At 29.5% G+C, this 115343-nt stretch carries 126 protein-coding genes, 1 other RNA gene, 1 riboswitch and 1 other annotated feature (2 of these 129 running past the window's edge); of the genes, 23 read left to right on the forward strand and 104 right to left on the reverse strand.

Features of this window, described 5'->3' with window-relative positions; translation table 11 throughout:
• Nucleotides 1-314, reverse strand: partial view of a bifunctional 4-hydroxy-2-oxoglutarate aldolase/2-dehydro-3-deoxy-phosphogluconate aldolase gene (locus tag CRN98_RS02610; RefSeq protein WP_097025869.1) — the start only. 316 nt of this gene lie to the left of the window's left edge; only the first 314 of its 630 coding nucleotides appear in the window; its start codon is at nucleotides 312-314; the stop codon falls past the left edge of the window.
• A 250-nt stretch (nucleotides 315-564) separates the two neighbouring features.
• Here CRN98_RS02610 and CRN98_RS02615 point away from each other — a divergent pair, with 250 nt between their 5' ends.
• Nucleotides 565-1644, forward strand: a complete 1080-nt coding sequence (locus CRN98_RS02615) for a hypothetical protein (RefSeq protein ID WP_097025870.1) — start codon at nucleotides 565-567, stop codon at nucleotides 1642-1644.
• 128 nt (nucleotides 1645-1772) lie between these two features.
• On the opposite strand, the gene trhA is transcribed toward CRN98_RS02615, so the two are convergent.
• Nucleotides 1773-2423, reverse strand: coding sequence for a PAQR family membrane homeostasis protein TrhA (gene trhA / locus CRN98_RS02620; RefSeq protein ID WP_097025871.1), 651 nt, complete (start codon nucleotides 2421-2423; stop codon nucleotides 1773-1775).
• Nucleotides 2424-2688: 265 nt separating this feature from the next.
• Here trhA and CRN98_RS02625 point away from each other — a divergent pair, with 265 nt between their 5' ends.
• The 3 genes from CRN98_RS02625 to CRN98_RS02635 all read left to right on the forward strand — a co-directional run bounded on the left by CRN98_RS02625 (nucleotide 2689) and on the right by CRN98_RS02635 (nucleotide 4879).
• Nucleotides 2689-3291, forward strand: a complete 603-nt coding sequence (locus CRN98_RS02625) for a DUF1836 domain-containing protein (protein WP_097025872.1) — start codon at nucleotides 2689-2691, stop codon at nucleotides 3289-3291.
• A gap of 107 nt (nucleotides 3292-3398) precedes the next feature.
• A complete protein-coding gene (locus CRN98_RS02630; protein WP_097025873.1) occupies nucleotides 3399-4196 on the forward strand; it encodes a TIGR00266 family protein in 798 nt (265 codons plus the stop codon).
• Nucleotides 4197-4366: 170 nt separating this feature from the next.
• Nucleotides 4367-4879 carry a YhcN/YlaJ family sporulation lipoprotein gene (locus CRN98_RS02635; protein WP_423237078.1) on the forward strand — a complete coding sequence of 171 codons (513 nt, stop codon included), beginning with the start codon at nucleotides 4367-4369 and terminating at the stop codon, nucleotides 4877-4879.
• Between the two features lie 108 nt (nucleotides 4880-4987).
• On the opposite strand, the gene CRN98_RS02640 is transcribed toward CRN98_RS02635, so the two are convergent.
• The 49 genes from CRN98_RS02640 to CRN98_RS02875 form a co-directional block, all read right to left on the reverse strand.
• Nucleotides 4988-5167, reverse strand: a complete 180-nt coding sequence (locus tag CRN98_RS02640; RefSeq protein WP_097025874.1) for a YjfB family protein — start codon at nucleotides 5165-5167, stop codon at nucleotides 4988-4990.
• Nucleotides 5168-5187: 20 nt separating this feature from the next.
• Nucleotides 5188-6009 carry a flagellin gene (locus tag CRN98_RS02645; protein WP_097025875.1) on the reverse strand — a complete coding sequence of 274 codons (822 nt, stop codon included), beginning with the start codon at nucleotides 6007-6009 and terminating at the stop codon, nucleotides 5188-5190.
• Nucleotides 6010-6241: 232 nt separating this feature from the next.
• Entirely contained in the window at nucleotides 6242-6739 is a 498-nt protein-coding gene (locus CRN98_RS02650; protein ID WP_097025876.1) for a DUF8042 domain-containing protein, read from the reverse strand.
• Between the two features lie 24 nt (nucleotides 6740-6763).
• Entirely contained in the window at nucleotides 6764-7987 is a 1224-nt protein-coding gene (locus CRN98_RS02655; RefSeq protein ID WP_097025877.1) for a motility associated factor glycosyltransferase family protein, read from the reverse strand.
• 183 nt (nucleotides 7988-8170) lie between these two features.
• Entirely contained in the window at nucleotides 8171-9670 is a 1500-nt protein-coding gene (locus CRN98_RS02660; protein ID WP_097025878.1) for a methyltransferase domain-containing protein, read from the reverse strand.
• Nucleotides 9671-9691: 21 nt separating this feature from the next.
• Nucleotides 9692-10216 (reverse strand): adenylyl-sulfate kinase, encoded by a 525-nt coding sequence (gene cysC / locus CRN98_RS02665; RefSeq protein ID WP_097025879.1) that lies wholly within the window; start codon nucleotides 10214-10216, stop codon nucleotides 9692-9694.
• Nucleotides 10217-10254: 38 nt separating this feature from the next.
• Complete coding sequence (locus tag CRN98_RS02670; protein ID WP_097025880.1) at nucleotides 10255-12402, reverse strand: sulfatase-like hydrolase/transferase; 2148 nt, start codon at nucleotides 12400-12402, stop codon at nucleotides 10255-10257.
• A gap of 351 nt (nucleotides 12403-12753) precedes the next feature.
• A complete protein-coding gene (locus CRN98_RS02675) occupies nucleotides 12754-13509 on the reverse strand; it encodes an acylneuraminate cytidylyltransferase family protein (protein ID WP_242960802.1) in 756 nt (251 codons plus the stop codon).
• Nucleotides 13510-13517: 8 nt separating this feature from the next.
• On the reverse strand, nucleotides 13518-14465 hold the full coding sequence (locus CRN98_RS02680) for a Gfo/Idh/MocA family oxidoreductase (RefSeq protein WP_097025882.1): 948 nt from the start codon (nucleotides 14463-14465) through the stop codon (nucleotides 13518-13520).
• A gap of 1 nt (nucleotide 14466) precedes the next feature.
• A complete protein-coding gene (locus CRN98_RS02685; protein WP_097025883.1) occupies nucleotides 14467-15444 on the reverse strand; it encodes a Gfo/Idh/MocA family protein in 978 nt (325 codons plus the stop codon).
• The gene (gene neuC / locus CRN98_RS02690) at nucleotides 15445-16611 is read right to left on the reverse strand and encodes a UDP-N-acetylglucosamine 2-epimerase (protein WP_097025884.1); all 1167 of its coding nucleotides are present in this window, start codon (nucleotides 16609-16611) and stop codon (nucleotides 15445-15447) included.
• Entirely contained in the window at nucleotides 16608-17603 is a 996-nt protein-coding gene (neuB, locus tag CRN98_RS02695) for an N-acetylneuraminate synthase (RefSeq protein ID WP_097025885.1), read from the reverse strand. Before neuB ends, neuC begins: the two co-directional genes overlap by 4 nt.
• Complete coding sequence (locus tag CRN98_RS02700; protein WP_341455748.1) at nucleotides 17600-18250, reverse strand: acetyltransferase; 651 nt, start codon at nucleotides 18248-18250, stop codon at nucleotides 17600-17602. Before CRN98_RS02700 ends, neuB begins: the two co-directional genes overlap by 4 nt.
• A gap of 142 nt (nucleotides 18251-18392) precedes the next feature.
• Nucleotides 18393-19511: an N-acetyl sugar amidotransferase gene (locus CRN98_RS02705; RefSeq protein ID WP_097025886.1), complete on the reverse strand. Its 1119-nt coding sequence runs from the start codon at nucleotides 19509-19511 to the stop codon at nucleotides 18393-18395.
• Between the two features lie 17 nt (nucleotides 19512-19528).
• A complete protein-coding gene (locus CRN98_RS02710; protein ID WP_097025887.1) occupies nucleotides 19529-20509 on the reverse strand; it encodes an NAD-dependent 4,6-dehydratase LegB in 981 nt (326 codons plus the stop codon).
• A gap of 38 nt (nucleotides 20510-20547) precedes the next feature.
• Nucleotides 20548-21645 (reverse strand): LegC family aminotransferase, encoded by a 1098-nt coding sequence (locus CRN98_RS02715; protein WP_097025888.1) that lies wholly within the window; start codon nucleotides 21643-21645, stop codon nucleotides 20548-20550.
• A 148-nt stretch (nucleotides 21646-21793) separates the two neighbouring features.
• Nucleotides 21794-22876 (reverse strand): nucleotidyltransferase family protein, encoded by a 1083-nt coding sequence (locus CRN98_RS02720; RefSeq protein WP_097025889.1) that lies wholly within the window; start codon nucleotides 22874-22876, stop codon nucleotides 21794-21796.
• An 82-nt stretch (nucleotides 22877-22958) separates the two neighbouring features.
• The gene (locus tag CRN98_RS02725; RefSeq protein WP_097025890.1) at nucleotides 22959-23327 is read right to left on the reverse strand and encodes a DUF8042 domain-containing protein; all 369 of its coding nucleotides are present in this window, start codon (nucleotides 23325-23327) and stop codon (nucleotides 22959-22961) included.
• Nucleotides 23320-25110 (reverse strand): motility associated factor glycosyltransferase family protein, encoded by a 1791-nt coding sequence (locus CRN98_RS02730; RefSeq protein WP_097025891.1) that lies wholly within the window; start codon nucleotides 25108-25110, stop codon nucleotides 23320-23322. The genes CRN98_RS02725 and CRN98_RS02730 overlap by 8 nt, the downstream gene beginning before the upstream one ends.
• Nucleotides 25111-25249: 139 nt before the next feature.
• Nucleotides 25250-26068 carry a flagellin N-terminal helical domain-containing protein gene (locus CRN98_RS02735; protein WP_097025892.1) on the reverse strand — a complete coding sequence of 273 codons (819 nt, stop codon included), beginning with the start codon at nucleotides 26066-26068 and terminating at the stop codon, nucleotides 25250-25252.
• 208 nt (nucleotides 26069-26276) lie between these two features.
• Nucleotides 26277-26612: a flagellar protein FliT gene (gene fliT, locus CRN98_RS02740; RefSeq protein ID WP_097025893.1), complete on the reverse strand. Its 336-nt coding sequence runs from the start codon at nucleotides 26610-26612 to the stop codon at nucleotides 26277-26279.
• A gap of 32 nt (nucleotides 26613-26644) precedes the next feature.
• Nucleotides 26645-28303: a flagellar filament capping protein FliD gene (gene fliD, locus CRN98_RS02745; protein ID WP_097025894.1), complete on the reverse strand. Its 1659-nt coding sequence runs from the start codon at nucleotides 28301-28303 to the stop codon at nucleotides 26645-26647.
• Between the two features lie 16 nt (nucleotides 28304-28319).
• Nucleotides 28320-28706 carry a flagellar export chaperone FliS gene (fliS, locus tag CRN98_RS02750; protein ID WP_097025895.1) on the reverse strand — a complete coding sequence of 129 codons (387 nt, stop codon included), beginning with the start codon at nucleotides 28704-28706 and terminating at the stop codon, nucleotides 28320-28322.
• A gap of 30 nt (nucleotides 28707-28736) precedes the next feature.
• A complete protein-coding gene (locus CRN98_RS02755) occupies nucleotides 28737-29063 on the reverse strand; it encodes a hypothetical protein (RefSeq protein WP_097025896.1) in 327 nt (108 codons plus the stop codon).
• Nucleotides 29064-29417, reverse strand: coding sequence for a flagellar protein FlaG (locus CRN98_RS02760; RefSeq protein WP_097025897.1), 354 nt, complete (start codon nucleotides 29415-29417; stop codon nucleotides 29064-29066).
• A 25-nt stretch (nucleotides 29418-29442) separates the two neighbouring features.
• Nucleotides 29443-29661, reverse strand: coding sequence for a carbon storage regulator CsrA (gene csrA, locus CRN98_RS02765; protein WP_097025898.1), 219 nt, complete (start codon nucleotides 29659-29661; stop codon nucleotides 29443-29445).
• Nucleotides 29655-30092 (reverse strand): flagellar assembly protein FliW, encoded by a 438-nt coding sequence (fliW, locus tag CRN98_RS02770; protein WP_097025899.1) that lies wholly within the window; start codon nucleotides 30090-30092, stop codon nucleotides 29655-29657. Before fliW ends, csrA begins: the two co-directional genes overlap by 7 nt.
• A 14-nt stretch (nucleotides 30093-30106) precedes the next feature.
• Nucleotides 30107-31105, reverse strand: a complete 999-nt coding sequence (flgL, locus tag CRN98_RS02775; protein ID WP_097025900.1) for a flagellar hook-associated protein FlgL — start codon at nucleotides 31103-31105, stop codon at nucleotides 30107-30109.
• Between the two features lie 44 nt (nucleotides 31106-31149).
• Nucleotides 31150-32943 carry a flagellar hook-associated protein FlgK gene (flgK, locus tag CRN98_RS02780; protein ID WP_097025901.1) on the reverse strand — a complete coding sequence of 598 codons (1794 nt, stop codon included), beginning with the start codon at nucleotides 32941-32943 and terminating at the stop codon, nucleotides 31150-31152.
• Between the two features lie 40 nt (nucleotides 32944-32983).
• On the reverse strand, nucleotides 32984-33388 hold the full coding sequence (locus CRN98_RS02785) for a flagellar protein FlgN (RefSeq protein WP_097025902.1): 405 nt from the start codon (nucleotides 33386-33388) through the stop codon (nucleotides 32984-32986).
• 82 nt (nucleotides 33389-33470) lie between these two features.
• Nucleotides 33471-33758: a flagellar biosynthesis anti-sigma factor FlgM gene (locus CRN98_RS02790; protein WP_097025903.1), complete on the reverse strand. Its 288-nt coding sequence runs from the start codon at nucleotides 33756-33758 to the stop codon at nucleotides 33471-33473.
• 229 nt (nucleotides 33759-33987) lie between these two features.
• Nucleotides 33988-35190 (reverse strand): flagellar motor switch phosphatase FliY, encoded by a 1203-nt coding sequence (fliY, locus tag CRN98_RS02795; protein WP_097025904.1) that lies wholly within the window; start codon nucleotides 35188-35190, stop codon nucleotides 33988-33990.
• A complete protein-coding gene (gene fliM / locus CRN98_RS02800; protein WP_097025905.1) occupies nucleotides 35183-36178 on the reverse strand; it encodes a flagellar motor switch protein FliM in 996 nt (331 codons plus the stop codon). Before fliM ends, fliY begins: the two co-directional genes overlap by 8 nt.
• Before the next feature lie 19 nt (nucleotides 36179-36197).
• A complete protein-coding gene (locus CRN98_RS02805; RefSeq protein ID WP_097025906.1) occupies nucleotides 36198-36599 on the reverse strand; it encodes a chemotaxis protein CheW in 402 nt (133 codons plus the stop codon).
• Between the two features lie 121 nt (nucleotides 36600-36720).
• Nucleotides 36721-37080, reverse strand: coding sequence for a response regulator (locus tag CRN98_RS02810; protein ID WP_097025907.1), 360 nt, complete (start codon nucleotides 37078-37080; stop codon nucleotides 36721-36723).
• Nucleotides 37081-37098: 18 nt separating this feature from the next.
• On the reverse strand, nucleotides 37099-37698 hold the full coding sequence (locus tag CRN98_RS02815) for a chemotaxis protein CheC (protein WP_097025908.1): 600 nt from the start codon (nucleotides 37696-37698) through the stop codon (nucleotides 37099-37101).
• Between the two features lie 12 nt (nucleotides 37699-37710).
• On the reverse strand, nucleotides 37711-39768 hold the full coding sequence (locus CRN98_RS02820) for a chemotaxis protein CheA (protein ID WP_097025909.1): 2058 nt from the start codon (nucleotides 39766-39768) through the stop codon (nucleotides 37711-37713).
• A gap of 12 nt (nucleotides 39769-39780) precedes the next feature.
• The gene (locus tag CRN98_RS02825; RefSeq protein ID WP_097025910.1) at nucleotides 39781-40548 is read right to left on the reverse strand and encodes a CheR family methyltransferase; all 768 of its coding nucleotides are present in this window, start codon (nucleotides 40546-40548) and stop codon (nucleotides 39781-39783) included.
• A 3-nt stretch (nucleotides 40549-40551) separates the two neighbouring features.
• A complete protein-coding gene (locus CRN98_RS02830) occupies nucleotides 40552-41631 on the reverse strand; it encodes a protein-glutamate methylesterase/protein-glutamine glutaminase (RefSeq protein WP_097025911.1) in 1080 nt (359 codons plus the stop codon).
• Between the two features lie 15 nt (nucleotides 41632-41646).
• Nucleotides 41647-42135, reverse strand: coding sequence for a chemotaxis protein CheD (locus CRN98_RS02835; RefSeq protein WP_097025912.1), 489 nt, complete (start codon nucleotides 42133-42135; stop codon nucleotides 41647-41649).
• 259 nt (nucleotides 42136-42394) lie between these two features.
• The gene (locus CRN98_RS02840) at nucleotides 42395-42850 is read right to left on the reverse strand and encodes a chemotaxis protein CheW (protein ID WP_097025913.1); all 456 of its coding nucleotides are present in this window, start codon (nucleotides 42848-42850) and stop codon (nucleotides 42395-42397) included.
• Between the two features lie 10 nt (nucleotides 42851-42860).
• Nucleotides 42861-44663: a DUF342 domain-containing protein gene (locus tag CRN98_RS02845; protein WP_097025914.1), complete on the reverse strand. Its 1803-nt coding sequence runs from the start codon at nucleotides 44661-44663 to the stop codon at nucleotides 42861-42863.
• 111 nt (nucleotides 44664-44774) lie between these two features.
• Nucleotides 44775-45590, reverse strand: a complete 816-nt coding sequence (locus tag CRN98_RS02850; protein ID WP_097025915.1) for an aminotransferase class IV — start codon at nucleotides 45588-45590, stop codon at nucleotides 44775-44777.
• A gap of 6 nt (nucleotides 45591-45596) precedes the next feature.
• A complete protein-coding gene (locus CRN98_RS02855) occupies nucleotides 45597-46289 on the reverse strand; it encodes an HAD-IB family hydrolase (RefSeq protein WP_242960792.1) in 693 nt (230 codons plus the stop codon).
• An 84-nt stretch (nucleotides 46290-46373) separates the two neighbouring features.
• Entirely contained in the window at nucleotides 46374-46715 is a 342-nt protein-coding gene (locus tag CRN98_RS02860) for a DUF1292 domain-containing protein (RefSeq protein WP_097025916.1), read from the reverse strand.
• 228 nt (nucleotides 46716-46943) lie between these two features.
• Nucleotides 46944-47072 (reverse strand): hypothetical protein, encoded by a 129-nt coding sequence (locus tag CRN98_RS18015; protein ID WP_278335396.1) that lies wholly within the window; start codon nucleotides 47070-47072, stop codon nucleotides 46944-46946.
• 302 nt (nucleotides 47073-47374) lie between these two features.
• Nucleotides 47375-50902 carry a pyruvate:ferredoxin (flavodoxin) oxidoreductase gene (nifJ, locus tag CRN98_RS02865; protein ID WP_097025917.1) on the reverse strand — a complete coding sequence of 1176 codons (3528 nt, stop codon included), beginning with the start codon at nucleotides 50900-50902 and terminating at the stop codon, nucleotides 47375-47377.
• Nucleotides 50903-51439: 537 nt separating this feature from the next.
• A complete protein-coding gene (locus CRN98_RS02870) occupies nucleotides 51440-51865 on the reverse strand; it encodes a flavodoxin (protein WP_097025918.1) in 426 nt (141 codons plus the stop codon).
• A gap of 671 nt (nucleotides 51866-52536) precedes the next feature.
• Nucleotides 52537-53616, reverse strand: coding sequence for an undecaprenyldiphospho-muramoylpentapeptide beta-N-acetylglucosaminyltransferase (locus CRN98_RS02875; protein ID WP_097025919.1), 1080 nt, complete (start codon nucleotides 53614-53616; stop codon nucleotides 52537-52539).
• 192 nt (nucleotides 53617-53808) lie between these two features.
• Here CRN98_RS02875 and CRN98_RS02880 point away from each other — a divergent pair, with 192 nt between their 5' ends.
• From CRN98_RS02880 to CRN98_RS02895, 4 genes are all read left to right on the forward strand, one after another.
• Nucleotides 53809-54003, forward strand: coding sequence for an alpha/beta-type small acid-soluble spore protein (locus CRN98_RS02880; RefSeq protein WP_097025920.1), 195 nt, complete (start codon nucleotides 53809-53811; stop codon nucleotides 54001-54003).
• A 104-nt stretch (nucleotides 54004-54107) separates the two neighbouring features.
• Nucleotides 54108-54302, forward strand: coding sequence for an alpha/beta-type small acid-soluble spore protein (locus CRN98_RS02885; RefSeq protein ID WP_097025921.1), 195 nt, complete (start codon nucleotides 54108-54110; stop codon nucleotides 54300-54302).
• 102 nt (nucleotides 54303-54404) lie between these two features.
• Nucleotides 54405-54599 carry an alpha/beta-type small acid-soluble spore protein gene (locus CRN98_RS02890; RefSeq protein ID WP_035310723.1) on the forward strand — a complete coding sequence of 65 codons (195 nt, stop codon included), beginning with the start codon at nucleotides 54405-54407 and terminating at the stop codon, nucleotides 54597-54599.
• Between the two features lie 127 nt (nucleotides 54600-54726).
• Entirely contained in the window at nucleotides 54727-54918 is a 192-nt protein-coding gene (locus CRN98_RS02895) for an alpha/beta-type small acid-soluble spore protein (protein WP_097025922.1), read from the forward strand.
• Nucleotides 54919-54965: 47 nt separating this feature from the next.
• Here CRN98_RS02895 and CRN98_RS02900 read toward each other — a convergent pair whose 3' ends face one another.
• The 5 genes from CRN98_RS02900 to CRN98_RS02920 form a co-directional block, all read right to left on the reverse strand.
• Complete coding sequence (locus CRN98_RS02900) at nucleotides 54966-57344, reverse strand: PAS domain-containing sensor histidine kinase (RefSeq protein ID WP_179631881.1); 2379 nt, start codon at nucleotides 57342-57344, stop codon at nucleotides 54966-54968.
• A gap of 141 nt (nucleotides 57345-57485) precedes the next feature.
• Complete coding sequence (gene recJ, locus CRN98_RS02905; RefSeq protein ID WP_097025923.1) at nucleotides 57486-59258, reverse strand: single-stranded-DNA-specific exonuclease RecJ; 1773 nt, start codon at nucleotides 59256-59258, stop codon at nucleotides 57486-57488.
• Nucleotides 59259-59378: 120 nt separating this feature from the next.
• On the reverse strand, nucleotides 59379-59924 hold the full coding sequence (locus tag CRN98_RS02910; RefSeq protein ID WP_097025924.1) for a hypothetical protein: 546 nt from the start codon (nucleotides 59922-59924) through the stop codon (nucleotides 59379-59381).
• 216 nt (nucleotides 59925-60140) lie between these two features.
• Nucleotides 60141-60374: a hypothetical protein gene (locus tag CRN98_RS02915; RefSeq protein WP_097025925.1), complete on the reverse strand. Its 234-nt coding sequence runs from the start codon at nucleotides 60372-60374 to the stop codon at nucleotides 60141-60143.
• Nucleotides 60364-61224 (reverse strand): hypothetical protein, encoded by an 861-nt coding sequence (locus CRN98_RS02920; protein ID WP_097025926.1) that lies wholly within the window; start codon nucleotides 61222-61224, stop codon nucleotides 60364-60366. The genes CRN98_RS02915 and CRN98_RS02920 overlap by 11 nt, the downstream gene beginning before the upstream one ends.
• A 217-nt stretch (nucleotides 61225-61441) precedes the next feature.
• On the opposite strand from CRN98_RS02920, the gene CRN98_RS02925 reads away from it, so the two are divergent.
• On the forward strand, nucleotides 61442-62674 hold the full coding sequence (locus CRN98_RS02925) for an aminopeptidase (RefSeq protein WP_097025927.1): 1233 nt from the start codon (nucleotides 61442-61444) through the stop codon (nucleotides 62672-62674).
• 13 nt (nucleotides 62675-62687) lie between these two features.
• On the forward strand, nucleotides 62688-63320 hold the full coding sequence (locus CRN98_RS02930; RefSeq protein ID WP_097025928.1) for a hypothetical protein: 633 nt from the start codon (nucleotides 62688-62690) through the stop codon (nucleotides 63318-63320).
• A gap of 28 nt (nucleotides 63321-63348) precedes the next feature.
• On the opposite strand, the gene lgt is transcribed toward CRN98_RS02930, so the two are convergent.
• The 3 genes from lgt to CRN98_RS02945 all read right to left on the reverse strand — a co-directional run bounded on the left by lgt (nucleotide 63349) and on the right by CRN98_RS02945 (nucleotide 65307).
• A complete protein-coding gene (gene lgt / locus CRN98_RS02935; RefSeq protein ID WP_097025929.1) occupies nucleotides 63349-64104 on the reverse strand; it encodes a prolipoprotein diacylglyceryl transferase in 756 nt (251 codons plus the stop codon).
• Nucleotides 64105-64161: 57 nt separating this feature from the next.
• The gene (locus tag CRN98_RS02940) at nucleotides 64162-64800 is read right to left on the reverse strand and encodes a DUF3793 family protein (RefSeq protein WP_179631882.1); all 639 of its coding nucleotides are present in this window, start codon (nucleotides 64798-64800) and stop codon (nucleotides 64162-64164) included.
• A 300-nt stretch (nucleotides 64801-65100) separates the two neighbouring features.
• Nucleotides 65101-65307, reverse strand: a complete 207-nt coding sequence (locus CRN98_RS02945) for a cold-shock protein (protein ID WP_097025931.1) — start codon at nucleotides 65305-65307, stop codon at nucleotides 65101-65103.
• 300 nt (nucleotides 65308-65607) lie between these two features.
• Between CRN98_RS02945 and CRN98_RS17610 the strand changes: the two genes are divergently transcribed.
• Complete coding sequence (locus CRN98_RS17610; protein ID WP_179631883.1) at nucleotides 65608-65754, forward strand: hypothetical protein; 147 nt, start codon at nucleotides 65608-65610, stop codon at nucleotides 65752-65754.
• Nucleotides 65755-66028: 274 nt separating this feature from the next.
• Here CRN98_RS17610 and CRN98_RS02950 read toward each other — a convergent pair whose 3' ends face one another.
• From CRN98_RS02950 to msrB, 3 genes are all read right to left on the reverse strand, one after another.
• Complete coding sequence (locus CRN98_RS02950) at nucleotides 66029-66346, reverse strand: thioredoxin family protein (RefSeq protein ID WP_179631884.1); 318 nt, start codon at nucleotides 66344-66346, stop codon at nucleotides 66029-66031.
• Nucleotides 66347-66609: 263 nt separating this feature from the next.
• Nucleotides 66610-66927 (reverse strand): thioredoxin, encoded by a 318-nt coding sequence (gene trxA / locus CRN98_RS02955; protein WP_097025933.1) that lies wholly within the window; start codon nucleotides 66925-66927, stop codon nucleotides 66610-66612.
• 158 nt (nucleotides 66928-67085) lie between these two features.
• Nucleotides 67086-67541 (reverse strand): peptide-methionine (R)-S-oxide reductase MsrB, encoded by a 456-nt coding sequence (gene msrB, locus CRN98_RS02960; RefSeq protein ID WP_097025934.1) that lies wholly within the window; start codon nucleotides 67539-67541, stop codon nucleotides 67086-67088.
• A 251-nt stretch (nucleotides 67542-67792) separates the two neighbouring features.
• Here msrB and CRN98_RS02965 point away from each other — a divergent pair, with 251 nt between their 5' ends.
• Nucleotides 67793-68503, forward strand: a complete 711-nt coding sequence (locus CRN98_RS02965) for an MgtC/SapB family protein (RefSeq protein WP_097025935.1) — start codon at nucleotides 67793-67795, stop codon at nucleotides 68501-68503.
• 45 nt (nucleotides 68504-68548) lie between these two features.
• On the opposite strand, the gene CRN98_RS02970 is transcribed toward CRN98_RS02965, so the two are convergent.
• The 5 genes from CRN98_RS02970 to CRN98_RS02990 all read right to left on the reverse strand — a co-directional run bounded on the left by CRN98_RS02970 (nucleotide 68549) and on the right by CRN98_RS02990 (nucleotide 73151).
• Nucleotides 68549-69973, reverse strand: a complete 1425-nt coding sequence (locus CRN98_RS02970) for a PH domain-containing protein (protein WP_097025936.1) — start codon at nucleotides 69971-69973, stop codon at nucleotides 68549-68551.
• Nucleotides 69966-70457: a PH domain-containing protein gene (locus CRN98_RS02975; protein WP_097025937.1), complete on the reverse strand. Its 492-nt coding sequence runs from the start codon at nucleotides 70455-70457 to the stop codon at nucleotides 69966-69968. Before CRN98_RS02975 ends, CRN98_RS02970 begins: the two co-directional genes overlap by 8 nt.
• A 131-nt stretch (nucleotides 70458-70588) precedes the next feature.
• A complete protein-coding gene (locus tag CRN98_RS02980) occupies nucleotides 70589-71143 on the reverse strand; it encodes a hemerythrin domain-containing protein (RefSeq protein WP_097025938.1) in 555 nt (184 codons plus the stop codon).
• Between the two features lie 18 nt (nucleotides 71144-71161).
• On the reverse strand, nucleotides 71162-71815 hold the full coding sequence (locus CRN98_RS02985; RefSeq protein ID WP_097025939.1) for a hypothetical protein: 654 nt from the start codon (nucleotides 71813-71815) through the stop codon (nucleotides 71162-71164).
• Nucleotides 71816-72074: 259 nt separating this feature from the next.
• A complete protein-coding gene (locus CRN98_RS02990; protein ID WP_097025940.1) occupies nucleotides 72075-73151 on the reverse strand; it encodes a M24 family metallopeptidase in 1077 nt (358 codons plus the stop codon).
• 242 nt (nucleotides 73152-73393) lie between these two features.
• Between CRN98_RS02990 and CRN98_RS02995 the strand changes: the two genes are divergently transcribed.
• Together CRN98_RS02995 and CRN98_RS03000 are read left to right on the forward strand one after the other, a co-directional pair.
• Complete coding sequence (locus tag CRN98_RS02995; protein WP_097025941.1) at nucleotides 73394-73894, forward strand: hypothetical protein; 501 nt, start codon at nucleotides 73394-73396, stop codon at nucleotides 73892-73894.
• Complete coding sequence (locus CRN98_RS03000) at nucleotides 73861-74181, forward strand: LiaI-LiaF-like domain-containing protein (protein WP_097025942.1); 321 nt, start codon at nucleotides 73861-73863, stop codon at nucleotides 74179-74181. Before CRN98_RS02995 ends, CRN98_RS03000 begins: the two co-directional genes overlap by 34 nt.
• A gap of 66 nt (nucleotides 74182-74247) precedes the next feature.
• Here the strand turns inward: CRN98_RS03000 and CRN98_RS03005 are convergent, their stop codons facing one another.
• The 7 genes from CRN98_RS03005 to CRN98_RS03035 form a co-directional block, all read right to left on the reverse strand.
• The gene (locus CRN98_RS03005) at nucleotides 74248-75258 is read right to left on the reverse strand and encodes an ABC transporter substrate-binding protein (protein WP_097025943.1); all 1011 of its coding nucleotides are present in this window, start codon (nucleotides 75256-75258) and stop codon (nucleotides 74248-74250) included.
• 38 nt (nucleotides 75259-75296) lie between these two features.
• The gene (locus CRN98_RS03010) at nucleotides 75297-76040 is read right to left on the reverse strand and encodes an ABC transporter permease (protein ID WP_097025944.1); all 744 of its coding nucleotides are present in this window, start codon (nucleotides 76038-76040) and stop codon (nucleotides 75297-75299) included.
• Nucleotides 76037-76789 carry an ABC transporter ATP-binding protein gene (locus CRN98_RS03015; RefSeq protein ID WP_097025945.1) on the reverse strand — a complete coding sequence of 251 codons (753 nt, stop codon included), beginning with the start codon at nucleotides 76787-76789 and terminating at the stop codon, nucleotides 76037-76039. The genes CRN98_RS03010 and CRN98_RS03015 overlap by 4 nt, the downstream gene beginning before the upstream one ends.
• A 5-nt stretch (nucleotides 76790-76794) precedes the next feature.
• Complete coding sequence (gene tenA / locus CRN98_RS03020; RefSeq protein ID WP_097025946.1) at nucleotides 76795-77454, reverse strand: thiaminase II; 660 nt, start codon at nucleotides 77452-77454, stop codon at nucleotides 76795-76797.
• A gap of 136 nt (nucleotides 77455-77590) precedes the next feature.
• Nucleotides 77591-77700: riboswitch (TPP riboswitch) on the reverse strand.
• Between the two features lie 229 nt (nucleotides 77701-77929).
• Nucleotides 77930-78115, reverse strand: a non-coding RNA gene (gene ssrS / locus CRN98_RS03025) — 6S RNA.
• Nucleotides 78116-78194: 79 nt separating this feature from the next.
• Complete coding sequence (locus tag CRN98_RS03030) at nucleotides 78195-78713, reverse strand: nitroreductase family protein (RefSeq protein ID WP_097025947.1); 519 nt, start codon at nucleotides 78711-78713, stop codon at nucleotides 78195-78197.
• 38 nt (nucleotides 78714-78751) lie between these two features.
• Nucleotides 78752-79336 (reverse strand): ECF transporter S component, encoded by a 585-nt coding sequence (locus CRN98_RS03035; RefSeq protein ID WP_097025948.1) that lies wholly within the window; start codon nucleotides 79334-79336, stop codon nucleotides 78752-78754.
• A 307-nt stretch (nucleotides 79337-79643) separates the two neighbouring features.
• Between CRN98_RS03035 and CRN98_RS03040 the strand changes: the two genes are divergently transcribed.
• The 3 genes from CRN98_RS03040 (at nucleotide 79644) to CRN98_RS03050 (ending at nucleotide 82017) form a co-directional block, all read left to right on the forward strand.
• Nucleotides 79644-80393: a hypothetical protein gene (locus tag CRN98_RS03040; protein ID WP_097025949.1), complete on the forward strand. Its 750-nt coding sequence runs from the start codon at nucleotides 79644-79646 to the stop codon at nucleotides 80391-80393.
• Entirely contained in the window at nucleotides 80386-81186 is an 801-nt protein-coding gene (locus CRN98_RS03045; protein WP_097025950.1) for a protein-glutamine gamma-glutamyltransferase, read from the forward strand. Before CRN98_RS03040 ends, CRN98_RS03045 begins: the two co-directional genes overlap by 8 nt.
• Nucleotides 81187-81369: 183 nt before the next feature.
• Entirely contained in the window at nucleotides 81370-82017 is a 648-nt protein-coding gene (locus CRN98_RS03050; protein WP_242960793.1) for a sulfite exporter TauE/SafE family protein, read from the forward strand.
• A gap of 259 nt (nucleotides 82018-82276) precedes the next feature.
• Here CRN98_RS03050 and CRN98_RS03055 read toward each other — a convergent pair whose 3' ends face one another.
• Nucleotides 82277-83458 (reverse strand): iron-containing alcohol dehydrogenase, encoded by a 1182-nt coding sequence (locus CRN98_RS03055; protein ID WP_097025952.1) that lies wholly within the window; start codon nucleotides 83456-83458, stop codon nucleotides 82277-82279.
• Nucleotides 83459-83789: 331 nt separating this feature from the next.
• On the opposite strand from CRN98_RS03055, the gene aspD reads away from it, so the two are divergent.
• A complete protein-coding gene (gene aspD, locus CRN98_RS03060) occupies nucleotides 83790-85418 on the forward strand; it encodes an aspartate 4-decarboxylase (RefSeq protein ID WP_097025953.1) in 1629 nt (542 codons plus the stop codon).
• A gap of 816 nt (nucleotides 85419-86234) precedes the next feature.
• On the opposite strand, the gene CRN98_RS03070 is transcribed toward aspD, so the two are convergent.
• From CRN98_RS03070 to CRN98_RS03080, 3 genes are read right to left on the reverse strand one after another with little or no spacing between them, the layout of a single operon-like run.
• Nucleotides 86235-86852: a GDYXXLXY domain-containing protein gene (locus CRN98_RS03070; protein WP_097025955.1), complete on the reverse strand. Its 618-nt coding sequence runs from the start codon at nucleotides 86850-86852 to the stop codon at nucleotides 86235-86237.
• Nucleotides 86836-87918 carry a DUF2157 domain-containing protein gene (locus CRN98_RS03075; RefSeq protein WP_097025956.1) on the reverse strand — a complete coding sequence of 361 codons (1083 nt, stop codon included), beginning with the start codon at nucleotides 87916-87918 and terminating at the stop codon, nucleotides 86836-86838. The genes CRN98_RS03070 and CRN98_RS03075 overlap by 17 nt, the downstream gene beginning before the upstream one ends.
• Nucleotides 87899-88387 carry a helix-turn-helix transcriptional regulator gene (locus CRN98_RS03080; protein ID WP_097025957.1) on the reverse strand — a complete coding sequence of 163 codons (489 nt, stop codon included), beginning with the start codon at nucleotides 88385-88387 and terminating at the stop codon, nucleotides 87899-87901. The genes CRN98_RS03075 and CRN98_RS03080 overlap by 20 nt, the downstream gene beginning before the upstream one ends.
• 430 nt (nucleotides 88388-88817) lie before the next feature.
• Here CRN98_RS03080 and CRN98_RS03085 point away from each other — a divergent pair, with 430 nt between their 5' ends.
• Entirely contained in the window at nucleotides 88818-89303 is a 486-nt protein-coding gene (locus CRN98_RS03085) for a hypothetical protein (RefSeq protein ID WP_097025958.1), read from the forward strand.
• A gap of 215 nt (nucleotides 89304-89518) precedes the next feature.
• On the opposite strand, the gene CRN98_RS03090 is transcribed toward CRN98_RS03085, so the two are convergent.
• Nucleotides 89519-90046 carry a GNAT family N-acetyltransferase gene (locus CRN98_RS03090; protein ID WP_097025959.1) on the reverse strand — a complete coding sequence of 176 codons (528 nt, stop codon included), beginning with the start codon at nucleotides 90044-90046 and terminating at the stop codon, nucleotides 89519-89521.
• Nucleotides 90047-90293: 247 nt separating this feature from the next.
• Between CRN98_RS03090 and CRN98_RS03095 the strand changes: the two genes are divergently transcribed.
• On the forward strand, nucleotides 90294-91400 hold the full coding sequence (locus CRN98_RS03095; protein WP_097025960.1) for a clostripain-related cysteine peptidase: 1107 nt from the start codon (nucleotides 90294-90296) through the stop codon (nucleotides 91398-91400).
• Nucleotides 91401-92185: 785 nt separating this feature from the next.
• Here the strand turns inward: CRN98_RS03095 and CRN98_RS03100 are convergent.
• The 10 genes from CRN98_RS03100 to CRN98_RS03135 form a co-directional block, all read right to left on the reverse strand.
• Nucleotides 92186-92689 carry an NUDIX hydrolase gene (locus tag CRN98_RS03100; protein WP_097025961.1) on the reverse strand — a complete coding sequence of 168 codons (504 nt, stop codon included), beginning with the start codon at nucleotides 92687-92689 and terminating at the stop codon, nucleotides 92186-92188.
• Nucleotides 92690-92807: 118 nt separating this feature from the next.
• On the reverse strand, nucleotides 92808-93041 hold the full coding sequence (locus CRN98_RS17455; RefSeq protein WP_143331270.1) for an MFS transporter: 234 nt from the start codon (nucleotides 93039-93041) through the stop codon (nucleotides 92808-92810).
• Between the two features lie 28 nt (nucleotides 93042-93069).
• Nucleotides 93070-94113, reverse strand: coding sequence for an ArsR/SmtB family transcription factor (locus CRN98_RS03105; protein ID WP_097025962.1), 1044 nt, complete (start codon nucleotides 94111-94113; stop codon nucleotides 93070-93072).
• Nucleotides 94114-94306: 193 nt separating this feature from the next.
• On the reverse strand, nucleotides 94307-95044 hold the full coding sequence (locus tag CRN98_RS03110) for an MBL fold metallo-hydrolase (RefSeq protein ID WP_097025963.1): 738 nt from the start codon (nucleotides 95042-95044) through the stop codon (nucleotides 94307-94309).
• 14 nt (nucleotides 95045-95058) lie between these two features.
• The gene (locus tag CRN98_RS03115) at nucleotides 95059-95640 is read right to left on the reverse strand and encodes a pentapeptide repeat-containing protein (RefSeq protein ID WP_097025964.1); all 582 of its coding nucleotides are present in this window, start codon (nucleotides 95638-95640) and stop codon (nucleotides 95059-95061) included.
• Nucleotides 95641-95850: 210 nt separating this feature from the next.
• Nucleotides 95851-96120: a hypothetical protein gene (locus CRN98_RS03120; RefSeq protein ID WP_097025965.1), complete on the reverse strand. Its 270-nt coding sequence runs from the start codon at nucleotides 96118-96120 to the stop codon at nucleotides 95851-95853.
• A 134-nt stretch (nucleotides 96121-96254) separates the two neighbouring features.
• On the reverse strand, nucleotides 96255-96674 hold the full coding sequence (locus tag CRN98_RS03125; RefSeq protein ID WP_097025966.1) for a hypothetical protein: 420 nt from the start codon (nucleotides 96672-96674) through the stop codon (nucleotides 96255-96257).
• Nucleotides 96675-96987: 313 nt separating this feature from the next.
• Nucleotides 96988-97203 (reverse strand): hypothetical protein, encoded by a 216-nt coding sequence (locus tag CRN98_RS17460; RefSeq protein ID WP_143331271.1) that lies wholly within the window; start codon nucleotides 97201-97203, stop codon nucleotides 96988-96990.
• Nucleotides 97204-97630: 427 nt separating this feature from the next.
• Entirely contained in the window at nucleotides 97631-99799 is a 2169-nt protein-coding gene (gene recQ / locus CRN98_RS03130) for a DNA helicase RecQ (protein ID WP_097025967.1), read from the reverse strand.
• Complete coding sequence (locus CRN98_RS03135) at nucleotides 99771-100103, reverse strand: hypothetical protein (RefSeq protein ID WP_097025968.1); 333 nt, start codon at nucleotides 100101-100103, stop codon at nucleotides 99771-99773. The genes recQ and CRN98_RS03135 overlap by 29 nt, the downstream gene beginning before the upstream one ends.
• A 119-nt stretch (nucleotides 100104-100222) precedes the next feature.
• Here CRN98_RS03135 and CRN98_RS03140 point away from each other — a divergent pair, with 119 nt between their 5' ends.
• Nucleotides 100223-100492, forward strand: coding sequence for a GtrA family protein (locus CRN98_RS03140; protein WP_242960795.1), 270 nt, complete (start codon nucleotides 100223-100225; stop codon nucleotides 100490-100492).
• 205 nt (nucleotides 100493-100697) lie between these two features.
• On the opposite strand, the gene CRN98_RS03145 is transcribed toward CRN98_RS03140, so the two are convergent.
• From CRN98_RS03145 to CRN98_RS03165, 5 genes are all read right to left on the reverse strand, one after another.
• Nucleotides 100698-101318 (reverse strand): DUF2238 domain-containing protein, encoded by a 621-nt coding sequence (locus CRN98_RS03145; protein ID WP_242960797.1) that lies wholly within the window; start codon nucleotides 101316-101318, stop codon nucleotides 100698-100700.
• Nucleotides 101296-101496, reverse strand: a complete 201-nt coding sequence (locus tag CRN98_RS03150; protein ID WP_097025969.1) for an alpha/beta-type small acid-soluble spore protein — start codon at nucleotides 101494-101496, stop codon at nucleotides 101296-101298. The genes CRN98_RS03145 and CRN98_RS03150 overlap by 23 nt, the downstream gene beginning before the upstream one ends.
• 77 nt (nucleotides 101497-101573) lie before the next feature.
• Entirely contained in the window at nucleotides 101574-102023 is a 450-nt protein-coding gene (locus CRN98_RS03155) for a hypothetical protein (RefSeq protein ID WP_097025970.1), read from the reverse strand.
• Nucleotides 102024-102193: 170 nt separating this feature from the next.
• Nucleotides 102194-102397 (reverse strand): cold-shock protein, encoded by a 204-nt coding sequence (locus CRN98_RS03160; RefSeq protein WP_097025971.1) that lies wholly within the window; start codon nucleotides 102395-102397, stop codon nucleotides 102194-102196.
• Between the two features lie 111 nt (nucleotides 102398-102508).
• A complete protein-coding gene (locus CRN98_RS03165) occupies nucleotides 102509-103930 on the reverse strand; it encodes an APC family permease (RefSeq protein WP_097025972.1) in 1422 nt (473 codons plus the stop codon).
• A 75-nt stretch (nucleotides 103931-104005) separates the two neighbouring features.
• Between CRN98_RS03165 and CRN98_RS03170 the strand changes: the two genes are divergently transcribed.
• Nucleotides 104006-104788 carry a 3'-5' exonuclease gene (locus CRN98_RS03170; protein WP_097025973.1) on the forward strand — a complete coding sequence of 261 codons (783 nt, stop codon included), beginning with the start codon at nucleotides 104006-104008 and terminating at the stop codon, nucleotides 104786-104788.
• A gap of 34 nt (nucleotides 104789-104822) precedes the next feature.
• Here the strand turns inward: CRN98_RS03170 and CRN98_RS03175 are convergent, their stop codons facing one another.
• From CRN98_RS03175 to CRN98_RS18105, 9 genes are all read right to left on the reverse strand, one after another.
• On the reverse strand, nucleotides 104823-106070 hold the full coding sequence (locus CRN98_RS03175) for an efflux RND transporter periplasmic adaptor subunit (RefSeq protein WP_097025974.1): 1248 nt from the start codon (nucleotides 106068-106070) through the stop codon (nucleotides 104823-104825).
• Between the two features lie 14 nt (nucleotides 106071-106084).
• On the reverse strand, nucleotides 106085-108445 hold the full coding sequence (locus tag CRN98_RS03180; protein WP_097025975.1) for an ABC transporter permease: 2361 nt from the start codon (nucleotides 108443-108445) through the stop codon (nucleotides 106085-106087).
• Nucleotides 108445-109167, reverse strand: coding sequence for an ABC transporter ATP-binding protein (locus CRN98_RS03185; RefSeq protein WP_179631885.1), 723 nt, complete (start codon nucleotides 109165-109167; stop codon nucleotides 108445-108447). Before CRN98_RS03185 ends, CRN98_RS03180 begins: the two co-directional genes overlap by 1 nt.
• Before the next feature lie 60 nt (nucleotides 109168-109227).
• On the reverse strand, nucleotides 109228-110022 hold the full coding sequence (locus tag CRN98_RS03190) for an ABC transporter ATP-binding protein (RefSeq protein ID WP_097025977.1): 795 nt from the start codon (nucleotides 110020-110022) through the stop codon (nucleotides 109228-109230).
• Nucleotides 109997-110893: an ABC transporter permease gene (locus CRN98_RS03195; RefSeq protein ID WP_097025978.1), complete on the reverse strand. Its 897-nt coding sequence runs from the start codon at nucleotides 110891-110893 to the stop codon at nucleotides 109997-109999. The genes CRN98_RS03190 and CRN98_RS03195 overlap by 26 nt, the downstream gene beginning before the upstream one ends.
• Nucleotides 110893-111912, reverse strand: coding sequence for an ABC transporter substrate-binding protein (locus CRN98_RS03200; RefSeq protein WP_097025979.1), 1020 nt, complete (start codon nucleotides 111910-111912; stop codon nucleotides 110893-110895). Before CRN98_RS03200 ends, CRN98_RS03195 begins: the two co-directional genes overlap by 1 nt.
• A 62-nt stretch (nucleotides 111913-111974) precedes the next feature.
• Nucleotides 111975-112248, reverse strand: a binding site (T-box leader).
• Between the two features lie 829 nt (nucleotides 112249-113077).
• Complete coding sequence (locus CRN98_RS03205) at nucleotides 113078-113278, reverse strand: alpha/beta-type small acid-soluble spore protein (protein ID WP_097025980.1); 201 nt, start codon at nucleotides 113276-113278, stop codon at nucleotides 113078-113080.
• A 168-nt stretch (nucleotides 113279-113446) separates the two neighbouring features.
• On the reverse strand, nucleotides 113447-114343 hold the full coding sequence (locus tag CRN98_RS03210) for an acetamidase/formamidase family protein (protein ID WP_097025981.1): 897 nt from the start codon (nucleotides 114341-114343) through the stop codon (nucleotides 113447-113449).
• Between the two features lie 138 nt (nucleotides 114344-114481).
• On the reverse strand, nucleotides 114482-114712 hold the full coding sequence (locus tag CRN98_RS18105) for a bifunctional ornithine acetyltransferase/N-acetylglutamate synthase (protein WP_097025996.1): 231 nt from the start codon (nucleotides 114710-114712) through the stop codon (nucleotides 114482-114484).
• Between CRN98_RS18105 and CRN98_RS03220 the strand changes: the two genes are divergently transcribed.
• Nucleotides 114659-115165 (forward strand): aspartate aminotransferase family protein, encoded by a 507-nt coding sequence (locus CRN98_RS03220; RefSeq protein WP_097025982.1) that lies wholly within the window; start codon nucleotides 114659-114661, stop codon nucleotides 115163-115165. The two genes, CRN98_RS18105 and CRN98_RS03220, sit on opposite strands and share 54 nt — an antisense overlap.
• A gap of 80 nt (nucleotides 115166-115245) precedes the next feature.
• Here the strand turns inward: CRN98_RS03220 and argF are convergent, their stop codons facing one another.
• Nucleotides 115246-115343: the 3' portion of an ornithine carbamoyltransferase gene (gene argF / locus CRN98_RS03225; protein ID WP_097025983.1), read on the reverse strand. It continues 817 nt past the right edge of the window; 98 of the gene's 915 nt are visible here — the last part of the coding sequence; its start codon lies off the right edge, out of view; the stop codon is at nucleotides 115246-115248.

The following is a 115343-nucleotide window of genomic DNA, read 5'->3' on the forward strand; positions in this document are numbered from 1 at the left end:
CCATGCGACTTACAGTACTTTCCCACCTCCTCTACAATACAAGGAGATACTATAAAGTCCGCTCCACTATTTAAAACTTGCTTTAATTGTATTTTATCTACTATGGTTCCTGCTCCTATAAGAGCATTTGAATATTTACGTTTAAGCCTATCTATAAGTATTGGTGCCTCCTTTAATGTACAAGTTACCTCAATTATATTTATACCTGAACATATTATGTTTTTACAAAGCACTTCAGCAAAATCTAAATCCTTTTCCCTTATTACTGCCACTATATTATTTTTAAATCTATTTTTAATATCTCTTTTATCCATAATACTAGTTATCTCCTCCTTCATCTGTATAAACTCTGTGACTTTATACAGATATATGAAAAATTATCTATAAATATGAAATGAAAAATTAATAGCTGTAATAATATGCATATAGTTTAAATGTTCTATGCCTTTGCCTTAATTCTAACAATAAGTTTATTGTATTTTCTTTAAAATATACATATAATTAACTTTATAAAACTTTATTTTTAAACAGTTATAATTATAGTTTATTAACTAGGAGGAAAATATGAAAAAATTTAAAGGACTAATTGTTACATTATTAATAGGTACTAGTTTAATTTCTTTATCTGGCTGTACCTCAAAAGAAGACAAGCTCATTAACGCTCTAGCAAAAACTAATACACTACACTCTTTTAACTATAAAGCTAATGCTAATGTCAAAACTAATGGAGAAACTGCTTTAAATACTAAAACCCCTAATGAATTTAGCTTAGAGTTTAATGGTAAAACTGTTAAAAAAGATAAAAGTTTAATTAAGTCTGAAACAAATATTAAATTAGGAACAGCAGGCATAAGTACAGATTTCGACTTAATTCAGCAGATATCACTAGGTAAGAATAAATCAGATTTTAAAATTCTTATAAAAGTTCCGCAAATGTTAAAAACTGAATTAGGATCTATGTTACAAAATACTGACTACATTTATGTAGATTCAAATGGACTTAAAAAGCTTCAAGAGCTTGAAAAGGCTAAAAATTTAGATTCAAAACCTTCAACAAGTATAGATACAGATAAATTTGCTGCAAATGCTGCTAATATTGAAAAATCCTTATTTCTATTTATAAAAGAATATACAAAAAAAGATGGTAAAGGATTAATAAAATACACAGGCAAAAACTCTGTATCAATTAATGGAGTTGATGAAAACCTTGAAACTTATAGAGTTAAAATTAATAACGAGGATCTCAAAAAACTTTTAAAAGCTTATGTTAAAGATGAAAAGAGAGTTACTGAGCTTCAAGATTATTTAACAGCTTTATCCCCTGAATGGTCCAAAGAAAACAAAAAAATAAATAGCGAAGACTTAAATAAAAAAATTGATAAAATGAAAAACATATTTGGCAAAGATGGATTAGTAATGGACTTTGCCATTAAGGATGGTTATATAGTTCAAGAAAAAATAAGTGCAGATATTATAACCGAAACTGACTCAATAACCTTCAGTATTAATTATGATATATTTAATATCAATAAAAATGTAGAAATAAATTTCCCAAATAAAGAAGATGTTAAATATGTTGACTTAGTAGATATGATATCAATGTCTAATGGAAAATTAGACTCTTCAGTTCCTGCAGGCTTCTAGTTCATTAAACCCTACAATTAATTAAACAATAATAAAGCATCAAAAATATAGATCTCTTCTATATCTTTGATGCTATTTTTATTTAAACTTTATCAAGATTAGATTTTACTTATATGTGTCCAACATATTTATACTATATACTTAAATACCATAAAATAATGAAAAAAGCTTCCTAGCAATACAAACAAATGAAATATCTCATGGAATCCAAATATATTAGATTTTATCCTTGGCCACTTTGTGGCATATATAACTGCACCCAAAGTATAAGAAACACCGCCAAGAAATAATAAAACAATTCCTCCTGTTGACATGGTCTTTGAAAGAGCTGGAATTAAAAATACGGAAATCCATCCTATAAATACATAAGATAAAGTAGATATCCATCTTGGCGCATTAAACCACACCATTTTAAATATAATGCCCATGAGAGCACAAGCCCAAATACCTATAAACATTGCCCATCTTAAAGTCCCATGTAGTGAAATCAAACATATAGGGGTATATGTTCCTGCTATTAAAACAAAAATCATTGAATGATCTAGCTTTCTTAGAAATCTTATTACTCTTTCTGATGCCATTGCTAAATGGTATACCGTACTTGCTGTATAAAGAAGTATTAAGCTTAAGCCAAACATAGCTATAGCTACATAAGATAATGGCTCAGGTTTTGCTACTGTACTTTCATGCCAAATAAGTGCTATCATGCCCACTAAGGATATTACCGCTCCAATTAAATGGGTTAATCCACTCATAGGTTCTCTAAACTTTGCAAACATATATCCTCACTCCATTTTGATTATTATTATAACCGTATCATGTAGTTTTAATAACTACTTATCACCATATAAATATATTACCACAAAGTTTAACAAAATATAAGTGTCTTTTGAAAATTTATAACTATATTTTCGAGTATTCCCTAATTTTTATAAATTATTAATACGCATACATTATTATATGGTTTTTTATACCTTATGTTGAAATATTAATATACATATGCTAATATCATTTAAATGAATTAAATAATTAGAGGTGCTATAAATGGAATTTGATATTAATAAATTAAGTTCATTAATTGAAGAGGTTTCTTCATATGAAGATATAGAGCTTTCAGATATTCCAAACTTAGATTTGTATATGGATCAAGTTATTACTTTATTTGATAGCAAGTTGTCTCATTTAAGACGAAATGAAGAAGATAAGATATTAACTAAAACTATGATAAATAACTACACTAAGGCTAAAATACTTATGCCTTCTACTAAAAAGAAGTACTCAAAAGATCATATTGTTTTACTCATACTTATATATTATTTAAAACAAAGCTTATCCATAGGTGATGTAAGTTTATTATTTAAAGACATGATTAAAAATATAGAATCCTCAAGTGATGAGAGCTTAGAAATTGAAAAGATATATGAGTCCTTTTTACATATAAAAAAAGCTGATGCAGTTAATTTGCAAGAAGACTTAAATAAAAAGATGAACTTAGTGCTCGAAAATACAAAAGATTTATCCCCTAAAAATTTAGAATTTGCACAAATGCTAATAACAGTACTTACACTTATAAATGGAGCAAATACTTATAAAAGACTGTCAGAAAAGATTATTGATGATTTCTTTACAAATTATAAATTTAAATAATAAAGCTTACATAGGAAAACTTTCTAAACATAATATTGAATTTAAGGCTAAATTAATATATATTGAAGATAATAATATTAAAAATATGGATGGGGGAAAATTTGTATATGAATTCTCATAAAATTGATTATAACATTTATGGAGACGATACCCAATTCGTTGAAATAGAACTTGATCCTAGAGAAACTGTAGTAGCTGAAGCTGGTAGCATGATGATGATGGATACTAGCATACAAATGGAAACAATATTCGGGGATGGTTCATCGGGGTCTGCTGGCGGCTTTATGGATAAGCTCTTTGGGGCTGGCAAAAGAGTACTAACAGGCGAAAGCTTATTTATGACATCATATACTAACGTAGGTTATGGGAAACAAAAAGTGAGCTTTGCATCACCATACATTGGTAAAATACTTCCTATGGATTTAAGCATGCTTGGCGGAAAACTTATATGCCAAAAGGATTCTTTTTTATGTGCAGCAAAAGGAGTCTCTGTAGGTATAGATTTTAGAAAAAAATTAAGTGTTGGTTTCTTCGGTGGTGAAGGATTTATACTTCAAAAATTAGAAGGTGATGGCTTAGCATTTATCCACTCTTGTGGTGCACTAGTAAAAAAAGATTTACTTCCTGGTGAAACTTTAAGAGTAGATACTGGTTGCCTAGTTGCTATGACAAGAGATATACGCTACGACATAGAATTTGTAGGTGGAGTTAAAAACACTCTTTTTGGTGGCGAAGGTGTATTTTTTGCTACTGTATCAGGACCTGGAAGTGTGTGGATTCAATCCCTTCCATTCAATAGACTTGCAGAGCGTGTGTTTGCAGCTGCCCATCATGCTGGTGGAAGAAAAGAAGAAGGAAGTATTTTGGGTGGTATTGGCAACTTATTTGATGGTGACGGCTTCTAGATTACCCTTTAACTTATAATATTTTAATCATAAAAAAATTCCTGCTAATGATTTAGTGGGAATTTTTTACTATATATAAGTTCCTACTATTTCATATCTCACGTTGTTGGAAAAACTTACATCAATGAAATACTAATAATAAAAGTAAAATAAGGAAAAATAATTTTGAGGTGATAAAATTGAAGATAAAATTCAAATTCTCTACAGCTTTAATTAGCTTTATTATGCTATTTTCATTAACTTCATATGGTTGTGGTGGTGCTACAACTAAAAATCAGAAGATTGCTAAAACAGAAGAAAGTCAAAATCAAACACCAGGAAATAAAGCAGTACAAAACCAAGGAACATCAAACGACCTATATCAGAGGTCACAAAAAATTGCCAATGCTGTTAAAACTGTAGATGGAGTAAAAGATGCAGCAGTAGTAATAACTGAAAAGAAAGCCTTAGTAGGAGTTAACATAGGTGGAAATGTAGAAGGAAATTTAACTAATAAAATTAAGAGCAATGTCGAAGCTAAGGTTAAAGCAACTGATAAAGAAATTGAAACAGTGGCAGTATCTGCCGATGCAGATATCTTTACTAGAATATCTAAGGTTGGTCAAGGCATACAAGCTGGAAAACCTTTATCTGAATTTGGCAGTGAAATTGAAGAAATTTTCAACAGAATAATTCCAAAGTAAAATTTGTTTAATATTTCTTCTTACTACAAAACATAAGCACCAGTAGCTAGTATAATCAGCCGCTGGTGCTTATTAATTAGTATTCAAACTTATAAGTTAAAACATAATTTATGCTCTTGTATCTAGGTTCTGTCCCCTATTTGGGTCTACCGCTGCACTTTTTAACATTTCAGTCATTTGAGCTGCATTTTCTTTTCCTGTATTCATGGCAAGTTTCATTACTGCTAAACTTGCTGCATCTTTAACTTTTGACTGGCTCATTGCCATAGATAATCCTGCTATGTCCACTTAATCACCTCGCTCCTCAATTAACTAATCCATTTATTGAGCACTACATTTATATTTTCATTACTTTGGCGTGCTGATATTAGCATAGATTGATTACTATTTATAAGTATAGTATCCTTAACTGACTTCATAATAGCAGTTGCCATTTTTACATCTTCAATTTGAGAAACAGCTGAAGTTAAGTTTAATTTTGAATTACTTGTATCATTGAAGGCAGATTGAAGATTATTGGAGTGTATCCCTAAAGCTGTCCTATTTACTATAACTTTATTTAACGCTTCATCCACTTTTGAAATAGTATTACTAGAACTTGATATACTGCTTAGTGAAGCATTATCTAAGTCCAAAGCATTTGTAGAACTGTCAAATAAAGTTAAATCATAAAAAATACCTGGATTATCTTTTATTTTAATAGTTAAACTTTTATCCTCATTTAAAAGTTTTATCCCATTAAATTCAGTTTCATTAGCTATGGAGTCTATACTTTGATTAAGTTGATTAAATTCTTCTTCTAATGCACTTCTATCTTCATTTGTTAAAGTTCCATTGGAAGCTTCAACAGCAACTTCTTTCATTCTATGAAGTGTCTTTGTTATTTCATCCATAGCTCCATCGGCTACTTGAAGTAAAGATATCCCATCTTGTATATTTCTTTCAGCTGCATTTAATCCTCTTACTTGAGCCTTAAGACTTTCTGTTATAGAAAGCCCAGCTGCATCATCTGCTGCTTTATTTATTCTTTTTCCTGAAGCTATTTTTTCGGTAGTATCATTTTTAGCTGTTTTATTACTAGTAAACTTAGCATAGGAATTTAAAAGTAATCGATTATTTTGAATAAACACAATTTCACCTCCTCACCATAATGTAATTCCTATTTATCTAACTATATCTTTAATTATCGTGATTTTCAGAAAAAACTTTAAATTAAATGCTAAATAAAGGGATTTCATAACTATTCTTTTCGCAAAAGCTCAAGCACTCCATTAGGTAAGTTATTTGCTTGTTTTAGTATTGACGATGATATCTTATGATAATTATCACGCTTAATATTCTAACTTACTTAGGCATATAAAATTAAAAATCTTTTTCTTCTTTACCTTTTATATAGTTTTGTTCTATAATTTTTAAAAGTTCATCTTTAGAACCATTATCCTCTTTTAGCGCTTCTTTTAAGTTAATAAAACAAGTTCTTATATTTCTAGTATATGATACCAAATTACTAGATGTATTTCTGTAATTTTTATTTAATACATCTTCTATAGAATTTAAAGCCTTAATAGAATCATCTATTAACATTTCTATTTCCATTGTCTTTTGTTTGTTATTTATATTTATTTTTAAATAATCTATAGCTTCACCTAAAGTATCCCAAAGACCTAAAATGCGGTATTTTAAATCATAGCTTTTTTCTTTATCATTATTTTGTTTAACATTGTATCTATCATTTTCTCTAATGGATATTACATACTTTATATCTTTTTTGAAGTTTTTAATATTAACAATAAGCGTAGTACAACTAAATATTAAAGTTACTATTAAAATTATTTTTTCTTTTATAGAAAGTTTTTTCATAGTTGACTCCATCACAAACTAATCTTATAATAAATTTTCTAAATCTATTTCTATAGTTCCTCTTATTTTAGCTCCTTTACTTGAGTTAATAAATTTTACATTCTTATTTTTTTCTATAAGTCTTTCTATGCCTTTTTTGAATTCTAACATACCAGATGTAGTACTTAAATAAGTTCCATCTACTCCTAATACTTTTTGATAAAAATTATTTTTTTTGATGTTTTCATTATCTCCAGCATGAAATTTATTATCAACAAAAGCCATGTCTTGTCCACATAGAATTATTTTATCTGCTCTAGCCTTTATAGCTAAATCTATAGTCGGGATAGCTACGGTTTTACCAGTTTCTACCACAATATTTTCCTTGTTGTAATTACATTCTTTATTAAAAAACATATATTTAGGACCCTTATAAGCTTCCACTGCCCATCTAGAACCTGTAGATAAGAAACAAAGGGGTATATCTAAATTTTCATAACCCTTTACCTGCTCACAAACTGCCTCTCCTGCATCTAATATAGTAATTGCATCTGGCTTTATTCCATTTTTCATTAAAATACTTAATGCTCTTCCTACTGCAAATAATTTAATATATTCTCTTTTTTCTTTAATTATATTTAAATCCTTTTCCAATGAAGGTCCCGCTGATGCAATTACTACAGGCTTATTTTCTAATTTGAAATCTTTAAAGAATTCCCCTATAGTTTTATAATTATTTCTTATATTTGCTTCTTCATTTTCCTTCATAATGGGTTCAAATCTTTTCAAGCTAATTTTAGCTATCTTATAGCTTTTTATAGCTTCTTTAAAATCACTACATTTACCTTCCAAAGCATCTAACAGTGGTTCATAAACTATGATATCCTCTACTAAAGAAAGCTTGCTTTTAAATTCTTTGTAAAAGTTTTCATTATTGCCTAATATAATTTTTGCTCTATCATCTGCTTCTATTTTCTCTAATAGATTATATTTATTTGCTATATTATGTATTTGCATATCTAAATCAAATAAGAACACTTGTGAATCTAACGGTATTCTTTTTAGTATCTCTTTTGCATGATATCCAAGTCCTAATCCATACATAACTATATATTTCTTATTTAAAATTAACTGTTTATTGTTTTCTATAAACTTTTCTGCATCTTTTAGGGGAAAAAACTTACTATATACAAATTTATTGTTTACTTTTAAAGCATAACTATTATCTTTAGCTTTAATAACTTCTATTTTCTTTTTATTATTATCCATTTTTTAATTCAATCCTCTATTTTTTATTTCTTTTTTAAAGGGTACCTTAACTTGTTTTCTTCCTTTTATAATTATTCATCGTAACTTTATATAATAACTTAAATTTTAACCATTAACAGAAAAATCCTAAGCTAGTGTAGTTATACTAACTTAAGATTTTTAATTCTACTTTCACAAAAATACCTACTTACTTCCACATATTACTGCAAACTTCCAATTCATTATAATATCATCTTCTGTTACTTCCATTCTGTAAGCTTCTTTTACAAGTCTATCTGCTTCATAATGCATCTTTCTTATTATATCTACATTTCTATAGGGAACTCCTGCATTTTTTAACCAGTTATTTAAACTCATATCACTTAAAACTATTGTTCTTGATGTTATATTTTCAAACCCTGTATTAATATATAAATTAGTCAAATCATCTAAAAGAAATGTGTGCCTATCTTCCTTATATTTAAACATTTCTTCATAAAATTTTATGCTCCATCTATTAGGTGGTGTGCCTTCACATATTATAAATTTCCCACCTGGTTTTAATACTCTTTTAACCTCACTAAATGCTTTTTCTAAATTTTCCGAATGATGAATAACCATTCTTGCAGTTACAATATCAAAAGAATCGTTCTCAAATTTATCAAGATTTTCTATTTTGCTTTCTAATAATTTGAAATTTAAGTTTCTATCTATATGCTCCATCATTTCTTTGCTTATATCCACACCATAATAGTTGCCCTGTGGTGATTTTTCTTTTAATGCTTTCAAAACTTTTCCTGTACCTGTTCCTATATCTAAAACATTTTTATCATTTACATCACCTGCAAATTCTATCATACAATCTAAAGTTTCATTTCTATTTACCCATTTAATTTTATCATAGGTATTGGATCTTTCGGCCCAATCTGTTTTTACTTTTACAAGTCTTCTTACAAATTTATTATCTTCAATAGCTCTATAATAATCTTTTTCTGTATCAATTTCCATCCACCCTCTTTCTATTATCACACAATGTAGTGGAACTCCAAATTGACATATTTCATTTAATAATTCAGTTATCCATGCACCTTTTAGTTTAGTGCAATCTAGATAATTGTTGGATTCTTTTGTTTCTTTTATTCTTTCATAGTTATTTTTTATTACATTTATACCTTTTTTATTACATTTTATAATACCTGTGAATATGCCAGTATTTTTATTTTCTACATTTAATCCTTTTCCTATTAATTCAACATTATTTTGTGCATCAAATACAAGCATTTCTTTCTCTAAATAATCTATCTCTCCTACATGATTAAAACACTCATCTTTATTTATCATTACTCCTATAGATATATTTTCTTTAGAATCCAACATTCTTTTTATAGTATCTTCTTCAAATAAAATATCTCCATATAATATAATTACGTCATCATTTAATTCCTCTTTTGCACAAAACAGAGAATATAAAACATTAGTATTTTCATATTCATCATTATCATAGTATTTTATACCTGGAATATTAATCTCTTTTTTATTATATCCTCTAACTACAGATATATTATCTATACCACAATTGTATAAAGTATTTATTTGTATTTCCAACAAGGAATTACCTTCTATTTCTAATAGGCATTTAGGTTTATCTTTTAAAATATTTTCCATTTTACTGCTTTTGCCTGCATTTAAAATTATCGCTTTCATATTTTCTCTCCCTTAACCATATTAATTTTCAAGATAATCATGTATATAATTTTTAATTTTATTAAAACTTTCTTCTACTAAATCTGTATCAGTATTAACTACTATTTCAGCATTTTTAGGTTGCTCAAACTTTTCATCTATACCTATTACATTTTTTTCTTGCCCTAAAATAGCCTTTTTATAAATTCCTTTTAAATCTCTTTCTATACATTTTTCTATAGAACAATTTACATAAATTTCTATATATTTTCCCAATTTTTTTCTGTTATCCTCTCTAATTTCTTCGAATGGCGCTATGGCTGCTGTAATTACTATAATTCCATTATCATTTAAAAGCTTACACATTAATCTATATATATTAGCAACTTTTATTCTATCTTCTCTTTTATATCCAAACATTCTACCTAAACTTTCCCGCATGATATCCCCATCTAAAAGTTGAACTTTATAATTTTTTTCTTTAATATATATATATAATAAATTTGCTAATGTACTTTTTCCTGCACTACTTAATCCTGTAAACCAAACAGTGAATCCTTTTTCCAATTAATAAATCCTCCTCTTATAGTTAGAGATAACATTAATTATTCTTGTATTAATATGTCTTTTATGTTTTCTAAAACCACATCTTTATATTTTTTTACTATTTCTCTTTGATTTTCTGTTTCATCTTTATTATTATTCTTATTTACAAGTTTCACATTATATTTTCCTAATCTAATTCTTCCATCTTCTCTTACTTTATTTTCCGATTTAAAGTAAAAATAATATTCTTTATCTTTAATCATAGATTCAAATATTTTACCTGAATATATAGTTTCAGAATATACATAATCTCTTCTAATTTTTCCACCTAAAGCTTTAGGTAGTTTACCATCTATATTACTTTCATCAAAATCTATATTCGAATGCTTTAGTATTGTAGGTAAAATATCTACATTTTCTACAAAATCATCTATCTCACAATTAGGTATATTATTTCCCCTTATCATTAGAGGCACTGCTGTTCTTTCTTCTCCTATAACATAAGAATCCTCTCCTATATAGGATTGTCCATGATCACTACATAAAACTATTAATATCTCATCATCTTTATAATTTTCATTTATAAAATCATAAATGATTTTTAAATAAAAATCTAATCTCTTTACTTCATTTATATATCTTTCCGTTTTGTTAATATCTATAGGCTTGTATACAGATTTAGTAGGCTCTTCATTATAATCATGAGCCTGTATACTATTATCTATTTGACTACTTATATCCGGTAATAAATTAATATGTTCATGTAAATCAAAAAAACTTAGCCACACATATTTATCTCTTTTAGAGAAAGCTCTCATATTCTCTAAAAACAAAGAAATTGTCTCTTCTGTTATCATATAAGGTTTATAAACACTTCTATCAAATCCCTTTACATATCCATATAAAGGATTTTTCCTCCAATTTCCACATGCTTGAAATGTTAAATAATCATTTTTCTTGAAAATTTCACTAATAATACTATAATCTTTACCAACTTCATGAGGTATAGCAAAATGATACATCCCATTTTTAGCAGTTCTTAATCCAGAAAATATGCCTGCTACACTAGGCAATGTCCATTCCCCATTTGAATAGCAATTATTAAAAATAGCTCCTTTTTTAAAAAAGTTATAGGTGTTTGGCATCATTTTTTCTAATTTCTGAACTTTAAATATACTTCGAGCTAATCCATCTACAAAAATATTTAAAACTAACTTTACTTTATGTTGATTTTCTTGATTAAGAGGTATAGGATTTCCTACTACTATGTTTTTATTAGCCTCTATACAAACTTTATCACCTTTTTTAAACTTAAAATAATTGTATCTATTTATAAACCAGCTTTTAAAATTATTCTGATTTCCGTTCTCATTAATAGAAACGTTTGTTTCAAAATCATTTATAGCTATGGGCACAACACTATCTTCTTTAATCTCTAAAGAAAATTTATTATTTATTTTTCCATATAAAACTTCTGTTTTAGCCTGTACAGCCAAATTCATTGGAATATTATGTATTTTTTCATTATAATATTCAGTTATAAATCCTTCTTTATTATCTGATTTTATAATACTTTCCCCTATATAAGTGCTATTATTTGTTTTTAATGGAAAATGATTAATATGTTCTTTTTTTACTAAATCATCTAGTATAGAAAAATATTCTTTATAAAACTCAAAATAAATTTTATCATATTGAGAAAATTTTAATAAAATTAATTTATATTCTAGTAAAGACTTATAATTAATGGCTAATGTTAATTTTTCTTTTAAATTATCTAAATTATTTCCTACTATTAAATATAAATTATCATTATTAGCTATTGAATTTATATCTTTAAATTTTAATACTTCATTAAATACATTATAATCTGGTTCTATTACAATAATAATATCTTCTTCATTTATTTTCTTTAATAATTCTTCTATATGATAACCAAAACTTAATCCAAATATTAAAATTATGTGTTTTTCATTAATATTAAAGTTCTCCATAGTACTTATAAACTTATCCACTTCTGAACTAGTATTATATTTACTAGACAAATATAGTTTCCTATTATTTAAAATTAATTTTGTACAATACTTATTATCTCTAGTCCTTTCTACTTCTACATTATCATTATAATTACTATAGGATTTATTAAAGTATTTTTCACCATATACATTTTGAAGTAATTTTATATTATTTTCATATACTTTATCCATTTTAGCTCCCTCTCTTTTTAGTTCCAAACCTTAATTAATAATAGTTTCAGAATTAGTTTTAGCTTTCTTTTTACTTATCGTAAATTTATATTAAAGCTTTAAAGAAGCTTATTAACTAATGAAATAATACAACTATCCCCTAGACTTTTATTGTATTTTACATATAAGCCTAATAACAAAAGCATTAATAGCTACTCTCACAGCCATTAATGCTCATTCAATTACTTTTGCAGATTCTATTTTTGACTTGTATATTCAATATTAAATCATCCTATTGCAGATAATCTATGAAAGAAATAACTAAGCTTACTAATTAACAATTTATTCACTTAGCCTTATACATTAAAAAATTTATTTAAATAAATTTTTTATATTATCTTTAATCTCCTTAAAATCAATATATTTCTCAAATAAATATTCTGCAATAACTTGCATAAGTTCAAAATCATTCTCATGGTCTAAATCTAAAACTGCTGTATCTAACATTTTAATAATATCACATTTACCTTCAAATATTCCTTTACCACTCTCAAGAAACTCTGGAGAATATGCATACAATGATGCATTCATATCAAATATCTTTGGCGCTTCCTGCCTTGCATTAAAATTTGATGCTATAACACGTTCATATCCATTTTCAGTTTCCTTAACCATATTGAAATAAGGATTTCTTCTTGAATCAGTTACCGAAAAAACTACATCCGCATTAGTCTCTAACTTTCTTTTTATAAGATTACTAACATCCGTTGCAGTCCTCAATGGTGACGTTATATCTAAATCAATAACCATATCATAATTAATTAGCTTTCTTTTTTTCATAATATCTAAGCAATTTAAAATAACCGCAACCTTTGGTGTATTATCTAATCCAAGTGATGAATTTCTTTGAATTATGTCTACTTGAAAATTTAGTCTTTCCTTAAACATTTTTATAAGTTCATCGCTATCAGTATTTAATACAATATCACAGTAAACATCAGGATTTTTCTTTTTATATAAATTAATTGCTGAGACTGTATAAAATGCCAATGGATAACTTAAAAACTCTTTTAAATTTTTATTCTTAATTCCTTTGGAGCCAGCCCTACCACAAATTGTAAAAAGCATGTTCAATTTTATTTCCCCTCCTTGGCTATTTGAAGAGTTCTAAGAGCCGTTAGGATATCATTGTCATTAATAACTTTACCCTCTATAATATCAAAAAAATGCTCTATTTCTTTACATTGAAAATCATTTCTTTGCTCTTTAAATGATATCACTTTTCCACTCTTTAAATATCTTATTTCGCTATTAGCAATATCTCCAACTATTGTATCTTCATCTGTAAACACTTGAATTTCCCTTATTGTTTTACGGCCAAAATAATCTAAATGAACTTCTACAGCTTTATCGCTATACTTTGCTATATACAAAGATAAATCATCGCTATCAATTCTCAAGTTGGAAAATGTGCCTCTTATATTCAATATATTCTCTGGGTTCCCAAATAAATAGCAAATATAATCCCATTCATGAATTAAATCAATAGAAACGCCTCCACCTTGATTCTTATGTGCACTATATGTATTACGATAATCTTTATTTGGCCTCCATTCCGGAAGAAAACTAGAACAAATACTCCTAGCACAATATATATTATTTAAATCAATTTGGTGCTTAAAATATTGAATTACATTAGTGTATCTTAATGGGCAGGCTACATAATATATACTATCATCTTTTAAATGTAATGTATCTATTGAGACATTTGTTATATCAAATACAGGCTTTTCAATAAACATATGCTTTGTCTTTGTAACAAATTGTCTTATAGTTTCAAAATGTAAATTTGTAGGATTTGTAACAAAGATAATATCATAGTCGTTTGGAACAGACTCATATGAATAAAATACATGACTGATATGCTTAGCTATTTCTTCTTCTATTTCTTTACTTTTACCGCTTCTTATCAAGTCAATCATATATTCCTTGTTTCTTTCCTTTAGAACAGTTACAACATTTTTTAAATGTCGAGTACCAATTGAACCAAGACCAATTATACCTATTTTATATGTATTTTTCATATTAAGCCTCTATTTCATCTATAATTTTTAAAATATCCTTATCCTTTTCAAAACTATATGCAGGTATTTTCCCTTCAGTCACCGCTTCAAAAAATGAAATTACTTCATTTAAATATGCATTTTCAACCACAAAGCTACTATAATTGTTAAGCTGATCTATCTCTTCATATAACTTAATATTAACATCTTTTTTAGCTTCAAAATCATATACATATAATCCTGTTGGAGAACCGTTCCACTGAAGATAAAGCTTTTCTCCATATACCTCCAAGTTTCTAACGGCTTTTCTTGATACCACATCCACAGCCAAAGTACCTTTATGTCCATTCTTATGTTGAATAAGTAATAAATAATTATCATTAAAGTCAATATCTAAATTGCTCATCTTACTCTTAATTGCATCAATCTTAATGATATCTCCAAATACGTCTATCAACCAGGGGAGCTCAATAGCAAAAATTTCTCTACAACCATTTGAACGTTTATTGCCAACAAAAAAATCTTTATAATTTTCCCAAGGATGCCAATCTGGTAGATATTGACCAATATGGTATGTATAATTAATAGTAGAATCTATCTGTTGTGATAAAGTCCTAATTTTCTTAATTTCTTCCCTATATAAAAATGTGGAAGACAAAAATAGCATCAATCCCTTTTGTCTAGCAAGAAGAATGTTTTCATCATACCCATCATCTACTAAATTTAATTCTGTAAATACATGTAATCCATAATTCAAACATTGTGTAATAATCTTACTATGTGATAGTGGTGATGTACACACAAAAGCACAATCAATATGGATTGTATCTACTGCCTCACTTAAACTGCTAAAAGTCTCTATTCCATATTCATCTTCACAAGCTTTTCTTCGTTCTTCGTTAGTATCTACTCCAACTATTTGAATAGTATCTCTATATTTATGAATCAAACGAATTCTTCTTTTTCCCATAGATCCTAATCCAATTACTACAACTCTCACTTACTTCACCTCACAGTCATAAAACTTCTTTTTTAAATTTATCTTATCATTCAACCAAAAACTTTTTATAGCATCAACTATTTTCTCCGATGTATTTCCATCACCATAAGGATTAATAGCATTATATGCTTTATCCTTAAATTCTTTAGTTAATGCTAAAGTGATAGCTTCATCAATTTTATCCTTAATAGGTTCACAATTAATAACACTATCCGCTTGTACTCTTCCTTTTTGTCTATCTCCGATATTAATAGTTGGAACCCCAAAGCTTGGAGCTTCTACTAAACCACTTGATGAATTTCCAATAACCATTGAACTATATTTTAAAGCACTTAGATACCTCACCATACCTAATGAAGTAAAGGCTACTGCATTATCATTCTCTATAACAAATTTATCAAGCAACTGATTTATAACACGCCCGTTAGCATCAGCATTTGCTTTGCTAAATATAAATTTCATATTTTTGTGATTTTTACAAGCATCAAGTAAAGCCTGAAATTGCTCAGCTGAATTATTATCTTCTAAAGTTACTGGATGAAAAGTAATTACAGCATATGGCCTATCTAGCTTGAAACTAATAGATGTTTCTAATTCCGTTTTACTCATCAACTTCTCATTTAAAATATTTTCTATTCCAATTGCACCTACAGAAAACACTCTATTAGGCTGTTCACCAAGTTGAATAACACGACGACGATATTCTTCAGTACTGGTGAAATGCAAATAACTTAGTTTAGTAATAGCATGTCTAATAGATTCATCCACTGCACCTTCCGTCGTTTCTCCACCATAAAGATGTGCAATAGGTATCCTCTGGTTCATAGCCGAACAGCAAACTGCCAAAGTTTCATATCTATCCCCAAGAACCAGGAGCATGTCAGGACTTAATTTGCTAAAATAGTCTGCAAAACTTATCATAGCTAATCCCATAGACTTAGAAATTGCTGAAGGGGTATCTGCACTTAAAAGAATTTCTATTTTTTCATCAATTTCAATTCCATCTTGTTCAATTTCTTTATATGTTAATCCAAATTCCGGTGATAAATGTGCACCTGTTACTACTACACGCACATCAAAACTTGAAATCTCTTTCAACTTTTTTATAATTGGTTTTAAAAGTCCATATTCCGCTCTTGTAGCTGTTAATATACTTATCTTTTTCATATTTCAATCAACTCGTCTTCTTCAAAATCTTTTATTGCAGTCTTTCCTATAATATCAAACCACCTCATAGGACTTATTCCATTGCCTGGTCTTTTTGTAATTATATTATCTTCACTAAGAATTTCACCTTTTTTTATATTACATTTAGCTACTATACTTTTCCTTGCAATATTTATATTTTTTCTTTCTGATGGAGATGGTATTTTTTTACCATTCCCCATAGCTTTTTCAATATTTCTTATAGCATTTACCATAGTTTTTAATTCATTAGGTTCTAAGCTTGATTTATGATCAGGCCCTTCCATATTTCTATCCAGTGTAAAGTGCTTTTCTATTACTGTAGCTCCCATAGCCACTGCAGCAATAGTAACCTCTGTACCCTTAGTATGATCAGAATATCCTACCATTACGTTAAACTTTTCTTTTAATGTATTCATCGCTTTTAAATTAACTTCCTCATATGGCGCAGGATACTCAGTGGTACAGTGAAGTAATATTATATCCTGACATCCATTAGTTCTTAGTATATTAATGGCTTCTTCTACTTCTTCTACAGTACTCATACCAGTTGACAAAATAACCGGTTTATGAGTTTTTGCTATTTCAATTAAATATGGCAGATTTGTTATTTCACCAGATGGAATTTTCCATATCCTCATTCCTAAGCCATTTAAAAAATTAATACTATCGAGATCAAAGGCAGTAGAAAAAAATTCGATTTCTTTTAAATCACAATACTTCTTTAATTCTTTAAAGTCATCAAATGATAATTCAAGTTTTTTTAACATATCTAATTGACTTTCACCTAACTTTGTATATTGTTTTTGATATTGAGCTTTACTGGCATTCTTAGATACAATATTTTTTGATATAAATGTTTGAAACTTAATACAATTAGCCCCAGCCTCTTTAGCCTTATCAATCATTAATTTAGCAAGCTCCAAATTTCCATTATGATTTACACCAGCCTCTGCAATTATATATGTACTCATAATATTGTTACCTCCCTACATGGGTTTCCATATGCAACAACATTTTCAGGTACATTCTTTAATACTACACTGCCCATTCCTATCAATGTCTTTGACCCAATTTGTACTTGTTGTTTTATTACACTTCTAGCACCAATATGAGTATTAGCACCAATTTGTACGCCTCCACACAGAACACTTCCTGGAGAAATATGTGAAAACTCACCAACAATACAATCATGTTCTATTATAGAACCCGTATTAATAATTGCACCTTTCTCAATATAGCTGCCAACATTAACAATAACATTTTTTCCAATATAAATCCCTTCTGCTAAAACTGCATGTTCACTGATAATGGCAGTAGAATCTACAATATTAGGTATTTGGAAACCAATGTGTTTAAGTTTTTTAAAAAGCTTAACTCGAGTATTAGGATTCCCTATACTTCCAACTGTAACAAAAGCATAAGTATACCCTTCTTTGTATAACTTAAGTAAATCATCGTCACATCCAATGATAGAAGTACCCAAAATAGCTTTACCGATATTTTCCTTCTTATCAATTATAGCAACTTCAGTGTATAATTTTTCACTAACTAAACTATCTAATACTGATTTACAATGCCCCCCTCCTCCAAGTAGAAGAAGTTTTCTATCTATCATCATATAATCTTTGCCTCATTTCTTCTATCTATTTCATCAAATTCAAGCTGCATTAGGCTAATTAAAGTATTGTGTATAAATTAGTCAAATTAACTTAGGAACATTAATAGGTATATATAAATTTACTCACTTTTCAATCACATTCTTATTTTTCATTCCATATAGGATTCTTTAATACCCACTCTCCATAAGAATTTTTTTCAAAAAGTTCTCTGTTGTAAAAATTATCAATTATTTTCCAAAATTCAGATTCAGAATATCCCGCAAATTCTATGAAATCTTGTATACATTTAGGATCTAATTTACTATCATGCTCTTTAATAAGTTGAATGGCTTCATCCCTTTTTAATAAGCCATACCTTACGAAACGTGCTGCATAATCAGTAGCAGATGCATGGCCAAATTTAGGATACTTTAACCATGAATGCAATAAATATGTCCTAGTATCAATCTGATCAAAGTTCTCTATATGATGAGTTCTATTCCACTCATGTGTTAAATCATGGAATCCTCTTGATTTAGCAAATTGATAGTTTTTATAACTATTCCAAGGAAGAAAATAAGAAACATACATTGGATCCAACTTATTTAATTCTTCTTTAGAAGGAGCTTTTGTCATATCTAAAGCTTGTTCAGTTATCCCTTCAATTTGTAAAAGTTCATTAATATCTATATCTGATGCTACTCCATTATTAATTTGATTTCTTGCTGAATAAGTTTCCTTATAATCTAAGCCACCATATTCATAACTAACATTTTCTCCATAAACTAAAAGAGGAGTATTAAATTTCAAAGCCATCTGCATAGGAAATGTATATATCAATCTATCAATAAACCATGTAGGTTTACCATATTTCTCAAATGTATACCTCATTAATTTTTTTTGTGTTTTAATATCAGGCTTTAAGCTAATAATATTACATCCAAATTCTTCTGATATATTTTTTATATTATGTTTACCAGCTTCAGTCATCTTAAAATTATCCTCTACACTAAAAAGTATAGGATTCATTTTCATAACTTCTTTCATAAGATAAACTTGATAATGGCTATCCTTACCACCACTAACTGCTATTGCACAATCATATGAAGTTCCATTCATTCCTCTATATTTTTCACATAATTTTTCCAATTCTTTATATCGTTGTTTCCAATCAATTTCTTTTCTATGTTCAAAAGACTGACATGCAGAACAGATTCCACCCTCATTAAATTTGATTCCTGGCCTAGTATTTGGCATTCCACATTTTTTGCAGTATTTCATAATAAAATTTCTCCTAACTATATATTATAAATATCTGTTTTATACCTATTTAAGTTATGTTTAAAAAACTCAATAGTTTGTTCTATTCCTTCTTCAAAAGTATATTGAGCTTTCCATTTTGTTAATTTTTTAATTTTTTCATTACATCCAAGTAATCTATTTACTTCACTTTTTGTTGGCCTTATTCTTTGATCCTCACATATAATCCTAGCATTAGGATTAATTTGTCTTATTAATTCTTCTGCAAGTTCACCTATTGATATCTCTTTTTGTGTTGCTATATTAATTTCCTCACCAATAGTTTTATCAGATTTCCCTATTTCAATAAAACCATTCGCTGTATCTATAACATAATTAAAATCTCTAGTTGGTGTCAAAGACCCAAGCTTAATTTCTTCCTGTCCAGCAAGCAATTGTGAAATAATAGTCGGAATTACCGCTCTAGCTGACTGACGTGGACCATAAGTATTAAATGGTCTAACTATAGTAATTGGCATATTAAAGCTTCTGTAAAAAGATTCTGCTAGCCTATCCGCCCCGATTTTAGTAGCAGAATATGGCGATTGTCCTTGATAAGGATGATTTTCATCTATCGGAACATATTTAGCTGTTCCATATACTTCTGATGTAGAAGTAACAAGAATTCGTTTAGTTTCTAAATCCCTTGCTGCTTGGAGTACATTCAATGTCCCCTTTATGTTTGTATCAACATATGCATCTGGGGAATGATAACTAAAAGGAATTGCTATTAGTGCTGCAAGATGATATATATCATCTACTCCCTTTATTGCTTCTCTTACACCATTGGGATCCCTTATATCTCCGGTAAATACTTCAATTTCATTTAATATATCCTTAGGTAAGGTATCTAACCATCCCCATGAATTAAATGAGTTATAAAAAACAAATGCTTTTACTTTGTTGCCATCTTTGATAAGTTGCTCAACTAAATGGCTACCGATGAATCCATCAGAACCTGTAACTAATACTTTTGACATTACTTAGCCTCCTTTTAGCTGATTAATTTTGAAATAATCTATTGCTGCTTTATGATTTTACAAATAGTTTCAATATCATCTTCTCGTAATCCCAAGGAACTCGGAAGATTTATTCCTTTAAGAGCTAACTCATTAGTAATATTCATATCCCCACATCTACATTGTCTATAAGGGGGCATTTCATGTACTGCCATAAAAAATGGTCTTGCCTGTATTCCATTTTCTTTTAGTTTAAATATAAGCTGATCTCTAGTAAAATGATAATCACTCTCCACTAAAATAGAATATAGCCAATAAACATTTCTTACATCTTCTTTTTCTGAAGGTAAAGTTATACCTCTTTCATCTTTCAACAAACTATTATATAACTTTGCATTTTCTCTTTTAATTTTTATATATTCTTCTACATTCTCCAGCTGAGCACAGCCCATAGCAGCAAGTAAATTAGGCATTCTAAAATTATATCCTATTTCTTCATGATAAAAGCCACCATTTTCTAAAACTGTTTTTGTCTGAGTTGATAGATATTTTGCTTTTTCACCTAATTTTTCATCATCAGTTACAAGCATGCCACCAGCACCAGTGGTTATTAGTTTATTGCCGTTAAAAGAATAGCATCCTATATGCCCTATAGTACCAGCGGCTTTTCCTTTGTATAAAGAACCTAAGCTTTCAGTAGCATCTTCTATTACATAAAGGTTGTACTTTTTTGCTATTTGCATAATTTTATCCATATCTGCTGGATGACCATAAATATGCACAGGTAAAATTGCTTTTGTTTTCGGTGTTATTATTTCCTCTATTTTATCCGCATCCATTACCCAAGTATCCCTACAAACATCTACAAATACTGGTTCCGCTCCAACATATTTGATGGTATTCACTGGAGATATAAAAGTTAGTGAAGATACTATAACCTCATCACCAATTCCTATACCTAACGTTCTAAGAGCAAGTTCTAGTGCTGTAGTACCATTCATTGTAACTACTGCTTTTTTTGAATTCATATATTTTTGAAAATCATCTTCAAATTTATTTACATAAGCTCCTACAGAAGACACCCAATTTGTATCTAAACAATCTTTTATGTATTTCCACTCATTTCCTCTAATTTCTGGTATGCATAAAGGTATCATGTTCTCAACTCCAATTTGTTTTTTTATTTATTTTAAAGTGCATATATTTAATCTCTTGCATAATATATATAGCAAAAACCTTTTCATTTAAATATTTAATATTAATAACTACGCATTACAATTATAGTTACTAATTATTAATTTATACTTAATCACATTTACTATCTATACTTTTATCTACAGAGATTAAATCGTAAATATCCTTATTAACTTTATTATAATCCTCAATCCTACCGATATCCATCCAATAATCTTTTATTTCATAACTTCCTACCCTTAATCCCTTTTTAATGCAAATATCTATTAAATCTGTTATTTCAAAATATTGGTCTTCAGGAATTAAATTTATAACTCTAGGATTTAGACAATAAACCCCTGCATTTATCAAATATTCCATGGTAGGTTTTTCATCCATTCCTTTTATAAAATTTTCCTCTGTTTTAACTACACCATATGGAATTTGAAAAGAATGTTTTCTTGTACCTACCGTAATGTCAAAATCATTATTTATATGAAAATTCATCATATTTTCTAAGTTTAAATTAGTAAAAATATCTCCATTAATCACAAAGAAAGACTTTTTTATGAAACCCCCTGCAAGTTTTATACCTCCTGCAGTACCAAGACGTTTATGCTCTTTTATATATTCTATCTTAACTCCATAGGCATAACCATCTTGAAAATAATTTTCTATAATTTCAGCTTTATAATTTACAGATATAAACATTCTATTATATCCATATTGCTTAAAATTATTAATAATATGTTGAAGTATAGGATCCTTTCCTATTCTAAGCATGGGTTTAGGAATTTCTTTTGTTAAATCCTTAAGTCTTGTACCAAGTCCTCCTGCCATTATTATAACAGGATTTTCTTTCCCTTGTGGCAAAAGTATATCGTTTATTGTTATCATGTCTATAACTCTAATACTTTCGTCAACTATTGGAAGTTCTTTTATTGCATTTTTTATTAAAACATCTTTTATTTCTTCTATCGAAGCTCCCTGCTTAACCTTTATAGGATTTCTATGCATGATTGCTTCTATTTTTTCCTCTAATGACATTCCATCTAGTATAGCACGCCTTATATCTCCATCTGTTATAGTACCTATTAATTTTCTTTCCTCATCTACTACTAATATTATCCCTTTCGCACCTTTATCTAATAATTTTAATGATTTTTTTATTGAGTAGTAAGGATATGCTAATATTTTTTCTATATTATTTATCATAACATCATCCTTTATATAAAATTTGTTACTAATTATTCTAATTGGTATAATATCGTTTTATAATTTTAAAAATTTCTTAATTTTATAAATTGTCTTTATTTGAACCTTCTAACAATAATAATGTTTTATCATAATACTCTTCAACTATTGGACTAATTTCATACTGTAATAAATCTCCTATTAAAACATAGTCCTCATTTTCAAAAGCTTCTACTACCTCTTTAACATTATCTGTAAATTTGTTGACTTCCATATCCTCTTCATATATATCTTTTCTTAAAGTTACAAGCTGAACTATCCATTCTAATCCATCTGTAATACTTATAATTAAATCAGTACCATTAAAATAATCACCATTTTGTAAATATTCTGCAGCTCTTACTATTGCATTATTTAAATTAATCATATAATCTTTAGCTGTATTTAAGACTTCTAATTTTTCCTTACTCATTTTTTTCTCCTTCCTTTAATTCATCTATTAATTTGTCTAACATTGGATTTAAATATTTAATCCCCTCTACTACTTCATTGTAAATTATTTTTGTTTGCTCCATTATTTTTTTTATCTTTTCTTCATCTGTATCTTTTTCATTTTCTCTATATTCAGGATTAGATACTATGCTATTTAATGTAGGATTTATAAGAGAATTTAAGATTTCTATTTCTTGTATTTTTTTATTATTAACTTTTATTCTATTTAATAACTTAATTATCTTAGTATTAAACTTAGCATTTTTCTTCAAAATATCCTTTATATTATTCAAATATTTTTCACATGATTTATCTATATTTTTCAGATCACTATATATATTTTCTAGATTATCTATTATTATCTCTTTGTTAAATCCTTTAAAATCTCCTAAAGTAGGAACATCTTTTTTTACACCTTTACCATAATTGTTCACAGATTCCTCTAAAGTCATTATCTTTGTACCCTTTATATTTGCTCCACCTTCGGTAGCATTTACAAACTCTATATCAGAAACTCTACTAATATATTCCTCAAAATTTTTCCTATAAAAATTTAGCACTCTACTTGTTAAAACTTTTCCTCCGTGTATATCTTCTACATAAATATTATTATTTTCCTCTTCTATTTTTTTGTTATTACTACCATCAAAATCTGCTTTATCATCATGTTGTTTATTGTTAGTATAAGCTAAATCCTGGCCTATAAATATAATAGTATTACACCCCAAATATCTAGCAAAGCTCATGCAAATATGAGCTACGCAGCCACCATGCCATAAACCGTCTATATTATTTTCTGTTAATTTATACGTTAAATTACCAAAAACACTAGACTCTTTAAATATAGCCTTATGTCCCTTGTAGGAATCTACTGTTTTAAAATTAGATACTTCACAATAAATCATAGTTGCACTATGATTTTCGCATTCTTTTATAAAATCAAAACTTATATCATCGGGATCTATTATACAAACATAATCAGGCGTGACCCCTATATCTAAAAGCGGCTTTAGGGTTCTAGCTCCACATATTATAATGAACTCATCTTGAGCAGCTTTTAATTTATGTATATTTTTACTTAAGGAAGGTCCTGCAGAAACTACTACTGCTGGAACATTTTTAGCTACATTTTTATAGCAGTTTATAGGCTTACCACTTATAAGATTTTTTATATTACTTAAGTATACCTCTATCATTTTTTTAGAGAAATATATTTCTGTGCCTATATTAACTATACATTTTTGAATTATATCAATGCATACCTTAAAAAACTCCTCAAACTCCTCATTGAAAATTTGATTATAATTAGCATAACTTAAGATTCTTACATTATTAGCTTCAGTTTCTGTTACTATATTATCTAATACTTCTCTACATTTCTCTGCAGTATAATTTACCAAAACAAATCTTTCACTTTCTAAAATATCTTTAGAATATTTTGTATTTATAAAAGTTTTAATTATGGACAAATCCGGTTCAAAAATGACTATTTTATTGTATTTTGTATTTTCCAAAATCTTTAATATATGTTCTCCTGTTCCTAGACCAAAAATTATAATTATAGTTTCATTGTTTATATCTTTTAGTTCTTCCAATAATTTATCTATATCTCTATTAACAGAGTATTTACTCCCTATATATATTTGCTTTTCATCTTTACATATTCTTATAACATTTTTATTGTCTTTACTTTTTTCAACAGGATATTCTTTTTTATTATCTAGTGCTAAATTTTTCAATATATATTCAGTTGTTAGATTCATTTTGCCCTCCGAGATTTCCGCATTTAAATTAACTAATAATACTATCGTATTTACATGAAATTTCTTTAATCTTAAAAGCAAGAAAAGACAGAACTTAACATTAAGTCCTGTCTTTTTCAAAATTAATTTATGTTTCTAATTATCTTAATAACTGAAGAACTCCTTGTGGAGCTTGGTTAGCCTGTGCAAGCATTGCTTGTGCAGCTTGTTGTAATATGTTGTTCTTGCTAAAGTTCATCATTTCTTTAGCCATATCTACGTCTCTAATTCTTGATTCTGATGCTTGTAAGTTTTCTGATGATGTATTTAAGTTTGTGATTGTGTGCTCTAATCTATTCTGTAATGCTCCAAGTTTTGATCTCTCTCCTGAAACTTTGTTTATTCCACTATTAATAGTTGCTATAGCAGCACTTGCAGATGATCCTGTTGAAATACTAGCAACTGCTGCATCTACACCAATTCCTGTTGCTGTCATTGTTGCTACTGTTAAGGCTAAAGTCTGTCCATCATTAGCACCTATTTGGAATGTTTTTCCACTAAATGTTCCATCTAATAATTTTTGAGTATTGAATTCTGTTTGGTTACCTATTCTTGTTATTTCTTCTTGTAACTGTGCGAATTCATTATTTAAAGCAGTTCTATCTTGAGTTACATTTGTATCATTTCTTGATTGTACTGCAAGTTCTCTCATTCTCTGAAGAATTGAGTGAGTTTCATTTAATGAACCTTCTGCTGTCTGGATAAGTGATATAGCATCCTGTGAGTTTCTTGAAGCTTGATCAAGTCCTCTGATTTGTCCTCTCATTTTTTCAGAAATTGCTAATCCTGCAGCGTCATCTCCTGCTCTGTTTATTCTTAAACCTGAGCTTAATTTTTCCATTGACTTACCAGCATTTCCAATGTTCATTCCCATGTTTCTGTGTGAATTCATAGCATTCATGTTGTGATTAATTATCATTTTTTCTTCCTCCTTGAGTTTTAAGTGAACTTCCTTGTTCACTATTAATTTATTTATAGAAAGCCTATTGGCTAGCTAACTAGTTAACTATATTTTTTATCATTAATATTAATTACACTAATAATATCGTGTCATTATTTTTTATCTTTATAGGTTTTTTTATATTTTTTATTAATATTTATATAATATTTATTTTACATAACTTAAATTATATTTCTTTAGTTAAAAATACAGCCTTAGTATTTAAATTATTGTACCCTTTAGCAACCTTTTTCCCATTTTCAACTTCAAATATTTTTTTTCTTAATTGATTTTTCTGTAACTTTATTTCTTCAAGTATTAATTTATCTAATTTGAAAATTCCACATTTTTCATATACCTCTTTTAATTCTTCTATATCAAAATTGGCTATATCTATATTCTTTATAACTTTTTCTCTTTGTTCTACTAACATATCCAAAGAGTCTAAGTTATCATTATCTAAGCTTTCCTTAATTTGAAGAGAAATTGTTTGATATTCCTTTATAAAATTATCTAAATCCATAATATCCCCTTTTATTAATCCATAATCTCATTTTAACCCTTCATACCAAATTGAGAGTTCATTGAATTCATTTGAGAATTTAATTTATTCATAGCTGTCTCTAATCTTGCAAACTTAGCATAATATCTCTCTTGTGCTTTTGACATTTTTTTCTCTAGATCACCAATACTAAGGACTTTAGCGTATATTTTATCTGGCATAGTATTTTTGCTAGTAGCTCCAGTAATACTATAATCATATTGCTTATTAGCATATATATTTAATGATCCTTTTAAAGTAGACATACCATCCTTACCTATACCAGGATCACCTGCATATTGTCTAATGATTTTATCCATTCTTGTAAATAATCCGTCTTCATAATAAGTATCTGTTCCTATATATTTATCAGGATCATTTATTGTACTTGACTTTCCAATAAAAAATTTAGTTAAATCTTCTATATTATTTTCAATAGCCTTTTTTAATTTTTCTTCATCCTTAATAAATATTTGTCCTCTTTCTTTAAACTCTCTAGAGGTGTCTAATCCTATTGCACCTTCTCCATATTTACCCATGCATAATCCGTTTTTTTGATCTGCAGCTTTATCTGTATATACTGTGTCAAAGATAGTACCTCTTAAATTTGACATTAATTGCTCAAGATAATCATCATTTTTTAAGATGCCTTGCTTAGCCTTTTCTTCCCATTTTTTTATGTCATCTTCCTTCATATCTTTCTTTTGTTCATCTGTTAAAGGCTTATAAGTAAACTGTGTCTTTTCAGTTAATTTGCCTTCTATTTTTTCAACTATTTTATTATAATCCCCAAGAAAAGTCTTCAATTTTTTAACTACTTCATCTGTATTATTTTTATCTATGCTAAAAGTTATATCACCAGTACCTGCAGCCTTTAAATCATAAGTAATGCCATTGGCAGAAAATTTGTTAGTGTTTTGATCTGTTACTGTCACTTCTCTACCATCAGGATATGTGATTTTAAAATTTGCATTTGTGCCTGATGCTTCTTTCAATCCATTGAACCCTAAAACTGAGCCATTAACCTTTAACTCTGGATTACTAGGATCAGTATCTCCAGTAGCGGTTGTACTAAAAACTAATTTCTTTGAAAGTTCATCAAAGGATGCTTGTACCTTTCCTTTTAAGTCTGCATCTTCATTAATTTTAGTATTAATTCCATCAATTAACCCTTTAACAGTAGTATCTCCATTAGTTGTAATCTGTATCTGTTTACCATTAATATTAAAAATAACATCACCAATAATACTAGGATCTGCTGCAGGTAACTTAGTATCCAATTTAACAGTTCCACTCAATTCTGTTCCTTCTACTACCGCTGGCTTAGCCAATTGAGTTACGTTTATTTTGTAAGTACCTTTTTGAGCTGTAGAGTCTGCGTTAATTCCAATGGCACCTTCATTACTATTGGTAACTTTCATAGGATTAAATTTATTTGCAGACATGATATATTTATCTGAAATAGGATCAAAATAATCCTGTAATCCCTTTATATCCTTTATAATCTCCCTATAAAACTCCTGTTTCCATTGTGTAATTTGTTTATCCTGATTCATTCTATCAATTTTAACTTGATAATTTGCAGTCATAGCTTTTACCATAGCATCCGTATCCATACCTGTGGCCATTCCTGTTATCCTATTCATATTACTATTATTATTTATAGTATTCATTTAATCGCCTCCAAATTTATTTGCTTCTTCTAGATAATTTATCAGCTTCATACCATGTATTTCGAACTTCTTCTATTAGTGGAATAATTTCATCCATTATAGCTATATCTTTCTTTATATTAGCTTCAGTTAATTTTCTAACAATAAAGTCATAAATACTCATTAGATTATGTCCCCATTCTCCAGCCTGCTCCACATCCAATGTAGCCATTAACTCGTAAAAAACATCTTGGGTTTTTGTTATATTTTCATGAGCCTTTTTTACATCTTTATCAAGTATAGCTTGCCTTCCTATCTTTGCAAACTTTACTGCTCCATCTACAAGCATTAAGAGTAGTTGATCCTTTGAAGCAAAATTTACACTATTTGTTTTATATGCATTATATGCACTATTTCCATACATATATAGTCCTCCCACTTATAAGCTACCTAATTATCTCTTAGTATCTAAAAATCTTCCTGAAATTAAACTTTCTTTGTCTTTATTATCTATAGAAGCTTCTACATTCACCACTTTCATTTTTACTGCTTCAACTGAAATTTTATTTTCTTTTTTATTTTTCTTATTATCCTTATCTCTTTTTTGTTCATCTTTTACCTTTTTTAAACTCTTTGAAAAATTATTCTTGCTTTTTTCTTCTGGATTTTCTCCATCTTTTTTTATTGATATTTCATCTTTTCTATGGACAACTCCCTCTCTAACAGTGTCTTCAATTCTTTGACGAACATCTAAATCTATTTTATTGAGCTTATATTCCATTTAGGCCTTTTCGTCCATGAATAGTCCAGCTAGTTCACAAAGCTTGTCCACCATATCAATAAGTTTTTTTGGAGGAACTTCCTTTATTATCTCTCTTGTAGTATTATTAACTATCTTTATAGTCATACTTTTAGATCTACCATAAAGTTCATACTCCACATGAGTATTTTTATCCTCAAAGAGCTTGTTTAATTTTTCCGCTGCCTTTTCCACATCTGATAAGTTGATTTCTTTTTCTAAGTTGCTTTTTATTTCCTGATGATTAGTATTTTTATTTGCATTTCCTGCATCTGAGCTTTTTAAGCTTATGTCAAAATCCATTTGTCTTCCTTGACTTAACACTTTAACATCCATGCTTTAGACACCCCTTATATTGATTTTATTTTCCTTTAAGGTTTTTAAGTATTGACATATCAATTTTCGCAGCTTGTTTGTTTTCGTTTTGCACTTCATTATATAGTTCTTTTCTGAGTATTGTAACTTCTTTAGGTGCAGATATGGCAATTTTTACGGAACCGTCATCTATTTTTGCGATAGTTATTTCTATATTATCTCCTATTAATATGGACTCTCCTTTTTTTCTAGATACTACTAACATGAACTTTCCTCCTTAAAAAAGGGTTCTTTTATTTTGTATTTTTCATTATCTAGTATTATTTGTTCCCCAATTTTCTCTTTTATATTTACCACTATTGGAGCCTTCATGTTAATTGTGATATTTTCTACATTACTATTTAAAGTAACGGTATTTAAAACCAATATATCCTCAGGAGAATTAACACTTAATTCATTTATCTTTTCATTTGATAGTTTAAACTCATAACTTTCATCTACACCAAAAGGAGATACTACAGGAATTCCAACTTCCATATCTTCCACAGACACGAGTATACTAAATAAATTATTATCTTCAAAAGGAACCAATATAAACTTTTTCAAGCTTTCAAATCCAGGAAGTCCTTTTTTAAATACAATTACATCTTCTTTGTTATATTCAACTGCACCATGATACTTGGTAATAAGCTTCATAAAAATCCCTCTTCCTATCTTAAGTAGTCCATAAGTGTTGGTTGTAGTACCTTAGCACTAGTTTGAAGAGCTGCTATATAAACTGTTTGTGCTGTAGCAAATTGCATAGTTTTTTCAGTTATATCTATGTCCTCAGTTTGAGAAAGTATATCAGTAAGATTTAAGTTTTCGTCTAGGTTCTGTTCCTTAGCACTTTTCATAGCATTCATTTTCGCTCCTACTTGAGAACGAAGTTTTAATATGTTACCTATTACTGCATCCATATCCGCTAAGTCTTGTCCGGTTAATGCCTCATTAGCACCAGATATATTTTCTTCCCAACCACTGCCATCAGATTTTTTAATTTTCCCATCTAGATGTTTTAGTTTGCTTTCCAATATACTTATTACATCTTGAGGATTTCCTTTTCCATCGTTAAATTGTAAAATTTCTGTAGCTGTAACATTATATTCAACTGTAACTCCTTGAGATATTTCTGTAACGAGTCTTTCTTTCATAATATCTTCAGGAACAGTTAAATTTGAACCATCTGCAGCTTTATAAGTTATAATATTATTATTTCCTTCTTCTTTTATTCCTACAGGTTTTGAGGTTCCTCTAGTTCCACCAAATACGTATTTCCCATCAAAACTTGAATTTAATGTTTGAGATATATTGCTTATAACTCCGTTAATCTCATCCTTTATCTTTTGTCTTTCATCACTTCCATAAGTAGCATTACCGGATGAAACCATAAGTTCTCTTATTCTTTGAAATTGGCTACCTAATTGCTTTAATCCTGTGTCTGTTTGATCAAGCCAATTTATAGTGTCTTTTATATTTTCGTTATACTGCTTATTTGAACTTATATCAGTATGCATCTGCATAGCCCTTGCTGCCTTAAAAGGATCATCTGAAGGTCTTCTAATTTCCTTACCTGAGCTAAGCTGGCCTTGAAGTGTCTTTAAGTTTTGTAAATTATTCTGCATGTCATATAAAAAATTATTAGAAAGCATTTTGTTTGTTACACGCACTTTATATTCCTCCTGACTTGTTTATAATAACTGTTAATTTTTTATTATCGCTTTAAGCCATTAATTACAACATCAAGTAATTCATCAACTGTTGCTATTATTTTTGAGTTTGCTTGGTAGGAATGCTGATATTGTACTAAATTTGCCATTTCTTCATCTAATAATACTCCTGATACAGATGCTCTTGATTCTTCGAAACTTTGCAAACGTATAAATTGGTTTTGAACCACTCTTTTTGCCTGCTGAGTTTGTACACCCAATGCATCCACTACATCTTTAAAATAATTATTTACCTTCATTCCGCTAGTTTTACCATTTATAGTTTGTATTCCATAATCATTTGGTGGTAGTAGTCCACCACATAAATCCCTTATAAAGCTTTTCCTATCTGTATTCTCTGTTATCTTTTGAACTTCCATAAGTTTATCCATAAGCTGAGCAATTTCTATTGCTCTTGTTCCGTCATTTTCTCCGCCGCCGTCTTTTCCTGTTTTTATAAGCATAACGTTATCCATTATTTCCTTATTAATGCTTATATTTCCTGCGGTAATTTCTGCTTCTCCAGCCCCAGTAGGATTATCTTTATTTACAAAGAAAAGACAAGTATCTGAAGCTGCATCATCTGTTTGTCCATGTATTGCATTTACAGAATACGCTATAGACTTAGCTAATTTATTTAACTGATCTACATACTTATCTACATCCTGTTGTACAGACATATACCCCTTAAGCCCTCCAGAAGATGGAGTAAATTTAACCATACTTGCTGTATTTGGATATGTTGGAGGATTTCCCGCTGTAGGGTCTTGAGTTTGTCCATTACTATCTAGTAAATTACCTTCCTTATCTGTCCATACCACTCTACATTGATCCAGCTCCATAAATTTTTCCTTAGATAAACTTACGTTTTTAATTTCTACTCTATTTTCATTACTAGTCATGTCTCCATTTTTATAATATTCAATATTATATGTAGGATCTCCAGCTGCATCTAAAACAGGCTTTCCATCTGCACCTAAAACAGGTTCTATATTACTTACATAAGCTAGACGGGCTACATCATCCGGATTTATATCCTGAATTAAATTTATTCCGCCTGGAGTATTAGCATTTGTGTCACCCTCTGTACTTACATTTATTCCATTAAACCTCTTTTTATCTATGGTTATTCCAAATTTTGAGCTAAGTTCATCTAATAATAAATCTCTTTTATCCATTAAGTCATTAGGATTATTTTTTGCCACACTTACTTGAATTATTCCTTGATTTAACTGGCCTATTTGGTCTAATATTTTATTTGCATCAAATACCGTTTGCTTTATAAGATCTTGAGCATTTTTCTTTACATTTCCAATTTTATTATATATATGATTCAACTCATTTGTTAGCGCCTTTGATTGCTCAACTACTACAGTTCTTGCATTGGAAGTTTCACTTTGCTTTGAAAGTTCATGCCATGAACCGAAAAATTTACTTATAAGACTTGATAAACCCGTATCGCTTGGTTCATTAAAAACTCCTTCTATTTCACTTAAGAATTTATCCCTTCCTGAATACCATCCATCAATTCCAAGTTCTTCACGTACTTGATAATCAAGAAATGTATCTCTTATTCTTGTAATTTGAGATACTTCTACTCCTGTACCTACCTGTCCTGCTTCTGCAGAGCCATTAAATGATGGATTAGTGTAAGGTCTTGTAGTTTGAAGTTCTGCTCTTTGTCTTGAATACCCTGGTGTCTCTGCATTTGCTATATTATGAGATATGGTGTTTATAACCTTTTGATTTGAAAATAAACCAGACTTTCCTATATTTAAAGTACCAAATAATCCTGACAATTCTTTTCCCCCTTCACATCAGATAGTAATTAACCATTATTTATTTCCTCATTTTCCCATAGACTCCATAAGTTTTTGCACTTCTATCTGGGTTTATATATTGAAGCATTTTGTTTGTATATCTTAAACCTTGCTTTATTAATAGCTCATTTGTACTTTTTTGAAGCTCTAGTGCATGTAAAAGCTTTTTTACTTCTCTATATTCACCTTCAAGCTCCCCGTCACCAAGTTCTTCGACTATTTTGCTCATATCTTCACCGCTGGTTATGTTTCTTCTTTCCATTTCAATCTTTGCAATCTCTTTTAATGAGTCATTTATATCTCTAACTATACTGTCCATATTAAATACGTCATTTTTAACCACAAATTCATGCTGCTTTTCAAGTTTCACTAGCAGTGATTCCAAGGCCATTTTTTCATTTATAACAACTGACTTTAAATTCATAGCTCCTCCTTAAATTAGATAATAATTACTAGATAATAGATTGAAAGTTTACTTTTGTAAACTTTCCTATACTTGTTAGTTATTATTTTTTAATTGAATTTTTTATTTCATCAATTAAACTTTGAGCTATAAGCTTTGAGTCTCTATTATAAATACCTTTTGATATTTCTTCTTTTATTTTTTCTACTTTTTGCGAAGAGTTTACGAGTTCTCCATTTGTAGAATATGCACTCAGGCTTTTTCCTAAAGAAGAAATTTGTATAGAATCTTTTTCCTTAATCTTACCTTTCAATTCTTTATCTTCTATATTTTTCTTATTATTATAAAGACTTATAATTTTGCCTGCATTATTCAATCCTCCAACACGCACTTTTGAACCCTCCTTTTTTTATTAATTGCTGGTCACCAATTGATATTTATTAGTATTCTACTATATTCTAAACAATTATTCATCGCTAATTATATCACATATATTTGTCTTGACTTTTCCCAATTGATTCCAAAGTGTCCTAGCCTACCCTTATGTATATTATCGAACACTGTGTAGACTTATTTAGTTAAAAAAATAAAAAAACCTTGTTAAAACAAGGCTTTCTTATCTATTTTCCAAGACTTCTAATCTTTTCTTCATTACTTACAATACTTGTAATTCTTACTCCAAAGTTCTCATCTATTACAACTACTTCGCCGTAAGCTACACGTTTACCATTTACTAAAACCTCTACTGGCTCTTCTGCAAGTTTATCTAGTTCTACTAAGGAACCTGTTGCTAAATTTAAAATATCCCTTATATTCATTTTAGTCCTTCCAAGTACTACAGATACTTCTAAAGGCACGTCCATTATAAGATCAATGTTCTTAGGCAGCGCTCCCCCGCGCCTTGTCTGCTCTTGTAAAGGTTGAAAAGTAGCCTGATGAACTTCTACAGGTTTTTCATAACTCATCATAGCTGCTTCACAGTTACTAGGTTGAGTATATGTACTTTCTTGATGCATATTGTAATTATTGTTATTCGTTTTATCTTGAGTGCTAGAAGTTTCTACTTCTTTATGATGCTCAATAATAATTTCTTCTTTTTTATTTTGTTCTATAGTTTCTTCCTGTCCAAGCATTATGGATACTATTTTCTTTGCAGTTGTAATAGGTAAAAGCTGCATTATGCTGCTATCAACAAGATCTCCTATAGTCAATCTAAAAGATATTTTAACTATGGGCTCTGATTCCTCTATATTATTTGAAAGAGGCTCTGCAAAGTTTTCCCATAACTTTGATTCAGGTGGAGATATATTTACTTCCCTTGAAAACATAGTTGCCATAGAAGTAGCTGCAGAACCTATCATTTGATTCATAGCTTCTGATACAGCGCTAAGCTCTAATTCTGAAAGTTCTGTATTTTGTTTTTCTATAACGCCACTCCCACCCATCATAAGATTAGCAATTACATAAGTATCTGTAATCTTCATAAGGAGTAGGTTTTCTCCAGTAATGCCACTTGTGAATTTAACTTCTAAAGCCAAGTTAGGAACTTCAAAAGTAGTTTTAAGCTCCTCTAATGTAGTTAAACTAACTACAGGAGTTGTTATATTCACCTTTTGATTCAATATTTGAGATAATGCAGTAGATGCAGATCCCATGGATATGTTTCCTATTTCCCCTAAAATATCCTTTTCTACTTCTGTAAATATATTACCCGCTTCTTCATTATTACTTTCTTTAGTAGAATCACTTTCATCTGGAAGATTACTTAATTCCCCATTTAACAGTGCATTTATTTCTTCTTGTGAAAGAAAGTCGTTACTCATCTTTTTCCACATCCTTATCTATAATATCTAATATCTGTATTCCCATCTTCCTTCCAATAGTACCTGGTTTAGCATAGGCATATTCTTCATCACCTACCATAACAGTTACTGTTGAATTTGTTTGCTCTTTTAAAGTTAACACATCTCCTACACTAATTCTTAAGAAGTCTTCTACGGTTATAGCAGTTTTTCCAATTAAAATTGAAACATCGGTTTCAACTATATCCATTCTCTTTCTTATCTTTTCTCTTGATTGAGATAAAATTTCCTCATCATTATCCTGAAACCAATACTGTACTATTAATTTATCTAATATCTTTTCAATACTTAAATATGGAATACACATATTTATAAAAGTATTGTTTTTCCCCATTTCAACAGAAAATGTTATAAGTGCTACAGGTTCTGAAGGAGCTAAAGTTTGACTTAAAGCAGGATTGGTTTCCAAGCTTTCTATTTCAGGGTGTACTTCGAGTACATCTTCCCATGCAAGTTTTAAACTCGATATCATTCCTTCATTTACTTTTTTTATTATATTTTTATCTATATCTGTAAATTCTCTTACCTTATATTTTCCATGTCCTGTTCCTCCTAAGAGCACATCCGTTACTTCAAATACAAATTGAGGATTTGCTTCAAATAAAATAGTGGTACTTAAAGGAGGCATTTTAAATACTGTTAGCATAGTTGGATTTGGAATGGAATGTATAAATTCTTCATATGTTATTTGTTCTATTGTTTCAATTTTAACTTTAACATTTGCTCTTAATTGGGCTGTCAAATAATTAGATATTATTCTAGCATAATTATCGTGTATAAGTTCCAATGTCCTCATATGATCCTTAGAAAATTTTTGAGGACTCTTAAAATCATATGGTTTTATCTTTTGTTTTTCTTCTTCTTTATTTACTTCCTCGGGATTTAATTCTCCCGTAGACAAGGCATTTAAAAGGGCATCTATTTCACTTTGTGATAAAACTTCTGCCATTTGCTCCCCTCATTTCCTGCTAGTTTGCTAGGAGTTTATCTATATCAATTAAAGTTACTATTCTATCTTTGAAATTTATAACTCCCTTTACGTATAATTCCATTTGTTCATCTTCAACTCTTTCTATAATATCTTCATCTATTTCAAGTACTTCATCTACTTTATCTACTACAATTCCAACTAACTCTTCTTCCATATGAAGTATTATAATATTATTTTGAGTTGTGTCTATTTTTTGTAAATTTAATATAAGATTTATATCTAAAAGCGATATTACATTCCCTCTTAAATTTATGAGTCCTTTTATATATGATGGTGCATTAGGAACCTTCGTTATTTCCATCATATCATTTATTCCTTGAACTCTTGCAGTTTCCACTGCAAACTGTTCATTGCTTAAAGTAAATATTACAACCTGCACTGTAAAAACACCCCCAATGTTACAATTAACAGTTGATGCTCAATAGTTTTAGTTGAAATTCAGCTAAAGCTGAATTTCATCCACAACTATTAAATATTCATTTTTCACCATTAACTATTATTTATCCTATAACCTTTTTTATTGCTTCAAGAACTCTGTCTGCTTGGAATGGTTTTACTATGAAATCCTTTGCTCCTGCTTTTATAGCATCCATAACCATTCCTTGTTGTCCCATAGCGGAACACATTATTATTTTTGCATCTGGATCCATTGATTTTATTTCTTTTACAGCTTGTATTCCATCCATATCTGGCATGGTTATATCCATAGTTACAACATCTGGTCTTTCTTTTTTATACAGCTCTACTGCCTTTATACCATTATTTGCTTCACCTATTACTTCAAATCCGTTTTTTTCTAAAATATCCTTTATCATCATTCTCATAAAAGCAGCGTCATCAACGATTAATACTTTAGCCATTTTAATATTCCCTCCAATTTATATTACTCCTAGTGTATTTAATATTTTTTCTAATGAACCCGGCATTGGTATATAATAAAAGTGTGCATTTATTTCTGATTCTCCCTCTATAAATGCAGTTTCTATATCTAATACGTATTCATCAAATTGCCCGGATTCTATAAACGTAGTAGATAATATAGCACCTAACATATCATAAGTAAGTGCTGGTACTGACGGTATTATACTTAAATTAGTGAATCTTCCTATTGCATTCATATAAGTTGCAGAAAGTATATTACCTATTTCGGCCAAAACAGATTCACCCATTTCGTTTATGTCTTCTCCCATTTGACCTGTTAATGCTTCTATTACATGCATAGCTGTATTTTTTTTAAGCACAAGTAGAATATTTCCTGGAGCATCTCCAAGCACTCTTATCAATACTCCATATACTATTTCCTCTCCGCTTAAGTTTGAAAATATATCTTCAAAAGATATAATATTTATAGCTGGTACAGACATATCTATTTTTTTATTTAGAAGCTGGGATAATGCTGTAGCTGCATTTCCTGCTCCTATATTTCCAACCTCTCGCAGTGCATCTAATTGTAAAGGTGTAAGGTCCTTATATGACATAAAAATTCCTCCTTAAACTAAGGCTGCTACATCCAAGATAAGAGTTACAAGTCCATCTCCTAGTATTGTTGCACCTATATATTCTTTCATACCATGAAGTGTTTTACCTAGAGGTTTTATTACTATTTCTTGCTGTCCAAATAGACTATCCACCATAAGTCCTACATTCTTTTCTCCTACTTTTACAATTACTATATATTTCTTTGAATTATCGGATTCATTTAAATGTAGTTTCTTATTAAGTCTTATAAGTGGTATAACATCTTCATTATATATTATAACCTCTTTACTATTTGTACTCTTCACTAAATTTTCATTAAAGTCTATAACTCTATCTATATATCCTAGAGATATCGCCATGGTTTCAGTACCTATCTTCACTAAAAGAGCCTGTATTATTTGAAGCGTTAATGGAAGTTTTATTATAAATGCTGAGCCCTTATTTTTTTCACTAACAACTTCTACAGTACCACCAAGTGATGAGATTTTTGTCTTAACCACATCCATGCCTACGCCTCTACCTGATATGTCTGTTACCTCTTCATTAGTACTAAATCCTTGAAGGAATATAAGGTTTATTATATCATATTCTGACATTCCTTCAGTATTTACACCTATTCTTTCAGCCTTTTCCCTTACCTTGTCTACATTTATTCCCCCACCATTGTCTTCTACCTTTATAACTGCTTTAGTGCCTTCTTGATATGCTACAAGTTTTATTTTTCCTACTGGATCTTTACCCTTTTTAATTCTTTCTTCTCTTGACTCTACTCCATGATCAGCTGCATTTCTTATAAGATGGATTAAAGGTTCTCCTATTTCATCTATAACAGTTCTATCAAGTTCTGTATCTTGACCTTCTATTATAAGTTCCATATCCTTATTTAGTTCTACTGATAAATCTCTTATCATTCTAGGGAACCTATTAAATACTACATCCAGTGGAAGCATCCTTATCTTCATTACTAAATCTTGAAGGTCAGAGGTGGTTCTTGCCACCTGCTCTAAGGTCTCATTTAGCTCCACCAGTTTATAATTTAAGCTTATTTGCTCAAGTCTAGTTCTATGAATTACAAGCTCCGATACCATATTCATGAACTTATCTAGTCTTTCTAAATCTACTCTTACGGATTGGTGCTGTTTTTTATGAGTTGCTTCCTTATTATTACTTACGCTGTTTTTAGCACTTGCATTTTCTTTAACGTTTTCTTTTACCTTAGTATCTTTAACTTCTATTGCCTTTTCTTTTACTACTTCTGAAACTTTTGTATCTTCTTCTATTTTTCTAGCCTTTTCTTTTTGTAAATTCACTTCCTGAATTATTACATTATTTACTTCAGATATACTCATAATAGCATTATATATGTCTTCTTGACTACTACTTGAAATATATATCACATCAAATTCAAACTCAAAATTTTCATTTTCAATGTCTTCAGCACCAGGAAGAGATTTTATTACTTCTCCAGCATCTTCTAAACTTTTAAATATTAAAAATGCTCTTGCAGATTTGAGCAAAGTATTTTCAGATAAAACTACTTTTATATGATATGCTATATAACCTTTTTCCATAGCTGCTTTAATTACATCTATATCATATTCATTTAGCTCTATATTTAACTTATCGTTTAAGGCAAATTCGCTATTACCTTCGCTTTTATTAACTTCTTCACTTAACTCATCTTCTATTTCTTTTTCTTTAATGTGTTGAAGTTCGTTCATTATATCGTCTATAAATACTGCCTCTTCTATGTCTTCAGAAATATTATTTACCATACGTTCTAAAGTATCTAGACATTTAAATAATACTGTTACTACTTTTTCTGTTACTTTAAGTTCTCCATTTCTAAATTCAGCTAAAACATCTTCCATTTTGTGCGTAAGCTCTGCCATTTGATTAAATCCCATGGTGGCTGCCATACCTTTTATAGTATGAGCTACTCTAAATATCTCATTCACTTTATCTAAATCCTCAGGCCCCTGTTCTAGCTGAAGCAGTGATTCATTTAAAGTTTGAAGGTTATCCATAGACTCTTCAAGGAACATGGACATATATTGCGATGTATCCATTTTACACCCTCCCTATACCTTTCTATAAATAAAGGTTGAAGTTTTTTCAAAACCAAATTCTTTATAATTGTATATACTTTCAGTAGCCCCTACAAAAAGGAGTCCTCCTTTTTTTAAAGAAGCATGAAATTTTTTATATATTTCATCCTTTATATCTGAATTAAAATATATAACTACGTTTCTACATACAATAAGATCAAAGTTTGATTCATAGTTATCTAAAATAAGATCATGTTTTTTAAATTTAACCATACTTTTTATTTTATTATTTACTACATACTTGTCTCCTATTTGAGTAAAGTATTTTTTAATATCATTTTTACTAACATTTTTAATTTCAGATTCTACATATTCTCCCTTTTGAGCTCTTTGCAGAATAGTACTATCTATGTCTGTGGCCAAAATGCTGTGATTTCCATTTGGTGCTACTTCATCAAGTATCATAGCTATGGAGTAGGGTTCTGCCCCTACGGAACATGCGGCACTCCAAATTTTTAAATTTTTGTTATTAGGTAAAAGTTCTGTTCCAATTTTATTTTTTAAATCATAAAATATTTCAGGGTTTCTAAAGAATTCCGATACATTTATCGTTATAAAATCTAAAAACTTTTGCCTTTGATCCGCATCTTTTTTCAAAATATCAATATATTCTTCTACAGAATTTACTCCTACTCTTGACATTAAACTTAAAAGCCTTCTATGCAGCTGAGTTTCTTTATATGCTGAGAGGTTTATTCTAAATTCTTTATATACCCATTGTTTAAAATATTCCAAGTCCATATTTTACCTCCCATTCCTCTTAACTAATTTAACTATTTCGGAAGCTACTTTATCTAACCTTAAAACCATATCCACCATACCTGTTTCAAATGCTGCCTTTGGCATACCATATATTATACTTGTAGATTTATCTTCCGATATGGTTATTCCTCCATTTTTTTTAACTTCTATAGTACCTTCTGCTCCATCTTTTCCCATACCAGTAAGTACTACACTTAATAATTTTTCCTTATATACAACTGCTGCAGATTTAAAAAGTTTATCTACTGCTGGTCTAACTCCCCAAATTGTAGGTTCTTTATTTAAGTGTATTTTTTTATCCTTTCCTACTTCCATATGAAAACCACCTGGCGCTATATATACTACATTATTTAAAACTACTTGACCATCATAAGCCTCAACAACTGTAATTTTACATTTGGTATTTAACCTTTCAGCAAATGCTTTAGTAAAGGTAGCTGGCATATGCTGAACCACAAATACAGGAATTCCTAAATCATCAGGCAAATTTGATACCACTTCATGAAGTGCCTTTGGCCCTCCCGTAGAAGTTCCAATAACTAACGCTGCTACTTTGTTTGTAAATGCCTTTTTAGGGATAGTTTTATTCTCTTCATTCAGTTCTATTGACAGTTCCTTTGATATACTTCTTATTTCTTCAAAACTACATCCATCTTGACACTTTTCATATGCTAAATTTATTTTACTTATGAGCTCATTTTCAACCTTGTCTATATCTAATGAAATAGATCCAGAAGGCTTGGCTATAAAATCAAAAGCTCCATTTTCCAAGCATTCCATGGTAAGTTCTGAACATTCCTTAGAAATACTACTTAAAACTATTACAGGAATATTTATATTTCTTCTTTTTAATTCTTTTAACGCCTCAATACCATTCATTATTGGCATTTCTACATCTAATGTTACTACATTTGGTTTTATATCTTCAAGTTTTTTCAAAAAATCCTGACCATTTCTTGCAATTCCCACAACTTCCATATTTTTTTCAGAATTTATCATATCAGAGATAATTTTTCTCATCAGTGCAGAATCGTCTACTACTAAAACTTTAACTTTTCTCACGGTATATCAGCTCCATTAAATTTCTTTTATTCCAATACCTACTGTTTTAATTTGTACTGTTCCAGTTTTTAAGTCAAGTATCATAGTTCTGCCCTTATTTCCTCCAGTATCTTCTGCCAAAATAGGTATGGATAATTCCTTTAATATATTTTTTACTGCAATGCTGTTTCTTCCACCTATATCCATATTCATACTTTTATCAGAAAAGCTAAACATGGAAGCTCCTCCTGCTATTTTAGCTTTTAAATTTCTTTTAACTGCCCCTATTTTTTGCATTTTTTCTACTAAAAGAGGTATTCCTAAATCTGCAAATTTAAGCGGATTTGATACATTATTAAATTGAGTACTATCTGGAAGCATTATGTGCAGAAGTCCCCCTACATTATTTACTTTATCATACATAGCTATACCTATGCATGAACCAAGCCCTACTGTTATTATCTTGTGAGGGGACAAGGCCGCATCCATATCTGCAATTCCAACCTTATATTCTATTACTTCCATAGCATGCACCTTTCATAAAAACTTGTTAAATATTTATAACATCATTAATAATTTATATAAATTACATATGTATGAAACATCTCAATGAATTGAGATGTGCTGATTTATAACGAAATTATAAATTTCTATAAATCATGCATGAAACATCTCAATGAATTGAGATGTGCTGATTTATAACGAAATTATAAATTTCTATAAATCATGCATGAAACATCTCAATGGATTGAGATGTGCTGATTTATAACGAAATCATAGATTTCTACAAATCATGCATCTGACGTTTTTCATCCTCTGTAAGTATTGCTCCTAGATTTAAAAATATTATTATTTTTTTGTCTATCTTTATAAGACCCTTAATATATCTTTTTGAGATTCCTCCAACTATTTCAGGAGCATCTTCTATATTTTCCTTTTTTACATCCTTCACTTCTAACACCAAGTCAACTATTATACCTGTTTTATAATTATCCTGTTTTGCAACTATTATTTTAGTATCTGCTGATTTTTCTTTACTTTCTATTCCAAATTTTTTATTTAAGGATATTACAGGTAAAATATTTCCTTCATAATTCATTACTCCTTTTAAAAACTCAGGTGAGTCTGGAAGCTTTGTAGGCTCCTCATATCCTAAAATCCTTTCAATTTCCATTATATCTGTAGCATAATAATTACTACCTACACTAAATATAAGAATTTTTAATTCCTTATTATCCATTATAGTCCTCCTATAACATCAATTTATCAACAATTAACTCTCCCTTATCATCTAAATATGCATGAACATCTTTACTTGGTGCATTTATTAAAACTTCTCTATTTCCTATTACACATACTGTGTTTGTATATGCTATATCACACCATATACTTCCATGACGTTCTACCATAAGTGTAGTCTTAACTCCACCTTCACTGCCTACAACTTTGCATTTTATTTCATTTTGGGCTTTTAATGTTCCCCCTCTTGAAACAGCTTTTTGTCCTATAAAGTATATACTTCCATTTGCAATTATATCTGAAACATACTGACCCTTTCCAGTAATTATTACATCTCCTGTACTCTTTATACGAGAATCTTGTAAATATGCGAGTTTAATATTCACTGGAAGTATAAATGAACCATCTATTCCACTTATTATACTCTCTATACATTTTATAATTACATCTAACTCTGAATAATGTTTCACATTTACAGGCGCTAATCCCATTAATTTATGTTTCATAAGCGGAATAAGTTCTTCTTGCCCTTTCATATCTCCTGTAATTTTTATATGACTAATAATATTAAGGCAAACTTTATTTAAATTTTTAAACTTAGTTTCAATAAGTGCTTTTAATATTTCGCCATCTTTTCTCCCATTACCTAAAATATTAAATTTCTTTATTTCTCCTATGCTATTTATAATATCAATCAACATAGATTTAAGCGCATTTAAAGTTTTTACATATTGAAGCTTGTCTACATTTACTCCACCAGCAAAGATTGTACTAGATACTGCATTTCCACCAATTTCTATATTTCCTTTAGCAATAATAGATGCTCTATAGACGTCTTTATGAATAGTTACAGAATTCCCTGCCTCTACCTTCATGCCCTCTTTTACACTACCAAATATGTCTATATCTCCTGTAAACTTGACATCTCCGGTTTTTAAATCTACATCCGATTTAATTTCATGTATAGAATATACATATATTATGCCGCCTTTTACACAGGGCTTTCCTTCTATAGTAGCTATAATTACATTATTATCCTTAATGGTACACCCATTTCCTAATTTAATTTTTATCTTTTTTCCTGTCTTATGCTTTTTAACCTTACCCATTACATCTTTTCCATCATGTCCTGGCTTTCCAAAATGTTTTATAGCTATTACAGACCCCTTTTCTACTGACTTTATATTACCTATACTTTTAAAATCAACATTGCCATTTTTATCTTTTTGAAAGTTTATCTGATCATCACTTACAGAAAACTTATATTCCATATAATCGTCTTCTTCATCTGCAGGGCAAACCCCTTCTGCTATTAAAACTTCCACGCAACCTTCTTCTACATATTTTGCTATTTTTTCCTCTATTATATCACAATTAATACCTTTTTTGGATAACTCTTCTTTAATTTCTTTTGCTGTGTATTTTATAGGCATAATTTTATCTTTTATAGTTTTTTGTAAGGTAGCGCTATTTCCCTCTTCTACATCTTTTAATTTATAAATAAGCTTTGGCTCATAAGCTATACTTATATAAGCCTGCATTTTATCCGCAGGCATAAATATACTTAAATGTCTTTCAGGAAGATTGTCATCTTCTAATTCCATATCTATTACACTATCTTCATACACTTCAACCCTACCATGTGCTAGTTCACCATTTATTTTTACCTTAATGGAATTATCTATTATAAGACACGCTGCTTTATCATTTCCATTGGGGTTTTTAACCGTTATTTTTCCATCCTTAATCATTACACTACCGTTTATATCCATAGCTGTATTTGTTTTTGTGGCTATATCTGTTATTGTTTCCATACAAAATTCCCCCTATTTAAGTTATTATTTAAATGTATTTAAAATAACTTATACCACATCACACTATAGCTCAGCTCTTTTCTATAGTTATCGTCATTATTATCTCAATCTTTATTTATTTTTATCAATATATCTCAAAATCTTGTTATTGTAACACTCCATAATATATTTTACGATTGCATTTTCAGCTGAATTAAGCTTATTATTTCCTATTTCATTTATAGGAAGAACATCAAATGGAGTACTAGATAAAAATGCTCCTTTTATAGAATTTAACTCCTCCGCCTTTATACTCTCCTCTATGATATTTATATTATTTTCACTGCATATATCCATTATTGTACTTCTAGTTATCCCTGGAAGTACTCCCGCTATAGGTGTTGTATATAACTTCTCACCCTTTACCAAAAATACATTTGATTTGCTCCCTTCAGTTATATAGCCATCTTTATCCACTAGTATCGCCTCATATATATGCTTTTCTTTTATAAATTTATCTACTTCTTCTCTAAAAGATAAATTTAAAACCTTTGCATTTGGGTTTATTCTTTCCTTATAAAATAAATCAGTTTTTACTCCTTCTTTATATTGATGTTCCTTTGGAAAATTAGCCTGTTCAAAATAAGCTACAAATAACTTTTCATCAAAATTCAATACAAATTTTATACTTCCTTCTTCTACTTTATTTATAGATATAAGTTCTTTAAGTCTTTTAGTTATAATTTCATCATTTAAAAATATTTCAAGGCCTGTGAGCTTTCCTGAATTATGAAGTCTTTGTAAATGCTTTTCTAGAAATAATAGAGTGCTTTCTTGAACTTTTATTACTTCGTAAAGACTTTTTCCATATTTAATATATTCTTCTTTAAACTCTTCCGTGGTAACCTTTTCATCATCCTTTAAAAAAAACTTACCATATGCATACATAAGTTTTCACCTCCAAGTGAGTTTTTCAATACTTTCATGATTTTTCCTATAGTTTATTAGATAAGGGTTTCCGACTAATTTAAACAATGGAAGGTCTGACAATGAATCTGAGTACATATAAGAATTCTTAAAGTCCACATTCAGGTTTTCTTCCTTTAATACTTGCATTAATCTTATTACTTTTTCTTCACCCTTGCAGTTTTTTCCTTCTATTTTTCTTCCATAAATACCATCTTTACAAGTAAATCGAGTTCCTATTATCTTATCTACTATGTCTATATTATACAACTCATTTAAGTAAAATTCTGCAGATGCAGAAATCAAATATATTTTGCATCCTTTTTCTTTTAAATTTCTCATTGTATTTATGGCATCTATATAAAGTATCTTACTTAATTTTTCTTCATAAAACTGTTTCACTAAGACTTTCATTTCTTCTTCTTTTATACCATCAATAAATTTTATAAAACTTTCCTTAGAAGCATGTGCGTCATATATCTTAAAGGCATAAAGTATACCTGTTATTAATACTTTAGGTAAAAATCTTATAAGTTTTGGGTTTTTACTTAACATAAATTTATAAAATTCTATCAAGGTTTCTTTCTTAGTTAAAGTGTAATCCACATCAAATATTGCAAGACGAACCTTTTCCTCATTATTATTAATGTCTATTGCAGTTTCAGTTTTCTTGTTGTCCAAAGTAAAGCCTCCTTCTTTTAAATGCAAAGGTTAAAGGTTAAAGGTTAACAAAAAGAACCGTATCAACGGTTCTTTTTAAGTAAATTATTTTTCTTGTTCATCACAAAGTGATTGATAATAAGCTGATACTTCATCAAATTCTTCGTCTTCTGGTATAACTAGTTCTCCCTCTTCTCCTTCTCCAACGATCTTGAAAAGATATACTGAACCATCTTCTGGATTTTGTACTAATGCATATTCATTATCTTTATACTCAAATCCATCTACAACTTCACAAGCAACAGTGTTGCCGTTTTCATCTTCTAGATCTACCATTAAAGCTTCATGGCCGTGATCATCGCCACATCCACATCCGCATCCTTCATGTTCCTTTTCATGGTCGCTTCCGCATCCACATCCGCATCCAACTTCTTTTTCTTTATCCATATTTACTCTCTGGTCATATAAATATAACCAGATTGTCACCTCCTTTTTAGTTATGCTATAATTCTAACCTTTATTTAGTAATTTTAAAAGAGTTTTTTTAAATTTTCTTTAAAAAATCAGCTAAAAACAATCATTTTCTTAAAAATAATATTATTTTTTATCATATTGGCATAATTATTAATACAAATTAATAGACAGAGGAGTTTATCCCCTGTCCTTTGTAACTTCTTAGAATATTTTTTTGATGTTATCCACTAGTTTTTTTACTCCCTTTTCCATGCCATTTGTCATGCCATTCATAGGGTTACCTTTTTTCATCTTCGTGTTTCTCATCTTCATCATATTCTTAAAGCCCAAGCTAACCATCTCCTTTTTTACTTCCTGTGTGTTATCAAAGAAAGTTATTTGAGATATATTTGAGGAAGTTACAATAATAGTATTTGCTTTTTTTTAAATGATATTCTATATCTTAATAATATTTTTTTGTTAATTTATGTATCTTTTCTAATGTGTAAAATGCTCTATTTTCCCATTTTATTATTAATTGCTTCAATCTCTTCCGAAGTTTAATTCTTAACACTGTAAAAAGTGAACCTTTATATATAATAAAAAAAGAGAAGCCCGATTACTCGGTCTTCCCTTCTTTATATAAGCTTTGATTAGAATTCGTAGTTAGCTAATCTCTTGTATCCATCATATCTATCTTTAGCATCTGTTTCAGTCTTAGCATATAATTTATCTGCTACTTCTGGGAATGCTTTCTTTAATGAAGCGTATCTAACTTCGCCCATTAAGAAATCTTGGAACTTAGTCCAATCTGGTTCTTTGGAGTCAAGTACAAATGGATTCTTACCCTGTTCTTTAAGTTCTGGGTTGAATCTGTACATCTGCCAGTAACCACATTCAACAGCTTTCTTCTGTTCAGCTTGGCTAGCACCCATACCAGCTTTTAATCCCTGGTTAATACATGGAGCATAAGCCATTATTAATGATGGTCCGTTGTAAGCTTCTGCTTCTTGGATAGCTTTTAATGTCTGATTTTTATCAGCACCCATAGCTATTTGTGCAACGTATACGTATCCGTAGCTCATTGCCATCATTCCAAGATCTTTCTTTCTTGTCTTCTTACCTGAAGCTGCAAACTTAGCGATAGCTGCAGTTGGAGTAGATTTTGAAGACTGTCCACCAGTGTTTGAGTAAACTTCTGTATCATATACAAATACATTTACGTCTTCTCCAGTAGCAAGTACGTGGTCTAATCCACCGTATCCGATGTCATAAGCCCATCCGTCTCCACCAAATATCCACTGAGACTGTTTTACTAAGAAGTCTTTGTTTTCGTACATATCTTTTACATCTTCGTTTGAATCTTTAGCTGCTTCAAGTAATGGTAATAACTTGTTAGTAGCTTCTCTTGAAGCTTCACCGTTATCTTTAGTATCTACCCATGCCTGTAAAGCTGCCTTTAATTCTTCACTTACGTTTCCGTTTATAGCTGCTTCTGCTTTAGTAGCTAATCTTTCTCTTAACTGTTGAACTCCAAGAGACATACCTAAACCAAACTCAGCATTATCTTCGAATAAGGAGTTAGCCCATGCTGGACCCTGACCTTTTTCGTTGATTGTGTATGGAGTTGCAGGAGCAGATCCTCCCCAAATTGATGTACATCCTGTAGCGTTAGCAATCATCATTCTGTCACCAAATAACTGAGTTATAAGCTTAGCATAAGCTGCTTCTCCGCAACCTGCACATGCTCCGTTGAACTCTAGTAATGGCTGTTCAAACTGACTTCCCTTAACGTTCATTTTGTTCATTGGGTTTTCTTTCTTAGATACTGTTAATGCATATTCCCAATTGCTTTGTTCTTTTAACTGTGTTCCAGCTGGCTTCATGATAAGAGCCTTTCCTGGAGCTGGACATACGTCAGCACAGTTTCCACATCCTGTACAGTCAAGTGGAGTTATACCCATTGCATAAGTTAATCCCTTGAATGTAGCGCCACCTTTAGCAGCAACCATAGTGAATCCTGCAGGAGCGTTCTTAGCTTCTTCTTCATTTAATAAGAATGGTCTAATTACAGCGTGAGGACAAACGTATGAACACTGGTTACACTGTATACATTTATCTGCTTGCCATTCTGGTACGTTAACTGCTATACCTCTTTTTTCGTATGCAGCTGTTCCATTTGGGAAAGTACCATCTTCATATCCATTGAATGCTGAAACAGGAAGCTTGTCTCCTTCTTGTCTGTTCATAACATCAACGATATTCTTTATGAAATCTGGTTTTGCTTTTTCTTCTTCTACAAATCCTTCAGTTGTAGTCTTCCATGATGCTGGAACTGCAACTTCATGAATTGATTCAACACCTAAATCGATAGCAGCGTTGTTCATGTTAACAACTTTTTCACCCTTCTTACCATAAGAGCTTACAACTGCGTCTTTTAAGTATTTAACTGCATCTTCAACTGGAATTATGTTAGCTAATTTGAAGAAAGCAGACTGCATGATCATGTTGATTCTTGCGCCTAATCCGATTTCCTGGCCAATTTTAACAGCATTAATTGTGTATAATTTAATGTTGTTGTTAGCTATGAAATTCTTCATGAAAGCTGGTAATTGAGCATTTAGCTCTTCATCTGACCATATGCAGTTTAATAAGAATGTTCCATTTTTCTTTAATCCGTCAAGAACATTATATTTATGAACGTATGCTTGATTATGACAAGCAACGAAATCTGCTTTATTTATTAAGTAAGGACTCTTTATTGCCTTCTTACCAAATCTTAAGTGAGATACAGTTATACCACCGGATTTCTTAGAGTCATATGCAAAGTATCCTTGTGCATACATGTCTGTGTGATCTCCTATGATCTTTATAGCACTCTTGTTTGCTCCAACAGTACCGTCTGATCCAAGACCCCAGAACTTACAAGCTGTAGTTCCTACTGGTGTAGTATCAACGTCTGGTCCCATATCTAATGATGTGTTAGTAACGTCATCAACTATACCTACTGTGAATAAATCCTTAGGTGCATCTAATTTTAAGTTTTCGAATACGGAAATCATGTGTCCTGGTAATGTATCTTTTGATCCAAGACCATATCTTCCACCAACGATAACTGGCTTTACTGTTTCATTTGTATAGAATGCAGCTTTAATATCTAAGTATAAAGGTTCGCCAATTGATCCTGGTTCCTTAGTTCTGTCAAGAACAGATATCTTCTTAACGCTCTTTGGCATAACAGCCATTAAGTGTTCTACTGAGAATGGTCTGTAAAGATGAACTTTAACAAGACCTACTTTTTCTCCTTGAGCCATTAAGTAGTCTATTGTTTCTTCTATACAGTCACATACTGAACCCATAGCAACTATTACTCTCTCAGCATCTTCAGCTCCGTAGTAGTTGAATAGTTTGTAATCTCTTCCTGTTAATTTGTTGATTTCATTCATGTATCCTTCAACAACTTGAGGAATTGTGTTGTAGAATTTGTTTGAAGCTTCTTTTCCTTGGAAGTATACGTCTGGATTCTGAGCTGTACCTCTAGTTACTGGATGATTTGGGTTTAAAGCTTTTGATCTGAAAGCTTTAACAGCATCCATGTCAACTAATTTAGCTAACTCATCATATTCTAATACTTCTATCTTCTGAACTTCATGAGAAGTTCTGAATCCATCAAAGAAACTCATGAAAGGAACACTAGTCTTTATTGTTGCAAGATGAGCAACTGCTGCTAAGTCCATAACTTCCTGAACACTGCTTTCAGCAAGCATTGCAAATCCTGTCTGTCTTGCTGCCATAACGTCAGCGTGATCTCCAAATATGTTTAAAGCATGAGTTGCAAGAGCTCTTGCACTAACATGGAATACGCTTGGTAATAATTCACCAGCAATTTTATACATATTAGGTATCATAAGTAAAAGACCTTGTGATGCAGTATATGTAGTAGTTAATGCACCAGACTGTAATGAACCGTGAACCGCACCAGCAGCACCAGCTTCTGATTGCATCTCCATAAGTTTTACAGTTTGTCCAAAAATATTTTTCTTTCCTTGAGCAGCCCATTCATCAACATGTTCTGCCATTGGGGATGAAGGAGTGATTGGGTAAATTGCTGCAACGTCAGTGAACGCGTAGGATATATATCCAGCAGCGGTATTACCATCCATAGTCTTCATTCTTCTCATTAAAAATTCCCTTCTTTCTATATAATTTTAAAGTATATATAATTAAATTAAAATTTTGTAGAATATTCCACAAAACTTTTTAAACAAAATTAATGCTTTACATTTCTAAGAATAACTTCTTAAAAAAATATCCCAATTAATTGAGATACGCTATTTTATAGCTAAATTATAAATTTCTATAAAGCATGTAAGGTATCTACTTTATTTAATATACAACAAAAATATAGATATGTAAACCTTCTTAGTGGCATATTAATGCAAAAATTTGTTCTTAAATATGCTTTTTTTCCGTTTTAACTCATTTTTCTATTTTTTTAATGTATGTTTATTTTTTAACAAAATACTTACAAGTGATATTATAGCACAAAAAATTTTTTTATGTAGTAGTTTTTAGCAAAAAATTAAGGTATTAAGTTTAATTTGAAGATATTTGGAAAATCATTAAGCAAACAAAAATAGAAACATCTCATTAGCTGAGATGTTTCTATAACTCAAGAACTTCGAAATCAACATTATCTTAAAATGTATAGATTTCTTTTATTGTGCTATCTTTTTCCCAAGTTCTACTGCCTTTTGAATTTCTTCTTCTGATGGTGTTTCTTTTACTGCAAATTTTTCTATTACATTAAAATCATAATCCTTCATCTGTGCTTCCCAGCTATTTAAGAATTCTCCATTATCCCATCCATAAGATCCAAATAATACAACAGGCTTTTTATTTACTGGAAGTAATTTAAATTCCTCTATAAATGGTTCCATTTCCTCTTGTTCTACTCTGTTATTATCCATGGATGGACTTCCAAATGCCACTACATCTGCTTCTAATACATCCTCTACTTTTGCATAATCTACATGTTTTATTAAAACCTCTCCACCAGCTTCTTCAGCTCCTTTTGCTATATTATTAGCAAGCACCTCTACATTTCCACTATAACTCCAATATATTACAGCTACCTTTTTCATTAATGAAACCTCCTTTTACTTTTTATAATTTTATTAATAAAAATCTAGCTATTTTATTTTGTCATTAATTTTAAATTTTATTACCTTTTAGAAATAATGCGACATTTTTAATGTTGAACGCGTCGTATGAGATTTGCATTTAGGAAAGCAGTTCACTGCGCAAAGAAGCTCTAATATTTCTGACTTTAAATCACCTAAATTTTCTAAACTCGCTGTCGCTCAGACAGTAGAAAATTTTTAACGGTGGTTTAAAGTCAGAAATAAAGAGCTTCTAGTTGCTTGTTCAATGCTTTCTACAATGCAAATCTCATACTTATGTTCAACATTAAAAATATTATTTATCTAACTTTCTACTTATTTATTGTAAGTTCTTATAACTTGTCTGGCTGTCGCCTTAAAAGATTTTTATTTGGTAAACCTGAAATAAAGACATTTTTAATGATGAATGCAGTATGGGATTTATATCGTAGAAAGCATTGAATGAGCTTTAAAACGGTTTTATTTATAAATCTGAAATATCGTTAAGAGCCTTCTATTGTCTGAGCTGAGGCGAGTTTAGAAGGCTTAGATATTTTAGATTTATAAATATTAGCCGTTTTTAGCGAAATGAACGCTTTCTTATATATAAATCCCATACGGAATATTCACCATTAAAAATGTCACATTTTCTATTAACTTCTCTTCTTGCAATATTTATCTATAAGTGAAACTATATTTTCAATTCCATCTTGTACAGGGCTATTTTTCATATTTTCTATATATATATCTTTATTTTCATACAAGTAATTAATTTTATCTAAAAGATTTTCCTTACTAGTATTTTCTTCTTCTAATACAATACTGTATCCACTTTTTTCAAAGGATTTAGCATTTAATATTTGATCTCCTCTACTAGATTTTTTAGAAAGAGGAATCAATATATTAGGCTTTTTAAGTGCTAAAAGCTCAAATATAACATTGGCTCCAGCCCTTGAGATAACTATATTTGCAGAATTTAAAAAATGAGAAAGCTCTTCTTTTACATACTCATATTGCCTATAACCTTCTTTACCCTCAAGAGATTTATCTAAATTTCCATTACCACATATATGAATAACATTAAATTTTTTTAAAAGTATATTCAATATGTTTCTTACATTATCATTTATAAACTTGGAACCTAGACTTCCCCCTATTATAAGTATTATAGGTTTATTATCCTTAAAACCACATATTTCAATAGCTTTTTCACGACTGCCTTTAAAAAGTTCCTCTCTTATAGGTGTTCCTGTAAGTACACCTTTTTCTCCTTTGATATATTTAAGTGATTCTGGAAATGTAACGCATATTTTTGTTAAGTAAGGAGTTGAAATCTTATTTGCAAGGCCCGGAGTAATATCTGATTCATGAGCTATAACTGGTATTTTATTAAAATATGCTCCTATAACCACTGGTACTGCTACAAATCCTCCCTTAGAAAAAACTATATCTGGTTTTTCTTTTCTCATTATATTAAAAGCATCTGCTACTCCTTTTAGAACTTTAAATGGATCAGAAAAATTTTTAAAATCAAAATATCTTCTAAGCTTTCCACTAGATATACTGTGATACTTTATTCCTTCCTTTTCTATTATGCTTTTTTCTATACCATCTTTACTTCCTATATATTGAATTTCATATCCAATCATCTTTAATTTAGGTATTAAAGCTACATTTGGAGTTACATGTCCTGCTGTTCCTCCGCCAGTTAAAATTATCTTCTTCTTTGCCACGTCTACACCTTCTTTTAGAATAATTTCTCTATAATTTTATATTATTCCCATGCTCTTGTCTATGTTTCTATATTATAAAAAGAATTTTTTAACAATATATGTACAAAGTGTTTATCTTACCTTCAACTCACTAATATAATTATTTGTAAGCTGGATAAGATAATATTACAAAAGTAAAAGGAGGTAATAAAAATGGCAAACAGAAGTAACAGATTAGTAGTTCCAGAAGCTAAAGAAAGATTAAACCAATTCAAGATGGAAACTGCTAGAGAATTAGGTGTTAACTTAACAGAAGGTTACAATGGAAACCTTACTTCCAGAGAAAATGGTTCAGTTGGTGGATACATGGTTAAAAAGATGGTAGAACAGTACGAAAGAAATTTATAAGGACATAACTAAAATATAATATATATAATATTTGGTATCTTGTAAGAAAATTAGTCTTAGGAGATGCCGCCATTCGAAAATTTATTCTAAGGAGGTGAAAGGTTATGGCAAGTAGAGGAAATAGAGTAGTAGTTCCAGAAGCTAAGGAAAGATTAAACCAATTCAAGATGGAAACTGCTAGAGAATTAGGTGTTAACTTAACAGAAGGCTACAACGGAAACCTTACTTCTAGAGAAAATGGTTCTGTTGGTGGTTATATGGTTAAGAAAATGGTAGAAGCTTATGAAAGAAACTTATAATAATAACTATTAAAATATAGGTGCAATATAGTTTATGGATTATCTATAAGAGTAATATCTTATAGATAGCCCTACAACTTATATTCGAGGAGGTAGAAAATTATGGCAAGCAGAGGAAATAGAGTAGTAGTCCCAGAAGCTAAAGAAGGTTTAAATAGATTCAAAATGGAAACTGCTAGAGAGTTAGGTGTTAACTTAACAGAAGGCTACAACGGAAACCTTACTTCTAGAGAAAATGGTTCTGTTGGTGGTTATATGGTTAAGAAAATGGTAGAAGCTTACGAAAGAAATCTATAATACCATAAGACATTAAACAAAAGTTGACACCTTAGGATAAAATACACTATTAGCAATCTATAAGGCTTAGATTTAACCTTACTAGAAGTACTATATATGTATTCTATATTTAAGGAGGTAGAGACTTATGGCAAGTAGAGGAAATAGAGTAGCTGTTCCAGAAGCTAAAGAAGCTTTAAACAGATTTAAGATGGAAACTGCTAGGGAACTAGGAGTGCAGTTCTCCGATTACAATGGAAACCTTACTTCAAGAGAATGTGGTTCCGTTGGTGGAGCAATGGTTAAAAAAATGGTAGAAGAATATGAAAGAAATCTATAAATAAAGAAAAGGAGTTTGCACTTTGGCAAACTCCTTTTTTCTTTATTTTAATACACATCTGACATTTCAATATTTAGTATATCATCAAAATTATCAGATAAGTTTACATATTGAGCACAGCTACTCTTTCCATTTGAATATCTTTTAAACTTTACTGCAAATTCAGATCCTTTTCTTTCCTCACTGATTACTTTAATAGATGCATTCATTGCTTCCACAAACTTTTTAACTACTGCAAGTCCAAGCCCTGTTCCCTCTGCTCTTCTAGACAATGAGCTATTTACTTGAGAATACCTATCAAATATTATGCTTATTTTATCCGCTGGGATTCCAACACCTTCATCCTTAACTTTTAAAACAAAAAATTCTTCTTCCACTTCAAGATTTACATATATATGTTTATTTTCAGCAGTATATTTTATAGCATTAGATAAAAGATTTAAAAGAATTCTCTCAAATTTTTCTTTATCTATCAGTACACTACATTCTTCTTCATTTGTATCAAATATTATATTTATTCCTTTTCTTTGAGCATAGTATAAACATGAATTTACTACATTTTCACTATGCATAACTACATCAAAATTCACATTGTTCAAAGTTAAAAGTCCTGCATCGGCCTTTGAAATATCCATCATATTATTAGTGAGCTTCAAAAGTCTGCTAGAATTTTCTCTTATCCTAGTTAATGTTTTATCTATATTAGGAGTAACTTCTCCATTGTATACATCATAAGCAAGTTGTAATGAGCCATATATCATAGTTAAAGGAGTTCTAAGTTCATGAGAAATTATATTGAAAAATTCATCCTTTAATTTATTTACCTTTTCTAACTGAATATTATGATTTATTTCTTCTGTTACATCCAGCACGTGTATATATATGGTTGTATTTCCATTCTTACCTTTATAAGGAGAAACTTTTGCCTTATAGTATTTCTCTCTTCCCTGATAATCTTTAACACATAACGGCGGAAATATCTGCGCCTCTCCACTCTCTGCTATTTTACTTAAACTTCCTATAACCGTACTTTCTTTAAATACATTATATATGCTTTTATTAATCATCATAGATGCATTAATTTCTCTTTTTGCAATTAAGCTTACAAGTTCCTCATATTTTTTATTTAAGAGCTTGTACTTACATTCAGGATAATCCAGTACTGCAATAGGCACATCTAATGTACTTACTACATTTTCTACAAATAGTGCCTGCTCTTCTGCTATTATTTGATTAATCCTTTTTTCTGTTACATCAGTTAAAGTTACAACGGTATGTAAAAGTTCCCTATTGGTTTTGAGTATTGGGCTTGTATTTAATTCTATATATTTTATATTTTGGGTAGACTTTTCAGTAAGTTTTAACATCAAATCCTTTATAGGAAGTCTATTTTTATAAAACTCATTATAAAACCACTCTATAGTTCTACCCTTGTTTTCTTCTATAGATATATCATATTTTCTTATTATATTTTTAAAATCCATAAGTTCTATATGCCTAAGCCCTGTTATTTCATATACAGAACTGCTACATAAAGTAATTCTATCTTCTCTATCTATAACCACTATACCTTCCGATATATTGTTTATCACATCTCTTAAATGACGAAGATGATCTTTTTCTCTATTTCTCAATGTCTCTATAATATCACACTTGGTTTTGAGTTCAGTTGAAACCTCTAAATACTTATTTTTTTCTTCTTCCTGTCTTAGTTCCTGTAAATATCTTTCAGTTATAATTTCACATATTACAATTGAACCTACAACCTCATCTTTGTCAAATATAGGATATGAAGATATGGATGAGTATTCAGTTTTTCCTTGGTTAAAGTATTTTATTACCTTATTTTCAACTTTTCTTCCTTCTGCAAGAGTTATATATGGTGGAAATTCTACTATTTTTAAGTCATTATCCTGTTCATTTTTAATATTATAATATTTTATAAACTCAAATGCATTTTTAATATAAGTTGAAGTTTCATTTCCAAAAAATTGATAAGCAGCCTTATTTAAATAATTTATTTCTCCAGATTTATCTGTTATATATACTACATAAGGAATAGATTCTAAAATAGTTGTTGTTAACTCACACTTATTTAAAACTTTTTGTTTCGTATTAAATACAGGCTTTTTTATTTGATATAAAAATAATTGTACCATATCTTTATAAGTACTTACTGTTATATTAAAAAAGCTTCCTGGAAACACTTCAAATTCTGGTATGTATCTCTCTTCTCCATCATCTGCACATGCATTTATTATTTTTAATATTGCTAGTGGCATATCTATTATATTAAGTTCACCTTCTGAAATATCTTCACGTTGTTTTATTATGCTCTCTATAACACTATTTTTATATTTTACGTCTAGGGTTTCCCTATCTAGTATTACAACTCCAAAAGGGAGTCCATCAAACCTGCTTTCCATATACTATCCCCCAATTTAGTTAGATAAATTACTACTTTATTATTCTATTAAAATTCTCAATTTCCTTCTAGCTTTTTGTATTTTTTAGTAAACCGGTTAAATTTTCTAAAATATCTTATCTAATTTACCTTTTAATCTGATTTATTTACCATTGATTCTATAATCAACTATTCTTAATTGCGGAGTTATATATCCATTATAGTCATTTAAGTTTGGATAAAATATAAAATCCATCTTTAAATTTTTAGGATTATTTATAATATCTAAATAATCATCACCAAAGTATTGTTTTAAATACTCTTTAAATTCATCTCCCTTTCCGAAACACAACGCATCAATTTTATTATAACTTCCATCAATTTTCAAGGAGAACTTTAAAGTATTTTTATCTTTTCCTATAAAATTTATCTTATATATGCCTACATTTCTTTCTGCAAACACTGGAGAAGCATTTCCTTTTCCAAAGGGCTCTAAAACATTAAGTTCTTTTATTAACGAAACACATACTTCACTGAGCTTCATTTTTCTATCTATAGATATTTTAGGAATTAAATCCTCTTTTGTAAGAGCACAGTTTTCATTTAATCTTCTTCTTAAAAGTTCTATATTTTCTTCTTTTAATGACAACCCTGCCGCCATCGGGTGTCCTCCGAATTTATCTAAAAGGTCCTTACATTTTAAAAGTTCCTCAAACATATTATAGTTTTCTATAGATCTTCCTGATCCCTTTGGCATTTCCTTACCTTTAGTAAGTATTATAGTAGGTAAATTATACTTTTCTCTTATTCTTCCTGCTGCAATTCCTGCTATGCTCTCATGTACATTTTCCTTATATATCACTAGTACCTTATCATTTTTTAGTGATGAGTTTTCCACAATACTTTCTATTTCCTCAACACTTTTAATAGTCATTTCTTGCCTTTCCATATTAAGTTTATGAAGCTTTATTGCTAAATCCTTTGCTAATTCTTCATCTTCTGCTAAAAGGAGTTCCACTGAAAGCTTTGCTGTTTCAAGCCTACCTGTAGCATTTATACATGGTCCTATTATAAAACCTATATGATAAGAATTAATATCCTCCTTATTTATTGTGGTTTCTTTTATTATTGCATTTAGTCCTATATTTTTTGTATTTCTTATAAGTTTTAATCCATTCTTAGCAATAATTCTGTTTTCATCTACTAAATCCACCACGTCACATATGGTTCCTATTGCTGCATACTCTAAAAATTCCAAAGTTTCATTTTCTGGAATGTTAAATACTGAATAAAGCGCCTGTACAAACTTAAATGCTATTCCTGCTCCACATAACAATTCAAAAGGATACGTACAATCCAATCTCTTAGGATTTATCACCGCATCAGCACTTGGAAGTATGTATTTTCTTTCCTCATTTTCTTCCTTAAAAGTTAATTCATGATGATCTGTTACAACCACCTTCATTCCAAGCTCCTTTGCATAAGCTATTTGATCTATGGCAGATATTCCATTATCACAACTTAAAATTACCTCTACGCCTTCTTCCTTTAGAAGCTTTATTCTCTCTAAATTCATTCCATATCCTTCAGCTTCTCTATCTGGTATGTGATATATAAAATTTCCTCCTAGTCTTTTTAGCGCTTTATATAGTATTACGGTACTTGTAACTCCGTCAGCATCATAATCTCCATATATTGCTATTTTTCTTCCCATATCTATTGCTTCTTTTATTATATCTACACCTTTATCCATATCTATCATAAAAAACGGATTATATAAATCTTTTAAAGATGCATCTACAAATTTCTTTATATCCATTGAAGTTTTTATTCCTCTATTTATTAGCACATTTACTATGGTTTCATTTATTCCTATTTCTTGTGCTAAAGATTTTACATTAAAACCAGTGCACTTAAGCATCCATTTACTTTTCAAAAAATCACCCCATTAAGATTATATAATAAAATTTCCTTAAAACAAAAGAATAATCTCCAATCATTAATCCCTATTAGGTAATTCAATCACCACTAGAGACTATAAATTGGAGATTAGAGATTAATGATTATTTGTTAAAGCTTCCATATACTTATCACTTTTATATATGTTCATACATTCTTTTAAAGTATCCATTCGCCCTGATATCAAATTTTTTTTAAAATATTTAAGTACTTCTATATCAATAAATTCTGTATCCTTTAGTAAATTATATATGCTATTATTATCGAGTTCACTTTCAATATCCTTGATATCTCTTTTTAAGCTTTTTAATCTATCTAAATTTATTCTTTTAAATAATTGTTTATATAAAATTCCTGAAACAAGTATAACAGCTCCCATATACATAAGCATAGTGGAAAAATTATATATATATATTTCTGACAATTCCTTATTAAATATAAATTTTACTATTTGTATATAAACATTGGAATTTCTATGCCCAAAGAAAGCTACTACAAACATAACAGTAGATATTGCTATGGCTGCCTCCATGACATCTTTACCCTGAGACTTAAGATGCTTAATTTTACTTCCCTTTGACTTTTTCTCATGCAATAGCCTTATTAAGTTTTCTAGATGAATTATCATACTTTCCTTATCCATTTATTTTTTACTCTTCCCTCCATATTAATTATTATTTCATATACCTAATATATTAAAAGCTTCCTTTTAATATACGAGAAAAGAGATTATTTATAACGCTAATAAATGTAGTGAATAAAGCCAAATTTTACTCATTTCTTGGTACAATAGCTTTTTTCAGTGATAACTCTAACTTCTTTCATGACTTTTTCCTCTTTCGTTAATAATTAGTACATTTCATTTTTCATTATTATTACTACTAACATTATTATTACTACTAACATCATTATAATAATCCAATACTTTTTTCAACTGTAAATTATTATTATTTTCTACCTCTATTCTTTTTTCTAAATATTCTAAGTGCTTTTTTTTTCTCATTACTTCTTTTAGTATAATATCTAATATATCTTTCATGTCGTTTAAAAGCCTATCCATAGACTCATATACTTTTTTACTATCATGAGCCATTTATTTCTTCTCCCCTTTTATGCTTTTCTAACATTTCTATATCACATTTCCATGCTGCTACGGCTTTAACATATCTTTCATTATTTTTTCTCAGCTCTACAAGATAATTTAAAAGACCTAATATATGGTCAATACCAAGCTCTGGAATGGCCTTGTACAAGAGTATTTGCTTTCTTTCTTCTTTATTTAATTTAGATACATTATATCCCAATTTATATAGTTCACTCTTTTTATTCAAGCTATCAAAATAAGTATTGTCCTTTGTTAAATTATCTTTGTCTTCATTTGCTTTATAAAACTTTCTTTCTATATCTACATCAACCTTAGATTTAAATTCATTTTCCTTTGGAGTTCCTATTTTTATAATCTTTTCCCCTATTCTTTTTTCAATTTCTTTTTTAAATGTACTATTTATATAATGAAGTTTGCATTTTGTACAATATAAAACAGGACACTCTATAAATGCTGAAATGCTTTGTTCATATTTATTTTTAAACAATCCAAGCCATACTATATCTAAATAAAGATCTTCCTCACATTTTTTACACTTTTTATGATTTTTTTCGATATAATCAATACTCCATAGCTTTGTGTAATTATTTATATTTTCAGTCTTTGCATCTATTATTGAATTTTTCTTTAAAGGATGTATTTTAACTTTAGATAAATTCTTTTTTAATGATTTTTGTTCTTTTAATATTTTTATAAGTTCTGTTTTTTTTCCCTCTATTTCATAATCCATGCGAATTAATTTATTTTTTAAAGCTTTTATATATTTTTCTAAATACTGCTTAAGCTCATAAATTCCATAATCACCTTTATTCTTAACTTTATCTTCTCTGTCGTCCATCTCCTTCCCCTCTTTTAACTTTCTATACTACTAAAGTATTTAAAAATTGTAAATTTAAGTACAGTTTTTAAGAAAATCGCACGCATTTTTCTAAATTGTGGTATTATAATAAGAAATATATTTGTTATTATTAAGAAAACATCTCAATTAATTGAGATGTGCTGATTTATAACGAAATTATAAATTTCTATAAATCATGCATGAAAGGAGTCTATAAATGGAAAACAATGAAATACTTAAGAAATATGCTGCCTTAGCTGTAAAAGTTGGAGTAAACATTCAAAAAGGCCAAACATTAATCTTAAATTCTCCTATTGAATGTGCACATTTTGCAAGAATGATTAGTGAAACAGCTTTTGAAGAAGGAGCCAAAGACGTAGTTATCAATTGGAATGATGAGATTTCCTCTAAAATAAGATATATGAAAGCTCCTGAAGAGATTTTTGATGTTGTGCCTGAATGGCAAAAGGAATTTTATACCTCATATGCAAGAGAGGGTGCTGCCTTTTTAAGTATATCTGCATCTGATCCTGAAGTTATGAAAGATGTAAACCCTGAAAGAATAGCAAGATTCCAAAAATCTAGACGCAGCGCATTAAAAGAATATAGCGATAGGCTTATGAGTAATAAAAATACTTGGTCTATAGTATCTGTTCCTACCGAAGCTTGGTCAAAAAAGGTTTTCCCAGGCGTTTCAACTGAAGAAGCCATAGAAAAAATGTGGAATTCCATATTTAAAATTGTAAAGGTTGATAAAGAAGATCCTGTAGCTGCTTGGGAAGAACATAAAAACACCTTAGAAAAAAATATGAAAATATTAAATGATTATAATTTTAAATACTTATATTACAAAAATTCTATAGGAACAGACCTAAAAATAGAACTTCCAAAAGGTCATTTATGGCTTGGTGGAGCTGATAAAACTCAAGATGGTATAGAATTTATAGCAAATATGCCTACAGAAGAAGTATTTACTCTTCCATTAAAAACAGGAGTAAATGGTATTGTTGTAAGCTCAAAGCCATTAAATTGTAATGGGAATTTAGTTGAAAACTTTTCTCTTACTTTTAAGGATGGAAAAATAGTAGATTTTAAAGCTGAAAAAGGATATGATTCTTTAAAACATCTTATAGAAACAGATGAAGGTTCTCATTATTTAGGTGAAGTTGCGTTAGTTCCACATGATTCACCTATTTCAAATTCTAATATAGTATTTTTCAATACATTATATGATGAAAATGCCTCTTGCCACTTAGCTATAGGAAAGGCTTACCCTGTATGCATAAAAAATAGTGACCATATGAGTGAAGAAGAATTAGAAAAGGCTGGAGTTAATATTTCTTTAGTACATGATGATTTCATGATAGGAACAGCTGATTTAGAAATTACAGGCGTAACTTATGATGACAGAGAAATACCTGTATTTAGAAATGGGAATTGGGCATTTTAAAGGCGGTGTTTAAATGAAAAAATTTTTAAGTATATGTATTATTTCAGCAGTGTGCATACTTATGCTTTCAGGCTGCAGTACAAAATCAGGAAGCACTGATACCATGGAGGAAAAACCTAAAGAATCAATGGCGGTTGCTAAAAATACTACTCCTGAAGAAGCAATTAAAAATTACTATATGTATCAACTAAATACGAACTCAGAAGAGTTCAAATCATCCATATATCCTTCTGATACTACAAATATTAAATTGTTAAATGCAAAATTTAAGGCTTACGATATAAAAAAAATATCTTTAAACATCATACATGAAATTGATAAAAAAGATAATCTTGCCGTAGCTCTTTGTTCTTTTAAAACTTCTATGAGTAATATTAAAGAAGAAAAGCTAGATTTTGAATTTTTAAATTTGATAAATAGAGATGGATTTTGGTATATTATTACTGACTTAAATTCCTTAAGTTCCACAGAACAAAATACCTTGCAAGATATGACAACAAAGTTAAGTGATAAATCCCTTCAAAGAGAAGATGTTCAAAAGATAGCTGAAGCTCAATTAAAATTTGATGATAAATATAGTGATTTTCTTCAAAGCTCTGGAAAAAAGCTAGAAGATTATATGAAAAAAGAAGGAATAGTACACTAAAAGGAAATTGCAATGCAATTTCCTTTTATTAATCCTTTTTATTTTTTATAATTACTAAAATTACAATTGAAGCAAGTATTCCTAAAAGACTTACAAGTTGAGCAATTCTTATAGGTCCAAACATTAAACTATCTGTTCTAAGTCCCTCAATAAAAAATCTTCCTAAAGAATACATGCCTATGTATGTAGCTAAAACTACTCCATCCTTACTTTTTCTTTTAAGTAAATATATTAAAATAAAGAATAACATTAAATCCCATAGTGATTCATATAAAAATGTAGGATGATAATAACTTCCTTCTATAAACATTCCCTTTTGAATAAACTGAGGAAATTTGCTTATAAACTCATAAGTTACTTTTCCCCCGTGAGCTTCCCCATTAAAGAAGTTTCCCCATCTTCCTAAGGCTTGAGCAAGTATTAACCATGGTACTGCTGCATCTGCATATTTTATAAAGCTTAGATTTTTCTTTTTAGTATAAATCAATGCAGCTAAAAATCCACCTATTACTCCTCCATGTATTGCAAGCCCTCCTTCTCGTATGTTAATAACTTCAAAAAAAGTATTATAATCTTGTAAATTAAACAATACATAATAGAGTCTCGCTCCAATAATAGCAAAAGGAAGTGCTATAAATATTATATCTTGCATCTTTTCGTAATCTATACCTTTTAACTTACAGGTATACTGTGAAAATATAACTCCAATAAGTATACCTGTAGCAATGAATATCCCATACCACATTACATCCAATCCAAAAATATTAACCGCTATTGGATTCATTTTTATCTCCCCCTTTCGTTGTCTTTTTCTTATATAGATTATTTATTATACCATATATTAATGTATAAATAATAAATTCTTTCTTTGAAGTTCCATAAACATCTTAAATTTTTCAACATCCATCTTATCGTAAGCTTTTATAAAATCTATGACCTTTTCTTTTGCTTTATCATAAGCAATAAATGTATCTCTTGCTTCTTTTTCATTATAATATACCTTCCAATAGCCACATAATAAGCAATCTTTTTTTTCTCCACAAATAAACACCTGAACATCTTTTAATGGAATTCCTAAAAATATTCCCATTTCATGAGGGCAACACACCTTAAATCTGTCCTTTAGATGATTTAAACACTTAGTTAAATCTAAGCAGTTATTATATCCAAAGCTTCTTAAAAACTGCATATTTTCATTATTAAAAATAATCTTTTCAAGTTTTTGCTTTTCATAAAAAAGTACCGTACACTTCTTATCATCTTCTGCTAATTCAAAGGCTTCTATATCCATAAGTTTAATATATTTATTTCCATAATTTTTCCAAAGCTTATATAAGTCTCTGTCATCTTTGCTAAAAGTCAACATTGTGGAAGGTTTATTTTCTAATATACTTGGAGCAATATGATAACTTATGGTAACGTATAGTAAATCCTCTTTATTAAAGGTTTTAATATATTCCACTTCATCTCTTTTACACATAATGTCTACTCCTTTATAATTGATAATGATTTTCATTATTAATTATTATCATATATTTTTATATTCTCCTTGTCAATATTATTTTCCCACAGTGTAACGCTTTTAACCCTTAAAGCATAAAATAAAATGAAGCTTCTACAAGATAATTTAAAGTAATTTAAGTAAATAATGTAACGTATATACTACTATGATATTCATTTAACTCTGATATTGTTAAATGAATTAAGATGTACTTGTTTATAAACTTATCTAATTTCTAAAAAAACTTCGTAAAATTTACGAAGTTTTATTTAAGATTATTTATTCAATTTTTTGCACATTAATTGCTGCTGGTCCCTTTTCCTTTTCTACCACATCAAACATTACTTCTTCACCTTCGTGTAAGTCCTTGTCATGGCCTTTTTCTTTTATTTGCATATGATGTACAAATACGTCTCTTCCATCATTTCCTGATATAAATCCATATCCTTTATCATTATTAAACCATTTAACCACACCAGTAAACACGCTAAATCACTCACCTTTCTAGATTAACAATTGTAAGCTTTCATTTTCAATAATTTATTACTTTATATATCATTCTTATATTTTGTTAATAAACTTTGTTTTATTATTATTCCTTAAAGTACATTCTAGTATGTATACTTAAAATTAACATAACTGATATTTCCTTAAATCAAAACCTAAGTTTATTATAAAAACAAACTTTAATTTTTTTAATTATGTTATATAAAATTTACTTGTCTATTTTTATGTGTTTTTTGGTATCATAATAGTATAACCAATATAAAGGAGGTTGAAATTAAGATGGGTTTATTTTCTTTATTTAAAGGACACAAAGAACCGCCTAGGTTTAACGTTGTAGTTAAACCAGAAGTGTTAACAGATTTAAAAGAAGCCTTAAATGTTTCAAATAAAAGTGCAGTAAGAGTTAATATGGCTGGCTTTGGCTGAGGAGGCCCTAATCTAGATGTTGTTCTGGATGAACAACAACAAAATGATATACTTATAGAAAAAGATGGTGTCAAGTTTGTCATAGAAGAAAAACTTGCTCGTATTGTTGGCCCTACTGAAATAGTAAAACTAGGAAGCAGCTTTGTGATTAAAAAATCTAGCAGCTGTTGCTAATTAGCCATAAACATAAGGTGCTAGGAATTAGGAATACAGAAATTTTGCTTATCAAAACTTCTTACACTCCTAGTACATAGCACCTTATTTCTAAGTCATTTTATAAGTTTTCATTTAAAAAGTTTTTTAAAATTTCCTCAGTTTGAGGATTTACATATTCATTAATTTTTTTCCCATCCTTAAAAATTATAACTGTTGGAATAGTATTAACCTTATATTCTTTAGGAGCTTCTGGACTTGAATCCACGTCCATCTCTATAAATTTAACCCTGCCTTCATATTCTGTAGATACTTGATCAAATACTGGTGCAAATTTTCTACAGTATGGGCACCAATCTGCATAAAATTTAACTATTGTTGGTATGTTAGAATTTAAAACTTCTTGCTTAAAACCATCATCCTTTACCTTAATTATCACAATATTCCCCTCCATAGGTATATTAAATTTTTTTAAATTAATCCTTATAAGTCTTCTATATATCTTTATTATATTTTATCCTATAGACAATATATAAATCCATAAAATCAGCAAATGTCTATTATTTATTAATAGCTTCTATTAAACTAATTAAATTAAAAAAGAAAGCCTGCATTTTGCAAACCTTCTCTTCTATATGTGATTTATTATATATCAATCCATTAAAATACTCATTTATTGTTAATCACATTTATCTATAAATATTATAGGTGTTTTTCTATAGCTGCTTTGATAGCATCCTTAGGCCTAAATCCAACTAAAGTGTCTACTGCCTTATCACCTTTAAATATCATAACAGTTGGAATACTTGCTATTCTAAATTGACTAGCTATTACGGGATTTTCATCTACATTTACTTTAACAAATTTAGCTTTTCCAGCTAATTCTTCTGAAACTTCATCTATTACAGGTGCAAGCATCTTACATGGGCCACACCATACTGCCCAAAAATCAACTATAGTTGGAATATCTGACTTTAAAACTTCTTGCTCAAAACTATTATCTCTTACTTCTGTTACCATTTTCCATACCTCCATCATACCCCTAAGGGGTATTGTTTATATTATTATTTTATTCTAAATTTATATTTTAGTCAACTGTTTTTATTAATTTTTTCCTGATTATTTTTAACTTTTTAGTCAACAATAAATTACTTATTATTTAAATTTCTATCTACATTTTAAATAATTTTAAATAATTTTAAATACTCACCATAACCTTTTTCTTCAAGCTTATCTACTGGTATAAATTTTAAAGCTGCACTATTTATGCAATATCTTAGTCCACCTTTATCTTCAGGACCATTCGTAAATACGTGTCCCAAATGAGATTCCCCATGTTTACTTCTAACTTCAATTCTATGCATACCAAAGCTAAAATCAGCTTTTTCCTTTACATTTTTCTTTTCTACAGGCTTAGTGAAACTAGGCCAACCGCAACCTGAATCAAACTTATCCTTAGATGTAAAAAGTGGTTCTCGTGAGACTATATCTACATATATCCCATCTTCATTATGGTTCCAAAATTCATTTTCAAAGGGTGCTTCTGTAGCATTCTTTTGAGTAACATCATATTGAAGTTTATTTAATTTTTCTAATTCCTTTTCTTTATTAAAATTTGAATAATCCTTATCCATTTTTATCCTCTCGTATTCGAATACATAATATTAAGTGACAATATTAACTTTAAATTATCACCTAAATATATGATACCACAAAAATATATTTTTATTATTTTATTGAAATAAAATTAACATTTTTGCGGTGATGGCATACTATGATTTATAAATATATTGATTTTATTAGCGAAAAATGGGAAAATAGAAAAAAATGCTTAATTATCTCCAGCATATAAAGCTAATTAAACAACTAAGAGGAGGCCTTAAGAATGGATTTTAATAACTTATATATACAAATTATTGCAAGACTTTTTCTTGCTATAATAATTGGAGGACTTATAGGGTATGAGAGAGAATATAAACAACGGCCGGCAGGATTTAGAACTCATATTTTAGTTTGTATTGGTGCCGCTACAATTTCAATAATACAGGAAGTAGCTGTTCATGATATAACAAAGCAAATCGCTGCAAATCCTGCTCTTGTGTCATCTCTTAAGGTAGATATAGGTAGAATGGGTGCACAAGTTATAACTGGTGTGGGTTTTTTAGGAGCTGGTACTATAATCCATGAAAAGGGTTCTGTAAGAGGTCTTACCACTGCTGCAAGCATATGGACAGTAGCATGTATTGGATTAGCTATAGGCCTTGGATATTATTTCTTAAGCATAGCTGCCACAGTAGGAGTATTCTTGGTATTGGTTAGTCTTAAAAGATTTGAAGTAAGATTTTTAGATAAAAACAAAATTATAAAAATAGAACTGCAATATTTAAATAATAGATTTGTCCAAAAGGCCGAAAGACTTTTTAATGCTAGAAGTATAGAAGTTACTAGTGTATCATTTACTACTGATGAAGAATTAAATTATCACAAAGCATTTTATACTCTTTCCACTCCTTTAGCCATTTATCCCTCTTCACTGATACAAGATTTATGTACTATAGAGGAAATTATATCTGTAAAGGAATATGAAGAAGAGTAATTGTATAAAGCACTAATATTTAATATCAATATTAGTGCTTTACTTTTAAAATAAATGCTTTTCTATTTGTTTAAAATGTTTATCTTCTAAATGTTTTAAAGTTATGTTTCCCCCAAAACCTTGAGAGTAATACTGTATGTTATAAGTACATAAATTTTTAATCCTTTGAAAGTAATTTGTTTTTTTTGATAATGCTTGTATCTTCTTCATTTCTACTAATACTGTTTGCTTTGTAAATGTTCCAAAGGATGTAATAATTATTTTTTCATTGTAACCTAAAGCAGTATTTTTATATTTTAAGTATTTTAATATAAATACCACAGGAATAAGTATGATAAATACATATTTAAATTTATTTTTAAAAATACTAATTGCACAAATGATTATAGTAATAACCATAGGTATAAAGAAAAATCTAACCTTGCCATGCTTATTTACTTTATTCATCTCTTTATTAAATATAATCTGCGGATTGATTTCATTTAAAATATGACTAATATTCTCCTTGTTACAAATAGGAACTAATATTGCCTCTTCTCCTTTTTCATCACCGTATCCAATTACGCTTATATGTACTTTATATAACCCTAGCAATTGCCTAAAAATGTTTTGTTTTAATATAACTGCATTTATCTTATTAATTGGGAAAGAATACTTTTTAATATTTAAAAGTCCATATTCAACTTTTAAGAGCTTATCTTCCTTTACAACTTTGAAATTAGAAAATTTTAATCTATATATTATCAGTAAAATTAATTTTATAATTACAAAAAATGATACTATTAAAGTAGCTATTATTATAATAATTTTTGTATTAAATTTAAAATTAAAACTTATATTATTCTTATTTATGATCTTATCTAAGTCTATATTAAATATTTTTAAAACATCATCTGCAAATGCTAAAAAAGAAAGTACTGACCCAATTACTATGGCGAAACTATTTTGAGTCATGGAATACAATATTATATCCTTTTTACTCATATTAATAATTACATTATCATATTTCTTTTCTACCATTATATCTTCTAGCAATTTCTCTTTTCTTTCAATCATTAAATCATTTCTTAATACTTCTGCACTATCCTTCTTAATCACAATTATTATTTCACTGTCTTTACTGTTATTAGCCCCGCTATCTATTTTCAATGTAACCACATCTACTATCTTTTGTAATACATTTTGAGAAAAATCAATAGTAGTTATTTTTTCTATTGGTATTGCAATATTATTCTTACTAATTATACCTTTATTGTAATGCAATTTTTCATTCTTTATATAAAAATAAGTATTATACCATTTTGTAAAGCTCAAAAGCATTATCAAAAAAATCACACCTGTAAATATAAGTAATTTACTAATAGACATATCTTTTGATAAAAATATTATTATAGGTAATAAGAAATCTTTTATTGATTTAAATATATAGTCTAATATTACTATTTTATGATTTTTTAGCTTCCTATCCATTATTTTCTCCCAGCTCTGTTTTTAAGTTTCCAGAAACTTTTAATCTTAAAAATTCACTTAATTCCTCTGCTTTGCTTTTTTCTAAATTAGGTATATCAAAACTTCCTCCTGCAGTATTTATTGTAATATTGGCAAGATTTAACCTTCTGTTTATAGGTCCTTGAGTCACATTTATATGCTGAATTCTCTCAATAGGTACTACAGTATGTTTTATAAAATATATTCCCTCTATAAATTCAAATTTTTCGTTATCAATTAAGTACTTCCATTGCTTGTACTCTATTTCAGGATACAAAAAAGTATTCAATAATTGAAGTAAAATTATTATTCCAATTATTAAATTTATAGTCCAATGATATTTTATATTTTTAAATATAAGATATTTAGAAACAACTAAAATTGATACAATTATTACTAAAAATATAAATCTTCCCAAAAACCAAGATTTCTTAGCCTTAATATTAAGTTTTTCATAATTCTCCATAACATTACCTTCCTTGTTTAGCTTACTAATTTTGGTGCAACCATAATTTCCATTTTACATGAAAACATATAAATATACAAGGTTTTACAATAATGTAAAACGGAGTCCATATAACCGGACTCCGTTTTATATTATTGTACTTTTCTTTCTAATTCTTCTAGTAAGTCTATATACTTTTGCTGTGTTTCACTTTCTTCTGCAGTTTTTTCTACATTTATGCATTCTTCTTCAACTGCCTTTTGTTCTTCAGGTGATAATGCTCTTTCTGCATATTTATATATAACTGTATCTTCCTTTTCGATATGTCTTTTTAAAAGTTCTGCATAAGCTATAGCGTTTGCTATTACATCAAGTCTTGCTTCATCATTACCTTTTTTTAATTCTTCAAGAGCTTCTTCTAATAGTTTTATGTGCATTCTTCCTAAATCATGTTCCATAAGCATTCCCATTATAGGACCACTTTGAGTTGCACCACCCATTTTTGCACTTAATCTATTAAATAGAGAATTTTCTTCTTTCATATGGTGATGTTTGTCTGCATAATTTCTTACAAAATCTATTATGCTATAAAAATCATTAATATCAACCTCTTCGTTTTTTAGCACTTTATAAGAATACTTTCTTACAACTTGAAGCATTCTTATTATATTCTTATGTTCGCTCATCATAAGCTCAATAGCATTCATGTTTATACCTCCTTAAAATTACTTTCTATATATTTTGTGCACTCTGCGTTCATTTTCATTTTTTACTTCATATGCATATTCATCTGTAAGAGCTTCTACAAAAGCACGAGTCCATTCTTCTCTTAAAGCATAAAAGTTATCAACATTACCTTCTACTTGGTTCCAATATGGTGTATGCAGACAGGTTGTTGCAAACCAACTAAATACATCTCTAGTATTTTCTAAAACCTCATTTACACGATCACAAGGCATTCCTTCTAATATATAGTTATTTATAGCATTAAATATTTCATCTGGCGTTTCAAGAGCATATTCTCCCCTATGTTTTGCCCCTGCTTCTGTGCCTTGGGATTTATATATATTTTTTAAATCTTCCTTGTAATTTTCTCCATTAACTGAATCTATAACCTTAGTTATTATAAATGCCTGTCTTAGTTCTGCCCTATTTATTTTATCTTGAAGCCAACCATGAATATTTGATGTATCTATTACATCTTCAAGAGCTACTTTTCCCACAGGACCACCAAACTTTTCTATAGCTTCTTTTTCCCACTCTGCGATAGATAAATCTGATTTAGCTCTGCCCCAATTTATTATTTCCTGCTCTAAAGATTCAAACCACGCTATTTTATCAAATAACCAATAATGTATTTTCCCTAAAAATTTACTCATATTTATATTCCTCCTTGAATTCATTTCTATAAATTTATTTTCTCTAGTAGTATTTTCTTAATTCTTATTTTATATGTTATTAATTTAAAACTCGGTATCCTACGTTACCACTTTGTAAAAAAGTATACCTTTTTAGTGAAATTTATACTTTATTATTAACCAAGACTTACAAAAATAAATAATTGTCATTTATGAAAAAAGAAGCTTGCCTTTGCAAACTTCTTTTAGATTTTCCTATTTAATTAATAGAAACCTTATTTTATTCTATTCTTAGAACATCTTTTGTAAAGCTATTTAACACCTCACAGTTATCTTCTGTTACCAATACTAAATCTTCAATTCGTACTCCTACTTCTCCTGGAAGATATATTCCTGGTTCAATGGAAAATATCATGCCTGGCTCTACTATATCTGTATTTATCGACGACACGTCTCCTAAATCATGTACATCTATACCTATAGAGTGACCTGTTCTATGCGTAAAATATTTACCATACCCCTTTGACTCTATATAGTCTCTTGCTGCTTTATCTATATCACAAAATCTAACTCCAGGTTTTACTGTATTTATAGCTCTTTTATTAGCTTCTAATACTATATTATATATTTCCTCTGATTTTTCAGGTAAGTTTTTATAGAATACAGTTCTTGTCATATCTGAGCAGTATGATTTATATTTACATCCTATATCTATGATGACACAGTCTCCTTCTTTTACTTTTGAGTTATCACCTTCATGATGAGGATCTGCTGCATTAGCTCCATAAGCTATAATTGTTTCGAAAGAAAATCCTTCTGCGCCTAATTCCTCATATATTTTTAAAAGTCTTTGACCCATTTCTTTTTCTGTTAATCCTTCAGGTATTATATTTATAAGCCTTTCTATAGCTTCATCATTTATCTTTGAAGCCCTTCTCATAAATTCCCTTTCTTCTTCATCCTTTTTCATTCTTATTTTATCTATAATATCTGATCCATTTACATAACTTTTAGCTGCATTAAGCTGGATCAACTTTAATAAAAATTTAGATGGCCAGTTTTTATCTATACCAATTACATGATCTTTATGTATATATTTAGCTAAAAGCTCTACACTATCATCCGTATCTTTAAACCAAACCTTTTCCACCCCTAAATCCTCATATACTGGAAAAAGTTCATTTATAAATAGCTTATGATTTCCATCTAAGTTTATATAAAGCACAAGCATTCTCTCTCCTGGATGAATCCATTTTCCTGTTAAGTAAAATATAGAAGATGGGTCTGTTACAATAAGTTGTGGTATATTTTTTTCTTTCATATCATTTAGCACTTTTTCTAGTCTATTTTGCTTCATATTTAATTCCCCCTCTTTTAATTCATAGTTTTAGTTTGCCACATAATACTATTTTGATTACGCCAACATTTCATTAATATGTCTCTAATTTTTATTATATCCCATTAATCAATAGTTAAATACCCTTTAAAATCTTCGCCTCAAATAAAAAATTAAGAAATTATTAATATTTATGTTTTCTTTTATTTAAGAATTAAGTATTATAGTATTCATTAGAAAGAAAATTTTAAGGAGTTGTTAAAATGCAAAATAATAAATCTTTAGCAATGCTATTTTCATTAATGCCAGGAGCAGGTCACATGTATATAGGCCTTCAACGAAAAGGAATTCAAATTATGGCATCATTTTTCTTAATAATCGGATTAAGCGATCGGCTTCGAATTTCCTTTACCCTGTTTTTACTTCCAATAATTTGGTTCTTTAGTATTTTTGATGTTCGAAAGCAATTAATGTCCGATAAGCCTATTGTAGAAGATGAAGGAATTAATTTTGTATGGAAAGGTAATGAAGTAAGGTTACTAGGTTATGGATTTATAATAATTGGAACTTTATCTATAATAAATAGAGTAGTATTGCCTGCATTAAACATATATCTAGACATGGAGATTGAAAATTATATAAGAACATCTCTAGCTTCTGTTTTATGTATAGGGATTGGAATAAAACTTCTAACAGGTAAGAAAACTAAAAAAAATGGAGGAGATAAATCATGCGCCAATGGACAACAGGATCTTTTACCTTAGGAATATCTTGTATATTTCTTGGAATAGTTCTCTTTTTATCTCCTTCTCAAGACATGCTAACTCTTGTAAGCTTTCTTAAGTGGTGGCCAGTACTTTTAATACTTTTAGGCACAGAACTTTTAATTTCAAATTCTATGTGCCTCTTTACTTCAGAACTATTTAAGATAAAAGGTATAAGTATTTTCTTAATACTTATAATACTTTTCATATCTGCAGTAAGCTGTGTACTTGTAAGTTTACCACAGGATACTTGGATAGGTATAAACCACTCACAACATACCTTTTAATGAAAAGTAAGCAGTAACTAGTTATATATGATAATATACTAGTTACTGCTTACTAATTATTAGATACTATTTAGAAAGTAAGTCTACATAAAAATCTTCTGCTTTTACCTTTTCTTTAAGCATTCCCTTTTCATATAACCAATTTATATTTTCTTCCCAAACTTTCTTGTCTTGAGTTGAAAATGGGCTATCTTTTAATTCCATCTTTGGAAGCAGCGTATTCATGCTTTCCTTTTCTACCGCTTCTATAAGAGGGAAATTATCCTTTTGCTGATTCTTTAATAATATATTTAACGCCTCATCTGGATTTTCTTTTGTAAAATCAAATCCTTTTTTACATGCTTTCATAAATTTCTTTAAAGTTTCAGGTTTTTCTTTTAATGTGTTATCACTTGTAACAAAAAGTAATTCATAATAATTAGGTACTCCATATTTAGATGGATCGAAATAATTTATTTCATGTCCTTCGTGCTTCATAACAGGAACTTCATGATTTATAAGTCCCCCAGTTGTTGCATCAACTTTTTTTGTAATCATTGCAGATAAAAGTTCAAATCCTACATCTATTATTTTAACTGTATTAGGATCTCCCCCATCTTTTTCTACCATAGTTTTAACATATTCTGTATTTAAAGGATTTCCTGAAAATCCAATAGTTTTTCCTGATAAATCTTTAGGGGAATTTATGCCCTTTTCTTTTAAAGAAATAACAACATTTAAAGGTGACTGTACTATAGACCCAATAGATTTTACAGGCACTTTTTCATTAGCTCTTGCAATTATAACATCAGGTTGATAATATATTCCAACTGTTGCTTTTCCTGCTGCTGGTAGTGATAGTGGGTCTGTAGAATTGGATGGAAACTTAATATTTACATTTAATCCTTCTTCTTTAAAATACCCCTTTTCTATAGCTGCATATATAAAACTATGTACTGCATTTGGATACCAATCAAGTACTAAATCTACATCTTCTAATTTACCTTCTTCATTTCCCTTAGCTTGTTTACTGCTACACCCTGTCATTACTAAAATCAAAAATACTAATAATAATGATAAATACTTTAATTTTTTCATAATTTACTCCTCCTTTTAGGCATCTAAAAAAATAAAGGTTATTCTCTATAAAAATCACCTATTATTTTATTTTCTAAAATATTAATTAACCAAACTAAAACTATTGCTACAAGAGATAAGATCACTATTGGAGCAAAGACTCCTGCTCCATCTAATTGAGTCATCATTCTTTTGCTAAAGTATCCAAGACCCGATTGAGCCCCAAGCCATTCTCCAATTGCAGCACCTATTACACTTAAAGGCACAGCTATTTTTAGCGCAGAAAAAAAGTATGGAAGTGCATGAGGAATTTTCAACTTAATAAATATGTCCTTTTTACTTGCTCCAAAAGTTAATAAAAGCTCTTCCATTTCCCTTTTGGTGGAGCGTAAACCATCATATGTATTTACAACTATAGGGAAAAAGGTAATAAGTATAGTTACCACAACCTTACTCCAAATACTGTATCCAAACCAAAGTACAAATATTGGTGCTAATGCTGTTATTGGTATAGTTTGAGTCACTACTAAAATAGGATATATTGCTTCTTCTATTTTTTTATTTAAACTCATAACTATTGCTAAAGCTACTCCTAAAACTATTGATATTGAAAGTCCTATGAAGGTAACAAGCAATGTAGCAGGAAGATGTACTAAAAAAAGAGGTTCCCTAAGTTCCCAAATTTTTGCTAAGACCTTAGTAGGAGATGGGAGTATAAACATTGCGTTTATATATCTTGCAATAATTTCCCAGGTAATAAAAAAGAAAATTCCAACAATTACTGATGATTTATGTTTTCTCATAGCTCTACCCTCTGCTTTAATTCATTTATAAGCTCTTCTTTTATCTTAAGTATTTCCCTATTGCTTAAAGCATGTCTATCTCGTGGATAATCAAGAGGAACTATAACTTCCTTTAACTTTGCAATAGGCTTTTCTGACACAACAAATATCCTATTAGATAAAAATAAAGCCTCTTCTACATCATGAGTTATAAATAATATAGTCTTTTTTAAATTAATCCACTGACTTAAAAGCCATTCCTGCATAGAAACTTTGGTTATAGCATCTAATGCGCTAAAGGGCTCATCCAAAAGCATAACCTCTGATCCAGTAAGTAGTGTTCTAATAAAAGAAACTCTTTGTCTCATTCCTCCTGATAAATCCCTTGGGTGCTTATCTTTATACTCATTAAGCCCAAAAACCTTTAAATATTCTTCTGCTTTTTCCTTAGCTTCTTTCAAATTTTTGCCACCTACTTCCAGCGGCAAGGACGCATTTTCTAAAATAGTTCGCCATGGTATTAATAAATCTCGTTGAGGCATGTACCCTATATATCCATGTAAGTCTTCAATATTATTGCCACCTAATAAAATATCTCCACTAGAAGCTTTCTCAAGTTTTGAAATCAATCTGAAAATTGTGCTTTTACCACAGCCACTAGGTCCAATTATACTTACAAAGTCTCCTTTATTTATATTAAAACTTAGATCTTCTATAAGATTTTTTGAATCATTTTCATATTTAAAGTTCACATTAGAAAACTCTAACATATAGATCACATCTCCTTGTTATAAGACATGTCCCAAAACATATACTCATATTTACTTGTATTTATAAATATTTCCTCTAGCTTTTCAAGCTCTCTTTTTGGTAAGTCCTTTGCAAGATCATCTATTAAATCTATAACCCAGTTAGTTAACTTTATATAATCCTCTGAAATATATCCTCTTATCCATTCCCCATAAAATTCGTGGTCTACAGCTCCAGGGATTTTACTTAAATGTTTTCCAATTTCTAAATAACTCCACATACAAGATAATAATGATACACTAAGCTCTGCTAAAGTCCCTCTTTGAGATACAGAAAGCATATAGTTAGTATAGGAAATATTAGCAAGTGAAGCCTTTGTCTGACTAATTTCATCTTGAGTAATTCCAAGCCTTCTCATATAAGATCTATGAATACTCATTTCTTCATTTAATATTCCATTTACCATGCTAGAAAAGCCCTTCATTATCTCTTCTGTATCAGCCTTCACTATACCTAAAGCATAAATTTTTGCATAATCCAGTAGATAAATATAATCTTGAATCATGTAAAATTTAAATTTGTCCACATCTAGAGTACCTTGTCCTATTCCGTATACAAAAGGGTGTTCATAATAAGACTTCCAAATATCTTCCACACTCTCATATAATTTTTGTGAAAACTTCATTTTAACCCCTCCATTAATTATTTTTAGCAGTAATTGTTTTAGTCTTGTAAGACTACTACTTTCTTTTAAGAATATCTTCAAAAATAAAAAGGTACAAATCTCCGAAAGAGATTTGTACCTATATCCTCAAAATATATGTATATGTTAAACCTCTTCCTACGCTGGAATTATCCAGTTCAGGTTAAAAGGGTCTAAGAATTTCGTTCTTACTCTCAGCCAGCAACACCAGCCCCCCCGGGATTTTTATATAAACTTGTTTTATTTGATAATATGTATAATCTTTGAAAACTAATATTACATAAACCATTTTTTACTTTAATCTTACAAAGTCATATTACCATACTCTCTTAAAAATGCCAAGGCTTTTTTAAAAGAGTAGTATATAGACGCACTCATAGATTTCTTAAATCATACAAAAATAAGAGATGACTACCATCATCTCTTATCCTATATAATAATTTTATTATAATCAAAGAAAGTATCCAAAATACCGCTGCCCTAATTTTGACACCTATCTCTGCGATAGGTGGGTGTCCTCACAGATGCTTTATAGACCTTGCCATTTTTATTGGACTTATGAGTCAGTTCACATCTAAATATTGAACTCCCTTTTAAGTAATGTAGGTTCAAAATAAGAGCTTCACAAATATTTCAGAAATAAGGAATTAACCTTACGACACAATTATATCAAATATAAATTAAATTGCAATAGGGAATTTACTCTAGTTTTATTTAATTTCTTAAAACTTTTCTCTATGAATCTTTTCATATTTTGAATCTTCTTCTGTATAAGGTTTTTTCTCCTCATCTTTATATCCTATAGAAATCATGCATTCTACTGAATAATTTTCAGGTATTTCTAAAAGCTCTTTTATATAATTTTCAGCACTTTTACTTTCATCATGCATTCTACCTCTTATTTGTATCCAGCAAGAACCAAGTCCTAAATGTTCTGCTTCCAGCTGAATTATTGTTGCAGCAATTGATGCATCCTCTACCCATATATCTGTTTTAGTACTATCAGCAGCAACTACAATAGCAAGAGGTGATTCTGCTAAAAAACTGCTTCCATGTTGTTTTGATTTAGCAAGTTTTTTAATAGTTTCATTATCTTCTACCACAATAAATTCCCAAGGTGTCATTGTTTTTCCGGATGGCGATAGTAATGCAGCTTTTATTAAACTATCTACCTTCTCTTTTGGAACTTTCATATCCTTGTACTTTCTTATACTTCTTCTTTTCATTAATAAATCAATCATCTTATGCCCCTCCACTCTATTTAAAAAATTTTAAATTATTATTTTCTTGCCTTATTAAGTGCTAATACAATTGGCACTACACCTAAAATGGATAATGTTGCAGTGCTAAATCCGTTTAATACCAAAACCAAAAGTGATTTACTAGCTGCAGCAGTGGAAATATGCAAAGCATCTGCATAAGCATGTAAATGCAGAGCGTAAATCATGCCTACTACTCCCAATGTATTTGTAAAAGAACCTACAGCTGTTGATATAGCAAGCCTAATTTTATTGTTTTTTAAATTAATATATTTATACGCTATGTATGGTGTTATTCCTATCAAAATTCTTGGCAAAACTGCCACTAATGGGTTTATAAATATAAAAGAAACCGGTGATGGTGTATTAATTGCTTGGAATATACTAAATAATCCAAAAAGTAATCCTAGCAATGCTCCAATTACAGGTCCTTCTATAATCGATCCTATTATAACAGGTAAATGCATTATAGTTAGCTTAAATGGTGGTACTGGTATAAATCCAATCCCCGTAGCTCCTAAAACTATGGTAATTGCAAATAGCATTCCTACTACTGCAATTTGCCTTGTTGTGAATTTTCCCTTTGTTGTCATTTTTTGTTCCATGGTGATCCTCCATTCTCATTCCACCTTCCGTGGATATAAGTTGTTTAATTAAATTATAGATTGAGATTTGATAATTTATAGAGTTTAGCTTCATAAGTATGCCAACCATTTATATTTTATATCATAATTACTTCAATTTAAATTTACATAGCTATCGAAAAAAGGCTATTACTTCCAATCAAACTCGATTATCTTCTCCTACCTTGTATTAGCATTTATTTTTTTATTCATTTCTATAATGCTACAGGTACCTACTAATGCTTCTTTGCATAATATGTATTGTAATTATTAAAAAGGTGGAATACATGTGTTTAGAGAAACTTTAACTTCTAAGTCCCTGTTAAATAATATAAACCTTAATGACACTCCTGAAAAATTAATTAAAAATTTTTATGAATTGACTAAGTATGTTGGACTTGATAAAGATTGTGATAAAACTTTTGATAAGATTGCAGCTATTTTAATATGCAATTATAAGGATAAAAGCATTTTACCTGCTGTGGCAAATGCTATTTTTTTACGTCATAGAAAGGGGCTCTTTACTCATAATTTAATTTGGGCATTTTTTGAAGCGCGAGAGCCCTCTAGTTTAAATCTTATTGGTAGTAAACTTCAATCATCAAACTTAAAAGATATTGAACTGGCAGAAGAGCTCTTATCATTTATACCTGGAATAAATGGTTACAGAAATACAACTAATCTTAATAAATATCTACATTTCACCAATTGGCTAGAAGACAATGAATTATTTTTAAAATATACTGGGGAAAGTTTTCAACTTACAACTAATCCCTGTCCTTACACTATAATTTATCCTGCTAAATATATTTGCAAAAGAGTATCAGTGGATACAGGGAAGCCTATAACCTCCTTAACAAAGTATGAATTTAATCTTTTAGATGAATTTAATAAATTAAATAATGATTTTCAAAAACTTCTTTCAAACTTTTCATATGCTGTGTATCGTCAAAACTTGTACTTTTGGAACACTTGGATTCACTCCCCAATTAAATCTCAAATAAGAAGTGCTAGAATGGGAGGAATTTATTATGATTAAAATTTCTGGAAACAAACTTGATACAAAAGATATTATGCAAAAGTACTCATCAAATAGTATAGCAACTAAAATTATTAGCATACTTGACTCAAGCAGCACTGAATACGAATATGAATCATTAAAGGAGCTAGAATTTGAAATAAATCTTAGACTTAACATTATAAAAGCTGCCATAGAACTTTACAGAAGTGGTTTGTCCTTTGAAACCTTTGAAAATGCTAAGGCTAACGAGAAATACTGGGAACTCACCCCAGAAGGAGGCTTTTTATTAAAAGATGGAGTAAAAGCTTCTGATGCAATTAAAGATATTTATGAAAATGGATCTCAATATGCTACTGAATGTGCTACAGCTATGGTAATTTTATATTATAAGGCACTTTTAAACATATATCCTGAAGAACTGTTTAATAAAGTTTTTCCTAAAATTCACTTGATGAATTGGCACTATATTAATAGAGAACTTCGTCATATTGGTTACGTTGAAAAATATCCTGACTATTTACCTGGTGATCGTAGATATTTCAAAAATCCAGATGTGAATCCTGAAACTCCTGAATGGCAAGGTGAAAATGTAATTGACTTAGGTAATGGTACCTATTATGGTCATGGCATAGGTATAGGAGATGCTAATGATATTATAAATGCACTAAATGAAAATAGAAAAGAAGGCTCAACAACCTCTGCTTATTTTATGGATGTGGCCGCTCGCCCTAACTTTAAGCTATTATTTAGAATATATGATAACTTCATCTCTCAAAGTCAAGCTAGAAGATTTAACAGACTCTACTTATAATAGATTATTTTAAAAATATTTATGTCCTCCTTAGAATATATATATTTTATAAAGAAAAATTTCAGTATTAACTATTAGCCAAAAGGAGGGCTTTATATTATAACTATCTTAACCATCTTATTACTGGGCTTATTAATATTAACAACTAATTTTTTAGAAGGACTTACAGGTTTTGGTTCCACGGTGCTTGCTATGCCTTTTGCCATAATGTTAGTTGGAATAAATATAGCAAAACCCGTTCTTACAATTGTAGGTTTACTTCTTTCATTTTATGTTGTCATAATCTCTTATAAAGATATTTTATGGGATCACTATTTTAGAATTGCAGTTTTCGTAGTTTTAGGTCTTCCAGTTGGTATGTGGCTATTTAACAAATTACCTGAAAGCACACTAAAAAAGATACTTGGAGCATTTATGATTGTAGTTTCAATAAGAGGATTATTTATAACTTATAAAGGAAGTAAACATGTTAAGTCTATAAATAGTTCTATATTAAATATATTTTTATTTTTAGGTGGATGCATACATGGTGCCTTTTCCTCTGGAGGGCCCTTTGTCATACTTTATGCTTCAGAAAAACTCCCAAATAAAATTAACTTTAGAGCAACTCTCTCTATGATTTGGCTTACATTAAACAGCATTATAGTATTACAAAGTACTCTAAGTCACAGGATTAATCCCGATGTTTTAAAACTCTCCTTTTACACTTTACCCTTCTTAGCAGTAGGTGCAGTCCTTGGGAACTTGGCTCACCACAAGATTAAAGATGGAGCTTTTACGAAGATAGTTTATGTAGTCTTATTTATTTCAGCATTATTTATGTTCAAGTAAAAGGAAATTACGACATTTTAAATGTTGAACCTATTGTATGAGATTTGCATTGTAGAAGGCTTTGAACAAGCATTAGAAGTTCTTTATTTCTGAATTTAAAGCATCGTTAAGAATTTTCTACTGTCTGAGCGACAGCGAGTTTAGAAAATTTAGGTGATTTAGATTCAGAAATATTAGAACTTCTTTACGCAGTGAACGCTTTCCTAAATGCGAATCTCATACGGTAGGTTAAACATTACTTTAAAATGTCGTACTTTTTCTATAGGCAGTTTTCGTAAATTTTTACTACTTCTTCATAGGATAACTTATATGGATCTACTGTAAATAAGCCTCCCATTGTTTCCATTGCATTTTTAGCAAGCTTTGGAGCTTCTTCTTTTTTAATTCCAAAGTCAGATAACTTTAAATCTTCCATGCCTATGTTTTTAATTAATTTTTTCAATGCTGTTATAAATGCCTGTGCCCTTTCTTCATCAGTATTTCCTTCTACTTTTTCTCCCATGGCATCTGCAAGTGCTATAAATCTATTTGGGCACTTTGATGCCATGTAACTAAAGTATGAAACAGATAGACAAATTAAACCTGCTCCATGAGGCAGTTCTGGGTGATATGCACTTAATGCATGCTCCATTGAATGATGAGAAATACATGAAGATAAAGATTCCACTATTCCTGCTGCAGTATTTGCCCATGCAACTTCGGTGCGCGCTTCTATGTCATTGCCATCCTTTACAGCTATAGGTAAACTCTTAGTTATAAGTTTTACTGCTTCTAATGCATGTGAATCACTTGCTGGCTGATTAACGGATGCAAGATATCCTTCTGCTGCATGAAAGAAAGCGTCCATACCTTGATAAGCAGTAAACTTAGGAGGTACACTTACCATAAGCTCAGGGTCTACTATTGATAAAGTTGGAAAAGTAGATTTACATCCAAAACCTATCTTTTCATTTGTATCAGTTTTTGTAATTACTGTCCATGGGTCAGCTTCTGTTCCAGTACCTGCCGTTGTAGTAATTGCAACAATTGGAAGTGCATTATTTTTTACTTTTTCCCCTTTCCCACTTCCTCCTGATATATAATCCCAGTATTCACCTTCGTTGGTTGCCATAAGTGCTATGCTCTTTGAAGAGTCAATAGTACTTCCTCCACCAAGTCCAATTATAAAGTCACATTTATTTTTCTTTGCAACCTTAGCTCCTTCCTCAACATGCTCAACTATAGGATTAGGCAATATTTTATCAAACACTATGGCTTCAACACCATTTTCTTTTAAGTAATCAATTACTCTATCTAAATAACCATATTTTTTAACAGAAGTTCCTGCACTTATAACAAGTAACGCCTTTTTACCAGGCAAACTTACCTTTGCAAGCTGCTTTAAAGTTCCTGCCCCAAATATAACTTCTGTAGGCATATAATAACTAAATCTTTTTTTCATATTTAACACTCCCTTACAATAATTAACAATTACACTTCTTAGTATAGCTATTTAAATAAAACTATTCAATATATAATTTTTAAACAATTTATCAACTTTTAAAGAAAATCTCCCAGTGAATTGAGTTGTGCTGATTTACAGGGAAATTATAAACTTCTATAAATCGTGCAAGTATGAAATAAGTATAACTTCTTATAATATAGATAATCATAATTATAGTATCTAATCGCTATATACTTTATTTAAGATTTTAATTAAATAAGCTCTAAAGATTGGAGATTAAATATAAATCAAATTCCATAAAAATTATCAAAAGGAGGTCTCAAGGTTTATGGATAGTCAAAATATAGAGCGTGAACAAACAAAAAATATCTATGGCAATATAAGCCCCTTTGAGCTTAAAAATAAATTAGTTAGTCTTGCAAAGGAGCAGGCAGAAAAAAGTACTCGTACTTTACTTGATGCTGGAAGGGGTAATCCAAATTGGACAGCTGCAACTCCTCGTGAAGCTTTCTTTACCTTTGGTTTGTTTGCTGTAGAAGAAACCCGTAGAGTTTGGGATCAAGGTGATTTAGCGGGAATGCCTCAAACGGAAGAACTTTATACTCGTTTTAAATCTTACATATCAAGTCACAAAAATTCACCGGGAATAGAGCTTTTAGACAACATTGTAGATTATGGCATAGAGCACCTTAAATTTAATCCTGATGATTTTTTGTATGAACTTGCGGATGGAATTATTGGGGACAATTATCCTGTACCAGATAGAATGCTTATACATACAGAAAAAATTGTTAATGAATATCTTATTCAAGAGATGTGTTATAATAAGCCTCCTGAAGGGAAATTTAAATTATTTGCTGTGGAAGGTGCCACTGCTGCCATGTGCTATATATTTGATTCCTTAATTGCAAATAAGTTATTATCTAAAGGAGATAAAATTGCTTTAATGGTGCCAATCTTTGCACCTTATCTTGAAATTCCTCATTTGTCTCGCTATGATTTTGATGTAGTTGAAATTAATGCATTAGATACCGCAGAAGATGGAACTCCCACTTGGCAATATCCAAAATCTGAGCTTGAAAAACTAAAGGATACAAATATTAAAGCATTATTTGTGGTTAATCCAAGTAATCCTCCTTCTGTGGCAATAAAACCTGAATCTGTTAAGGAACTAGTTCAAATCGTAAAGGAATATAATCAAAATTTAATGATTATTTCTGATGATGTCTATGGCACTTTTGTGGATGATTTTCGCTCTTTAGTAGCAGATTTGCCTTATAATTGTATTGGTGTCTATTCCTTTTCAAAATACTTTGGTGTTACTGGATGGCGACTTGGAATTGTAGCATTACATGAAGAAAACATTTTTGATAAGTTATTAAAAGATTTACCAGAGGATAAGAAGAAAGAGCTATGTCACCGTTATGAAGCACTTGCAGATGATCCAGAGGATATTTCTTTTATTAATAGAATGGTAGCCGATAGTCGACAAGTAGCCCTAAACCATACAGCTGGATTATCAACACCTCAACAAATACAAATGGCTTTTTTCTGTTTATTTGCTTTAATTGACAAGAATAATAAATATAAACAACTTACAATGGATATTTGTCGTCGTCGTCAAAAGCTGTTATTTGATAGTTTAGGCTTAAACTTAAAAAAAGATCCTTATGATGCTTCTTATTACACAGAATTTAATTTGTTAGATTGGGCATACAATTATTATGGAGATGATTTTGCAACGTATTTAAGAGAAAATAAAAAACCAGTAGATATTTTATTTCATTTAGCTAAAAAATCTTCTATAGTGTTATTAGATAGTTCTGGGTTTCATGGACCAGAATGGTCCGTTAGAATATCTCTTGCCAATCTTCAAGATGAGGATTATGTAAAAATTGGAGAAGTTCTTCATACTGTTCTTGATGATTTTGTAGCAGACTGGAAAAAAGGTTTTTAGGTACGAGTAAAAGGAAAATACGACATTTTAAGATAATGTTGAATCTACCGTATGGGATTTGCATTTAGGAAAGCGGTTCGCTGCGCAAAGAAGCTCTAATATTTCTGACTTTAAACCACCTAAATTTTCTAAACTCGCTGTCGCTCAGACAGTAGAAAATTCTTTACGGTGTTTTAAAGTCAGAAATAAAGAGCTTCTAGTTGCTTGTTCAATGCTTTCTACAATGCAAATCCCATACTATATATTCAACATTAAAAATATCACTGAAACTGCTGAAGGAAGGAATTTCGCTTTGGCGAAAGTTCCTTTTAAATAGGTACTTATCAAAGGGCTGGGAAGCCCGCAGACCGATAGGTCGTAAAATATTAATTACTCAATTTTTATTAACAACATTTTATCATACTGACCTATCTTTAACTTATAAATTAAATTTTTTTGTTCATATCGCTTATTCATTACAAGTTCTTGTAACTTTCCGGGCTACCGCCCTAAAAGATTTTTATGTAGCAAGTGTTAAAATATTTTAGAAATTCAGCTCACTGAATTTCTTCCTTAAGCAGTTTTCATGAAGAGATATTTAATGCTAGGGAGTATAGAATTTTCATCGTAGAAGGTATTGAATGAGCTTTAAAACGGCTTTATTTATAAATTCAAAATACCGTTAAGAGCCTTCTACTGTTTGAGCGGTAGTGAGTTTAGAAGGCTTAGGTATTTTAAATTTATAAATATTAGCCGTTGTTAGCAAAATGAACCACCTTCATAGATGAAAATTCTATACTCCCCCAACATTAAAAATGTCGCAATATTTCTAAATGGTTACTTTGCAATTACTTCCTTTAACAATGAATATCCCTTATACACTTTTACTTTTGCTAAAAGTTCTCCCTTTAATGCTTTATCTTCTAAATCTTTGCCTGTATTTTCAGGCACAAAGTATTTATCCAGGGAATAATCCACATTAATTCCAATAGCTTTTGGTACTATATATTTTCCCTTTTCCTTATCAAAATTTTGATCTTCTTTGTCTGGCATTTCTTGAAGAGTATATCTATACTTTGCTTTAAGGTATATTCCCTCATTAGGTTTATTTAAAGACACTTTATCTATTTCATAAAAGCTTTTATTTTCTTTTAAAATTACATATAAGTCTTTCTTTCTAAGCTTTCTGAAAGGTTCGTATTCTTCTTTATCATCTCTAATGCTTAAAATACTGTCGTCAAGTTTGTCTAAAGTAACCTCATTAATTTCATAATTTAAATATACATAATCTCCTCTAAACACATCTCTAGGATCAAAAGGTTTTGTTTTTATGAGTATTTCACTTCCCCAAGCGTTTGCTATAGCGGGCTTCACTGTCATAGAAAGTAGTACAATAAATGGTATTAAAAATGCCATTAGATATTTAAATTCTCTTCTTTTAGTTATTTTTTTCATCTAAGGCACCTCCTAAATTCTTTCTAAGTCTTTCAAAGTAATAACCAAAACCTAATAATATAACTCCTCCAACAACGAAGAATATTGACTTTGGCATGAAGTCATATAAGGTATCAAAATAATATCTTAAAATCAAAGCACATACAAATATTAGTGGTACTAATAGTCCCTTTTTAACTAAAGTTAGTAAATACACTAGTAAAAGAATTCCACAGGTAATTGCTACTACATTTCCGTTACTTATAAAAGTTAATTCTTGCCAAGCGTGCTTTGAAGTTAAAAATAACCCACTTATTCCTAATGTTACAAGTCCTTCAAATTTAAATACTTCTAAGTTTAAATTATGCTTTGTATAATACATTGCAAGACCTATTACAAAGAAAATTAATATTACATATATAGCTTTCACATCTATATAATTTAGGAAGTATAGTAAAAAGTTTAATCCTACTAAGTTATTGAAAAATGTTACTATTTTTGAGAAATTAAAATACTTATTTCCTGCATATAAAATGGATAAAATTATTACTGAATAAGCTATTATATTATTATTAAAACTTCCATTAATATACACCATAAATAAAATGTGAGTAAATATAAATATAATCTTTTCTCTTAAAAATAATCCTATCGGTATTGCCCCTATGGTCCATAGTAGGAAAGATTGAGTAAATTCTCCGCCGAAGTGAAATATTTGCTCCATTAAAAATATTCCTGCTCCATAAATCAATACACTTAAATATAGTAATGCCTTTGAAGTTTTAGGGTATGACTTTTCTAATTTAAATGAAGCAAATATTGAAAGTCCAAGAGCTAAAATGATGATACTTACCTTAAATGGTTTGTTAATATACATCCAGTTACTTGAAACAAAACTTAAAACTCCAAGTCCTACTAAAATTGCTCCAATAGTTACTAGAATTTTTATGAAGTTCATTGATGATTCTTCTTCATAAAAGGTCATCATGTCCTCTACTTGTTCTTTAGTAATTATTCCTCTATCTCTTTGCTCATTAAATTCTCTTAAAATAAATCTGTAACGATCTTTACTCAATTTCTTCTTCATTATCTTTTCCTCCTTCCAAAAGGTCTTTAAATTGTTTTAAAATATAATCCTTATCAAAAGAACTGTACCATCTTCTGTTATTTCCATCAATTATCCTGTAATGTGAACTTATTATATTCTTTTGAAGCTTAAACTTCCCTTCTATATTAATATCTCTCCAAAACGCTTTGCCACCTCCAGTCATATTTTTAGGTGTAGCCATATTTTGAAATATTATGGTTTCTATTAGCTCTATAGGTTCATCCCCTAAAATCATTTTTAAAATTTCACTTTCTCTAAAAAGTCCACATACTGCAATAACCAGTGTCCAAGAAGCTTCTGTTCTTTCCTTTTCTATTTGAATTAATGTTTTCTTGGAAATTCCAAGCACTTCAGCCATCTTATCTTGAGAGAAGTTGTACTCACTTCTTATAAGTCTAAGTTTTTTAGAAACTATGCTGATAAGTTCCTCTTGTGTTAAGCCCTCCATGTTATCACCTCTATAATATTCTTTGAGCAAATAAAGTTTTACGATATTTCAACGTGTATATTTATATCTTTAGTGTAATTTTACACTATTATTATATGTTTTACAATATGATTTCTGGTACATTTCTTCGACAAAGTTTGAGAAAAATTAAAACAGAAAATTGTGATTCAATCTCCTGTTTTAATTTTGAGTTATCTCATTTTTTATTTAAATTTAGCTTATCTAAATCAGATAATTTAACTTACCCTATTCACTTTTTAAACACAATATTATATCTAATTTAAGCTTACTTTCATATTATGATAGTAGCTAATGTGATTTAATCATTAACCAATTATTAAAGTTTTACTAAACCAAAACTTTAATTATAAAAGTACTAGTTAATGCTTATTAATCACTTACTACAAAAAAATTCTAGGAGGATTTAACTATGGAAGTAATTGATGGAACAAATTGTGCTACAATAACCTTTGAATGTAATGGAAATTTAACTTGTATACCTGATACAAATTTAGGCTTTACAACAGTGGTATTTCCAGGATGGCTAACTCTTACGAATCATCATGGAAATTTTTCCAACGAACCATCTCCAATTGCCATAGCATTTTGGCTTGAAGAAAAAGATTTTCCTGATACTTCACGTAATATAACTTTTACAAATGCTGTTTCAAGCATAGAACTTTTTTATACTTCTTTTGTTCCTATAAGTATTAATGCATATGATGAAGATAATAATTTGATTAAATCAGTCACTGGTCCTGCAAATTCTAATGATTGCTTTAATACTTGGGATCCTCTAAGTGTTATAGCTTCCCAAAATATAATTAAGCGAATTAAAATTACAGGTAATGCATGTGAAACAGGTATTGATAACCTTACTGTATGCACAACGGCTAGAGGACTTGTAGCAGAATAATAGTAGAAGTTTACAAGACAATTTAATCTCCAATTTTTGGTGACTAATCTCTAGTTTATAAAAATATATTAACTATAAAGATTAGTGAATAGTCATAAAAAAAGGTATGCTAATTATTCTTTTAGCATATCTTTTTCATATTTATTTATAATTTAAATTTAATATAACATAATAACCAAGGTACGCAGAAAATCTTAATTCTCAATATATTTTCACTAAACTTCCTCCCTAAAAGCCGCCATGATTATTTCATTATAATATTTTCCTTCCTTAAATATCTCATCTTTTAAAACGCCCTCTACTTTAAATCCACATTTCTCATAACTTTTCTTAGCCCTCTCATTAAAAGAAAATGTACTTAATCTTATTTTGTTAATATTCATATTTTTAAAAATGAACTGCATTAACACTTTCATTGCATCTGTGCCATATCCCTTGCCCCAATAGTCTTTGTCTCCAATCATTATTCCGACTGTTGCAACACGTGATATCCAATTCACCTTTTGAATGCCACAACCTCCAATATATTTATTAGTTTCTAAATGCTCTATAGCAAAATTATATTCACCATTTTCATTACCAGTTTGAGATCTTATCCAAGCCTCTTCCTCCCACAAGCTCATTGGAAATGGTATAGTTGTAACTAAAAACTTTTTAAGTTCCTTATCATTAACAAATCCTGTTGCTATTTTAATATCTTCTTCCTTGTAAGCTCTTAAACAAACTTTGTTTCCATAATACATTATAATCTAGCCCCCTAATATTAAATATCTATTCAGTATATTTTACCATATAATGCAATATATAATAAGGAGGGGATTTTTCACTATCTTCAAGTATATTCAATCATTTTAACATTTTAAACATAACCTTATAACTAATTTAAGCTTAGCTTCATATTATGATACTAGAAAGTTCTTTCCCAATTTAAATACTTTAGGAGAACTTGATTATGAAATTGCACTACAAAACTTTAAAAGGATGATTTACATGAATAGAATAAAAAAGTGGACTATTTTAATTTATGCTGATGGCAACAATGAAATGGTGGATGCTATATACAAAAATATGTTAGACTGTGAAAAAATTGGTTCTAATGAAGATGTAAATGTAGTTATGCAAATTGGGCTTATAAATTCTAATAAGTCCACTGATAAAAATAACTGGGTTGGTGTAAGGCGATATTATATGCAAAGTCCTACCTCTTTTTTAATTCAAGACTTAGATAAAGCTAATATGGCTGACCCAAATAATTTATATGAATTCATAAAATGGGGATTTAAAAATTATAAAGCTGAAAAATATATGATTGTATTATCTGATCATGGTTCAAATTTTATAGGGTGCATGACGGATTTAAGCTTAAATATACCTTATATTATGGGAATACCTGAAATGATTGAAGCAATTAATTCTGCTGGAAAAAATTTAGGATGTGAAATTGATGCGTTGGTTCTGGATATGTGCTACATGAATTCTGTTGAAATTGTTTATGAATTGGCACAGCATGATAAAAGTACAATCAAAAGTATGGTAACGTACATTAGTCATGCTCCTTATGAAGGGTTGCCCTATGATAAGTTTGTGTCTTTAGTTACCAAATACAGTAGCATCCAGGATTTAAACTTATTTTTAAAACACTTAATCGAAGACCTAAATTTATCACTTACAGCATATGAAATAAATCATAAAAAGCTAGAAAGAGTTAAAAAATTATTTAATGATTTTGCGTATTCTTATATCTGTAGCAAAGATTCGAAAGACCAATCTGTTACTGATTTAATAAAAAACGCTCCTCCTGAAAGCAAGTTTTATAACTTTATAAGAAATATTAATGAATCCTTATCCACGATAATTATATATAGCAATGAAGATTTTAACGGTCTAAATAAATCCATTGAAATAATCTCAAAGGATATTACAAGCTTAATATCTTTTTACTTTAAACTTTCTTTTGCTAAAGATAATTATTGGATAAATTTACTAACTCCCGATCCATTAGCTACTAATTTACTCCCTAAAAACAAAGTTAATGTAAGGCCCGAAACCTCATCAACACCAGTTGTACACTATATGGTACCCTTTAAAGGAAATTGAGACAGTTTTAAATATTGAATCTATCGTATGGGATTTGCATCTAGGAAAGCGTTCATTTCGCTAAGAACGGCTAATATTTATAAATTTGAAATACCTAAGCCTTCTAAACTCGCTATCACTCAGACAGTAGAAGGCTCTATACTGTATTTTAAATTTATAAATAAAGCCGTTCTAAAGCTCATTCAATGCTTTCTACGATGCAAACCCTATACTTATGTTCAATATTTAAAATATCATTCAGACTTACTGACTGAAGGAACAAATTTCGCTTTGGCGAAATTTCTTTTTTAAATTGATACTTATCAAAGGGCTGATAAGTCCGGAGACCGACATGTCGCAAAATATTAACTGCCTTATTTTTTATTAGGAATCTTTTATAGTACTACCTTATCTTTAACTTACAAATTAAATTTTTTCATTTATTTCATACAAGTTATTGTAACTTCCCGGGCTGCCGCCCTAAAAGATTTTTAAGTACCAAGTCTTAAAATGTTTTAGAAATTCAGCTCATTGAATTTCCTTCTTTAGCAAGTATAGGTGATATTTTTAATGTTGAATATAGTATGAGATTTGCATTGTAGAAGACTTTGAGCAAGCATTAGAAGCTCTTTATTTCTGAATTTAGAGCACCGTTAAAAACTTTTTACTGTCTGAACGACAGCGAGTTTAAAAAGTTTAGGTGATTTAAATTCAGGAATATTAGAGCTTCTTTGTGCAGTGAATGCCTTCTTAAATGCAAATCTCATACGGTAGGTTCAACATTAATTTAAAATATCGTACTATTTCTACATCGTTACAGTTTTTAAAAATTCTAAATCTCTTTCTTTTATAAATTTTCCCATGTATTTCTCTGGGCTATCCTTCTCTAAAATGGAGATTGCTTCATTTAAACTTACCCATTCTAATATAAATCCATTATCTTTTTCTTCTTCTGTAAAGGATGTTTCTTGATATTCTCCAATTACTTTACATAAATAACAATAGGAAATCTGTAATTGTTTGAATCCATTTCTGTACTCAATTATCATTCCTAATTCATTTAAAACATTTATTTCTACTCCAACTTCCTCCATTAACTCTCGTCTTAGTGCAGTGATTATATCTTCATCTTTTTCTATTCCACCACCAGGGAGTTTGTGATAATTGTCTTTAGAAACATTTAATAATGCAATCTTATTTGCCTCATTAAATACAATAGCTCTTGAAGCCTTTCTTACTTTGTAACTAATCTCTTCATAAGTTTCTTTATTTGTAATGTCCTTTTCAGTTATCTCTCTTATTAGTTTCATATTGTTCTCTCCTTAAGTAAATATCCTATTATATCATTATTTTAAGTTCTCTATAATTATAATTCCATATCTTTTATTTTAGGATGCATAAAAACCAGTATTGATAAAGTTGAATTAACTAAAATTGACTTAATATGTTCATAAGCAAAGCTGTAATATATATTAACTCTACAGAAAGAGCGTTAAAAATAGATAAAAGCCCCATGATACCTATAAGTAACCCTCTTGTAAAATCGCAAAATAATAATATCTGCTTACGATTCATTCTATCTGAAATAGCTCCAGAAAAAGGCTGAAGCAGGTTGGGTATTTTCTTTAAGACTAGGTGCCTGACATCTATTATTAAGCTCAACACTAGTCCTCATTTATATCCCCCCTTCTTAACCTTTCAAGAAATTAAAGAATTCATTTGAAAGAGTTTCAATTGCCCATTTATTTATTTGATATAACCCATTGTTTGTTGTTACTAATCTAGCGGATCTTAAAGTAGACAAATGATGATGAAGTGAAGATTTTGGAATATCCAATTGTAGTGCTAAGTCCTGTAAAGTTTGTTCACTTTCAAATAATATTTTCATGATTTTCAAGCGAGTTTCATCTCCTAATGCCTTAAACTTTAAAACAAGAAAATTATCCGGGGTCAATTTATCATCTGGATAAATACTTTCATTTGAAATAGGATAATAAAATACTTTAGTATTTTCAAAGTCTGCTTCAATATTCCAAGGACGATAAATATAATGAGGTATCAATAAAACCCTTGTAACAGATGGTTCTGAAACGTAATTTATTCCTCCAGTTGACCATTTAACAAATTCTTCTGGCTGAAGCTTATTAAGCATTGAATTTTTCATAATAATATCTCTTTCAAGAATTTTTTTATAGGACTCTTTTTCTTCTAAAATTACTTCATTAAACCATTTCGTTATAACTGATATGAGGTGACTCTTAAGAAAATTGGAATCTATGCTAACAATAAAATCGATATATTTAGGAAAGAATATATTGGATTTTGTAAATTCAGTTATTTTTTCTAATGCTGTTAAATCTCCCTTAGCTGCACTTAATCTAATTTCCTGCATCTCCATTCCTAAATACGGAATACAGTAAAATTTTAATTTTTCCTCACTAAGATTTTCTACAAATGTTTTAAAAGATTCTAAATCCTGTCCTTCATAATAATGTAATAATTGTAATAGTGCCTTCCAAGTATTATGTTCTGAAACGTAGTCAAGTTCTTTCCTTAATTCTTTGGATTGTATTTTAAACGCCTTACTTTTTAATGGCATATCTTTTTCAAGGCTATCTTTTAATCTTTCGTTTGTAACTGCCGCAATCCCTAATGCACTTTCTAATAGCAGTGAATATTTCATTTGAATTTTATATGTTTCCCTTTTTCCTTTTGATAAATCAATAATATTCATTTTATCTCCACCTTATTTAATTGATAGGTATATTTTAACATTATAGAATTTAAAATTCAACACTTTTCGAATAAATCATTTAATAATTTTCAAATTTAATATTTTATATTTTTGGAATTATAGATAAGAACATCATTTTAGAAGCTAACTGAAAAATGCAATGGTGTTCCCCTTATGGAAAACACCATTGCATTTAAATACACATTTTATGTACTATCTTTAAATTTTCCTTATGTATTTTTCTTTCATACTCTGATTCAAATTTCACTTCTTCATTGACTTGTAAAGATTTTAAATATTTGATTGTGTTTAGCAGATCTTCTTTTGTTATCTCTAATGTATGACTTGCTACGATTTTCTTTGGATTATAACTTAAATAATTTTTTAAAGTGTTAATATATGTATCAACATCATCACTTTCAACATATATTATTGGTTTTTCTAAGTTATCCCCTACATATAATATTTTTTCCTCATGATCAAATATAGAAATACTATCAATAGTATGTCCAGGACTATAGAATAATTCTATTCCATCATCTTCAAAAATAATCTTTTCTTTAAAAGTTATATTTGGCAAATGCTTTTCTGCCTCTCCAAATATATATTCACTATTTTTATTTATCTGCTCTTCCCAAAATTTATCTAGTAATTTTCTGCACATCTCATGACTTATTATATTACGCCCCTTAAAACTACAGTTTCCCCATACATGATCCCAGTGGAAATGAGTATTGATAACTATAACTTCCTTATGCTGTGAAATTTTATTTATTTCATTTATAATTGGTTTTATACTATTGGATCCACAAAAGGTGTCAATAAGATAAATTTTGGATTTCTTTTCTATTAAAAAAACACTGGTTAAATAATTTTCAATATCGTCATAAACATAAGCAGTAGATTTTCCACTAATTTGTTTAATTTCCATAGCTTAACCCCTTTTTATTTTACAATTATATTAAAATGCCTTAAAAGCAGCATAGCCTCTGGCATAGTAAATACTGCTTTTTTAACTATATTATTTAATGGATTTATATCATAATTCTTAGCATCAGAAAAGTTTGTCTTTGACAAGTTTGAATTATCAAATATAGTGCCATCCAAACTTGAAGATGTAAAATCACATTCTGATAAATCGGTTCCCACAAAATCACTTTCAAGTATGTTAGAATTTTTAAATAGGGTCTTTTTTAATTTTAAACTAGAAAAATTGCAATTTTGAACTAAGCAATCTTGAAAGCCTATTTCTAGTATAAAGGTATCGCATTTATTAAAATTTACTCCTACTAATTTACAACCTTTAAACTTCACATTTCTTAGCTTTACATCATCGTATTTAACTAATGATAAATTACATTCATTAAAAGTACAGTCTTCAAACTTTGAGTTAGAAAAGTCTGTTTGTGTAAAATCGCAATTATTAAACTCACAATTTATAAAAGTTTTATCTGCCACATATTCACTGATTTTTTTTAATTGACTAAATGTCAAATCTTCATATTCTCTTTCTTGTGATATTTCCATTAACTTTATTCTCCTTTTAATATCCCTTATATAATACACATTTGCTCTAATTAACTTTATTTCCTTCTCAATTATATTTTAATTAGTGTTAAAAGTAAAATTAAAAGGTACCAGAATATGTTGAAATCTTACACTTGTAAAAATTTCATCTAATTCTAGTACCTAATATATTTGCACAAGCACATAAAAATTTGCTTATAAATTTCACCTTTAACTCAAATATACGTCTGTAACCTTTGCTACATAATCATCTAGTCCTGATTGAGCAACCACTATAATGGATTTATCTATATTTCCTGAGATTTTAGCTCTATAAGCCTCTCCGTTAACATTGTCAGCATATTTATCTCTTTCTACAGTTATTGCATTATTACTTGCTACTCCATATTCTTCAAGTATTTGAGTAACTCTAGCTTCTACATTTCCTGTTGGACATTCTAATATTTTTATTCTTTCAATTGCATCATCTATTTTTGCCATGATTATTCCTCCTTGAATATTTTTACTCTCACCGTTTAGTATTTCCTTTTATATGTCTTTAATTCCTTAAGAAGCATTCCCTTATATAATGCTGAGTAAATTAGCTTATAATTATAATCCACATAATCATTTAGCTACATTACATATTCTTTAGGAAGTATATCGTTTACAGCTCCTATTCTTAAAGCAATATCATAACACATCAGCTCGTTCACTCCATAAATTTCGCTAATATTATTATAAATAATGTTAAATAGCATTTCAAAGTCACTTATATCTTCACTAAATATATCTTCTTTTATTTTGCATAAGCTTGTCTCTATTTCATCCTTTATCATATCAGGTATATTGCACCAACTTTTATGTTCTTTAAATTCAACGCCGCCATTTTCATTCAAAATTATATAAATTCCCTGTGATGCACAATATAATAAATCTAATTTAGATAGCATTTTATTATTATTTAAGTATTGTCGTAATAAGCCTTGATAATTATTTTTACACTCCTCAATTAATAAACTTAATTCTCTTTCTTCCATGATCCTTAAATTCATCTTATTACCCCCATACATAATATATAAAAATGCAGTGCATTTTTTAAATTATAATTAAAGTATTAACTCTAGCACCAAAACATTCCTACAATTCTAACTATTCTGACATATTCACTATTATATCACTAATTTCAAAAAAATCAAATTATTATTCATATGTACTAAAAGGAAATTGCGACGTTTTTAATGTTGAACAGGTCGTATGGAATTTGCATTTAGGAAACCGTTCACTACGCAAAAAAGCTCTAATATTTCTTCGTTTTAAAGCACCTAAACCTTCTAAACTCGCTTGAGCTCAAACAGTAGAGGGTTCTTAACGGTGCTTTAAAGTCAGAAATAAAGAGCTTTTAATTGCTTGCTCAATGCTTTCTACAATGCAAATTCCATACTTGTGTTCAACATTAAAAATATCTTCATCCACACTGCTGGAGGATGGAATTTCGCTTTGGCGAAAGTTCCTTTTAATAAATTGATACTTACCAAAAGGCTGGTAAGCCCGCAGACCGATAGGTCGAGAAATATTAATCATACAATTTTTTATTAGGAACCTTTTATCCTACTCTCGTACCTTTAATTTATAAATTGAATTCTTTCTTTTATTTCGTACAAATTCTTGCAACCTCCAGGGCTGCCGCCATAAAGGATTTTTATGTGCTTATTACTAAAGTATTTTAGAAATTCAGCTATCTGAATTTCTTCCTTTAACAGTTCACATCAAAAACTTTTTAATGCTCTGGAAGCATAGAATTTTCATCGTAGAAGGCATTGAATGAGCCTTAAAACGGCTTTATTTATAAATTTAAAATACCGTTAAGAGCCGCCTACTGTCTGAGCGACAGCGAGTTTAGGCGACTTAGGGATTTTGAATTTATAAATATTAGCCGTTTTCGGCGAAATGAACGTCTTCCTAGATGAAAATTCTATACGACCCAGAGCATTAAAAACGTCGCCTTATTCTATAGTTTACACAGCGCTGCTTTGATTGCCATATAGTCAACTTCATCAGGTAAGGCTTCTTTGATAGGCCTCAACTTTTCCGCACCTATATTTTTAATTGTTTCATAAATAAGACTTCTATACTTTTCTGGGATAAATTCATCTAAATTAACTTCTAACCCTTCAAGAAAACATTTTATAATGTGATCTTGTACAGTTGTAATTTTTAAATTTCTCTCTTCCGCTATTTTGTTTAAAGATTTATCTTCTTTATACATGTTAAAACTTATAATATGACTTGGAACCTTTTCTTCTATATACTCATCCTGTGCATTTTCATTTGACTTTCCTTTTACTTCTTCTTTTGATACTTCTTCTACATGCATTTCCTGTATAGACGGAGCTATTTTAATGTCATTTTCATCTACATACTTGCTTATAACTTCTAAAAACTCATCTCCATATCTTTGAAGCTTTGTTTCTCCTACTCCTTTAATTTTAAGTAATGATGCTTTATCTAAAGGTAAATATTCACTTATTTCACGAAGAGTGCTATCCGGAAAAATGATATATGGCGGAACTTTTTCTCTTTCAGATATAGCTTTTCTAAGGGTTTTTAAACACTGGAATAGAGAGTTATCCACCTTTTTCTTCTCTACTTTCTTTTGAATTTTATTAAACACCTTTTCATTACCTTTAAGCACATCTAACGCCCTTTGAGTAAGCCTTACCACTGGGAATTCACTTTCTGTAAGACACAAGTATCCTTCAGCAATGAGTACATTTGTCATATTTTTAATTTCTTTTTCGCTATACTGTTTCATTATTCCATAGGTAGATAGCTCATCAAATCTCTGATCCAAAACCTTTTTATTTTTAGAACCCTTAAGTACTAACGCTACAAGACTTGTTCCAAATCTTTGACTCATTCTTGCAATACAGGAGAATATTTTTTGTGCTTCTATGGTGATATCTACACTTTCCCTATCATCCTTGCAGGAGCTGCAGTTATCACAATTTTCCTTAAGGTCATGCTCTCCAAAGTAATCTAATATATATGCCCTAAGACATCTCTGCGTATGACAATAGTCCGCCATCATTTGAATTTTTTTATATTCTCCAATTTTTCTTTCATGTGAATTTAAGTTTTGCTGAGCTAAGTATTTTTGAAGTACTACATCTTGCTCTGAAAATAATAATATACATTCACTAGGCTCTCCATCTCTTCCCGCACGTCCAGCTTCCTGATAATAAGCTTCCATAGTTTTAGGCATATTAAAATGAATTACGTATCGAACATTGGATTTATCTATTCCCATACCAAAGGCATTAGTTGCAACAATAATGCTCACGTTATCATACAAAAAATCCTCCTGATTTTTACTTCTTTCTTCTTCACTTAAGCCTGCATGGTATTTTCCTACTTCAAATCCTCTCTTATTAAGCAATTCATAAATGCTTTCAACTTCTCTTCTAGTTGCAGCATATATAATTCCAACCTTATCTTCATTATTTTTTACATAATCTAAAATATAATCCTTCTTATCTACACCTTGTACCACAGATAAATAAAGATTTTCTCTATCAAAGCCCGTAATATATTCGTTAGGATCTCTTAAATCAAGAAGTCTAATTATATCTTCCTTTACCTCTCTTGTAGCTGTAGCAGTAAAAGCTGCAATGATAGGCTTGTTTGGCATATTTTTTATAAATCTTGAAATTTCTCTATAACTTGGTCTAAAATCATGCCCCCATTGAGATACACAATGAGCTTCATCTACTGCAAGTAAGGAAATATTCATGCTTCTTAAAACTTGACAAAACCCTTGAGATTCAAGTCTTTCTGGAGCAACATAAAGCATTTTATATTCTCCATTTTTCACTTTTAAAATCCTATCTTCTACCTCTAAATTACTTAAGGAACTATTTATATAGGTAGCTTTTATACCCATATCATTTAGAGAATCCACTTGATCCTTCATAAGAGAAATAAGCGGAGATATGACCAAGGTTAAACCATCCAATATAAGAGAAGGAATTTGATAACATATAGATTTCCCCGCTCCTGTAGGCATAATAGCCAGTGTATCCTTTCCATTTAAAATACTTGTGATGCTCTTTTCCTGTCCTATTCTAAACTCAGAATATCCATAATACTTTTTAAGTAGCTCTTTTGCCTTTTGTAACAAATTGATTACTCCCTTTCTTGATGTATACCACAAAATTTATATAATTTTTTTTAATTGCACCTAAATTAAATTCCTGACAATAAGATGCATTTTTATATCCAATATAGGTAGTACTAAAAACCTTTATAGCTGAACCTATAAATAATATTATCATACTTATCTTTATAAATTTAAAATTATTTAAAAATATTTTGCTATCATAGAACTGTAAAAAAGAATATACACTATATACACTCATAAGTAATAGTGATGGAAACATAATTTTATAAGTCCCAGCAAAACGTGCATCTGCTACTATCAGCATTACTTGCGCACTAATAGCATTTATATAGCAAAATAAGATAAATGGATATCTGTCCCTAAGTAGAATTGATACAGAAACATATATGAAATTTAGTGGTAATGCCTTAACAGGATTTATAAATGAAAAGTATTATGAAAGAGTTAATTATAAATAAAGATTCGAGAAATCAATTTATAAAATATCTATTTGTTGGAGTATTTACTGCTTTTTTTGAACTTTTATTATATGCTTTTTTAAGAAAGGTAGTGTATCTAAACTTAACTTTATCGAATATTATTGCCGTTGTAATTGCAACGGCTATTAATTTTTTAATTAATAGAGGCTGGTCATTTAAATCATCATCAAATTTATCTAAAAGCTTAATGTTATATTTAATCTTATTTTTTTAAATACAGTTTTTAGTACCTTTGCAATTGCTTCTATGGTTAAACTAAAAATATTAGATATCGTTGCAAAATTCATCACTATGTGCATTATAACTGTATGGAATTTTATTATTTATCGAAAGATAATTTTTAAATAAATATTAAAAACAAATAATAAACCAGGAAAATAGGATGCTTATTCCTATATACTCCTGGCTAACAGTATTTTTTATAATTTAACATTATCTTTCCGCTTATAAAAATAATATATTATCGAAGTAATAAGCGCTGTTACTGTTTTTATAAGAAGATCTCCTGCCGTATCCTCAAGTCCATTTTCTGTCATATGAGTTTTAAACAAATAATCTCCTGTAGCTTCAAATATTTCCCATAAAACACCTATTGCAATTGAAAACCCAAATGAGAATATTATATCCACCAAAATAACTACTTTTTTATTAATTTGTTTCTTTGGTATATTGATGCTTTTATATATGCAAATACCAATTATAAATAAATAGCATCCAGCTACACCGTGCAAAAACAAATCCCACCACCAAAAATTATAAAAATTCAAAATTTCTCCACAATACTGTGCTAAAATAATAAAAACTACTGCTACTAGTTCAAAACTTTTAGGCAAAACTATGTTATTTTTGCTTGCAATATATTTAATAATGAAGGGAGCCGTAAGTACAACCATAGCTAATATACATAAGAATACATCCTTCCATTGCTTTATAACAAGATTAGCTATAGCTGTACCTATTAAAATCACTTCAAAAACTGCAGCTATTATTACAGCTTTTGTTATTTTAAATTTATTTTTAAAACGTTGTCTTTTTTTCAATTAAATTTTTCTCAAAGCTTTCTACAGCATTCTTGGTAAAGTTTCCACCTATCGCTCCCCCAACCATGCCACATTCTTTAGAAGTTTTGTTTCCCCAATAGCCATCCTTTGGTATTTCTATACCCATCACTATTGCTTGATCTGTTTTATTATGAAGCTGATTTAGTGTCTCATCCATACTTTCACCACCTTTGGCTATTAGTATGTGTATTTTGCATGGTTTTAATTCTTATATGCTTTAAATCTTTCTTGCCTTTATAAATACCTAGACATGATTTCTAGATATCTATCTGATACCTGAGGACAAACTTGTAATATATTATCAATTACATAATCAATGTTGCTGTCATCTACTTTTTTAGCCTTAATATTTTCATTAACCATTACTTCTTCTGTATTTAAAGCATTATAAATTGGATCTACAATTGGATTTTCTATAACATCAGGTCCTTCTATACACTTTTCTGAAAAGTATAATTGCCCTTCATCGGCTATAAGTTGTCCATATGCATATTCCTTAGAATCATATTTTGTATGTTCCACATGTTTTAAATCTAGTTTATTTTCCTCTTCTTTTCTTGTTAAAACACATCTTACTTCTAATTCTAATAATCTCTCCTTCATATGATCAGAGAAACTTTCTCCAAATTCACTAATAAACTGTTTCATAGATATAGTTTTTTTTAATTTATAATTTTTTCTCAACGCTATTCTCCTTTTTACAATATTTTTCTATAAGAATATATTTTAATTATATACAAATATAAAAACCACCTTTATAAAGGTGGTAACCATTTAATGCTTACAAATCATTGTATATAAGAGAGTTCCTAGCCTAATAGCATAGGAACTCTTAATACACTATAAAACTATATTTAAAGTTTTACAACATTAGCTGCTTGAGGTCCTCTGGATCCCTGCTCTACTTCAAATTGAACGCTTTGACCTTCTTCAAGATTTTTTCTTCCTTCATTACCTTGAATAGCTGTGAAGTGAACAAAAACGTCATCTTCTCCTTCAACGGAAATGAATCCAAATCCTTTTTCTGAATTAAACCATTTTACTGTTCCTGTTTTCATTATATAGTATTCCTCCTAAAATTAAAACACTTTTATAATTGATATAACTTATTTCTATCAATAGTGCTTTTTCATTAATATTACTAGTATACCACAATAATTAAAAATTAATCATACATTTAAGTAAATAGTTGATTTTTTATTTTGAATAATCATAAATATAAATCCTATAGCAAACCATAAAGCCACAATAATCCATTCCACAATATTTAAAGCTGCAGGGCTTCCTGGAATAATTAATAATCCTATAATAGTAAGTGAAGTGATGCAAGCTAAAACTATTCCAGGTTTTCCTCCAGGAACTTTATAAGGCCTTTTCATTTCAGGTTCTGTACTTCTCATACGAAGACAAGCAATACTCACCATAAAGCACGCAATTATGAATGCTAATGAACTAACCTTAGTAAGTGGTATCAGCATATTTTTACCTAAGAATGGCCCTATTACCGTAAGAATTGCCATTAAAATATTAGCAATCTTTGGAGTGCCATTTTTTTCATCAAGTTCTTCAAATCTTTTAGGAAGTAACCCCTTGCGACCCATAGCAAGTAAAATTCTTGTAGTAGCTCCAAAAAAAGAATTCATAGGTCCAAGCGGCCCCATAATGGCAATAAATATCATTATTTTTGAAAAAACTTTAAGACCAATTACTGATAAAATAGTTAACGCTGGAATATTATAAGTTACAAATTCTTTCCAAGGAACTATTGTACCAAAGGAATATATGCATACTACATAAAATATTCCTGAAGCTAATAATGCCATGCTAATAATTTTGCCAAACTTGTTCCAATCCAGTCCCTCTGCCGCTTCTTCAGCTTGTTGTGGAATTGTATCAAAGCCTGCATAAAAAAATGGCGTTATAACAAGAACCTGCAAAACTCCCATCCATATGTTTTTAGATTTACCTCCTTCAGAAATCCCCTCATATATTGGCTGTATATTTTGCGGACCTCCTTTAAAGAAAGAAATACCCATTGCAATTACCATGCCCAAAAGCAATAACTTAGTTAAAAATCCTTGAAGCTTTGCTGCTTCTGAGGCTCCTTTAAAGTTTAGCATAATAACATAAGTTGCAAATATAAGCGATATAATTAACGTAGGAAGATACACTGTAGCTCCCATAATTTTATATAATGGAATTATTTTGAGCATAGGTATAAATTCACCAAGCAGAGAGGATATTGCAATTGCTTCCCAAGGACAAAGTATTCCATTACCTAAAGCAAGAAACCATCCTGTAAAATATGCTGCTTTATTTCCAAAAGTACGTGAAACATATTCGATTATCCCTCCTGAAACAGGAATTGCAGAGGTGAGTTCTCCAAAAACCGCACCTACGGGAAGTAAAAATAAAGACCCTATGATAAATGCAATTATTGCAGCTGTAGGTCCTCCACCTATAATCATCCAATCTCCAACAAGTAAAACCCAACCAGTACCAATAATAGCACCAAAGCCTATGGTAAAGTAATTCCATAAAGAAAGAGTTTTTGTCATTTTACTTTCTTTAGCTACATTTTGATCAGACATTTTTATTTCCCCCCTTCTTATATATAATTTTATGTGGCATACTAAATAATAGAATTAAATTTAGGAGATAAATATATGAATTATATAGTATTTGATTTAGAATTCAATCAAGCCTATAGATCCAAAAAAGAAAAAAGCATTATATCAAATGAAAAATGTCCTTTTGAAATAATTCAAATTGGAGCAATAAAACTTGATAAAAACTTTCAAAAAATACAAACCTTTAATAAACTAATAAAACCTCATATATATACTACACTAAATCCCTTTGTTGAAAACCTTACTGGCATAACAATAAATGATTTAAATTCTTCAAAACCCTTTAAAGATATATACGAAGAATTTGTTAACTTTATTCAAGGAGATAAAAACATTCTGTGTGTATGGGGCCTTGCAGATATTAAAGAGCTATTTAGAAATATAAAATACCACAATTTAGATATATCTATTATACCTAAGGAATATATTAATCTTCAACAATTTGCATCTAAATATCTTAAATGCCCAAAGGGGATTCATATAGGGTTAAATAAAGCCGTTAATTTGCTAAACATTCCTCTTGATAGTAAATTTCATAATGCCTTTGCTGATGCTTATTATACCACGGAAGTATTCAAAAAAATCTATAACGATAAAATTCAAATTAAAACATATAATCCTATAAGCCAGAGAACTCAAAATGCTCTTAACAAAGAAAAGAAAGAAGTTGATTACTATGGTTTAATAAAGCAATTTGAAAAAATGTTTAATAGAGAAATGAGCGAAGAAGAAAAGAAAATAATTAAGCTTTCTTATATTATGGGAAAAACCAATCAATTTCAAGTTAAATCGCCTAAAGAAGCTTCAACTAAAAAATAAAGAGAGCAGAGTGATGCATATCTCTCTGCTGATCTTATTCAATATTTATAGGATGATATCTATTACCCTTTCCCTTTATACTGTGATCTAAAATTATTAAATCTCCTTCTTTAAGCCCACTTTCAATTATTATGTCCTTATTATCTTCTATTCCTGTTTTTACAGGCTGAATATATGCTTTTGAATCCTTAATTACCCATACAGCTTTTCCATCATTATATGGAAATACAGCAGATTTGGTTATAAAGATACTATTATCTTTTTGCAATGTAGTAAATTTTATATCTAAATCATAGCCTGGTCTAACAGAGGCATTTTTAAGTTCAGGTTTTATTGTTACTTTGATTCTCTGCTCCTCTAATCCTAGGGATGAAATTTTACTTACCGCTGTTGGCGCTATTTTTTTTACTACTCCCTTAAATATTAAATCCTTTTCATTTGTTTTTAATATACATTCTATATTCATATTAAGCTTTATGTCGTTTATATCCTTGGTTGATACGTAAGTCTCAATTACATAATCGCCCTGGCTAAATATCTCTACTACTGGAGTTCCTTGCGCTACAAAAGCTCCTTCTTTTATATTCACAGCTTTCACTATACCATTTACAGGAGAATATAAATTCCCTTTACTTTTCTCATACTCCAATGCTTGTATTTGGGTACTTATAGATTCCTGCATTGCATTGTAATATTCATTAGTTCCATTAGCTGGACTATTTTGTTTCTGTACAATTTGAATATTGTTTTCTTGCTGTAATATCATATTTTCAATATTCTTTACATTTTGCTGAGCTTTTTCATAATCTACTTCACTGACAATTCCTTCTTTATATAGTATATTTACTCTTTCTAAATCCTTCTTAGCTGATTCTAATTGAGTTTTTAAATTTTCTATTTGTAACTTATATCCCTCTATTTGTGCTTCATTTGACTTAGAATTAGATTGAAGTTTTTGTGCATAAATCCCTTTAAGCTGAGCCTCTAAATCTCTTATTTTAAAATCTATTTCTTTATTCTCAAGACTTAATATTAAATCTCCACTTTTTATACTTTGTCCCTCTTGTACTTTTAAAGAAATAACCTTCCCATCTCTTGCAGAATTTATAGTACTTTCCTTACTTGGAACAACTTGACCTACCTCTTTAAATGATTGAAAATATGTCCTTTTTTTAACCTTATATACTTCAACCCCTGTTCCTTTATAATAATTATATATGATTCCAATTAAAGCTACTGCAACAACTAAAATTCCAAGAACTATTTTCACCTTTTTTTTCAAAGTAACCCCTCTTTCTATTCTCTTTCTTTTAATACCTCAACTAAATTAAGCTTTGAAATTTTTCTTTTTAATGCCAATTTAGCTATGAATAAAGATAATATTGTTCCTAAAACCGCTATAATAACAGCATTATAACTTACAGTTGTAGGCATATTATATAAATCACTACTGAAGGCTTTAGAAACTAAAACCATCATTGATTTTGTTATTGGGATACCTAATAATATCGATACTATGCTTATAAATAATTGCTCTGTAGACAGTACTTCTAATACTTCCTTTTCTGAAAATCCCATAACTCTTAAAGAAGCAAGCTCTCTTTCCCTTTCAGAAAAAGAAATAACACTTGATGTATAAATTATTATAAATCCTAATATTACAGAAAAAATTAATAAACTCCATATCGCACTTTTTGATATTTTCATGAGCTCATTTATCTTTTTTATTAAATCATTTTTTACTTCTATGCTTGTTATCAGAGGAGATTTATTATAATACTCCTTAAAAGTTTTAATATTTTTATCATCTATCTTTAACATAATAGATGTAGCTATTTCTTCTTTTGATACAAGCTTTGATAATTCTTCAATATTCATATAAGCACTTAACCCAAGATACTGTGGGATTATCTTTGATACATAAACCTTTCTTTTTTCATCTCCAATAAAAGCACTTTCAAATTGAAGCTCTGTACCTACCTTTGCATTTAAAATTTGTGCTGCTCTTTCTGAAAGCACTATTCCAGAATTCGGCAAAGTAATTTTATTTCCCTCTTTGTTTAAAATATTGTAAAGTTTGCTATCACTTTTTATACCCATTACTACAATATCCTTCTCATACCAGTGATTTTTAAGCTTTACAGGTAATTCAAGCATGGGCTCCACATAGCTTACTTCTTCTCTGTGTTCAATTTCTTTAATTATATTATCACTTTTTAAGATTGAGTCAAAACTCACTTTACAATCGTAAACCTGAACCTTCTCATATTGGTCATTAAATATTACATCAAATAAATCAAAAGAATTAAAGAAAGTACACATTAAGCTAAATGCAAATAATATACCAAATAGTGTAAATAAACTTCTTCCCTTATTTCTAGATATATTTCTTACAGCCATCTTCCCCTGACTGTTTAAACTATTCCAAAAAAATTTTATATTTTCTATTAAGGTTTTCTTAGAAGCCTTTGGATTTTCCGGTCTCATAGCCTCTGCAGGCTCTAGTTTTAAAACCTTTTTGCTTCCTTGAATTCCAGCAAAGATACTAACTAGTAAGGATATAACTATTCCTAAAATCATATATTTAATAGAAAAAGAGCTAGTTAAATTTGGTATACTAAAATAATTCTTGTACATTTCCGTCATAGGTACTGCTAAAGCTATTCCTGAAAGCCCTCCTATGAGTCCTCCTATGACTCCTACAAATATAGCATAGGATACATAATGATACAGTATCTCTTTGCTGCTATATCCAAAGGATTTTAATATTCCAATTTGTCCCCTTTGCTGCTCTATAGTTCTTTTAAGCATTATATAAAGTATAAAACCAGCAATACCCAAAAATATCAAAGGTAATGTCTTTGATATTTTTTCTAGGCTTAAAAGCTCTTGAGAAAGCATCAAATTACTTACTTGATCCTTTCTCTCATATATACCCTTTAATGAATAGTTTTTAAGAGAGGATTTAAGTTCCTCTTCAATGTCTTTATACTTATAATTATCATCAATTTCAAAGGATATGTCGTTAACCAAATTCTTTTCTTTAAAATAAGACTTCATAACCTCGTATGGAATGTAAGCCACTCCAAACATCTCGGGATTTGGAAATATATCCTGACTATTTTTCATTGCATAGACAAAATCCGGACTCATTTCCGTTCCCACTATATTAAAGTTGACTTTTTTTCCTTCAATAATTAAAGATATTTCATCTCCAAGCTTTAGTTTATTGGCATTAAAAAAACCAGTGTCAATTAAGATACTCTTTGAATTATTTTTTAAATATTCTCCTTCAATCAATGTAGGCATATTTAATATATAATTTTTATTCAAATCCACAGATATTAATCTTAGATATACATTCCTATTCATATCTTCTGAATAAACTCTAACATCCTTTACTAGTCTTCCCTCAATATTCTTAATCCCTTTTATTTTCGCTAGATTATCTATTTCATTATAGGGAATTCCATTAACTGATGCAAAGCCATCAGCAAAGTTTGAATTTTTATAGAATCTTTCCTTTGCAGAGTTTAAATTATTGCTTACCATAGACATAGAGGTGAATACTAATATACCCACTGCTACCACAATGATGCAAGCTATATAAGAGGCCTTATTTTCTCTTATATCCCTTAACATTTTTAAAAATAGCATTACCAACTAACCTCCTCAGGGGAAAGTGGTTTTTCATTTACTATTATGTTTACAAGCTTTCCGTCCTTTATGTAGAATACTCTATCTGCAGTTTTGGCTATATCCGAATTATGAGTAATTATAATAACAGTTTTACCATATTTCTTATTAAAGCTTCTCAAAAGCTTTAATACCATTAGCCCTGTTTTGCCATCTAAGGCTCCTGTAGGTTCATCACATAAAAGTATGTCTGGATTTTTTGCTAAAGCTCTTGCAATAGCTACTCTTTGTTGCTCTCCTCCTGACATTTGAGCTGGGAAATGATTTAATCTATCTAAAAGCCCTACGTCTTTTAACATTTCCTTTGAATTTAGTGGATCCTTACTCAATTCTGCTGATAACTTAACATTTTCTTCTGCTGTTAAATTTGGCATAAGATTATAAAATTGAAATACAAACCCCACTGCTTCTCGTCTATATATTGTAAGCCCCTTTTCATTTGCTTTGTGAAGTTCCTTATCTTTATAATAAAGTTCTCCTGAAGATACTTTATCCATTCCACCAATCATGTTTAAAAGAGTACTTTTTCCAGACCCACTAGGGCCTAAAACAACTAAAAATTCTCCATTATAAATTTCAAAATCTATTCCATCTAAAGCTCTTACTTCTACTTCACCCATATGATAAACTTTCTTAATATCCTTACCCTTTAATATAGCCTCCAAAAGATCACCACCAGACATATTTATAATTTATAATATCACTTTATTTTTATTCAGTATATTTGCTTTTTATTATGACTCCTATGAAAATAATACTCTATCACTCATAACCTCTTGAGACTGCAGTTTTTCAAAATAATTTAGTAATTTTTCTATGGTCAAACCTTTCTTTTCCTCACCTTTAATATCCAATAATATTTTACCTCTATGCATCATAATAAGTCTATTACCAAGTTTTATTGCATGATTTAAGTTATGTGTTATCATAAGGGTAGTTATTTTTTTACTTTTAACTATTTCTTCAGTTAAGTTTATCATTTTTTCTGAAGTTTTAGGATCTAAAGCAGCAGTATGTTCATCAAGCAAAAGAAGTTTTGGATTTGACATTGTAGCCATAATTAACGATATGGCCTGCCTCTGCCCTCCTGATAAAAGTCCTACTTTATTATAAAGATTATTTTCAAGGCCCAAATCAAGTTTTGATAATAACTCTTTAAAATATGGAATGTCTTTTTTTGAAATCCCCTTAGAAATACCAAATCTCTTTCCCTTGTTATGGGCCATTGATAAATTTTCAAGTATACTCATTGAAGGTGATGTTCCTAAAGAAGGCTCTTGAAATACCCTGCCGATAAATCTCGTTCTTTTAAACTCAGATAAATTGGATATTTCCTTATCATCTAAAACTATTGATCCTTTATAATCTTCTATGGAGCCTGAAATTATATTTAATAAAGTTGATTTACCCGCTCCATTACTCCCTATTATTGTAATGAAATCCCCTTCTTCAATGTCAAGTGATAATTTATCTAAGACTAAATTTTCATTTATAGTATCTTTATTAAATACCTTAGAAAGTTTCTGTATTTTTAGCATTAGACATTCCTCCCCAAAGCGATAATCTCTTAATTTTTAATTTTATTTTATTTTGACTTAACCCAAGGGCACAAACTACAATTAAAGAAGTTATAAGTTTTAAGTCTGTAGGCTCTAATCCTAATTTCAAAGCAACTCCAATACTTGATTTATATAAAATTGCTCCGAGTACAGCAACGGTTGTTAATTTAAGTGCTGATACTTTCTTGAATAAAGCTTCTCCAAGTATAATTGCTGCAAGTCCCATTACAACTATTCCACTTCCCATACCTACATCTGAAAAACTTTGATATTGTGCCATTATAGATCCCGATAAAGCTACTAAGGCATTTGAAATAGCCAGTCCAAGAATTTTAATCTTCCCTTTATCAATTCCTAGCGAAGTTATAAGTTTGGGATTATCTCCAGTTGCTTTTAAAAGGAACCCTATCTTTGTATCTAAGAAAAAATCTAATATATACTTTGTTAACAAAACAAATATTAAAATAACTGTTAAAGTATTATTGCTGTCTGTAAATATGGTTTGTTTATTAAAAAGTGGAATATTTGCTTTCCCCATGATTCTTAAATTAACTGAATATAATCCTGTCATTACTATAATTCCTGATAATAAATTAGTTATTTTAAGTTTTACATGTAAAATTCCTGTAATACTTCCAGCTATGGCACCTGCTAGTAGAGATAACATGCAAGCAATAGCTGGGGAGATACCTGAGGTTAAAGCTGTAGCAGTAACCGCAGCTCCCAAAGGGAAGCTGCCATCTACTGACAGATCTGGGAAATCTAATATTTTATATGAAATATATACTCCTAAAGCCATTATTCCAAATATAAGTCCTTGTTCTAATATACCCACCCAAAAATTAAACATTATTTTTCACCACCATTTATAATTGTGGCAGATTTTTTTAAGTCTTCAGGAATGTTTATATTTATTTTATTTGCAGTATTCATATTTATAACTAGTTCAGTATCCTTTAAAGTTGTAATTGGCATTTCCTTAGAACTTTTTCCTTTTAGAACTTCCACTGCCATAACTCCTGTTTGATATCCAAGTTTATAATAATCTATACCTTCAGTAGCTAAAGCTCCTCCCTCAACTTCTGCCTTTACAGCTCCTATAATTGGAATCTTATTTTCAATACACATAGATGATATTACAGGCATTGATGATGCAACAACATTATCCGCAGGAGTATACAATACATCTATATTTTTCACAAGAGCACCTAAAGCCTGAGATATTTCATTTGTGTTTGTAACTCCTGAAGTTATAATTTTTAATCCATACTTAGGTGCTATTTTTTTAATCTTTTCAATTTCTGATTCAGAATTTACTTCACTGGTATTGTAAAGTATCCCCATATTCTTAGCATTAGGTACTAGTTTTTTTAAAAGTTCTAATTGCTTTTCAATTGGTGCTGCATCTGTTGTTCCTGTAACATTTGTGCCTGGCTTTTCAAGTGAATTTGCAATCCCTGCTTTAACAGGATCTGTTACTGCAGTTACAAGTATAGGTTTATCTTTTATTGCATTATACATTGCCTGTGCTGTAGGCGTTGCAATTGCAAATATTAAGTCCTTATCCTGTGATGCAAAATTTTGAGCAATAGTTTGCACTGTAGGTATATCTCCTTGAGCATTTTGAAAATCTACCTTTAAATTTGAACCTTCCTTATAGCCATTAGCTGAAAGCGCATCCATAAAACCCTTTCTAGCTGAATCCAGTGATGGATGCTCAACTATTTGAGCTACTCCAATATTAATAACTTTTTCACCGCTCTTACTAATAACTTTTTCATCCCCTTTGTTACTAGAACACCCCGAAAATAAAGCTAACGCCACCAACGGAATTGCTACTAAAGTTTTTAAAGTTTTTTTACACATCATAATTTTTGCCCCCTAAAATTTATTTATTATTTATTAAAATAAAAAACAGACTTTCCTCTCTCCACTGGAGCGAAAAGTCTGTTCGCGGTACCACCCAAATTTATAACTCATTTAAATAACGACATTTAGCCGGCACGGCCTACTCTCATATAAAACTCCTCCTCATTTTTGAAGAAGTAATCGACCATTACCAAATCACAGATTTGGCATGTCTAAATATGATTTAAACCTGCAACTCAAGGGTGAATTTCAACATAGCCTAGTTTATGGGCTTTCACCTTTCCCCACTCTCTTTTAAACATTCTATTGTTTACTTATCCCTATCACTGTTTTTATAATAAATATTTAATTTTTTGTATAAAAAGCTCTTTATAGATAATCTATAATTATCTATAAAATAAAAAACAGACTTCTCTCCTTACTGGAGCGAAAAGTCTGTTCGCGGTACCATCCAAATTTATAACTCATTTTAATAACGGCAGTTCGCCGGCACAGCCTACTCTCGTATGAAACTCCTTCTCACTTTTTAAAGGAGTAAGCGACCATTACCAAATTACTGATTTGGTATGTCTACTTTTGATTTCAACCTGCAACTCAAGGGTGAATTTCAATATAGGTTTAGTTTATGGGCTTTCACCTTTCCCCACTCTCTTTTAAACATCCTATTGTTTACTTATCCCTATCACTGTTTTTATTATAAATATTTAATTTTTCGTATAAAAAAACAGACTTCTCTCCTCACTGGAGCGAAAAGTCCGTTCGCGGTACCATCCAAATTTATAACTCATTTAAATAACGACATTACGCCGGCACAGCCTACTATCATATAAACTACTTCTCATTTTTCGAAGTAGTAATCACTAAATCACAAATTTAGGATGTCAAAATATGATTTCAACCTGCAACTCAAGGGTGAATTTCAACATAGGTTTAGTTTATGGGCTTTCACCTTTTCCCACTCTCTTTTAAACATTCTATTGTTTACTTGTCCCTATCACTGTTTTATAAATATTCACTTGTAATAATTTTCTCAAAATTTATTATAAACAATTTATCATACTTATTAATCAATGTCAACAATATTTTTTCAATTTTTATAGATAAATTTCTTGTATCTATGTCACAAATAAAAAGGAGCTGAAATTCAGCTCCTTTCATCTGTCAACTATCTTAAATTGCTTTCGTAAGCTTCTACCATTTTCTTAACCATCTGTCCGCCTACTGATCCTGCTTCTCTTGAAGTTAAATCTCCATTGTATCCCTGTTTAAGATTAACTCCTACTTCGTTAGCTGCTTCCATTTTAAATCTGTTTAAACCTTCTTTAGCTTCTGGTACTAATGCTCTGTTACTACTTCTATTTGCCATGATAAATTCCTCCTTTAATTTAAGTTGTATTAAGTAATAATCATTGTTGTAATATTAATATTACCTATTTGAAAATTAATACACTATTAAATTGGTGGAAACTCATCCATTAGGTACCATAAAAGCCATATTTAGAAGCATCATTTTTCATTTATTATTGATTTTATTCTAATAATTAAAATTATATTTTTTTAAAATAGAAATTGGCATTTCCATTCTTGAAGTTTTTAAAGGGTCTACAATTTGACAAATTCTTAAATTACCAACAAGAGATAAAAGCATAGCAGCTTCATTACAATTTATGCTTAAATTTTCAGTCATAAACTTATGCATATTATAAGTTGCTATTTTTGATGCTTCATCTAAGGTTTTTGCTGAAGCTATAGTCATTATATCTTCTCCTTGAATAAGCATAGGAAGTGGCATAGTTTTTCCCTTTAAAACATTTATCTTAACTTCTACTTCCCCTGGTATTTCAAGTCCGCATATAGCAACTTCACCATCTCCCATTACAGCATGAAGATCTCCAATGGATAGCAATGCTCCTTCCACATTTACAGGAAGATAAAGTATTGATCCTTTTACTATTCTATTGCAATCCATATTTCCACCATGATAATCTGGAACCATATTGTGTATTTCACCTTCTGTTGGTGCAGTTCCAATGACCCCTATCATAGGATTTATAGAGATTTCTATTTTTTCACTAAACATGGCTTTTCCATCTTTAATAGGTATTTTCTTAATTTGATCATGAGTAATTATTTCTCCCAAAGCACCTACATTAGGTCTGACTCTCATAGTTCCCTCTTCGGCTACTCTTATATCTAATATTTCTATTTTTAAAATATCAGATATTTCTGCTCCCTCCACATATAAAGGCCCTGTAGCAGGATTACCAAACTTAGGATTTATACTGCTTCTTTCCTGCTCTTCGCTGCAAATTTGATTTTTATAGCAATCAAAGGTTTCAAACACTACTGTATCTCCATCTTTAGCAGTTTCTACCCATTTATTTTCCTTTGTCATACTAAACACTGATTTTTCTTTTAAAATTCTTTTCATAAAATATCATCCCCTTAAAAATTAATTTGAACATAATAAAATTATTATATCACATTTAATTTATAAATTTAAAAAGAGCTTGCTTTAAAAAAACTAGCTCTTTCTATATCAAATTTATTTTCCTTGTTTGTTTATAAACTAAGCCCTACAGTATCCATTAACCTTTACATAGTCATAAGTTAAGTCACATCCCCAAGCTACTGCACTATAAATTCCGTCATTTAAGTCAATAACTATATTTATATAATCTTGTTTTAGGATTTTTTCTACTAATTCCTTATTAAATATAGTATTAGAACCCTTTTTTACAATTTTATGGGAAGATTGGGCGAGCTTTTTGCTTATAAAAAATTTAATGTAATCCCAGATGTTATATGTATTGCTAAAGCCTTGGGTGGTGGTTTTCCAATTGGTGCTTTTATTGCTAACGAAAAAACTTCCAAAGCTTTAGTACCTGGTGACCACGGCAGTACCTTTGGTGGAAATCCTCTTGGATGTGCTGTCTCTTTGGCTGTTTTAAATGAACTAATTGAAGGCGGTATTATTTCTACAGTAGCTTCGAAAGAAATGTATATAAAAGAAAAGCTAAATGAACTTAAAAATAAATATAATGTTATAGATGAAATAAAAGGAATCGGCTTATTAATTGGAATAAGCATCAACACGAATCCAAAAGAACTTATGAATTTATGCTTTAAAAAAGGTCTTCTTGTAGTAACAACTGGAACTGATGTTATCAGATTACTTCCTCCTCTTAATGTTACAATACAAGAAATAGATGAGGCTGTTAATATACTTGAATTAGTTATGAAAGAACTATAAAATAATTATACTATTGCATTACAAAAGGGAGAGCGTGAGGCTCTCCCTTTTAAATCTTTATAAATAATAAGTTATTTATCTTATAACAACAATGCCATCACTGCTTTTTGAACATGTAATCTATTTTCTGCCTCATCAAATACAAGAGATTGTGGACCATCAATAACCTCCGAAGTTA

It is taken from the genome of Clostridium peptidivorans, from assembly GCF_900205925.1.
Classification (GTDB): domain Bacteria; phylum Bacillota; class Clostridia; order Clostridiales; family Clostridiaceae; genus Clostridium_AK; species Clostridium_AK peptidivorans.

What these genes read in the sequence shown, in the direction of transcription:
- CRN98_RS02615 (WP_097025870.1), top strand. Translation starts at nt 565, where the DNA reads ATGAAAAAATTTAAAGGACTAATTGTTACATTATTAATAGGTACTAGT.
- trhA (WP_097025871.1), bottom strand. Translation starts at nt 2,423, where the DNA reads ATGTTTGCAAAGTTTAGAGAACCTATGAGTGGATTAACCCATTTAATT.
- CRN98_RS02625 (WP_097025872.1), top strand. Translation starts at nt 2,689, where the DNA reads ATGGAATTTGATATTAATAAATTAAGTTCATTAATTGAAGAGGTTTCT.
- CRN98_RS02630 (WP_097025873.1), top strand. Translation starts at nt 3,399, where the DNA reads ATGAATTCTCATAAAATTGATTATAACATTTATGGAGACGATACCCAA.
- CRN98_RS02650 (WP_097025876.1), bottom strand. Translation starts at nt 6,739, where the DNA reads ATGAAAAAACTTTCTATAAAAGAAAAAATAATTTTAATAGTAACTTTA.
- CRN98_RS02655 (WP_097025877.1), bottom strand. Translation starts at nt 7,987, where the DNA reads ATGGATAATAATAAAAAGAAAATAGAAGTTATTAAAGCTAAAGATAAT.
- CRN98_RS02660 (WP_097025878.1), bottom strand. Translation starts at nt 9,670, where the DNA reads ATGAAAGCGATAATTTTAAATGCAGGCAAAAGCAGTAAAATGGAAAAT.
- CRN98_RS02670 (WP_097025880.1), bottom strand. Translation starts at nt 12,402, where the DNA reads ATGGATAAAGTATATGAAAATAATATAAAATTACTTCAAAATGTATAT.
- CRN98_RS02675 (WP_242960802.1), bottom strand. Translation starts at nt 13,509, where the DNA reads ATGCTTTTTACAATTTGTGGTAGGGCTGGCTCCAAAGGAATTAAGAAT.
- CRN98_RS02680 (WP_097025882.1), bottom strand. Translation starts at nt 14,465, where the DNA reads ATGAAAAATACATATAAAATAGGTATAATTGGTCTTGGTTCAATTGGT.
- neuC (WP_097025884.1), bottom strand. Translation starts at nt 16,611, where the DNA reads ATGAAAAAGATAAGTATATTAACAGCTACAAGAGCGGAATATGGACTT.
- neuB (WP_097025885.1), bottom strand. Translation starts at nt 17,603, where the DNA reads ATGAGTACATATATAATTGCAGAGGCTGGTGTAAATCATAATGGAAAT.
- CRN98_RS02700 (WP_341455748.1), bottom strand. Translation starts at nt 18,250, where the DNA reads ATGATGATAGATAGAAAACTTCTTCTACTTGGAGGAGGGGGGCATTGT.
- CRN98_RS02705 (WP_097025886.1), bottom strand. Translation starts at nt 19,511, where the DNA reads ATGAAATACTGCAAAAAATGTGGAATGCCAAATACTAGGCCAGGAATC.
- CRN98_RS02710 (WP_097025887.1), bottom strand. Translation starts at nt 20,509, where the DNA reads ATGTCAAAAGTATTAGTTACAGGTTCTGATGGATTCATCGGTAGCCAT.
- CRN98_RS02715 (WP_097025888.1), bottom strand. Translation starts at nt 21,645, where the DNA reads ATGATACCTTTATGCATACCAGAAATTAGAGGAAATGAGTGGAAATAC.
- CRN98_RS02720 (WP_097025889.1), bottom strand. Translation starts at nt 22,876, where the DNA reads ATGATAAATAATATAGAAAAAATATTAGCATATCCTTACTACTCAATA.
- CRN98_RS02725 (WP_097025890.1), bottom strand. Translation starts at nt 23,327, where the DNA reads ATGAGTAAGGAAAAATTAGAAGTCTTAAATACAGCTAAAGATTATATG.
- CRN98_RS02730 (WP_097025891.1), bottom strand. Translation starts at nt 25,110, where the DNA reads ATGAATCTAACAACTGAATATATATTGAAAAATTTAGCACTAGATAAT.
- CRN98_RS02735 (WP_097025892.1), bottom strand. Translation starts at nt 26,068, where the DNA reads ATGATAATTAATCACAACATGAATGCTATGAATTCACACAGAAACATG.
- fliT (WP_097025893.1), bottom strand. Translation starts at nt 26,612, where the DNA reads ATGGATTTAGATAATTTTATAAAGGAATATCAAACAATTTCTCTTCAA.
- fliD (WP_097025894.1), bottom strand. Translation starts at nt 28,303, where the DNA reads ATGAATACTATAAATAATAATAGTAATATGAATAGGATAACAGGAATG.
- fliS (WP_097025895.1), bottom strand. Translation starts at nt 28,706, where the DNA reads ATGTATGGAAATAGTGCATATAATGCATATAAAACAAATAGTGTAAAT.
- CRN98_RS02755 (WP_097025896.1), bottom strand. Translation starts at nt 29,063, where the DNA reads ATGGAATATAAGCTCAATAAAATAGATTTAGATGTTCGTCAAAGAATT.
- CRN98_RS02760 (WP_097025897.1), bottom strand. Translation starts at nt 29,417, where the DNA reads ATGGATGTTAAAGTGTTAAGTCAAGGAAGACAAATGGATTTTGACATA.
- csrA (WP_097025898.1), bottom strand. Translation starts at nt 29,661, where the DNA reads ATGTTAGTAGTATCTAGAAAAAAAGGAGAGTCCATATTAATAGGAGAT.
- fliW (WP_097025899.1), bottom strand. Translation starts at nt 30,092, where the DNA reads ATGAAGCTTATTACCAAGTATCATGGTGCAGTTGAATATAACAAAGAA.
- CRN98_RS02785 (WP_097025902.1), bottom strand. Translation starts at nt 33,388, where the DNA reads ATGAATTTAAAGTCAGTTGTTATAAATGAAAAAATGGCCTTGGAATCA.
- fliY (WP_097025904.1), bottom strand. Translation starts at nt 35,190, where the DNA reads ATGAGTAACGACTTTCTTTCACAAGAAGAAATAAATGCACTGTTAAAT.
- fliM (WP_097025905.1), bottom strand. Translation starts at nt 36,178, where the DNA reads ATGGCAGAAGTTTTATCACAAAGTGAAATAGATGCCCTTTTAAATGCC.
- CRN98_RS02810 (WP_097025907.1), bottom strand. Translation starts at nt 37,080, where the DNA reads ATGGCTAAAGTATTAATCGTTGATGACGCTGCTTTTATGAGAATGATG.
- CRN98_RS02815 (WP_097025908.1), bottom strand. Translation starts at nt 37,698, where the DNA reads ATGTCATATAAGGACCTTACACCTTTACAATTAGATGCACTGCGAGAG.
- CRN98_RS02820 (WP_097025909.1), bottom strand. Translation starts at nt 39,768, where the DNA reads ATGGATACATCGCAATATATGTCCATGTTCCTTGAAGAGTCTATGGAT.
- CRN98_RS02825 (WP_097025910.1), bottom strand. Translation starts at nt 40,548, where the DNA reads ATGGACTTGGAATATTTTAAACAATGGGTATATAAAGAATTTAGAATA.
- CRN98_RS02835 (WP_097025912.1), bottom strand. Translation starts at nt 42,135, where the DNA reads ATGGAAGTAATAGAATATAAGGTTGGAATTGCAGATATGGATGCGGCC.
- CRN98_RS02840 (WP_097025913.1), bottom strand. Translation starts at nt 42,850, where the DNA reads ATGGATAATAAGGAATTAAAAATTCTTATATTTAGTGTAGGTAGTAAT.
- CRN98_RS02845 (WP_097025914.1), bottom strand. Translation starts at nt 44,663, where the DNA reads ATGGAAACAATAACAGATATAGCCACAAAAACAAATACAGCTATGGAT.
- CRN98_RS02850 (WP_097025915.1), bottom strand. Translation starts at nt 45,590, where the DNA reads ATGTATGCATATGGTAAGTTTTTTTTAAAGGATGATGAAAAGGTTACC.
- CRN98_RS02860 (WP_097025916.1), bottom strand. Translation starts at nt 46,715, where the DNA reads ATGGATAAAGAAAAAGAAGTTGGATGCGGATGTGGATGCGGAAGCGAC.
- nifJ (WP_097025917.1), bottom strand. Translation starts at nt 50,902, where the DNA reads ATGAGAAGAATGAAGACTATGGATGGTAATACCGCTGCTGGATATATA.
- CRN98_RS02870 (WP_097025918.1), bottom strand. Translation starts at nt 51,865, where the DNA reads ATGAAAAAGGTAGCTGTAATATATTGGAGTTATAGTGGAAATGTAGAG.
- CRN98_RS02880 (WP_097025920.1), top strand. Translation starts at nt 53,809, where the DNA reads ATGGCAAACAGAAGTAACAGATTAGTAGTTCCAGAAGCTAAAGAAAGA.
- CRN98_RS02885 (WP_097025921.1), top strand. Translation starts at nt 54,108, where the DNA reads ATGGCAAGTAGAGGAAATAGAGTAGTAGTTCCAGAAGCTAAGGAAAGA.
- CRN98_RS02890 (WP_035310723.1), top strand. Translation starts at nt 54,405, where the DNA reads ATGGCAAGCAGAGGAAATAGAGTAGTAGTCCCAGAAGCTAAAGAAGGT.
- CRN98_RS02895 (WP_097025922.1), top strand. Translation starts at nt 54,727, where the DNA reads ATGGCAAGTAGAGGAAATAGAGTAGCTGTTCCAGAAGCTAAAGAAGCT.
- CRN98_RS02900 (WP_179631881.1), bottom strand. Translation starts at nt 57,344, where the DNA reads ATGGAAAGCAGGTTTGATGGACTCCCTTTTGGAGTTGTAATACTAGAT.
- CRN98_RS02910 (WP_097025924.1), bottom strand. Translation starts at nt 59,924, where the DNA reads ATGGATAAGGAAAGTATGATAATTCATCTAGAAAACTTAATAAGGCTA.
- CRN98_RS02915 (WP_097025925.1), bottom strand. Translation starts at nt 60,374, where the DNA reads ATGGCTCATGATAGTAAAAAAGTATATGAGTCTATGGATAGGCTTTTA.
- CRN98_RS02920 (WP_097025926.1), bottom strand. Translation starts at nt 61,224, where the DNA reads ATGGACGACAGAGAAGATAAAGTTAAGAATAAAGGTGATTATGGAATT.
- CRN98_RS02925 (WP_097025927.1), top strand. Translation starts at nt 61,442, where the DNA reads ATGGAAAACAATGAAATACTTAAGAAATATGCTGCCTTAGCTGTAAAA.
- CRN98_RS02930 (WP_097025928.1), top strand. Translation starts at nt 62,688, where the DNA reads ATGAAAAAATTTTTAAGTATATGTATTATTTCAGCAGTGTGCATACTT.
- lgt (WP_097025929.1), bottom strand. Translation starts at nt 64,104, where the DNA reads ATGAATCCAATAGCGGTTAATATTTTTGGATTGGATGTAATGTGGTAT.
- CRN98_RS02940 (WP_179631882.1), bottom strand. Translation starts at nt 64,800, where the DNA reads ATGTGTAAAAGAGATGAAGTGGAATATATTAAAACCTTTAATAAAGAG.
- CRN98_RS17610 (WP_179631883.1), top strand. Translation starts at nt 65,608, where the DNA reads ATGGGTTTATTTTCTTTATTTAAAGGACACAAAGAACCGCCTAGGTTT.
- trxA (WP_097025933.1), bottom strand. Translation starts at nt 66,927, where the DNA reads ATGGTAACAGAAGTAAGAGATAATAGTTTTGAGCAAGAAGTTTTAAAG.
- msrB (WP_097025934.1), bottom strand. Translation starts at nt 67,541, where the DNA reads ATGGATAAGGATTATTCAAATTTTAATAAAGAAAAGGAATTAGAAAAA.
- CRN98_RS02965 (WP_097025935.1), top strand. Translation starts at nt 67,793, where the DNA reads ATGGATTTTAATAACTTATATATACAAATTATTGCAAGACTTTTTCTT.
- CRN98_RS02970 (WP_097025936.1), bottom strand. Translation starts at nt 69,973, where the DNA reads ATGGATAGGAAGCTAAAAAATCATAAAATAGTAATATTAGACTATATA.
- CRN98_RS02975 (WP_097025937.1), bottom strand. Translation starts at nt 70,457, where the DNA reads ATGGAGAATTATGAAAAACTTAATATTAAGGCTAAGAAATCTTGGTTT.
- CRN98_RS02980 (WP_097025938.1), bottom strand. Translation starts at nt 71,143, where the DNA reads ATGAATGCTATTGAGCTTATGATGAGCGAACATAAGAATATAATAAGA.
- CRN98_RS02985 (WP_097025939.1), bottom strand. Translation starts at nt 71,815, where the DNA reads ATGAGTAAATTTTTAGGGAAAATACATTATTGGTTATTTGATAAAATA.
- CRN98_RS02990 (WP_097025940.1), bottom strand. Translation starts at nt 73,151, where the DNA reads ATGAAGCAAAATAGACTAGAAAAAGTGCTAAATGATATGAAAGAAAAA.
- CRN98_RS02995 (WP_097025941.1), top strand. Translation starts at nt 73,394, where the DNA reads ATGCAAAATAATAAATCTTTAGCAATGCTATTTTCATTAATGCCAGGA.
- CRN98_RS03000 (WP_097025942.1), top strand. Translation starts at nt 73,861, where the DNA reads ATGCGCCAATGGACAACAGGATCTTTTACCTTAGGAATATCTTGTATA.
- CRN98_RS03005 (WP_097025943.1), bottom strand. Translation starts at nt 75,258, where the DNA reads ATGAAAAAATTAAAGTATTTATCATTATTATTAGTATTTTTGATTTTA.
- CRN98_RS03010 (WP_097025944.1), bottom strand. Translation starts at nt 76,040, where the DNA reads ATGAGAAAACATAAATCATCAGTAATTGTTGGAATTTTCTTTTTTATT.
- CRN98_RS03015 (WP_097025945.1), bottom strand. Translation starts at nt 76,789, where the DNA reads ATGTTAGAGTTTTCTAATGTGAACTTTAAATATGAAAATGATTCAAAA.
- tenA (WP_097025946.1), bottom strand. Translation starts at nt 77,454, where the DNA reads ATGAAGTTTTCACAAAAATTATATGAGAGTGTGGAAGATATTTGGAAG.
- CRN98_RS03030 (WP_097025947.1), bottom strand. Translation starts at nt 78,713, where the DNA reads ATGATTGATTTATTAATGAAAAGAAGAAGTATAAGAAAGTACAAGGAT.
- CRN98_RS03035 (WP_097025948.1), bottom strand. Translation starts at nt 79,336, where the DNA reads ATGGAACAAAAAATGACAACAAAGGGAAAATTCACAACAAGGCAAATT.
- CRN98_RS03045 (WP_097025950.1), top strand. Translation starts at nt 80,386, where the DNA reads ATGATTAAAATTTCTGGAAACAAACTTGATACAAAAGATATTATGCAA.
- CRN98_RS03055 (WP_097025952.1), bottom strand. Translation starts at nt 83,458, where the DNA reads ATGAAAAAAAGATTTAGTTATTATATGCCTACAGAAGTTATATTTGGG.
- aspD (WP_097025953.1), top strand. Translation starts at nt 83,790, where the DNA reads ATGGATAGTCAAAATATAGAGCGTGAACAAACAAAAAATATCTATGGC.
- CRN98_RS03070 (WP_097025955.1), bottom strand. Translation starts at nt 86,852, where the DNA reads ATGAAAAAAATAACTAAAAGAAGAGAATTTAAATATCTAATGGCATTT.
- CRN98_RS03075 (WP_097025956.1), bottom strand. Translation starts at nt 87,918, where the DNA reads ATGAAGAAGAAATTGAGTAAAGATCGTTACAGATTTATTTTAAGAGAA.
- CRN98_RS03080 (WP_097025957.1), bottom strand. Translation starts at nt 88,387, where the DNA reads ATGGAGGGCTTAACACAAGAGGAACTTATCAGCATAGTTTCTAAAAAA.
- CRN98_RS03085 (WP_097025958.1), top strand. Translation starts at nt 88,818, where the DNA reads ATGGAAGTAATTGATGGAACAAATTGTGCTACAATAACCTTTGAATGT.
- CRN98_RS03090 (WP_097025959.1), bottom strand. Translation starts at nt 90,046, where the DNA reads ATGTATTATGGAAACAAAGTTTGTTTAAGAGCTTACAAGGAAGAAGAT.
- CRN98_RS03095 (WP_097025960.1), top strand. Translation starts at nt 90,294, where the DNA reads ATGAATAGAATAAAAAAGTGGACTATTTTAATTTATGCTGATGGCAAC.
- CRN98_RS03100 (WP_097025961.1), bottom strand. Translation starts at nt 92,689, where the DNA reads ATGAAACTAATAAGAGAGATAACTGAAAAGGACATTACAAATAAAGAA.
- CRN98_RS03105 (WP_097025962.1), bottom strand. Translation starts at nt 94,113, where the DNA reads ATGAATATTATTGATTTATCAAAAGGAAAAAGGGAAACATATAAAATT.
- CRN98_RS03110 (WP_097025963.1), bottom strand. Translation starts at nt 95,044, where the DNA reads ATGGAAATTAAACAAATTAGTGGAAAATCTACTGCTTATGTTTATGAC.
- CRN98_RS03115 (WP_097025964.1), bottom strand. Translation starts at nt 95,640, where the DNA reads ATGGAAATATCACAAGAAAGAGAATATGAAGATTTGACATTTAGTCAA.
- CRN98_RS03120 (WP_097025965.1), bottom strand. Translation starts at nt 96,120, where the DNA reads ATGGCAAAAATAGATGATGCAATTGAAAGAATAAAAATATTAGAATGT.
- CRN98_RS03125 (WP_097025966.1), bottom strand. Translation starts at nt 96,674, where the DNA reads ATGAATTTAAGGATCATGGAAGAAAGAGAATTAAGTTTATTAATTGAG.
- CRN98_RS17460 (WP_143331271.1), bottom strand. Translation starts at nt 97,203, where the DNA reads ATGATTAATATTTCTCGACCTATCGGTCTGCGGGCTTACCAGCCTTTT.
- CRN98_RS03135 (WP_097025968.1), bottom strand. Translation starts at nt 100,103, where the DNA reads ATGCTGATAGTAGCAGATGCACGTTTTGCTGGGACTTATAAAATTATG.
- CRN98_RS03140 (WP_242960795.1), top strand. Translation starts at nt 100,223, where the DNA reads ATGAAAAGTATTATGAAAGAGTTAATTATAAATAAAGATTCGAGAAAT.
- CRN98_RS03150 (WP_097025969.1), bottom strand. Translation starts at nt 101,496, where the DNA reads ATGGATGAGACACTAAATCAGCTTCATAATAAAACAGATCAAGCAATA.
- CRN98_RS03160 (WP_097025971.1), bottom strand. Translation starts at nt 102,397, where the DNA reads ATGAAAACAGGAACAGTAAAATGGTTTAATTCAGAAAAAGGATTTGGA.
- CRN98_RS03165 (WP_097025972.1), bottom strand. Translation starts at nt 103,930, where the DNA reads ATGTCTGATCAAAATGTAGCTAAAGAAAGTAAAATGACAAAAACTCTT.
- CRN98_RS03170 (WP_097025973.1), top strand. Translation starts at nt 104,006, where the DNA reads ATGAATTATATAGTATTTGATTTAGAATTCAATCAAGCCTATAGATCC.
- CRN98_RS03180 (WP_097025975.1), bottom strand. Translation starts at nt 108,445, where the DNA reads ATGCTATTTTTAAAAATGTTAAGGGATATAAGAGAAAATAAGGCCTCT.
- CRN98_RS03185 (WP_179631885.1), bottom strand. Translation starts at nt 109,167, where the DNA reads ATGTCTGGTGGTGATCTTTTGGAGGCTATATTAAAGGGTAAGGATATT.
- CRN98_RS03190 (WP_097025977.1), bottom strand. Translation starts at nt 110,022, where the DNA reads ATGCTAAAAATACAGAAACTTTCTAAGGTATTTAATAAAGATACTATA.
- CRN98_RS03195 (WP_097025978.1), bottom strand. Translation starts at nt 110,893, where the DNA reads ATGTTTAATTTTTGGGTGGGTATATTAGAACAAGGACTTATATTTGGA.
- CRN98_RS03200 (WP_097025979.1), bottom strand. Translation starts at nt 111,912, where the DNA reads ATGATGTGTAAAAAAACTTTAAAAACTTTAGTAGCAATTCCGTTGGTG.
- CRN98_RS03205 (WP_097025980.1), bottom strand. Translation starts at nt 113,278, where the DNA reads ATGGCAAATAGAAGTAGTAACAGAGCATTAGTACCAGAAGCTAAAGAA.
- CRN98_RS03210 (WP_097025981.1), bottom strand. Translation starts at nt 114,343, where the DNA reads ATGAAAAGAATTTTAAAAGAAAAATCAGTGTTTAGTATGACAAAGGAA.
- CRN98_RS03220 (WP_097025982.1), top strand. Translation starts at nt 114,659, where the DNA reads ATGGGAAGATTGGGCGAGCTTTTTGCTTATAAAAAATTTAATGTAATC.